The organism is Cellulomonas sp. P5_C5 (assembly GCF_054049655.1).
Genome location: NZ_JBFULY010000025.1, coordinates 1 through 101,337 on the forward strand (window position 1 = coordinate 1; position 101,337 = coordinate 101,337).

The 101,337-nt window shown below is 73.0% G+C and carries 101 protein-coding genes and 1 riboswitch; of the genes, 39 read left to right on the forward strand and 62 right to left on the reverse strand.

Translation table 11 applies throughout. The annotated features are described in order from the left end of the window. Window positions 1–79: 79 nt before the first annotated feature. Window positions 80–1,174 (forward strand): DNA polymerase ligase N-terminal domain-containing protein, encoded by a 1,095-nt coding sequence (locus ACXJKF_RS17010; RefSeq protein ID WP_456788901.1) that lies wholly within the window; start codon window positions 80–82, stop codon window positions 1,172–1,174. Window positions 1,175–1,281: 107 nt separating this feature from the next. On the opposite strand, the gene ACXJKF_RS17015 is transcribed toward ACXJKF_RS17010, so the two are convergent. Further along, window positions 1,282–1,722, reverse strand: a complete 441-nt coding sequence (locus tag ACXJKF_RS17015) for an Hsp20/alpha crystallin family protein (protein WP_456788902.1) — start codon at window positions 1,720–1,722, stop codon at window positions 1,282–1,284. Between the two features lie 271 nt (window positions 1,723–1,993). On the opposite strand from ACXJKF_RS17015, the gene ACXJKF_RS17020 reads away from it, so the two are divergent. The 7 genes from ACXJKF_RS17020 (at window position 1,994) to ACXJKF_RS17050 (ending at window position 8,143) form a co-directional block, all read left to right on the forward strand. Beyond that, window positions 1,994–2,569 carry a type 1 glutamine amidotransferase domain-containing protein gene (locus ACXJKF_RS17020; RefSeq protein WP_456788903.1) on the forward strand — a complete coding sequence of 192 codons (576 nt, stop codon included), beginning with the start codon at window positions 1,994–1,996 and terminating at the stop codon, window positions 2,567–2,569. Between the two features lie 173 nt (window positions 2,570–2,742). Then, the gene (locus tag ACXJKF_RS17025) at window positions 2,743–3,819 is read left to right on the forward strand and encodes a DNA polymerase IV (RefSeq protein WP_456788904.1); all 1,077 of its coding nucleotides are present in this window, start codon (window positions 2,743–2,745) and stop codon (window positions 3,817–3,819) included. 284 nt (window positions 3,820–4,103) lie between these two features. Beyond that, window positions 4,104–4,592 carry a cysteine dioxygenase gene (locus tag ACXJKF_RS17030; protein ID WP_456788905.1) on the forward strand — a complete coding sequence of 163 codons (489 nt, stop codon included), beginning with the start codon at window positions 4,104–4,106 and terminating at the stop codon, window positions 4,590–4,592. Then, a complete protein-coding gene (locus tag ACXJKF_RS17035; protein ID WP_456788906.1) occupies window positions 4,589–5,023 on the forward strand; it encodes a rhodanese-like domain-containing protein in 435 nt (144 codons plus the stop codon). The genes ACXJKF_RS17030 and ACXJKF_RS17035 overlap by 4 nt, the downstream gene beginning before the upstream one ends. Before the next feature lie 69 nt (window positions 5,024–5,092). Continuing rightward, window positions 5,093–6,880 carry a gamma-glutamyltransferase gene (ggt, locus tag ACXJKF_RS17040; protein WP_456788907.1) on the forward strand — a complete coding sequence of 596 codons (1,788 nt, stop codon included), beginning with the start codon at window positions 5,093–5,095 and terminating at the stop codon, window positions 6,878–6,880. A 127-nt stretch (window positions 6,881–7,007) separates the two neighbouring features. Continuing rightward, the gene (locus ACXJKF_RS17045; RefSeq protein WP_456788908.1) at window positions 7,008–7,604 is read left to right on the forward strand and encodes an NADPH-dependent FMN reductase; all 597 of its coding nucleotides are present in this window, start codon (window positions 7,008–7,010) and stop codon (window positions 7,602–7,604) included. Further along, window positions 7,601–8,143 carry a flavin reductase family protein gene (locus tag ACXJKF_RS17050; protein ID WP_456788909.1) on the forward strand — a complete coding sequence of 181 codons (543 nt, stop codon included), beginning with the start codon at window positions 7,601–7,603 and terminating at the stop codon, window positions 8,141–8,143. The genes ACXJKF_RS17045 and ACXJKF_RS17050 overlap by 4 nt, the downstream gene beginning before the upstream one ends. 155 nt (window positions 8,144–8,298) lie before the next feature. Here the strand turns inward: ACXJKF_RS17050 and ACXJKF_RS17055 are convergent, their stop codons facing one another. The 16 genes from ACXJKF_RS17055 to ACXJKF_RS17130 all read right to left on the reverse strand — a co-directional run bounded on the left by ACXJKF_RS17055 (window position 8,299) and on the right by ACXJKF_RS17130 (window position 24,999). Continuing rightward, window positions 8,299–9,399, reverse strand: coding sequence for an LLM class flavin-dependent oxidoreductase (locus ACXJKF_RS17055; RefSeq protein WP_456788910.1), 1,101 nt, complete (start codon window positions 9,397–9,399; stop codon window positions 8,299–8,301). A 9-nt stretch (window positions 9,400–9,408) separates the two neighbouring features. After that, window positions 9,409–10,515 carry an LLM class flavin-dependent oxidoreductase gene (locus ACXJKF_RS17060; protein ID WP_456788911.1) on the reverse strand — a complete coding sequence of 369 codons (1,107 nt, stop codon included), beginning with the start codon at window positions 10,513–10,515 and terminating at the stop codon, window positions 9,409–9,411. Window positions 10,516–10,542: 27 nt separating this feature from the next. Continuing rightward, entirely contained in the window at window positions 10,543–11,736 is a 1,194-nt protein-coding gene (locus ACXJKF_RS17065) for an LLM class flavin-dependent oxidoreductase (protein ID WP_456788912.1), read from the reverse strand. 26 nt (window positions 11,737–11,762) lie between these two features. Next, the gene (locus ACXJKF_RS17070) at window positions 11,763–12,899 is read right to left on the reverse strand and encodes an FAD-dependent oxidoreductase (RefSeq protein WP_456788913.1); all 1,137 of its coding nucleotides are present in this window, start codon (window positions 12,897–12,899) and stop codon (window positions 11,763–11,765) included. 96 nt (window positions 12,900–12,995) lie between these two features. Continuing rightward, the gene (locus tag ACXJKF_RS17075; RefSeq protein WP_456788994.1) at window positions 12,996–13,790 is read right to left on the reverse strand and encodes an ABC transporter substrate-binding protein; all 795 of its coding nucleotides are present in this window, start codon (window positions 13,788–13,790) and stop codon (window positions 12,996–12,998) included. A 9-nt stretch (window positions 13,791–13,799) separates the two neighbouring features. Further along, a complete protein-coding gene (locus ACXJKF_RS17080; protein WP_456788914.1) occupies window positions 13,800–14,000 on the reverse strand; it encodes a hypothetical protein in 201 nt (66 codons plus the stop codon). Between the two features lie 40 nt (window positions 14,001–14,040). Next, window positions 14,041–14,805 carry an amino acid ABC transporter ATP-binding protein gene (locus ACXJKF_RS17085; protein ID WP_456788915.1) on the reverse strand — a complete coding sequence of 255 codons (765 nt, stop codon included), beginning with the start codon at window positions 14,803–14,805 and terminating at the stop codon, window positions 14,041–14,043. Beyond that, entirely contained in the window at window positions 14,802–15,863 is a 1,062-nt protein-coding gene (locus ACXJKF_RS17090; RefSeq protein ID WP_456788995.1) for an amino acid ABC transporter permease, read from the reverse strand. The genes ACXJKF_RS17085 and ACXJKF_RS17090 overlap by 4 nt, the downstream gene beginning before the upstream one ends. 5 nt (window positions 15,864–15,868) lie before the next feature. Then, window positions 15,869–16,438 carry a GNAT family N-acetyltransferase gene (locus ACXJKF_RS17095; protein WP_456788916.1) on the reverse strand — a complete coding sequence of 190 codons (570 nt, stop codon included), beginning with the start codon at window positions 16,436–16,438 and terminating at the stop codon, window positions 15,869–15,871. Beyond that, window positions 16,435–17,265: a DUF1684 domain-containing protein gene (locus ACXJKF_RS17100; protein WP_456788917.1), complete on the reverse strand. Its 831-nt coding sequence runs from the start codon at window positions 17,263–17,265 to the stop codon at window positions 16,435–16,437. Before ACXJKF_RS17100 ends, ACXJKF_RS17095 begins: the two co-directional genes overlap by 4 nt. Next, the gene (locus tag ACXJKF_RS17105) at window positions 17,262–18,917 is read right to left on the reverse strand and encodes a dipeptide ABC transporter ATP-binding protein (RefSeq protein ID WP_456788918.1); all 1,656 of its coding nucleotides are present in this window, start codon (window positions 18,915–18,917) and stop codon (window positions 17,262–17,264) included. Before ACXJKF_RS17105 ends, ACXJKF_RS17100 begins: the two co-directional genes overlap by 4 nt. After that, window positions 18,914–19,798 (reverse strand): ABC transporter permease, encoded by an 885-nt coding sequence (locus ACXJKF_RS17110; RefSeq protein WP_456788919.1) that lies wholly within the window; start codon window positions 19,796–19,798, stop codon window positions 18,914–18,916. The genes ACXJKF_RS17105 and ACXJKF_RS17110 overlap by 4 nt, the downstream gene beginning before the upstream one ends. Before the next feature lie 18 nt (window positions 19,799–19,816). After that, window positions 19,817–20,764, reverse strand: a complete 948-nt coding sequence (locus ACXJKF_RS17115) for an ABC transporter permease (protein WP_456788920.1) — start codon at window positions 20,762–20,764, stop codon at window positions 19,817–19,819. Beyond that, window positions 20,761–22,398 carry an ABC transporter substrate-binding protein gene (locus ACXJKF_RS17120; RefSeq protein WP_456788921.1) on the reverse strand — a complete coding sequence of 546 codons (1,638 nt, stop codon included), beginning with the start codon at window positions 22,396–22,398 and terminating at the stop codon, window positions 20,761–20,763. The genes ACXJKF_RS17115 and ACXJKF_RS17120 overlap by 4 nt, the downstream gene beginning before the upstream one ends. Before the next feature lie 37 nt (window positions 22,399–22,435). Next, entirely contained in the window at window positions 22,436–23,824 is a 1,389-nt protein-coding gene (locus ACXJKF_RS17125; RefSeq protein WP_456788922.1) for an NtaA/DmoA family FMN-dependent monooxygenase, read from the reverse strand. A gap of 8 nt (window positions 23,825–23,832) precedes the next feature. After that, a complete protein-coding gene (locus ACXJKF_RS17130; protein WP_456788923.1) occupies window positions 23,833–24,999 on the reverse strand; it encodes an LLM class flavin-dependent oxidoreductase in 1,167 nt (388 codons plus the stop codon). Between the two features lie 277 nt (window positions 25,000–25,276). Next, window positions 25,277–25,396: riboswitch (SAM riboswitch) on the reverse strand. 112 nt (window positions 25,397–25,508) lie between these two features. On the opposite strand from ACXJKF_RS17130, the gene ACXJKF_RS17135 reads away from it, so the two are divergent. Continuing rightward, the gene (locus ACXJKF_RS17135; RefSeq protein ID WP_456788996.1) at window positions 25,509–26,018 is read left to right on the forward strand and encodes a GNAT family N-acetyltransferase; all 510 of its coding nucleotides are present in this window, start codon (window positions 25,509–25,511) and stop codon (window positions 26,016–26,018) included. On the opposite strand, the gene ACXJKF_RS17140 is transcribed toward ACXJKF_RS17135, so the two are convergent. Further along, complete coding sequence (locus ACXJKF_RS17140; protein WP_456788924.1) at window positions 25,963–26,679, reverse strand: glycosyltransferase family 2 protein; 717 nt, start codon at window positions 26,677–26,679, stop codon at window positions 25,963–25,965. The genes ACXJKF_RS17135 and ACXJKF_RS17140 overlap by 56 nt on opposite strands. Window positions 26,680–26,699: 20 nt before the next feature. Next, entirely contained in the window at window positions 26,700–27,266 is a 567-nt protein-coding gene (locus ACXJKF_RS17145) for a hypothetical protein (protein WP_456788925.1), read from the reverse strand. 251 nt (window positions 27,267–27,517) lie between these two features. On the opposite strand from ACXJKF_RS17145, the gene ACXJKF_RS17150 reads away from it, so the two are divergent. After that, window positions 27,518–28,072: a hypothetical protein gene (locus tag ACXJKF_RS17150; RefSeq protein WP_456788926.1), complete on the forward strand. Its 555-nt coding sequence runs from the start codon at window positions 27,518–27,520 to the stop codon at window positions 28,070–28,072. A gap of 4 nt (window positions 28,073–28,076) precedes the next feature. On the opposite strand, the gene ACXJKF_RS17155 is transcribed toward ACXJKF_RS17150, so the two are convergent. From ACXJKF_RS17155 to ACXJKF_RS17175, 5 genes are all read right to left on the reverse strand, one after another. Continuing rightward, entirely contained in the window at window positions 28,077–28,283 is a 207-nt protein-coding gene (locus ACXJKF_RS17155; protein WP_456788927.1) for a CDGSH iron-sulfur domain-containing protein, read from the reverse strand. Next, a complete protein-coding gene (locus ACXJKF_RS17160; protein ID WP_456788928.1) occupies window positions 28,280–29,296 on the reverse strand; it encodes an iron-containing redox enzyme family protein in 1,017 nt (338 codons plus the stop codon). The genes ACXJKF_RS17155 and ACXJKF_RS17160 overlap by 4 nt, the downstream gene beginning before the upstream one ends. A gap of 99 nt (window positions 29,297–29,395) precedes the next feature. Then, a complete protein-coding gene (locus ACXJKF_RS17165; protein WP_456788929.1) occupies window positions 29,396–30,592 on the reverse strand; it encodes a zinc-dependent alcohol dehydrogenase in 1,197 nt (398 codons plus the stop codon). 45 nt (window positions 30,593–30,637) lie between these two features. Then, window positions 30,638–31,174, reverse strand: coding sequence for a metallophosphoesterase family protein (locus ACXJKF_RS17170; RefSeq protein ID WP_456788930.1), 537 nt, complete (start codon window positions 31,172–31,174; stop codon window positions 30,638–30,640). Between the two features lie 6 nt (window positions 31,175–31,180). After that, on the reverse strand, window positions 31,181–31,696 hold the full coding sequence (locus ACXJKF_RS17175; RefSeq protein WP_456788931.1) for a hypothetical protein: 516 nt from the start codon (window positions 31,694–31,696) through the stop codon (window positions 31,181–31,183). Window positions 31,697–31,855: 159 nt separating this feature from the next. Here ACXJKF_RS17175 and ACXJKF_RS17180 point away from each other — a divergent pair, with 159 nt between their 5' ends. From ACXJKF_RS17180 to ACXJKF_RS17225, 10 genes are all read left to right on the forward strand, one after another. Continuing rightward, window positions 31,856–32,536: a GAF and ANTAR domain-containing protein gene (locus ACXJKF_RS17180; protein ID WP_456788932.1), complete on the forward strand. Its 681-nt coding sequence runs from the start codon at window positions 31,856–31,858 to the stop codon at window positions 32,534–32,536. A gap of 23 nt (window positions 32,537–32,559) precedes the next feature. Beyond that, window positions 32,560–33,294 (forward strand): ANTAR domain-containing protein, encoded by a 735-nt coding sequence (locus tag ACXJKF_RS17185; RefSeq protein WP_456788933.1) that lies wholly within the window; start codon window positions 32,560–32,562, stop codon window positions 33,292–33,294. A gap of 305 nt (window positions 33,295–33,599) precedes the next feature. Then, a complete protein-coding gene (locus tag ACXJKF_RS17190) occupies window positions 33,600–34,271 on the forward strand; it encodes a hypothetical protein (RefSeq protein WP_456788934.1) in 672 nt (223 codons plus the stop codon). Further along, window positions 34,268–34,675 (forward strand): phage holin family protein, encoded by a 408-nt coding sequence (locus ACXJKF_RS17195; protein ID WP_456788935.1) that lies wholly within the window; start codon window positions 34,268–34,270, stop codon window positions 34,673–34,675. The genes ACXJKF_RS17190 and ACXJKF_RS17195 overlap by 4 nt, the downstream gene beginning before the upstream one ends. Continuing rightward, window positions 34,675–35,262 carry a DUF3618 domain-containing protein gene (locus ACXJKF_RS17200; protein ID WP_456788936.1) on the forward strand — a complete coding sequence of 196 codons (588 nt, stop codon included), beginning with the start codon at window positions 34,675–34,677 and terminating at the stop codon, window positions 35,260–35,262. The genes ACXJKF_RS17195 and ACXJKF_RS17200 overlap by 1 nt, the downstream gene beginning before the upstream one ends. A 73-nt stretch (window positions 35,263–35,335) precedes the next feature. Beyond that, the gene (locus tag ACXJKF_RS17205) at window positions 35,336–36,418 is read left to right on the forward strand and encodes a YihY/virulence factor BrkB family protein (protein WP_456788937.1); all 1,083 of its coding nucleotides are present in this window, start codon (window positions 35,336–35,338) and stop codon (window positions 36,416–36,418) included. Between the two features lie 11 nt (window positions 36,419–36,429). Beyond that, window positions 36,430–37,422 (forward strand): manganese catalase family protein, encoded by a 993-nt coding sequence (locus ACXJKF_RS17210; protein WP_456788938.1) that lies wholly within the window; start codon window positions 36,430–36,432, stop codon window positions 37,420–37,422. Window positions 37,423–37,863: 441 nt separating this feature from the next. Next, the gene (locus tag ACXJKF_RS17215; RefSeq protein ID WP_456788939.1) at window positions 37,864–38,973 is read left to right on the forward strand and encodes an ABC transporter substrate-binding protein; all 1,110 of its coding nucleotides are present in this window, start codon (window positions 37,864–37,866) and stop codon (window positions 38,971–38,973) included. A gap of 62 nt (window positions 38,974–39,035) precedes the next feature. Next, window positions 39,036–39,761 (forward strand): ABC transporter ATP-binding protein, encoded by a 726-nt coding sequence (locus tag ACXJKF_RS17220; protein ID WP_456788997.1) that lies wholly within the window; start codon window positions 39,036–39,038, stop codon window positions 39,759–39,761. Beyond that, window positions 39,751–40,650 (forward strand): ABC transporter permease, encoded by a 900-nt coding sequence (locus tag ACXJKF_RS17225; protein ID WP_456788940.1) that lies wholly within the window; start codon window positions 39,751–39,753, stop codon window positions 40,648–40,650. The genes ACXJKF_RS17220 and ACXJKF_RS17225 overlap by 11 nt, the downstream gene beginning before the upstream one ends. On the opposite strand, the gene ACXJKF_RS17230 is transcribed toward ACXJKF_RS17225, so the two are convergent. After that, on the reverse strand, window positions 40,647–41,780 hold the full coding sequence (locus ACXJKF_RS17230) for a hypothetical protein (RefSeq protein WP_456788941.1): 1,134 nt from the start codon (window positions 41,778–41,780) through the stop codon (window positions 40,647–40,649). The genes ACXJKF_RS17225 and ACXJKF_RS17230 overlap by 4 nt on opposite strands. Before the next feature lie 34 nt (window positions 41,781–41,814). On the opposite strand from ACXJKF_RS17230, the gene ACXJKF_RS17235 reads away from it, so the two are divergent. Further along, window positions 41,815–42,486, forward strand: a complete 672-nt coding sequence (locus tag ACXJKF_RS17235; RefSeq protein WP_456788942.1) for an AIM24 family protein — start codon at window positions 41,815–41,817, stop codon at window positions 42,484–42,486. 23 nt (window positions 42,487–42,509) lie between these two features. On the opposite strand, the gene ACXJKF_RS17240 is transcribed toward ACXJKF_RS17235, so the two are convergent. Together ACXJKF_RS17240 and ACXJKF_RS17245 are read right to left on the reverse strand one after the other, a co-directional pair. After that, window positions 42,510–43,358, reverse strand: coding sequence for an SDR family oxidoreductase (locus ACXJKF_RS17240; protein ID WP_456788943.1), 849 nt, complete (start codon window positions 43,356–43,358; stop codon window positions 42,510–42,512). 139 nt (window positions 43,359–43,497) lie between these two features. Next, window positions 43,498–43,761, reverse strand: coding sequence for a GlsB/YeaQ/YmgE family stress response membrane protein (locus tag ACXJKF_RS17245; RefSeq protein WP_055915150.1), 264 nt, complete (start codon window positions 43,759–43,761; stop codon window positions 43,498–43,500). Window positions 43,762–43,864: 103 nt separating this feature from the next. Here ACXJKF_RS17245 and ACXJKF_RS17250 point away from each other — a divergent pair, with 103 nt between their 5' ends. From ACXJKF_RS17250 to ACXJKF_RS17260, 3 genes are all read left to right on the forward strand, one after another. After that, on the forward strand, window positions 43,865–44,593 hold the full coding sequence (locus ACXJKF_RS17250) for a DUF72 domain-containing protein (RefSeq protein ID WP_456788944.1): 729 nt from the start codon (window positions 43,865–43,867) through the stop codon (window positions 44,591–44,593). 88 nt (window positions 44,594–44,681) lie between these two features. Then, window positions 44,682–44,828: a hypothetical protein gene (locus tag ACXJKF_RS17255; RefSeq protein WP_456788945.1), complete on the forward strand. Its 147-nt coding sequence runs from the start codon at window positions 44,682–44,684 to the stop codon at window positions 44,826–44,828. A 189-nt stretch (window positions 44,829–45,017) separates the two neighbouring features. Beyond that, window positions 45,018–46,262, forward strand: coding sequence for a YibE/F family protein (locus ACXJKF_RS17260; protein ID WP_456788946.1), 1,245 nt, complete (start codon window positions 45,018–45,020; stop codon window positions 46,260–46,262). Here ACXJKF_RS17260 and ACXJKF_RS17265 read toward each other — a convergent pair. Beyond that, window positions 46,239–47,423 carry a YibE/F family protein gene (locus ACXJKF_RS17265; RefSeq protein WP_456788947.1) on the reverse strand — a complete coding sequence of 395 codons (1,185 nt, stop codon included), beginning with the start codon at window positions 47,421–47,423 and terminating at the stop codon, window positions 46,239–46,241. The genes ACXJKF_RS17260 and ACXJKF_RS17265 overlap by 24 nt on opposite strands. Before the next feature lie 91 nt (window positions 47,424–47,514). Between ACXJKF_RS17265 and ACXJKF_RS17270 the strand changes: the two genes are divergently transcribed. Further along, window positions 47,515–48,330 carry a class I SAM-dependent methyltransferase gene (locus ACXJKF_RS17270; RefSeq protein WP_456788948.1) on the forward strand — a complete coding sequence of 272 codons (816 nt, stop codon included), beginning with the start codon at window positions 47,515–47,517 and terminating at the stop codon, window positions 48,328–48,330. A 9-nt stretch (window positions 48,331–48,339) separates the two neighbouring features. On the opposite strand, the gene ACXJKF_RS17275 is transcribed toward ACXJKF_RS17270, so the two are convergent. Further along, on the reverse strand, window positions 48,340–50,394 hold the full coding sequence (locus ACXJKF_RS17275) for a GMC oxidoreductase (protein WP_456788949.1): 2,055 nt from the start codon (window positions 50,392–50,394) through the stop codon (window positions 48,340–48,342). A gap of 84 nt (window positions 50,395–50,478) precedes the next feature. On the opposite strand from ACXJKF_RS17275, the gene ACXJKF_RS17280 reads away from it, so the two are divergent. The 5 genes from ACXJKF_RS17280 to ACXJKF_RS17300 all read left to right on the forward strand — a co-directional run bounded on the left by ACXJKF_RS17280 (window position 50,479) and on the right by ACXJKF_RS17300 (window position 54,636). After that, on the forward strand, window positions 50,479–51,219 hold the full coding sequence (locus ACXJKF_RS17280; RefSeq protein ID WP_456788950.1) for an SDR family oxidoreductase: 741 nt from the start codon (window positions 50,479–50,481) through the stop codon (window positions 51,217–51,219). 16 nt (window positions 51,220–51,235) lie between these two features. Beyond that, window positions 51,236–52,156, forward strand: a complete 921-nt coding sequence (locus tag ACXJKF_RS17285) for an RNA polymerase sigma-70 factor (protein WP_456788951.1) — start codon at window positions 51,236–51,238, stop codon at window positions 52,154–52,156. Between the two features lie 48 nt (window positions 52,157–52,204). Then, the gene (locus ACXJKF_RS17290) at window positions 52,205–53,521 is read left to right on the forward strand and encodes an NAD(P)/FAD-dependent oxidoreductase (RefSeq protein WP_456788952.1); all 1,317 of its coding nucleotides are present in this window, start codon (window positions 52,205–52,207) and stop codon (window positions 53,519–53,521) included. Between the two features lie 24 nt (window positions 53,522–53,545). After that, window positions 53,546–54,208, forward strand: a complete 663-nt coding sequence (locus ACXJKF_RS17295; RefSeq protein ID WP_456788953.1) for a hypothetical protein — start codon at window positions 53,546–53,548, stop codon at window positions 54,206–54,208. 101 nt (window positions 54,209–54,309) lie between these two features. Then, window positions 54,310–54,636: a hypothetical protein gene (locus ACXJKF_RS17300; RefSeq protein ID WP_456788954.1), complete on the forward strand. Its 327-nt coding sequence runs from the start codon at window positions 54,310–54,312 to the stop codon at window positions 54,634–54,636. Here the strand turns inward: ACXJKF_RS17300 and ACXJKF_RS17305 are convergent. Next, window positions 54,623–55,204 (reverse strand): DinB family protein, encoded by a 582-nt coding sequence (locus tag ACXJKF_RS17305; RefSeq protein WP_456788955.1) that lies wholly within the window; start codon window positions 55,202–55,204, stop codon window positions 54,623–54,625. The genes ACXJKF_RS17300 and ACXJKF_RS17305 overlap by 14 nt on opposite strands. 38 nt (window positions 55,205–55,242) lie before the next feature. On the opposite strand from ACXJKF_RS17305, the gene ACXJKF_RS17310 reads away from it, so the two are divergent. Both ACXJKF_RS17310 and ACXJKF_RS17315 read left to right on the forward strand, forming a co-directional pair. Further along, the gene (locus tag ACXJKF_RS17310; RefSeq protein ID WP_456788956.1) at window positions 55,243–55,989 is read left to right on the forward strand and encodes an alpha/beta hydrolase family protein; all 747 of its coding nucleotides are present in this window, start codon (window positions 55,243–55,245) and stop codon (window positions 55,987–55,989) included. Window positions 55,990–56,045: 56 nt separating this feature from the next. Beyond that, window positions 56,046–57,149 carry a class I SAM-dependent methyltransferase gene (locus ACXJKF_RS17315; RefSeq protein ID WP_456788957.1) on the forward strand — a complete coding sequence of 368 codons (1,104 nt, stop codon included), beginning with the start codon at window positions 56,046–56,048 and terminating at the stop codon, window positions 57,147–57,149. Here the strand turns inward: ACXJKF_RS17315 and ACXJKF_RS17320 are convergent. After that, window positions 57,075–58,775, reverse strand: a complete 1,701-nt coding sequence (locus ACXJKF_RS17320; protein ID WP_456788958.1) for an MFS transporter — start codon at window positions 58,773–58,775, stop codon at window positions 57,075–57,077. The two genes, ACXJKF_RS17315 and ACXJKF_RS17320, sit on opposite strands and share 75 nt — an antisense overlap. Before the next feature lie 119 nt (window positions 58,776–58,894). Between ACXJKF_RS17320 and ACXJKF_RS17325 the strand changes: the two genes are divergently transcribed. Continuing rightward, complete coding sequence (locus ACXJKF_RS17325) at window positions 58,895–59,584, forward strand: hypothetical protein (protein ID WP_456788959.1); 690 nt, start codon at window positions 58,895–58,897, stop codon at window positions 59,582–59,584. Between the two features lie 76 nt (window positions 59,585–59,660). Here the strand turns inward: ACXJKF_RS17325 and pyk are convergent, their stop codons facing one another. The 15 genes from pyk to ACXJKF_RS17400 form a co-directional block, all read right to left on the reverse strand. Next, window positions 59,661–61,097 carry a pyruvate kinase gene (pyk, locus tag ACXJKF_RS17330; protein ID WP_456788960.1) on the reverse strand — a complete coding sequence of 479 codons (1,437 nt, stop codon included), beginning with the start codon at window positions 61,095–61,097 and terminating at the stop codon, window positions 59,661–59,663. Between the two features lie 96 nt (window positions 61,098–61,193). Beyond that, window positions 61,194–62,660 carry a glutamate synthase subunit beta gene (locus ACXJKF_RS17335; RefSeq protein ID WP_456788961.1) on the reverse strand — a complete coding sequence of 489 codons (1,467 nt, stop codon included), beginning with the start codon at window positions 62,658–62,660 and terminating at the stop codon, window positions 61,194–61,196. Continuing rightward, window positions 62,653–67,218, reverse strand: coding sequence for a glutamate synthase large subunit (gene gltB / locus ACXJKF_RS17340; RefSeq protein ID WP_456788962.1), 4,566 nt, complete (start codon window positions 67,216–67,218; stop codon window positions 62,653–62,655). The genes ACXJKF_RS17335 and gltB overlap by 8 nt, the downstream gene beginning before the upstream one ends. 153 nt (window positions 67,219–67,371) lie before the next feature. Then, entirely contained in the window at window positions 67,372–68,253 is an 882-nt protein-coding gene (gene lgt, locus ACXJKF_RS17345; RefSeq protein WP_456788963.1) for a prolipoprotein diacylglyceryl transferase, read from the reverse strand. After that, on the reverse strand, window positions 68,250–69,062 hold the full coding sequence (gene trpA, locus ACXJKF_RS17350) for a tryptophan synthase subunit alpha (protein ID WP_456788964.1): 813 nt from the start codon (window positions 69,060–69,062) through the stop codon (window positions 68,250–68,252). The genes lgt and trpA overlap by 4 nt, the downstream gene beginning before the upstream one ends. Beyond that, the gene (gene trpB, locus ACXJKF_RS17355; protein WP_456788965.1) at window positions 69,059–70,375 is read right to left on the reverse strand and encodes a tryptophan synthase subunit beta; all 1,317 of its coding nucleotides are present in this window, start codon (window positions 70,373–70,375) and stop codon (window positions 69,059–69,061) included. Before trpB ends, trpA begins: the two co-directional genes overlap by 4 nt. After that, window positions 70,372–71,184, reverse strand: coding sequence for an indole-3-glycerol phosphate synthase TrpC (trpC, locus tag ACXJKF_RS17360; RefSeq protein WP_456788966.1), 813 nt, complete (start codon window positions 71,182–71,184; stop codon window positions 70,372–70,374). Before trpC ends, trpB begins: the two co-directional genes overlap by 4 nt. A 132-nt stretch (window positions 71,185–71,316) precedes the next feature. Next, window positions 71,317–71,790, reverse strand: a complete 474-nt coding sequence (locus tag ACXJKF_RS17365) for a DUF2752 domain-containing protein (RefSeq protein ID WP_456788967.1) — start codon at window positions 71,788–71,790, stop codon at window positions 71,317–71,319. A 1-nt stretch (window position 71,791) separates the two neighbouring features. Beyond that, window positions 71,792–72,343 (reverse strand): DUF4190 domain-containing protein, encoded by a 552-nt coding sequence (locus ACXJKF_RS17370; protein WP_456788968.1) that lies wholly within the window; start codon window positions 72,341–72,343, stop codon window positions 71,792–71,794. A 57-nt stretch (window positions 72,344–72,400) separates the two neighbouring features. Further along, window positions 72,401–72,706, reverse strand: a complete 306-nt coding sequence (locus tag ACXJKF_RS17375; RefSeq protein ID WP_456788969.1) for an HGxxPAAW family protein — start codon at window positions 72,704–72,706, stop codon at window positions 72,401–72,403. Between the two features lie 80 nt (window positions 72,707–72,786). Then, on the reverse strand, window positions 72,787–73,383 hold the full coding sequence (locus ACXJKF_RS17380; RefSeq protein ID WP_456788970.1) for a Trp biosynthesis-associated membrane protein: 597 nt from the start codon (window positions 73,381–73,383) through the stop codon (window positions 72,787–72,789). Further along, window positions 73,380–74,957, reverse strand: coding sequence for an anthranilate synthase component I (locus ACXJKF_RS17385; RefSeq protein ID WP_456788971.1), 1,578 nt, complete (start codon window positions 74,955–74,957; stop codon window positions 73,380–73,382). Before ACXJKF_RS17385 ends, ACXJKF_RS17380 begins: the two co-directional genes overlap by 4 nt. Then, on the reverse strand, window positions 74,954–75,352 hold the full coding sequence (gene hisI, locus ACXJKF_RS17390) for a phosphoribosyl-AMP cyclohydrolase (RefSeq protein WP_456788972.1): 399 nt from the start codon (window positions 75,350–75,352) through the stop codon (window positions 74,954–74,956). Before hisI ends, ACXJKF_RS17385 begins: the two co-directional genes overlap by 4 nt. 52 nt (window positions 75,353–75,404) lie before the next feature. Continuing rightward, a complete protein-coding gene (locus tag ACXJKF_RS17395) occupies window positions 75,405–77,222 on the reverse strand; it encodes an ABC transporter ATP-binding protein (RefSeq protein WP_456788973.1) in 1,818 nt (605 codons plus the stop codon). Then, window positions 77,219–79,069, reverse strand: coding sequence for an ABC transporter ATP-binding protein (locus ACXJKF_RS17400; protein ID WP_456788998.1), 1,851 nt, complete (start codon window positions 79,067–79,069; stop codon window positions 77,219–77,221). Before ACXJKF_RS17400 ends, ACXJKF_RS17395 begins: the two co-directional genes overlap by 4 nt. A 134-nt stretch (window positions 79,070–79,203) precedes the next feature. Here ACXJKF_RS17400 and ACXJKF_RS17405 point away from each other — a divergent pair, with 134 nt between their 5' ends. Further along, the gene (locus tag ACXJKF_RS17405; protein ID WP_456788974.1) at window positions 79,204–79,851 is read left to right on the forward strand and encodes a TIGR03085 family metal-binding protein; all 648 of its coding nucleotides are present in this window, start codon (window positions 79,204–79,206) and stop codon (window positions 79,849–79,851) included. On the opposite strand, the gene ACXJKF_RS17410 is transcribed toward ACXJKF_RS17405, so the two are convergent. The 9 genes from ACXJKF_RS17410 to ACXJKF_RS17450 all read right to left on the reverse strand — a co-directional run bounded on the left by ACXJKF_RS17410 (window position 79,848) and on the right by ACXJKF_RS17450 (window position 89,697). Beyond that, complete coding sequence (locus tag ACXJKF_RS17410) at window positions 79,848–80,732, reverse strand: FKBP-type peptidyl-prolyl cis-trans isomerase (RefSeq protein ID WP_456788975.1); 885 nt, start codon at window positions 80,730–80,732, stop codon at window positions 79,848–79,850. The genes ACXJKF_RS17405 and ACXJKF_RS17410 overlap by 4 nt on opposite strands. A 79-nt stretch (window positions 80,733–80,811) precedes the next feature. Next, window positions 80,812–82,173: a Pup--protein ligase gene (gene pafA / locus ACXJKF_RS17415; RefSeq protein WP_056028106.1), complete on the reverse strand. Its 1,362-nt coding sequence runs from the start codon at window positions 82,171–82,173 to the stop codon at window positions 80,812–80,814. Window positions 82,174–82,212: 39 nt separating this feature from the next. After that, the gene (prcA, locus tag ACXJKF_RS17420) at window positions 82,213–82,911 is read right to left on the reverse strand and encodes a proteasome subunit alpha (RefSeq protein WP_456788976.1); all 699 of its coding nucleotides are present in this window, start codon (window positions 82,909–82,911) and stop codon (window positions 82,213–82,215) included. After that, on the reverse strand, window positions 82,908–83,753 hold the full coding sequence (gene prcB, locus ACXJKF_RS17425; RefSeq protein WP_456788977.1) for a proteasome subunit beta: 846 nt from the start codon (window positions 83,751–83,753) through the stop codon (window positions 82,908–82,910). Before prcB ends, prcA begins: the two co-directional genes overlap by 4 nt. A 6-nt stretch (window positions 83,754–83,759) precedes the next feature. After that, the gene (locus tag ACXJKF_RS17430; protein ID WP_456788978.1) at window positions 83,760–83,957 is read right to left on the reverse strand and encodes a ubiquitin-like protein Pup; all 198 of its coding nucleotides are present in this window, start codon (window positions 83,955–83,957) and stop codon (window positions 83,760–83,762) included. A 106-nt stretch (window positions 83,958–84,063) separates the two neighbouring features. Then, a complete protein-coding gene (dop, locus tag ACXJKF_RS17435; RefSeq protein WP_456788979.1) occupies window positions 84,064–85,686 on the reverse strand; it encodes a depupylase/deamidase Dop in 1,623 nt (540 codons plus the stop codon). A 48-nt stretch (window positions 85,687–85,734) separates the two neighbouring features. Further along, the gene (gene arc, locus ACXJKF_RS17440) at window positions 85,735–87,369 is read right to left on the reverse strand and encodes a proteasome ATPase (protein ID WP_456788980.1); all 1,635 of its coding nucleotides are present in this window, start codon (window positions 87,367–87,369) and stop codon (window positions 85,735–85,737) included. Between the two features lie 151 nt (window positions 87,370–87,520). Continuing rightward, complete coding sequence (locus ACXJKF_RS17445) at window positions 87,521–88,552, reverse strand: tRNA (adenine-N1)-methyltransferase (protein WP_456788981.1); 1,032 nt, start codon at window positions 88,550–88,552, stop codon at window positions 87,521–87,523. An 11-nt stretch (window positions 88,553–88,563) separates the two neighbouring features. Continuing rightward, window positions 88,564–89,697 carry a site-2 protease family protein gene (locus tag ACXJKF_RS17450; RefSeq protein ID WP_456788982.1) on the reverse strand — a complete coding sequence of 378 codons (1,134 nt, stop codon included), beginning with the start codon at window positions 89,695–89,697 and terminating at the stop codon, window positions 88,564–88,566. A gap of 71 nt (window positions 89,698–89,768) precedes the next feature. On the opposite strand from ACXJKF_RS17450, the gene ACXJKF_RS17455 reads away from it, so the two are divergent. After that, window positions 89,769–90,713 carry a RecB family exonuclease gene (locus tag ACXJKF_RS17455; protein ID WP_456788983.1) on the forward strand — a complete coding sequence of 315 codons (945 nt, stop codon included), beginning with the start codon at window positions 89,769–89,771 and terminating at the stop codon, window positions 90,711–90,713. Between the two features lie 4 nt (window positions 90,714–90,717). On the opposite strand, the gene ACXJKF_RS17460 is transcribed toward ACXJKF_RS17455, so the two are convergent. Further along, window positions 90,718–91,410, reverse strand: coding sequence for an HAD family hydrolase (locus ACXJKF_RS17460; RefSeq protein ID WP_456788984.1), 693 nt, complete (start codon window positions 91,408–91,410; stop codon window positions 90,718–90,720). A gap of 101 nt (window positions 91,411–91,511) precedes the next feature. Here ACXJKF_RS17460 and ACXJKF_RS17465 point away from each other — a divergent pair, with 101 nt between their 5' ends. Further along, on the forward strand, window positions 91,512–92,369 hold the full coding sequence (locus ACXJKF_RS17465; protein ID WP_456788985.1) for a PAC2 family protein: 858 nt from the start codon (window positions 91,512–91,514) through the stop codon (window positions 92,367–92,369). Window positions 92,370–92,495: 126 nt separating this feature from the next. Here the strand turns inward: ACXJKF_RS17465 and ACXJKF_RS17470 are convergent, their stop codons facing one another. Then, window positions 92,496–93,488 (reverse strand): IS481 family transposase, encoded by a 993-nt coding sequence (locus tag ACXJKF_RS17470; protein WP_456788986.1) that lies wholly within the window; start codon window positions 93,486–93,488, stop codon window positions 92,496–92,498. Window positions 93,489–93,614: 126 nt separating this feature from the next. After that, window positions 93,615–94,874 (reverse strand): cysteine--1-D-myo-inosityl 2-amino-2-deoxy-alpha-D-glucopyranoside ligase, encoded by a 1,260-nt coding sequence (gene mshC / locus ACXJKF_RS17475; protein ID WP_456788987.1) that lies wholly within the window; start codon window positions 94,872–94,874, stop codon window positions 93,615–93,617. Window positions 94,875–94,959: 85 nt separating this feature from the next. On the opposite strand from mshC, the gene ACXJKF_RS17480 reads away from it, so the two are divergent. After that, the gene (locus ACXJKF_RS17480) at window positions 94,960–95,925 is read left to right on the forward strand and encodes a CorA family divalent cation transporter (RefSeq protein WP_456788988.1); all 966 of its coding nucleotides are present in this window, start codon (window positions 94,960–94,962) and stop codon (window positions 95,923–95,925) included. Window positions 95,926–95,928: 3 nt separating this feature from the next. Here ACXJKF_RS17480 and ACXJKF_RS17485 read toward each other — a convergent pair whose 3' ends face one another. Next, window positions 95,929–96,813: an undecaprenyl-diphosphate phosphatase gene (locus ACXJKF_RS17485; RefSeq protein WP_456788999.1), complete on the reverse strand. Its 885-nt coding sequence runs from the start codon at window positions 96,811–96,813 to the stop codon at window positions 95,929–95,931. Window positions 96,814–96,891: 78 nt separating this feature from the next. On the opposite strand from ACXJKF_RS17485, the gene ACXJKF_RS17490 reads away from it, so the two are divergent. Next, entirely contained in the window at window positions 96,892–97,851 is a 960-nt protein-coding gene (locus ACXJKF_RS17490; RefSeq protein ID WP_456788989.1) for an aldo/keto reductase, read from the forward strand. On the opposite strand, the gene ACXJKF_RS17495 is transcribed toward ACXJKF_RS17490, so the two are convergent. Next, window positions 97,852–98,148, reverse strand: a complete 297-nt coding sequence (locus ACXJKF_RS17495; RefSeq protein ID WP_456788990.1) for a primosomal protein — start codon at window positions 98,146–98,148, stop codon at window positions 97,852–97,854. Window positions 98,149–98,259: 111 nt separating this feature from the next. Here ACXJKF_RS17495 and ACXJKF_RS17500 point away from each other — a divergent pair, with 111 nt between their 5' ends. Continuing rightward, a complete protein-coding gene (locus tag ACXJKF_RS17500) occupies window positions 98,260–98,508 on the forward strand; it encodes a DUF5703 family protein (RefSeq protein WP_456788991.1) in 249 nt (82 codons plus the stop codon). Window positions 98,509–98,553: 45 nt separating this feature from the next. Here the strand turns inward: ACXJKF_RS17500 and ACXJKF_RS17505 are convergent, their stop codons facing one another. Together ACXJKF_RS17505 and ACXJKF_RS17510 are read right to left on the reverse strand one after the other, a co-directional pair. Next, window positions 98,554–99,903: a M20/M25/M40 family metallo-hydrolase gene (locus tag ACXJKF_RS17505; RefSeq protein WP_456788992.1), complete on the reverse strand. Its 1,350-nt coding sequence runs from the start codon at window positions 99,901–99,903 to the stop codon at window positions 98,554–98,556. 38 nt (window positions 99,904–99,941) lie between these two features. Further along, the coding region (locus ACXJKF_RS17510; RefSeq protein ID WP_456788993.1) for a M3 family metallopeptidase at window positions 99,942–101,337 on the reverse strand (1,396 nt) is incomplete at its 5' end.

Sequence of the window (101,337 nt, forward strand, 5' to 3'; positions counted from 1 at the left end):
CGCCAGCTCCGCCCGGTGACCCGCGGTCGCGCCGCCCGCCGGACGCGCGGCGCGGGCGCGTCGGCGGGACACTCGGGACGTGCCAGACCGCGAGCCCCTCGCCGAGTACCGCGCCAAGCGGGACCCCGCGCGGACTCCCGAGCCCGTGCCCGCCACCGACCCCGACACGTCGTCGGCGGGTGACCGGACCTTTGTCGTCCAGGAGCACCACGCGCGTGCGCTGCACTGGGACGTCCGGCTCGAGCGCGACGGCGTCCTGGTGTCCTGGGCGGTGCCGAAGGGTCTGCCACCGGACCCGAAGGTCAACCACCTGGCGGTCCACACGGAGGACCACCCGCTGGAGTACGCCACGTTCGAGGGCCGGATCGGTGCGGGCGAGTACGGCGGTGGCCAGGTCACCGTGTGGGACCACGGCACCTACGAGGAGCTGAAGTGGACGGACCGCGAGGTCCAGGTGGTGCTCCACGGCAACCGGGTCCAGGGTCGCTACGTGCTGTTCGCCACGCGCTCGAAGGGCGCTGCCGACGACGGCCGCAGCTGGATGGTCCACCGGATGGATCCACCGACGGATCCCGGCTGGACCCCGTTGCCCACCGACGTCCGACCGATGCTCGCGCGGTCGGGCGCCCTGCCTCCCGACGACGGGGCGTGGGCGTACGAGATGGCATGGGGCGGCGTCCGCGCGCTCGCGTTCGTCGACGGCGGGCGGGTGCGGCTGCGGGCAGACGACGATCTCACCGGTACCTACCCGGAGATCGCCGGGCTGGGCGAGCAGCTCGGTTCCACGATCGCCGCGCTCGACGGGGAGATGGTCGCCCTCGACGTCGCGGGCACCCCCGACCTCGAACGGCTCCGGGAGCGCACGGCGGCCACCGGCAGCGCCGCACGGCGACTGGCCCGGACGCACCCGGTCACCTACCTCGTCTACGACGTCCTGCACCTCGAGGGACGCCCGACCGTGGACCGGCCCTACGACGACCGTCGGTCGCTGCTGGACGAGCTGCAGCTCGCAGGCCCCGCGTGGCGTGTGCCGCCGACGTTCGACGGCCCCGGCGCTGCGGTGCTGGCTGCCGCCGCGGCGAACGGGTTCGACGGGATCGTCGCGAAGCGGCGCTCCTCGCCCTACCGGCCCGGTGTCCGCTCCCCCGACTGGCGCCGTGTGTCCCCGGGGTGACGACGCGCGCCGCGCGGCGGCGGGGGCGCGGGGCCGGCTCGCCCGCACAGGGCGTCCCGGGTGTCCGGACGGCGCTCTCGCACCGGTCGCGCCCCCACCGTCGTCCGTCAGGCCTCGGCGTTCGCCTGGGCGGTGATCTGGTTGCTGTCGCCGGCGTGCTGCACCTCGATGCGCCGCGGCTTGGCCTCCTCCGCGACCGGGATGCTCAGGGTGAGGACGCCGTCGGCGTAGGTGGCCGTGATCGAGTCGAGCGCGAGGCCGCGGCCCACGGCGAGCTGTCGCGCGTACGTGCCGACGGGCCGCTCCTTCGCCAGCCACTGGACGTCCTGCTCGGTGTGCGGGGTGCGCTGCGCGCGGATCGTCAGCGTGCGGTCCTCGACGTTCACGTCGATGGTGCCCGGGTCGGCGCCCGGCAGGTCCACGTGCAGCACGTAGTGGTCCCCGGAGCGGTACAGGTCCATCGGCATCGTCGCGGCGGCACGCTCGGCGGACGCGACCTGGGCGAACAGGCGGTCGAACTCCTGGAACGGGTCGAATCGCGTAGCCATGACCGTCACCTCCTTCTCGGCGAGGCGCCGGACCGTCCGGGCCTCGGGTGCTGTCCGACCCCCGTGGCCGGACTGGCTACAGCACAAAGAATTAGCACTCTCCTGGGCAGAGTGCCAGCGATGCGCGGGGGTCGTTCGCGCGCGGCGAACAGACGGCCACGACGCGCGTCCCGGTCGTCGTCGGCGTAGCGTCGGGACGTCCCGGCGTGAGGCAGCCGCGCCACGACCGACAGTGCGGTCGGAGCGTGCATGACCGCCGAGAGGACTCCCCATGAGCGAGACGACGCTGAGCGGCTACCGCGTCCTGGCGATCGTGACCAACTACGGCGTCGAGCAGGACGAGCTCGTCGTCCCGGTCGAGCACCTGCGCGAGCGCGGCGCCACGGTCGTGGTCGCTGCCGCGTCGACCGACACGGTCCAGACGCTGGTCGGTGACAAGGTCCCCGGCCGGTCCGTGCAGCCGGACACCACGTTCGGCGACGCAGGATCGGACTTCGACCTGCTGCTGATCCCTGGTGGGACCCTGAACGCCGACGCGCTACGGCTGGAGCCCGGCGCCGTCGACACGGTGCGTTCCTTCGCGTCGTCCGGCCTCCCGGTGGCTGCGATCTGCCACGGCCCGTGGGCGCTCGCCGAGGCGGGTGTGGTCGAGGGTCGGACGGTGACGTCGTACCCGTCGCTGCGGACCGATCTGCGCAACGCCGGGGCGACGTGGGTGGACCAGTCCGTCTCGGTCGACGACGGCGGCCCGTTCACCCTGGTCACCTCGCGCACGCCGGACGACCTGGGCGACTTCCTGCCCGCCGTCGAGAAGGCGCTCGCCGGCAGCCACGACGCCGAGAGGTGACGCGAGCGATCGTGGGACGCGCTGCTCGCGCGGGTCGGGACGAGGATCCCCGACGCGGATGGCCTTCTGGGACGACATGACCGGTCCGCAGCTCTGGTCGGTGCCCGGCGCCGCCAGGACACGGCGACGCTCGTCGCACGGCTCCGGTCGGGCCGGTCGGGCAGACTCGGACCATGGGCTCGCACACCGCGTGGGTGCTGCACGTCGACCTCGACCAGTTCGTCGCGGCCGTCGAGGTCCTGCGCCGCCCCGAGCTCGCCGGGAAGCCCGTCGTCGTCGGAGGGCGCGGCGACCCGACCGAGCGGGGCGTGGTCTCCACCGCGTCCTACGAGGCACGGGCCTTCGGGGTCCGCTCCGGCATGCCGCTGCGGATCGCTGCCCGCAAGCTCCCCGACGGGGTGTTCCTCCCCGTGGACGCCCCCGAGTACGAGGCGGCGTCGGAGCGGGTGATGGCGACACTGCGCTCGCTGGGCGTCGTCGTCGAGGTGATCGGCTGGGACGAGGCGTTCCTGGGCGCGCAGACCGACGACCCCGAGGCGCTGGCCCGCGACGCGCAGGAGGCGGTCCTGCGCGAGACGCGGCTGCACTGCTCGGTGGGCATCGGGGACAACAAGGTCCGCGCGAAGATCGCCACCGAGTTCGGCAAGCCCGCGGGCGTGTTCCGGCTCACCGCCGAGAACTGGTTCGACGTCATGGGCCCCCGCCCGACCATCGACCTGTGGGGCGTCGGGACGAAGGTGTCACGCCGCCTCACGGCCCTCGGCGTCACCACCGTCCAGCAGCTGGCCGACGCGCCGGCCGACGCCCTGGTCGCCGAGTTCGGCCCGCGGATGGGCGTCTGGTACCACGAGCTCGGGAAAGGTCTCGGGCCGACCACCGTGGACGACGCGCCCTGGGTGCCGCGGGGACACAGCCGCGAGACGACGTTCCAGCAGAACCTCACCACCCCCGAGCAGGTGCGGGACGCGCTCCGGACGATGGCGCACGAGGTGGTGGAGGACACCGCCGCCGACGGCAGGCCCGTCGTCCGCGTGGCGATCAAGGTGCGGTACGCGCCGTTCGTCACCACGAGCATGAGCCGCAAGCTCCCGTCGGCCACCCAGGATCCCGCGACGATCGTGGACGCGGTGCTGACCCTGGCGGACAAGATCGAGGACCGGGAGATCCGGCTGCTCGGCGTCCGAGCGGAGATGGCGATGCCCGACGACGCCGACCCGGCCGACCGCACCCCGGTGCGCGGTCGGATCTGACCGAGTCCACCATGCGAGAGTCCGGGCCGAACTCTTGACCCGCTCCCCCGGCGCGTGCTCGTCTGTGCCCGCCATGCCGAGCCGACCTGGGAGGAGCCCTCGATGACCGCTGTCCGCGTCACCGCGCTCCCGTCCCGTCGTGCCGTCCTCGCGCTGCGTTCCTGTCCGGCCTGCTGTCAGCAGCACTGACGCTCCCACCCGGCCCACGCCGGGAGCAGGCCCGTCCGACCCACGCCACCGTCGCGTCCGGGTCGGTCCGCAGACGCACCCCGAGAGGCACCACCATGAGCACGGACACCCTCGCCCGCACCCTCGACGTCGACCAGCTCAGCGCGCTCACGCGTTCGCTCGCCGCGCAGACCGACCTCTGGCAGCCCCTCGTCCAGTTCCAGGAGAGCGGCCGCTGGTGGACCCGGCTCGACAGCCCGCCCGGGGTCGACGTCTGGCTGCTGAGCTGGCTGCCCTCGCAGGGCACCGAGCTGCACGACCACGGAGCCTCCGCGGCCGCGTTCACCATCGTCGCCGGCACCCTCACGGAGGTCCGGCCGACCCTCGCCGGTGAGCTGGTGCCGCAGCGGTTCCCCGCGGACCGGACGCAGACCGTGGACCCCGGTGACCGGCACGACGTGCTGAACACCGGGACCGAGCCGGCGGTGAGCATCCACGCCTACTCCCCGCCACTGACCCGGATGACGTACTGGGCGACCGCTCCGGACGGCAGCCTGGTCCCGTCGCGCACCGTCGACACCGACGAGCCGGAGTCCGACAAGTGACCCGCCGCCGGACCATCGACGACGTCCTCGCCGAGGCCCGCGCGGGCCTGCACCGGCTCGACCCGACCGACGCGTGGGACGCGCTGGCGACGGGCGCGCTGCTGGTCGACATCCGCCCCGCGGCGCAACGCGCCGCCGAGGGCGAGGTGCCGCAGGCGGTCGTGATCGAGCGCAACGTCCTGGAGTGGCGGCTGGACCCGGCCAGCGACCACCGGATCCCGGCCGCCACCGGGTACGACGTCCAGGTGATCGTGCTCTGCTCCGAGGGCTACACGTCCAGCCTGGCCGCCGCCGCGCTCGCGGACCTCGGGCTGCACCGCGCGACCGACGTCGTCGGCGGGTTCCACGCGTGGGCAGCCGCAGGGCTGCCCACCACCGGCAGGGTGCCCCGCGGCGAGCTGGTGGGCGCGGGGGTGCACGCCCGCACCTGACACCGGGAGCGCCGGGCTCCGGCGAGTGGTAGACCGGGAAGAACCCGCTCCCTCGCCCGAGGAGATCTCATGCGATCGTCCAGGCCGACCGGTTCGCTGGTGGCGCTCGTCGCCGCCGCCGCCCTTGCGCTGGGGGTGGGCGTCGCGCCCGCCTCAGCGCACCCGCCGCGCCCGGGCCACGGGGGCGAGAAGGTGCCCGTGGCCACGGGGTACGGCGGCGCCGTCACCACGGTCGACGCCGACGCCACCAGGGTCGGGATCGAGGTGCTGCGCCGGGGCGGGAACGCGGTCGACGCCGCCGTCGCGGCCGCGGCGACGCTCGGGGTCACCGAGCCGTTCTCGTCGGGCATCGGGGGCGGCGGCTTCTTCGTGTACTACGACGCGGCGACCGGTGAGGTCCACACGATCGACGGTCGCGAGACCGCCCCGATGGCGATGCAGAGCGACGCGTTCGTGGAGGACGGCGTGCCGATCCCGTTCGCCGACGCCGTGACGTCGGGACTGTCGGTCGGCGTCCCCGGTACGCCGCGGACGTGGGCGACCGCCCTCGACCAGTGGGGGTCGATCGATCTCCGGACCGCACTCCGCGGCGCCACCGACGTGGCGCGTCGCGGGTTCGTGGTCGACCAGACGTTCGTGGACCAGACGACCGCGAACGTCCCGCGGTTCTCCGCCTTCCGGTCCTCGTCGGACCTCTTCCTGCGCCGGGGCGCCCCACCGGCGGTCGGGTCGGTCTTCCGCAACCGCGACCTGGCGGACACGTACGACCAGCTGGGACGCCGAGGCGTCGACGCGCTCTACACCGGCCGACTGGCCGAGGAGATCGTCCGGACGGTCCAGGACCCGCCCGTCCGCCGGCACAGCCCGCTCGTCGCGCGTCCGGGGCTCCTGGAGCTCGGTGACCTCGCGTCGTACCAGTCGCCGCTGCGGGCCCCGACGCTCGTGTCCTACCGCGGGCTCGACGTCTACGGGATGGCGCCGCCGTCGTCCGGCGGCTCGACGGTCGGTGAGGCGCTGAACATCCTGGAGGCCTCCGACCTCGGGGACACGACGCAGACGCTCCACCACTACCTGGAGGCCAGCGCCCTGGCGTTCGCCGACCGGAACCGGTACGTCGGCGACCCGGCCTTCGTCGACGTGCCGCTCGACGAGCTCCTGTCCGACGGGTTCGCCGCGGAGCGCGCCTGCCTCATCGACCCGGCGACCGCCCTGACCAAGCCGGTCGCGCCGGGCGTCCCGGACGGCGACTACGCGACGTGCGAGACCGGGGCCACCGGCACCGAGGGCTCGGACGGCCAGTCCACGACGCATCTGACGACCGCGGACCGCTGGGGGAACGTCGTGGCGTACACGCTCACCATCGAGTCGCTGGGCGGCAACGGCATCGTCGTGCCGGGCCGCGGGTTCCTGCTGAACAACGAGCTGACCGACTTCAACTTCACCGACACCCAGGGCGGCGTCGACCCGAACCTGCCCGGTCCCGGCAAGCGGCCGCGCAGCTCGATGGCCCCGACGATCATCCTGGCCGACGGCGCTCCCTTCCTGGCCCTGGGCTCCCCCGGCGGGTCGACCATCATCACCACCGTCCTGCAGATCCTGGTGAACCGCCTGGACCTCGGGATGGACCTGCCGGACGCCGTCGCGGCGCCGCGTGCGACGCAGCGCAACACGGCCGCGGTCCAGGCCGAGCCCGGCTTCGACCGGACAGCGCTGCAGGCGCTCGGCCACACGTTCGTGGACAACCCCGAGATCGGTGCGGCGACGGGGATCGAGTTCCTCGACGGCGGCGCCCTGCAGGCGGTCGCCGAGCCGACGCGGCGCGGTGGCGGGAGCGCGGCGGTGGTCCAGGGCAGCTGAGATCGTCCGCCATGCAAGAAAGTTGACTAAACCCTCTGGTCAAGTCGGGATTGTTGTTATACCCGGTGCATCGAACCCGCGCGGACCGTGCGGCGGGTTCATGAGAGCCGAGATCGAGGACCCCGCCATGACCCATCAGACGTCGTCGCAGCACCCCGGAGCGCGAGTGGTGGTGCTCTCGGGCAACCCCCGGGCGGGTTCGCGCACCACCACGGCCGCGGTGCACGTCGCGCAGGAGACCGCACGCCTCCTCGGCTCCGAGCAGCCCGTCGAGACGGTCGAGCTCGCGCAGTTCGCCGCCGAGATCCTGGCGGACACGCACCCCAGCGCCGACGCGGCGCTGCGGACCGTCGCCGACGCCACGGTGCTCGTCGTGGCGACGCCGGTCTACAAGGCCTCGTACACGGGCCTGCTCAAGGCGTTCCTCGACCTGTACGGCCCCGGCGGTCTCAGCGGCGTCGTCGCGGTCCCCGTCGTCGTCTCGGGCAACCCCGCGCACGCGCTCGTCGGCGAGGTGCACCTGCGTCCCCTGCTCGTCGAGCTCGGCGCCGTGGTGCCCACGCGGGCGCTGACCCTGGTGGAGTCGCAGCTCACCGACCCGGACCCCGTGATCGAACGGTGGTGGTCGGAGGGTGGCCGCGCCCTGGGCGCCCAGGTCGCCGCAGCCGCCACCGCTGCTCTGGGCAGCGCTGTCGCGCCCCGGCTGGCGGAGGCCCGCGCATGACCGCCGAGACGTTGCACGCCTTGGACCGCCTGCTCCGGGACCAGGACGAGCCGCAGCTGTCGCCGCAGCAGTACAAGGAGGTCTTCCGCCAGCACCCCGCCGGCGTCGCGGTCGTCGCGCTGCGGGACGGCGAGCGCCGGATCGGGTTCACGGCGACCTCGGTCATCTCCGTGTCCGCCGCTCCCCCGCTGCTGGCGTTCTCGCTGGCGTCGACGTCCTCGTCGTGGGACGCCCTGTCCCGCGCACGCACCATCACCGTGAGCTTCCTGTCGGCGGACCAGGACGACGTGTCGGCACGCTTCGCGACCAGCGGCATCGACCGGTTCGCCGCCGGCGGCTGGTACGACCTGGGCAGTGGCGAGCCCGTGATCGAGGGCGCGGTGTCCTGGGTCCGCGGGCGAGTGCTGCAGCGCACGCCGGTGGGCGACAGCTACCTCGTCTCGCTCCGGGCGCTCGAGCACGGCACGTCCGCCGACACGACGCCGCTGGTGTACCACGACCGCAGCTACCACCGGATCGGCTCGCACACCGCGATCTGACGCGCGTCGCTCGACCTGGTGCAGCGAGGGCCGCGAACGTCCAGATCGCATGCCTCCCTCTGACGCTCCGACCCCGGCCGTCGCGCATGCGGCCGGGGTCGGGGACCACGCACGAAGAAGCCCCCCGCCACGTGGCGGGGGGCTTCTGCGTGCGTTCAGTCGATCGCGGTGAACCCGGCCGGGCGGCGGGCGTCGGCGGGGCCCCACAGGTCGGTCTTCACCTCGGCCTTGACCAGCGGGACGACCTCCTCGGCGAACCGGCGCAGCACGTCGTGCTGCTGCTCCGGGTCGAGGACGTGGTTGACGGAGACGGACTGCAGGTCGTGCCGGTAGCTGGCGTGGTAGTCGAGGATCTTCTCCGCGACGCGCTCGGGCGACCCGACGAGCGCCGGGCCGCGTTCCACGGCCTCCTCGATGGTCCGGAAGCTGGTCACCTTGCCGACCGCCGCGGGGTCGTGCTTGCGCAGGTCCTGGCGTGCGACGGCCCCCTCGTAGAACGGCCGGTACTGCGCGATGGCCTGCTCGGTGGTGTCGGCGAGGAAGAGCCCGCCGGACCCGGAGCCGACGAACGCGTACGCCGGGTCGTGGCCGTGCGCGGCGTACTGCTCGCGGTACCGGTCGATGAGCACCTGGTAGTTCTCGCGCGGCTGCAGCGCATTCGCGCTGACGACGGGGTCGCCGTGCTTGGCGGCGAGGTCGACGGCGAACTGCGACGTGGCCGACCCGTGCCAGATGCGGAACGGTCCGGAGAACGGCCGGGGCAGCGTCGTCGCACCGTGGAGGTCCGGGCGGTGCCGACCCACCCACTCGACGTCCTCGCGGCTGAGCAGCAGGCTGAGCAGCTCGTAGTTCTCCTCGAGGTACTCGTACTGCTTGTCGAGGTCGAGCCCCAGCAGCGGGTACTGGAGCGCCTCGTTGCCCTTGCCGATGACGATCTCGAGCCGTCCGCGGCTGAGCTGGTCGATCGTCGCGTAGTCCTCCGCGACGCGGATCGGGTCGAGCAGCGAGAGGACCGTCACGCCGGTGCTGAGCAGGATGCGGGACGTGCTCGCGGCGAGCGCCCCGAGCAGCACCGTGGGCGACGACGAGAGCACCTCGCCGGCGTGCCGCTCCCCCACGGCGAACGCGTCGATCCCGAGCTGCTCGGCGAGGACGGCCGTCTCGACCACGCGGGCGAGCCGGTCGGCCGGTGCGACCGCCTCACCCGTGACCGGGTGCGGCGGGTTGAAGACGATGTCGAGGACCTGGAAGCGCATGACGTCCCCTCAGGCCGCGGCACGCGCGGCGTCGCGGGCGGCGACGCCCTCACGGACCAGCGGGATCACGTAGCGGCCGAAGTCGATCGCGTCGTCGAGCAGGTCGTACCCGCGCGCGGAGATCACGCTGACGCCGAGGTCGTAGTACGCGAGCAGCGCCTCCGCGACCTGCTCGGGCGTGCCGACGAGCGCGTTGGAGTTGCCCGCGCCCCCGGTCGCCTTGGCGGTCGCCGTCCACAGGGCGGAGTCGAACCGGTCGCCCTGCGCGGCGATCTCGAGGAGTCGCTGGGACCCGGCGTTCTCGGGCTTGTCGATGGAGTGACGCCGGCTCAGCACCCCGCCGGCGGCCGCCTTGCGGGCCTCGATCGCGCCCAGGATCCGGTGTGCCTTCTCCCACGCCAGCTCCTCGGTCGGCGCGATGATCGGCCGGAACGCGGCGTGGATCCGCGGCGGCGTGGTCCGGCCCGCGGCCGCGGCCTCGCGACGGATCCGCGCGATCTGCTCGGCGGTCCGGTCGAGCGGCTCGCCCCACACGGCGTAGATGTCGGCCTCGGCGGCACCGACCCGGTAGGCCGCGTCGGACGACCCGCCGAAGGAGATCGTCGGCGAGCGGCCGTCGACCGCCTTGGCGTCGAGGACGAAGTCGCGGAACTGGTAGAACTCCCCGTCGTGGTCGAACGGCTCGGCGCTGGACCACGCACGCTTCACGATCTGGATGTACTCCTGGGTGCGCGCGTACCGCTGGTCCTTGGTGAGCGTGTCGCCCTCGCGCTGCTGCTCGTGGTCGTTGCCGCCGGTGATGAAGTGCACCGAGAGGCGCCCGCCGGAGAGCTGGTCGAGCGTCGCGAACGACTTCGCGGCGAAGGTGGGGTACGAGACGTTCGGGCGGTGCGCGAGCAGCAGCTCGATCGAGTGGAGCCGGGCGGCGGCGTGGGCGGCGAGGACCGACGGCTCGGGGCCGCTGGAGCCGTACGCGAACAGGACGCGGGTCCAGCCGTTGTCCTCGTGGGCGCGGACGATGCGCTCGAGGTAGCGCAGGTCGAACGGCGCCGTGGTGGGGACCTGCGTCTCCGAGCCGTTGCTGGTGGTGGCGATGCCGAGGAACTCGACGGGCACGGTGGGACTCCTTCTGGGGGGTGGGGGTCAGGCGCCCGAGGGCACCAGGTCGTGGGCGTCGGCAGACGCGTCGGCAGTTGCGGCCGCGTCGGACACGTCGGCCTGCAGGCCCCACACGTCGGCGAGCAGCTCGAACGAGCGCACGCGGTCGCGCGGGTCGTGGGTCTCGGTGGTGACCAGGAGCTCGTCGGCCCCCGTCACGCGCTGGAGCGTCGCCAGTCCCGCGGCGACCTCGTCCGGCGTGCCGACGATGCGGGTGTCGATGCGGTCGCGCAGCACGTCCTGGTCGGCGGCGCTGCGCTGCTCCCACGGTGTCGTCGTGCCCGGCTCCGGGTAGGCGATCGCGCCCTGCGCGCCGCGACGGATGGAGAGCACCCACTCGGCGAACGGGTCGGCGAGGTGCTGCGCCCGCTCGGGCGTCTCGGCGGCGAGCACGTCGGCGGAGACCACCACGTACGGCTCGGCCAGCACGCCGGGCCGGAACGCCGACCGGTAGGCCTCCACGGTGCCCAGCACGTTCGACGGGCTGACGTGGTAGTTCGCGGCGAGCGGGAGACCCAGGGCACCCGCGACGCGCGCGCTCTCGCCCCCGCTGGACGCCAGCACCCACAGGTCGAACGCCGCACCGGCCACGGGCGGGCTCACGTAGGCGTGCCCGGCGCTGTCGACGTAGGTGTCGGCGAGCAGGCCGAGCACCAGCTCGAGCTCGGCGCGGAAGTCCTGACCGGTGCGGCTGGCGCCGATGACCTCCTTCTGCGCGAGGATCCGGGCCCGCAGCGAGGAGTCGGTGAAGTCGATCGGCGGCGTGCCCGGGACGTGCAGGCCCTCGACGTCGCGCGCCTGCGTGCGCGGCGGCGGGGCGTTCCCCTCGGGCGGCGGGGTGAACGCACGGCCGAGGCCCAGGTCGACGCGTCCGGGGTGCAGCGCCGCGATGGTGCCGAACTGCTCGGCGGCGATCAGCGGACTCGTGGTCCCGAGCAACACGGCGCCCGAGCCCACCCGGAGGCGCCGGGTGCGCTCGGCCGTCAGGGCCGCGAGCACCGCGGGAGACGCGGACGCCACCCCGGGAGCGAGGTGGTGCTCCGCGAACCACAGCCGCCGGTACCCGAGCCGGTCGGCGGAGACGGCGAGGTCGAGGGTCGCGCGCAGGGCGTCGGCGCCCGTCTGGCCGACACCGACGGTCGCCAGCTCGAGGATGGACAGAGGCACGTTCGTGGTCATGGGGGTTCCTCCGTGGGAGTCAGGGGTCAGACCGGCAGGGCCGCGAACCGGGCGGCGGCGAAGGCCGGGTGCGGCACGGTCGCCGGCTCGGACGCGAGGTCCGCGAGCACGCGTCCGATCGCCGGCGCGAACTTGAAGCCGTGCCCCGAGAACCCGGCCGCGACGACCACGCGACCGCGGCGGTCGAGGACGAAGTCGTGGTCCGGCGTGGTGGTGTACGTGCACGAGATCGGGACGAGGTGGTCGGGGTCGGCGCCGGGCACCCACCGCGCCACGTAGTCGCGGAGCTGGCGCAGCTGCCCCGGCTCGGGCGTGAACGTCCGTCGGTCCGGGTCGGTCCGGGGGCCGACCCCGTGGAAGCCGACCTTGATGCCCTCACCCGGGGTGGCGAGGCCGTAGACGCCGCTGGGCCACGCGTGCGGCGCTCGCGGGTCGTGGGTGAACGACGGCCACAGGTCGGCGGCGGGCGCGTCCGGGCGCAGCGCGAAGTGCGCGGGCTGCTCCTGGGTCACCACCAGCCGGTCGGCCAGCTCGGGGATCCCGGCGAGCAGCCCGGAGGTCCAGGCACCGACCGCCACGACGACGCTCGTCGCGTGCCACGTGCCGGTGTCGGTGACCACGCGAACCCCGTCGCCGGTCTGCTCGACCGCACGCACCGGGCTCTCGTGCAGCACCCGCGCACCCGCCGCGGTCGCGGCCTGGAGGAACGCCTCGACCACGCGGTCGGCGTGGAGACGTCCCGCCGTGCTCGTCTCGTGCAGGACGTCACCCTCGAACGCGAGGCCCGGCCAGCGCGCGTGCGCGTCGGCGGCGGACAGCCACTCGTGCGGGATGCCCCGCGCGACGAACGCGTCGGCCACCTCGCGGGACGCGAGCGAGCCCTGGCTCACCCCGCCCGTGATGGTGAGCAGCTCCCCCACCGCGGGCGCCTCGTCCTCGAGCACCCGCCACAGGTCGAACGCCTCCTGCACCAGGTCGAGGTACTCCGCGCGGGCGTAGGTGTTCCGGTAGATCCGGGACGCGCCGTGCGACGCCCCCCACGTGTGCCCGCGGTCGAACCGTTCGAGCAGGACGACCTGCGCCCCGCGCCGGGCCAGCTGCCACGCGGTCGCGGCGCCCATGACCCCGCCACCGACGACGACGTGGTCCACGTGCTCGCTCATCTGCTCCTCCTGCTCGTGTGGGTCGGCCGGCTGGGCGACCCCCGTCCACCCAGCCGGCCGTGTGAGGCGACTCCCCAAGCCGCCTCGTCCGTGGGGTCAGTCCGTCTTCGGCAGACCGGGCGGGTTCAGCTCGGACGTCTCGATGGCCTCGTCCTGCAGGCCCCAGCGCTCCAGGACCTCGGTGTACGTGCCGTCCTCGAACGCGTGGTTGAGCGCCGCGGTGACGGCCGGCGCCAGGCCGTTGCCCTTGAGGGTCCCGACGGCGATCTGCGCGGTGGCGGGCCAGCCGCCGTTGAGCGTGCCGATCACCTTGAAGTCCTCCGGCGAGACAGCGGCCTTGTAGGCGGCGGTGGCGTTCGGGCCGAACGAGACGTCGATACGGCCCGACTGCAGCGCGAGGATCGTGTCGCCGTCGTTCTCGAAGTACTCGACCTTGGCGGCCTCGAGCCCGGCCGCCTGGTTCTCCTCGTCCCAGGCGAGCAGGATCTTCTCCTGGTTGGTTCCCGAGCCCACCGCGACGGTCAGACCGGCGATGTCCTTCGGCTCGGTGATCTCCGTGAGGTCGTCGTTGTCTGCGCGCACGAGCCAGCCCAGCTGGTCGTTGCGGTAGGAGGAGAAGTCGTAGAGCTCCTTGCGCTCCTCGGTGACCGTGACGTTCGAGATGACCGCGTCGACGGCGCCGGACTGCACGGCGAGCGGCCAGTCGGCCCACGCCTTGACCTCGTGCTTCAGCTCCAGACCGAGCGCGTCGGCCACCAGCTGGGCGATGTCGGTCTCGTTGCCGATGGGCGTCTTCTCGTCGTCGGCAAGGAACGCCAGCGGAGCCACGTAGGCGCTGACGGCGACCGTCAGCGTGCCCTTCTCCTTGATCGCCGCAGGCAGGAGCGCGATCGCCTCGGCCTACTCGGTGGTGTGGATGCGGTCCTGGTCCGCGGTGGTGTTGACGGTGAGCCCGGCCGCCTGCGCGGCCTCCTGGAGGTCACCGCCACCGGGCTCGGCCTCGACGCTCGAGGAGCAGGCCGCGAGACCCGCGAGCAGGGGGGTCAGGACGAGCGCGGCGAGCAGCCGGGTGCGGGACGGGCGGGCGGACGTGGTGGACATCATCTTCTCTCTTCGGGTGGGTGGTGCGGTGGGGTGGGGGCTACAGGACCTTGTCGAGGAACGCGCGGGTGCGAGCGTGCTGCGGGTGGTCGAGGACCTGCGCGGGAGGGCCTTGCTCGACGATCCGGCCGCCGTCCATGAACACGACGGTGTCGGCCAGCTCCCGGGCGAACCCCATCTCGTGCGTGACGACGACGAGCGTCGTGCCGCTGTGCGCGAGGTCCTTGATGACGTCGAGCACCTCGCCCACCAGCTCCGGGTCGAGGGCGGACGTCGGCTCGTCGAACAGGAGCACCTCGGGCCTGGTGGCCAGCGCGCGGGCGATGGCGACGCGCTGCTGCTGACCGCCCGACAGCTGGCGGGGACGGGCGTCGGCCTTGTCGGACAGCCCGACGCGCTCCAGCAGGACGCGCGCCTCGGCCTCCACCTCGCCCCGCGGGCGACCCTGGGCGTGGATCGGCGCCTCGACCAGGTTCTCCAGCACGGTCAGGTGCGGGAACAGGTTGAAGCTCTGGAACACGAAGCCGATGCGGGTGCGCTGCCGGAGGACGTCCTTCTCGCGCAGCTCGCGCAGGGTGTCGCCGCGCCGCTCGTAGCCGACGACCTCCCCGCCCACCGCCACGAACCCGCGGTCGACACGCTCGAGGTGGTTGATCACGCGCAGCAGGGTCGACTTGCCGGAGCCCGACGGGCCGATCACCACGGTCACCTCGCCCGGCTGCACCACCAGGTCGATGCCGGCGAGCACCTCGAGCGTGCCGTAGGACTTGTGCACGCCGTGCACCTCGACCAGGCCGGCGCTCACAGCCCGCTCCCGACGTCGCTGCGGGGCGTGCCCGTCCGGTACAGGTGGCTTCCCCCGAGAGTCGACCGCACGGCGTAGGTCGGCGGGACACTGGCAGGCAGCGGCCGACCCGTCACCCGGCTGACCAGCGCGTGAGTGGTCCAGCGCAGCCGCTGCACCGGCGTGGGCGGCAGCGTGCGCAGGGCGCCCTTCGCGTAGTGGCGCTCCAGGTAGTACTGCCCGACGGTCAGCACCGTCGTGATGATGAGGTACCAGATCGCCGCGACCATGAGCAGCGGGACGACCTTGAGGTTGCGGCCGTAGATGACACCGACCGTGTAGAACAGCTCGCCGTAGGCCAGCACGTAGACGACCGACGTGCCCTTGACCAGGCCGATGATCTCGTTGATCGACGTCGGCACGATGGTCCGCATGGCCTGCGGGAGGACGATGCGCAGCTGCTGGCGGGAGCGCGGGATGCCGAGCGCGGCGGCCGCCTCGTGCTGGCCCTGGTCGACGCCGAGGATCCCGGCGCGCACGATCTCGGCCGAGTACGCGGCCTGCGAGAGGCCGAGCCCGAGCACCGCAGCGCCGAACTTGCCGACGATCGAGAGGGTGTCCACCTCGGTGAACGCCGGGCCGAACGGGATACCGAACGAGATCTCCGGGTACAGGTAGGCGAGGTTGTACCAGAGGAGCAGCTGCAGGATCAGCGGCACCGACCGGAACACCCAGGTGTAGCCCCACGCGACGCTGCGCAGCAGGGGCGAGCGGGACAGCCGCATCAGCGCGAGGACGGTCCCCAGCCCGAACCCGATGACGGCGGCCGCGAACGTGAGACGCAGCGTCCCCCACAGGCCGGTCAGCACCGACGGCCAGGTCAGGTACTGCGCCACCACCGACCACTGCCAGCGGTCGTTCGTCACCAGCGAGCTGACCACCATCGCGAGCAGGACCGCGACGACGGCCGTGGCGAGCCAGCGCCCCGGGTGCCGTGTGGGCACGACGCGGAGCCCGGCGAGCGCTGCCGCATCGGGTTGCACCTGCGGCGGTGCCAGGACACGGGACTGGTCCTGCACGATGCTCACGAGGTCACCCCCAGCCACTTCTCGAACGGGAGCGGTCCGGTCGCCTCGGCCGCCGGGTCGAACAGCGGCGTGTAGCCGGCGCGCAGGTACAGGCCGACGGCCTCCGGCTGCCGCGGCCCGGTGGTCAGGTACAGCCGCGGGTAGCCGAGGTCGGACGCACGCTGCTCCAGCTCCGCGACGACGCGCGCGGCCAGGCCACGGCGGCGGTGCGCGTGATGGGTCCAGATCCGCTTGAGCTCCGCGGTGGGGACGGTCGGGAGCCCGGCCTCGTCACGCCCCTCGGTGCGCGGGCGACGACCGGCGTCGCCGAGCTCGGGCTCGACGCGACGTCGGAACGCCCCACCCGCCACCGGCTCGCCGTCCTCCAGCAGCAGGACCAGCGCGCCGTCGGGCTCCGCGAACTCGGCCGCCGGGTAGTGCTCCATCTCGTCACGGATCTGCTCGACGGCCAGGATGCCCTGGTACCGGGTGGCGTACTCGTACGCCAGCTCGTCGAGCAGCGGACGCACCAGCGGGTCGGCCAGGTCCGTCCAGCGGACCGTCAGGGTGGAGGCCGGCGCGCTCACGACGCGTCCCCGTGCGGGTCGCGCTCGCCGACGGTCACCGCGAACGGCAGGTGGTTGCCCTCGACCGGCGCCGGGCACGTGCCGAAGTCGCTGAACGCGTAGGGCAGGTTGAGCGTGCGGTTGAGGTCGACCCGCAGCGTGCCCGCGGCGCGGTCGGCCACGTCGACGCTGACGACGCGCCACGGCGCCAGGTCCTCGGCCTCGTCGCTGAACAGTACGGCCGCCGACCCCGGGGCGTGGCCACCGGACAGCCGCAGCGTGCGCCGCACGCCGTCGCGCTCGACGTCGATCTCCCCCACCAGCCGGACGTGGTGCACCAGCCCGTGCTGCGCCGCGCCGACCGTCACCTCGACGGGCTCGTCGTACCAGCGCACCGGCACGTCGAGGACCCAGGACGGGTCGTACGGGTGCGTCGGGACGCCGTCGAAGCCGGTGCGCGCGGCGGCGCGCGGGTCCCGGACCCGCACGTACAGCCGCCCGGTCCGCCGGACCAGCTCCAGGACGACGCGGTCCTCGTCGTCGCGTCCCGCCGGCACGAACGCGGCCACGAGGGTCGACAGCCCCTCGCCGACCGTCCGCCGCCAGGCACCCACGAGCGCCTCGCGCGACTGCGGGTCGGTCACCCCGTCGGCGGCGTCGGTCTCGACCAGCGCGTGGGCGCCGTCGGTCGACCACAGACCCGGGAGCCCCGGGAGGTAGCGCGGCGTCGCGGTCAGCGCGTGCAGGCCGACCAGGCTGAGCCAGCCGTGCGGCTGGCGCAGGGCCTCCTCGCGGTCGCTGCGCCAGCGCAGCAGGTCGGCGGTGGGGTCGATGGCGAGCGTGGTCATCGGGTGCTCCTCTCGAGCGTTGCAGCGTGGGGATCGGCAAGGTCTGCGCCACGGCCGGGGATCGCCCCGACCAGCTCGGCGGTGTACGGGTCCTGCGGGTCGTCGAACACGTCGTGCGTCGGTCCGACCTCGACGAGCCGGCCGTCGTGCAGCACACCCACCCGGTCGACCACCTGCCGCACCACCGCGAGGTCGTGCGAGATGAACAGGTAGGTCAGGCCGCGGTCGCGCCGCAGCCGGTCGAGCAGCGCGAGGATCTGCGCCTGGACCGAGACGTCGAGGGCGCTGGTCGGCTCGTCGAGCACCAGCAGGTCGGGCTCGAGCGCGAGCGCGCGGGCGATCGCGACCCGCTGCCGCTGGCCGCCGGACAGCTCGCCGGGACGCCGCGACGCGTACGCCGCGCCGAGGGCCACCTGCTCGAGCAGCTCGACGACGCGGTCCCGCCGCTGCGAGCGGGAGCCCACGCGGTGGGACCGCAGGGGCTCGTCGATGATCCTGGCGACCGTGAACCGGGGGTCCAGCGACGCGAACGGGTTCTGGTGCACCAGCTGCGACCGGCGACGCAGCAGCGCGCGGCCGGCCGGGTCGGAGACGGGGACGCCGTCGAGCAGCACCGTCCCGGAGTCCGGCGACGTCAGCTGGAGAACCAGCCGGGCGACGGTGGACTTGCCGGACCCGGACTCACCGACCAGCCCGAACGCCCCGCCCTTCGGGACCGAGAAGCTGACGTCGTCGACCGCCTGGACCGTGCGGCCCGCGTGACCGGGGAGCCGGAACTTCTTGCTGACGGACAGGACGTCGAGCAGCGACGTCTCCCCCACCGGCGGCGCCACGGGAGCGACCCGTTCGCGCACCGTGAGCTGCGGCGCGGCGGCCAGCAGGGCTCGCGTGTACGGGTGGCTGGGTGCGCCGAGCACCTCGGCCGTCAGTCCCTGCTCGACGATCTCCCCGTCCTTCATCACCACGACCCGGTCGGCGCGGTCGGCGGCCACCGCCAGGTCGTGCGTGATGAACAGGACGGCCGAGCCGGTGCGCGAGGTCAGGTCGTCGAGCAGGTCGAGCACCCGGCGCTGCACCGTGACGTCGAGCGCGCTCGTGGGCTCGTCGGCGATCACGAGTGCGGGCTCGAGCGCCAGCGCGATGCCGATCAGGACGCGCTGCCGCATCCCGCCGGACAGCTCGTGCGGGTACTGCCGCGCACGGGCCTCGGGGTCGCTCAGGCCGACGGACCGCAGGATCTCGACCGCCTGCTCCGCGGCGGCCGCCCGACGCACGCGGCCGTGGATGCGCAGCACCTCGGCCACCTGGTCGCCGATCCGGGTCACGGGGTTGAGCGCGATGCCCGGGTCCTGCGGCACCAGGCCGATCCGTGCGCCGCGCACCTGCTGCCACGCCTTGCCCGTCAGCCCGACCAGCTCGCCGCCGTGCAGCCGGACGCTGCCGCCGACGACCTGCCCGCCGCCGGGCAGCAGCCCGACCACGGCGTGCGCGGTGGTCGACTTGCCGGAGCCCGACTCCCCGACGAGCGCGACCACCTCGCCGGCGTGCACGTCGAAGCTGATGCCACGGACTGCCTGCACCCGCTCGTCACGGCTCTCGTACTCGACCACCAGGTCGCGGACCTGCAGGACGGGGACTGTCGGGGCGCTCATCGGTGCGCCCTCCCTTCGAGGAGGCGACCGAGCCGGTTGGCGGCCAGGACCAGCGCGGCGATGACGAGACCGGGCAGGGTGGTGAACCACCAGGCCACGGACAGGTAGTTGCGACCCTCGGCGACCAGCGAGCCCCACTCGGGGGTGGGCGGCACGGCCCCGAAGCCGAGGAAGCTGAGCGACGACACGGCCAGCACGATCACCCCGAGCTGCACGGTGGCGAGCACCAGGATCGGAGCGGCCGCGTTCGGCAGCACGTGCCGTGCGAGCACCGCCGACCGGCGCGCACCGGCGAGGACCGCCGCCTCGACGTAGGTCGTCGTGCGCACGCGCAGCACCTCGGAGCGCATGACCCGGGCGAACGTCGCCACCTCCGCGACACCGACGGCGATCGCGACCTTGAGCGTGCCGAAGCCGAGCGCCGTGACGACCGCGAGGGAGAGCAGCAGACCGGGGATCGCCAGGAGCACGTCGGTGGTGCGCATGAGCACCGCGTCGACCGCTCCCCCGACGTAGCCGGCGACGAGCCCGACCAGAGCACCGACGGCGAGGCCCAGGCCGAGCGCCAGCAGCGCGGCCTGCAGCGACAGCCCGGTGCCGTGCACGGTGCGGGCGTACAGGTCGCGCCCGAGGTTGTCGGTACCGAACCAGTGCTCCGCGCTCGGCGCGCTCAGCTTCTCGGCCGGCACGCCCACGAGCGGGTCCGCCGCCGTGAACAGCCCCGGCACGAGCGCCCAGCCCAGGAAGACGAGCACGACGGCGAACGACGCGAGCACGCCGGGCGTCGCCAGGGGGTGGCGCAGACGGCGGCGGGGCACCGGACGGGCCAGGACCACACTGGGTGCGGTGACGGCGGCCGGAGCCTGCGAGACGAGTGTCATGACGGTTCCTTCCCTGCGTCAGGCCGTGGCCGGGGTACGGGCGATCCGCGGGTCGAGCGCCGGGTAGGCGAGGTCGACCACGAGGTTGACGACGACGAACACGAGCGCGCCCACGACCACGACCCCCTGCACGACGGGGATGTCCTGCGCGCGCACCGCCTTCTCCACCAGCCCGCCGAAGCCGGCGCGGGAGAACACCGTCTCCACCACCACGGCACCGGCCAGGAGGTTGCCGACGGCGATGCCCAGCAGCGTCAGCGCCGGCAGCGCCGCGTTGCGCGTGACGTGCCGCCACTGCACCCGTCCGCGGCTGGCGCCCTTGGCCAGCGCCGTCTCCACGTACGGCGCGTCCCACGCGGTCCGCATGGACCGGGCCAGGACCTGCGCGACGACGGCGGAGAGCGGGATGGCGAGCGTCACGGCGGGCAGCACCAGGCTGGGGAAGCCCTGGTTGCCGACCGCCGGGAACAGCGGGAGCCGGAACGAGAACAGCTGCAGGAGCAGCAGACCGATCCAGAACGTCGGCATCGACACGCCCAGCGGAGGCAGCGCGAGCAGCGCACCCCGGAGGCGGGTGGACCGCGACCAGGACGACACCGCGGCGATCGCCCCACCCAGCAGCAGCGCGATCCCCAGGGCGAAGCTGGTCAGCGCCAGGGTCTGCGGGAACGCGTCCGCGAGCAGCTGCGACACCGGGGCACCGGAGCTCACAGAGACCCCGAGGTCACCGGTCACCGCCCGCCCGAGCAGCACCAGGTACTGCTCGAGCGGCGGGCGGTCGAACCCGTAGCGGGCGCTCAGCTCCGCCACCTGCGCCGGGTCGACGGTGCCGCCCGGGTTCGCCGCGTCGAGCATGATGCTCACCGGGTCGCTGGGCAGCAGGTACAGCACCGCGAACGAGACGGTGAACGCCGCCCAGAGCACGAGGACCGCGGCGCCGAGCCTGCGCAGGACGTAGCCCGTCACTGGTCGGCGCCGATCCAGGTGTCGTGGAACAGCAGCCGGGACGACGCGTCGAACGCCAGGCCGTGCACGTCGGCGCCGACCCCGATCGACTGCGCGAGCTCGAACAGCGGGATCGCCAGGCCCTCGTCGAGGATCGTCTGCTGCGCGGCGGCCAGGTCGTCGGCCCGCTTCGCCGGGTCGCCCTGCGCGAGCTGGGCGTCGAGCAGCGGGTCGAGGACCGTGTCGGCCGGTCGCTTGTTGATGTTGCGGAACTTCGAGGAGAACTGCGTGCGCAGGATGTCGCCGTCGGCGCGCGTGACGTTGTAGTAGTACGTGTCGTAGTCGCCGGCCGCGAGGGCCGCCTGCTGCTCGGCGGGCGTCTGCTGGCGCACCTGCAGGTCGACGCCGACGGCCTTGAGCTGCTGCTGCGTCAGCTCCAGGACCGCCTGGCTGCCCGTGAACAGCGGCGCGTAGACCACGTCGAACGACAACTTCTCGCCGCCCTTCTCGCGGATCCCGTCCGCGCCGAGCGCCCAGCCGGCGTCGTCGAGCGCCTCCGCGGCACCGTCCTGGTCGAACGCGAGCTCGTCGGACAGGTCCACGTAGCCGGGCGTGGTGCTGGCGAGCACGCTGGTGGCGGGCTTGAACGCCTCGCTGAGCACCGTGTCCACCAGCTCCTGGCGGTTGATCGCCACCTGCACGGCCGCCCGCACGTCCGGGTCGGCCAGCGGGCCGGCGCTCACGTTCGGCTGGAGCACGAAGGCGACGCCGGGGTTGGTGCGGGTCAGCACCGCACCGCCCGAGCCCTCCACCTGCGGCACGTCCTGCGGCAGCACGTCGCCGACCGCGTCGAACTGGTCGGAGGCCAGCCCGCCGGACCGCACTCCCGACTCGGGGACGATGGAGAAGTCGATCTGGTCGAGGTACGCCTCCCCCGGGTTCTCGGAGACGTCCGACGGCCACGCGTACCCGTCGCGACGCACGATCGTCGCCCCCTGGTCCTGCGTGTACTTCTCCAGCTCGAACGGTCCGGAGCCGACGACCTCACCCTGCAGCCGCGCGGCCGGGTCCGTCGTCGCGGTCGCGTCGGACAGGATCGCGAGCGACACGGTCGAGGTCGCCTGCAGGAACTGCGCGTTGGGCGTCGTGAAGGCCACGGTCACCGTGTGCTCGTCGTCGACGGTCGTGCCCTCGTAGCCCGAGAGGTAGGACACGGCCAGGGGTGCCGTCGCGGCGAGAGGGCCGACGAGCGCGTCGAAGTTCGCCTTGACCGAGGTCGCGGTCAGCGGCGTGCCGTCGGAGAACGTCACGTCGTCGCGCAGGTGGAAGGTGAAGTGCGTCAGGTCGTCGCTGACCTCCCAGCTCTGCGCGAGCCACGGCACGACCTCGCCGGTCTCGGGGTCCTGGTCGGTCAGGGAGTCCGCCAGCTGGCGGGCGATGTAGATGCTCACGTTGGAGCCCACCTGCTGCGGGTCGACGCCGCTGGGCGAGGCGCCGAGCGCGAACCGCAGCGTGCCGCCGGGAGTCGCGGTCGCGCTCTGCTCAGCCGTCGGGGACGCGGCCGGGGCACCGCCCGAGCTGCACGCCGTCAGCAGGAGGGTGGGGACGACGAGGGTGGTCAGGAGAGCGGATCGGGCACGGGTCGAGCGGAGCATGACGGGGGTCCTTCGTTCAGGGTGGGAGGGGGTCGAATCAGCCGACGAGGGCACTGTCGGCGTGCGATCGGGTGGCGCGGGGGGCCGGCCTGGTCAGTCCGAGGTGGTCACGCAGCGTGCCGCCGGCGTACTCGGTGCGGAACGAGCCGCGCTCCTGGAGCAGCGGCACCACCTGGTCGAACACGTCGTCCAGACCGGTGGGAGTCAGGTGCGGCACGAGGATGAAGCCGTCGGACGCGTCCTCCTGGACGTGCCGGTCGATGGCGTCCGCGACCTGCGTGGCCGTGCCGACGAACCCGCCGCGCGACGTCACCTCGATGACGAGCCGGCGGATCGACCAGCCGTTCGCGTCGGCCTGGTCGCGCCACGCGGTCGCGACGGCGCGCGGGTCCTTGACGTGGCGGACCCGGCCGCGGGTGATGTCGAGGTTCTCGACGTCCGGGTCGATCCGCGGCAGCGGCCCGTCCGGGTCATGGTCGGTGAGGTCACGGCCCCAGACCTGCTCGAGGAACGCGATCGCGGTGGGACCCGGCACCTGCTGCAGCCGGATCTCGTGGGACCGCGCGGCGGCCTCCTGCGCGGTCGCGCCGAGCACGACGGTGGTCGCGGGCAGGATCAGGAGCTGCTCGGGCGTGCGGCGGTGGGCGGCGAGGCGGCCCTTGACGTCGGTGTAGAACGCCTGGCCCGCCTCGAACGTCGAGTGCGCCGAGAAGACGACGTCCGCCGTGGCCGCCGCGAAGTCGCGACCGTCGGCCGAGTCGCCCGCCTGGAAGAGCACGGGGTGCCCCTGCGGTCCGCGCGGCGTCGTGAACTCTCCCCGCACCTGGAAGTGCGGACCGTCGTGACGCACCTCGCGCACGGACCCCGGCCGGACGTACTGCCCGCTGTGCGCGTGCGCGATGACCGCGTCGTCGTCCCACGAGTCCCACAGCGCCCGGGCGACCTCGACCAGCTCCGCGGCACGCTCGTAGCGCTGCTCGTACGGCAGGAAGCCGCCGCGGCGGAAGTTCTCCCCCGTGAAGGCGTCGGAGCTGGTCACCAGGTTCCACGCCGCCCGCCCGCCGGACAGGATGTCGAGCGTGGCGAACTGACGGGCCAGCTCCCACGGCTCGTTGAACGTCGTGTTGATCGTGCCCGCCAGCCCGATCCGGTCCGTGACCGCAGCGAGCGCCGCCAGCACGGGCAGCGTGTCGGGCCGGCCCACGACGTCGAGATCGTGGATCTGCCCCTTGTGCTCGCGCAGGCGCAGCCCCTCGGCGAGGAAGAAGAAGTCGAACCGGGCCGCCTCGGCGCGGCGCGCGAGGTACTCGAACGACGCGAAGTCGATCTGGCTGCCGGAGCGGGGGTCGCTCCAGACGGTGGTGTTGTTGACGCCGGGGAAGTGCGCGCCGAGGTGAACCTGCTTGCGTGAGGTGGGGGTACTCATCGCGCGGCTCAGGCGATCGCGGCGTAGCGGTTGGCCGGGTGGCCCAGGCCGAGCTGGTCGCGCAGGGTCGGACCGTTGTAGTGCTCACGGAACGCCCGGGCGGTGCGCAGCATGGGCACGACCCCGTCGACCAGGGCGTCGAGGTCGGTGTGCAGCGAGGACGGGCGGACGACGAACCCGTCCACGGCGCCGATCTCCCACCAGCGCAGGAACGCGTCGGTCAGCTCCCGCGCGGTGCCGACGTGCGTGAGCGAGTCGGTGTCCCACCGGACGCCCTCGAGCTCGGTGAGCAGGTCCAGGCGGGCACGCGCGCTCGCCTGGTCCGGCCCGGTCACCACGAACGCGTCGACGAGGACCCGCAGGTCCCCGGGCTCGCGGCCGGCTGCGACAGCGGCTGCTCGCAGCCGCAGCCGCAGGTCGAGCGCCTCCTCACGGCTGGTGGCGCTGATCCGGACGACGTCGGCGTGCCGGGCGGCGAGGCCGAACGACTCGTCGGAGCTCACGCGCACCACGATGGGCGGCTGACCCTGCGGGGGGCGAGGGGTGATCGACGGGCCCTTGACCGCGAAGTGGACGCCGTCGTGCTCGACGTAGTGCAGCTTCGCGCGGTCGACGTACCGGTGCGTGGCCTGGTCGCGGATCTCCGCGTCGTCCTCCCAGCTGTCCCAGAGCGCCGTGACGACCTGCACGGCCTCCTCGGTCTCGGCCACCGCCGTCGCCTCGGACTGTGCGGGCCTGCGCCCGAAGTGCGCAGCGTCCTGCTCGTCCTGCTCGTCCGCGGACCACCCGAGCTGCCAGCCGGCCCGTCCGCCGCTGACGTGGTCGATCGTCGCGATCGCCTTGGACACGTGGAACGGCTCGGTGTGCGTCGTCGCGACGGTCGGCACCAGGCCGATGCCGCGGGACCGCGGTGCCAGCCGTGCCGCGACGAGCGCGGCGTCGAGGCGCCCGCGCAGCGTCGTGGACCGGGTGGGCTGCAGCGAGAACGAGTCGTCGAACACGACGAGGTCGAGCGTGCCGCGCTGGGCGGTGTCGACGAGGTGCTGGAGCCGCTCGGCGTCGAACAGGCGCTGCGCCTGGGAGCCGTGCGTGCGCCAGGCAGCGGGGTGAGCGCCGGCGTCGCTCAGGTCGACGCCGAGGTGCAGCGGCCGGGGAGAAGACGTGGGGCGTGCCATGGGGGTGTCCGTTCATGAGTCGCGGAGGCGCGCCGCGCCGGTCGCACGGGGGTGCGACGGTCGGTGCGAGGGTGCGTGGGTGCAGGGAGCGCGACGACGCGGCGGTGCCGTCGGTCGTCAGCGGCTGGTCAGGCCTGGCGCAGGGTCAGCGACAACAGCTGAGCGCGCCGCAACGGGCGCCGGGACAGCGGGAGGACACGCGAGAGAGGCCGCCGAGAACCGCAGCGGGCTGTCCGTCCGTGCTCATCGTGCGTCCCTTCGTACCCGCCGGGCGGGCGCTGCGTCGTTGTCGGGCACGAGCGGGTGCTCGTGCAGGACCAGGTCGTCACCCGGGGCACCCCACACGCAGGAGGGTTGCCATCCAGCGAGCCGGGGCTTGTCGCTGGAATTCATGACCTAACAGGTCGGGAAAGTAGACATAGATTCGGGGCGAGTCAATACTCCGAGGCAAATGTCCAGATGGTGGGACGCCCGGTCCCGTCTGGTGGTGGAAGGATGAGCGCGTGCCTCTGACGATCACCATCGCCGACCCCACGTCGCCCGACGTGCTCGCCCTGCTCGGCGAGCACCTCACGGACATGTACGCCACCTCCCCCGCGGAGTCGGTGCACGCCCTCGACCCGACCGCGCTCGCCGCCCCCGGCATCACGTTCTGGACCGCCCGGGACAGCGCCGGCACCCTGCTCGGGTGCGCCGCGCTCAAGGACCTCGGTCCGACGGACGCCGAGCTCAAGTCGATGCGCACCACCGCCGCGGCACGCGGGCAGGGCGTGGCCGCCGCGGTGCTCGCCCAGGTGCTCGCGACCGCCGCGCACCGTGGCATCCGCACGGTGCACCTGGAGACCGGCACGGAGGACTACTTCGCACCCGCGCGGCGCCTGTACGAGCGCGCCGGCTTCGTCGAGTGCCCGCCCTTCGCCGACTACGTCCTCGACCCGCACTCCGTCTTCTACCGCCTGGCGCTCAGCGCGCCAGCCGTGCCCGCCACCGGTCCCAGGGCGGCGCAACCCGCCAGTTGAGGCGCAGCGTGCGCCACGCACGGTCGAACCGGCGCACCCGTTGCGCGTGCCCGCGCAGGGACCGCGCCGACACCCCGACCCGCAGCGCGGGGTCGAACCGGATCCGGCGCCCCGGCCCGAGCGCGAACGCGAGGTCGAGGTCGTCGTGCACCTCCGGATCCTCCCGGCTCACCCGGGAGCGGACCGCGAGCCAGGCCTCCCGGCGCATCGCCATCGACGACCCCCACAGGGCGGTGTGGCCGAGGGCGAGGTGCGCCAGGAGGTAGTACGTGCCCAGGTAGGCGCCCGAGACGCCTGCCCGCAGTGCCACCGGGAGGTCGAAGAACTGCCCGGAGCCCGTCACGGCGTCAAGGCGGGGGTCTGCGCGCATGCACACCGAGATGCGCTCCACCCAGCGCTCGTCCGGCCGCGAGTCGGCGTCGAGCCGCGCGATCACGTCACCGCGGGCGCTGTCGTACCCCGTGGCCGCCGCGGCGGGGATACCGACCCGCGGCTCCGGCACCACCCGCGCGCCCCCGGCCGCTGCGACCGCCGCGGTGTCGTCGGTCGAGCCGTTGTCGACGACCAGCACCTCGTACGGCGCGACCGTCTGCCGGCGCAGCCGCGCGAGGCACTCCGCCAGCGCGACCGCGTCGTCGCGGGCCGGGATGACCACGGACACGCGAACCTCCGGCACGTCGCTCACGAGCGCCGGGCCAGGACCAGCGCGGCGACAACGCTGCCCGTGAGTCCCGCGGCGAGGTCGCCCATCGTGTCCTCGTACCCCACCTGGATCCTCCGGTCGAGCCACGCGTTGCCGGCCCACTCCCCCAGCTCCCAGAGCACGGCCAGCACGGCGCCGAGACCCACGACGACGACCGCGGTCTCGCTGCGCGAGCGAGCCGGCCCGACCACCGACCACGCGCGCAGCGCGAGAAGGCTCATCACCGCGATGAGGCCGGTCGCGGCCGCGTGCACCACCACGTCGAGCCAGCCCACCGTCACGTACCAGTCGAGCTGCGCGGCCCAGGCGGCGGCGAGCAGGGTGCCGCTGTAGGCGACGTCGAGCACGGGCGGGGCACCGATCGCGCGGGGCACCATGCACCCACCGAGGACCAGCAGGAAGAGGGCCGTCGCGACCAGGCCCGAGTGCCACGTGCCGACGAGCACGCTGGCGAGCGCCAGTGCGCGGACGGCGTCACCGGGCACGACCTGCGCGCGACGGGGTGGCGTCGCCGGGTGCCCGACGGGCTCGAGCGGCTCTGCCATGGGTCTGGGCTCCGGGTCGTGTGCCGGCGGTGCGGCACTCCACAGGCACCGGCCGCTGCTCGACCACGCACATGGGCGCCCTCATGATGCGTCACGGAAACCGCGTCCGCACCGCGAGTCCCTTCCTGAGGAACTCTCAGCACCGGGGGCCGCCGCCAGGTGCGCGGTGCGCGGCCCGCCCGCATGGTGGACCAGCCGCGGCGTCCGCCGCGCACCCTGCCCGCGTCTCGGGCCGACCGAAGGACACCCCCATGGGCTCCCGCAACACTCTCGTCCGCTCCCTGCACGACGTCGGCGCCGCGGCGTGGTTCGGGGGGTCGCTCATGGGCGCGGTCGGCCTGAACGGCGCGTCGGCGTCGGTCGCGGACCCGACGGACCGGCTGGGTGTCGCGTCGGTGGGCTGGGCCAGGTGGGCCCCGGTGAACGCCGCCGCCATCGGGGCGCACGTCGTCGGGGGCCTGGGACTCATCGTCGCCAACCGCACCCGCCTGACGGCGCAGCGCGGCGCTGCCACGAACACCGCCGTCAAGGCGCTGCTCACGGCCGCTGCCGTCGGCACCACGGTCTACAGCGGGGTCCTGGGCGCGAAGATCGCCGCAGGGGCCGGCGCACCGGCCGAGAGCGGCGTCACGCCGGCGTCCTCGACGCCGGCGGCCGTCGCGTCCGCCCAGCGTCAGCAGCGGATCCTGCAGTGGGTCACCCCGGCCCTGGTCGGCACCCTCGTGGTGCTCGGTGCGCAGCAGGGCGAGCAGCAGCGCCCCACCAACCTGGTCGAGGGCATCCGCTCGCGCGTCACCGGGAAGTAGCCGGTCAGGGGGCGACGAAGCCGATCGCCTTGTGGCTGCCGTCGCAGAACGGCGCGATGGCCGACGCGCCGCACCGGCACAGCGCGACGGTCCGCCGGCGCCTCTCGATCTGGGCGCCGGCGCCGTCGCGCAGCTCCACGTCGCCGCGGACGAGGAGTGGTCCGTTCGGGCACGCCTCGATGACCGCCTGCTGCGGCGCGCGCTCGCTCATGCCGCACGCAGCGACGACGTGCCGGACGTCCACGCGCCCAGCAGGTGCTGGCCCACGAGCTCGTCCAGGTAGAGGCAGGCCGCGGCGCCGAAGAGGATGTCCCCGACGAGCTCGGGCTCCGCCTCGGCGAGCCCTCCGGCCAGGTCACGGCCGGCGATCTGCTCGTGGACGGCGTCCGCCTCGATGTGCTCGTCGAAGTACTCGGTCGTGCCCGTGTCGTGGCCGAGGCGCCGGAACCCGTCCCCGTAGAGGCGGTTGGGCAGGGACGACGTCATCTCGAACGCCGCGAGGTGGCCGGCGATCGCCCCGCGCCACCGGCGGTGCAGCCCGAACAGCGACATGAGGTTGAGCGACGCGATCGTGACGGCCGGCAGCCGGTCCACGTAGTACCCGTACTCGTCGACGAGGCCGGCGCCCCGCATCGTGCGCGCGAACAGGGCGCAGTGCATGCGGTCGGGACGCCCACCGCCGTACTCGTCGGACTGCACCTCGACGAGCGCCGCCTTGGGCACGCCGGACAGGCGCGGGATCGCCCAGGTGTGCGGGTCGGCCTCCATGAGGGTGTAGAGGGACCTGTGGATCAGGAACTCCTCGGCCTGCGTCCCGTCCGCGGTCCGGCTGACGTAGCGGGCGACGCTCGGTCCCGGACCGGGAGCGGTCATCGCGAAGAGCGCGGCCGCGACGGTCTCGCGCTCCGGAGCGGTCGGCGGGGGTGTCGGGACCCGCTCGCGCAGCGCCGCCTCGAACGCGTCCTCCAGCACGCGCCGGAGGCGCAGCACGTCCGGGTCCCACTCCCACGACTCGTCCACCCCCTCGAAGCCGCGGTAGTGCAGGGCGTACAGCGTCCACAGCGTGAGCTGGAGGTCGTCGTCCGACATCGGGTCCGACTCCGCCGCCGCCGCACGCCATCGCGCGAGCACCCTGTCGTCGAGGGCGTCGGTGCCCTGCGGCGGATGGATCAGCAGATCCGTCAGGGACGCTCCCAGGGGCCCCCGGGCGGTGGGCAGCTTCATGGTCGAGCTCTTTCCTCGCGCGTACCTCCGCCCGGTTCTGGAGCAGACCTGGACCCACCGTCGCACGCGGCGGGCGCTCCGCAACCGGAGCGCCCGACGTCACACCAGCGACGGGTCGAGGACGACCTTGATGCAGCCGTCCTCCTTCTTCTGGAACATCTCGTAGGCCGCGGGGGCGGTCTCCAGCGAGACGCGGTGGGTGCGCAGGTCGAGCACGCCCAGCGGGTCCGCTGAGTCCGAGACCAGGGGCAGCAGGTCGTCGACCCACCGCTTCACGTTCGCCTGTCCCATGCGCAGCGTGAGGCCCTTGTCGAACAGCTGCATCATCGGCAGCGGGTCGGCCGCTCCCCCGTAGACGCCGACGATCGACACCGTCCCGGCGCGCCGAACCACGTCGAACGCCGTCTGGAGGGCCGCGAGGCGGTCGACGCCGGCCTTCTCGATGACGGCTGCGGCCACCTTGTCCGGCAGGAAGCCCGCGATCCGCTGCGCGCCCGAGGCCACCGGTGACCCGTGCGCCTCCATGCCGACCGCGTCGATCGAGGAGTCGACGCCGCGACCGCCCGTGAGCTCACGGACCGCCTCGCCGACGTCGTCGACCGCACCGACGTCGATGACGTCGATCCCGTGCCGGCGCGCCATCGCGAGGCGCTCGGGCACCAGGTCCAGCCCGATCACCCGGGACGCACCTCGGTGAGCGGCGATGCGGGCGGCCATCTGCCCGATGGGGCCGAGGCCCACCACCGCGACGGTCCCGCCGGCGGGCACCGCGGCGTACTCGACGGCTTGCCACGCGGTCGGCAGCACGTCGGACAGGAACAGGTAGCGCTCGTCCGGTCCGCCGTCGTCGGGCACCACCACCGGACCGAACTGGGCCTGCGGCACCCGCAGGTACTCGGCCTGACCGCCGGGCACCTGCCCGTACAGCTTGCTGAACCCGAACAGCGACGCACCCGTGCCCTGCTCGCGCACCTGGGTGGTCTCGCACTGCGCGAACAGCCCCCGCGAGCACATCCAGCACGTCCCGCACGAGATGTTGAACGGGATGACGACGCGGTCACCCACGGCGAGCGAGCCAGTCGCGGAGCCGACCTCCTCGACGACACCCATCGCCTCGTGGCCCAGCACGTCCCCCGCGTCCAGGTACATCCCCAGCACCGCGTACAGGTGCAGGTCGGAGCCGCAGATCGCGGTCGACGTGACCCGGACGATCGCGTCCGTCGGCAGCTCGATCCGGGGGTCCGGCACCGTCTCCACGCTCACGTTCTCCCGGCCCTGCCATGTCAGTGCGCGCATCTCGATCCCTCTTCCGTCCACGGTGAGGGCGCTGCTGTCCCCGGCTCAGGGTGCGCCGGACCGGCCCGGTCCGCGACCGGAGGTCGCACGCTCGAGGGGGTGCAGGGTGACGTCGGCCAGCCGCCCCGCCGCGATCGTCGCGGTCATGAACGTCGCGAACGGTTGCCGCCGCCGGTCCGTGGGCGACCCGGGGTTGAGCAGCCGCAGGCCGTGCGGGGTGACCGTGTCCCACGGGATGTGGCTGTGCCCGAACACCAGCACGTCCAGGCCGGGATGCTCGGCGTCGCACCGCTGCTCGCGTCCGGCGGCGGACCCGGTCTCGTGGACCACGCCGACCCGCACCCCGGCCAGCTCGACCCGCGCGACGAGCGGCAGCCGCTCCCGCAGGCCGGGGCCGTCGTTGTTGCCGTAGCACGCGACCAGCCGGCGGGACCGCGCCTCGAGCTCGTCGTGGAACGCGTCGGACACCCAGTCGCCGGCGTGCACGACCACGTCCGCGGCGTCGACCGCGGCCCACACCGAAGCCGGCAGCTCACGGGCGCGGCGAGGGACGTGCGTGTCCGCGAGCAGGACGAGCCGCACGAGCGCTCAGCGTCCGCGCACGTCGGCCGCGCCCACTGCCACACGTTCCCGGGCCACGTCGGCGAGCCGGGTGAGCACGGCGATCTGCTCGACGGCCTGCCGGTCCAGGTCCTCAAACCGACCCGCGTCCAGCCCCAGCGCGTCGCTCCAGGAGCCGAGGCTCGCCCAGATGCCGCGCTTGGCGCTCACCCCGCCGCTCAGCACCTCGAGCTCCAGGAGGGCGGACAGCGGCGACGCGGCCGCGAATCGACCGTTCGGCTTGAGGCGTCCGACCCGCTCGGCCGTGGCGGAGGCCAGCGACTTCCACCGGCTCAGCGACAGGTCCAGCCCGTCGGCCACGTCCAGGAGAAGGGTGCGCTCGTCGGCGAGCTCGTCCGCGAACCGGCCCAGCGGCGGCCCGAGGGGCGTCTCCCGGTAGGCGCGGGCCATGCGCTGCGCGCGGGAGAGGGCGCCGGCGGCACCGGCGACGTGGTCGGACAGGTAGATCCGCAGCAGCTGCCGGTCGACGGTCGGCGGGGTCATGGGTCCTCCTCGACGGTGGCTCCCGACCGTACCCGCGCGCCCTCGCCCCGCAACTGCGCCGCCGCGCGGTCGCGCCCCCACGGGCGTACCGTCGGCCGCCCGGCGTGATCCCGGCGTGATGCAGCCGCGCCGATCTACGTCCCGTGCGATCGAGGTCCGATGGAGCTCCTGCCGCAGACCGCGGACGTCCTGCGTCGGCTGAGCGAGACCTCCGACCTGGACCTGGTCGCGATCGTCACCGAGGCCGGTGACCGGGTCGCCGCCGAGGTCCCGTCCTGCCTCGGGTTCAGCTACTGCCTCGTCGACGAGGACCTCACGCTCACGGTCGTCGCCACCTCGGCGGACTCGACGGCGATGGACGCGGCGCAGTACCTGGACGACGGCCCGTGCCTGCAGGCGGGTCGCGGCGCGGAGGTCGTCGGGGTCGAGGACGTGCTCGACGAGAGCCGGTGGCAGCTGTACGCGGCCACCGCCGCGGACCGCGGGGTGCGCAGCTCGCTCTCGCTGCCGGTGCTGGACGGCGAGCGGCTCGTCGGCACCGTGAACTTCTACGCCGCGCAGGCCCGGGCGTTCGTCGGGCACGAGGAACGGCTCGCCTCGATCGTCGGCGCCAGCGCCCGGGTGGCCGTCACCAACGCCGACCTGTCGTTCCGGTCCCTGGGCGACGCGGTCGACGCTCCGACACACCTCGACGACCTCGTCGTCGTCGACCGGGCGAGCGGGGTGCTCGCGCGGACCCGGGGCATCTCCGTCGACGACGCCCGCGCGCTCCTGCACGGCGCCGCCCTGCGCGCCGGCATGCAGCTCTCCGACCTCGCACGATCGCTGATCCGGTGCTGAGCCGACCCGAACGGGAGGATCCCATGGACGAGAACACCAGAGGCACCGCCATCGCCGAGCTGCAGACCCTGCTGCTCGACACCCCGGGTGTCGACGAGTTCGTCGAGGGCGTGGCCCGCGCAGCCGCCCGCCACGTCGGTGCGGCCACCTCCGCCACCATCACATTGCGCCGCGAAGGCCGGCCCACGCTCGTCGCAGCGAGCGACGCGGCGGCCGCGCTCTGCGACGAGGTGGAGTACGCGGCCGACGACGGCCCGTGCCTGACGTCCATCGACGTCGGTCGGATCGTCCACGTCCCCGACATCGCCGAGGAGACCCGCTGGCCGTCGTGGCGGGCCGCGGCGCAGGCCAACGGCTTCGCCTCGGCGGCAGCCCTGCCCCGCGTGGTGCGCCCCGGCGTGCACATCGCCCTGAACCTGTACGCCGCCGACGCGCACGCCTGGGACGACGCGGCGATCGCGGTCGCCGACATGTACGCCGACGAGATCGCCAGGACGGTCGCGCTGTGCCTGCGCAGCACGGACCAGGTCGAGCTCAACGCCGACCTGCGTGCGGCGCTCGTCTCCCGCGCCGTCATCGACCAGGCCATCGGCGTCGTCATGGCGGAGAACCGGTGCACCGCCGAGGACGCGCTCGCGATCCTGCGCAGCGCCTCCCGGCACCGCAAGGTCAAGCTGCGCGAGGTGGCGTCCGTCATCGTCGAGTCCGTCACGGGGAGCCCCCCGCGCGAGCGGGACACGTTCCGCGAACGGGTCTGAGCCCCACGGCCGGTTCGGGTGGCGGGTGCCCCGGGGCGGGCTTACGGTCCAGGGGCTGGGCCGACATCGTCGCCCGGCAGACCGTCGCCCGGGACAGGACACGTCGCCGGACATGGGACAGGTGGACCGGGCTGCTGCCCGAGCACCGTGACAGCACCACCAGGGAGCGCTCACGCGCCCCGATCACCCATGCGGACGGTCGCGCGGCAGAAGGCTGCGACGACGTCGATCCCACCCGGCCGGCGCCTCGTGCTGCCACTCGGGCGGGACGTCTCCGCTCCCCTCCACCCGAGACGAGCCCCACCATGACCGACTACACCAGCAGCTATCCCCGCTCCGACGGCGATCAGCCCGGCACGGCCGACGCCGCGAAGGAGCAGGCGACCCACCTCAAGGACAAGGCCGCCGACGCCGGCGGGCACCTGCTCGGCGAGGCCAAGGGCGAGGCCGCCGCCGTGACGCAGGAGGCCCGGCGGCAGCTGGGCGACCTCTGGACCCAGGCGCGCACCGAGGTCTCCGGACAGGTGGGCACGCAGCAGAGCCGGCTGGCCGGCGGGCTCACGACCGTCGGCGACCAGCTCGCGCAGATGGCCGCAGCACCCGGCGAGCAGAACGTGGCCACGGACATCGCCCGCGAGCTCGGCACCCGGGTCACGTCGCTCGGCCAGTGGCTCGAGAGCCACGGCCCCGACGAGGCCCTCGACGAGGTCCGCAGCTTCGCGCGTCGGCGCCCCGGGACGTTCCTCGTCCTCGCCGCCGGTGCGGGCGTGGTCCTGGGTCGGCTCACGCGCGGCCTCAAGGACGCCCCGAGCACCCCGTCGTCCGCCCCGCAGCCCGCGCCGGTGCCCGTGCCGGAGCGCACGGTGACGATGCCCCCGCCCGCCTTCGCCGACCCGGTCGACGAGCCCGTCTACGCCGACTCGCTCGCCACAGCCGAGTCCCCCGTGATCCGCACGCCCGCGTGGGACCCGCGATGACCGAGCCGCTGGACGCTCCCCCGCGACAGTCCGTCGGTGACCTGCTCGGGGACGTCACCCGTGACCTCTCCACGCTCCTGCGCCAGGAGGTCGAGCTCGCCAAGGCCGAGGTCCGCCAGTCGGCCACGCAGGCGGCGAAGAGCGGGTCCATGTTCGCGGGCGCCGCGGTCGCCGGGCACTTCGTGCTCCTGTTCCTGTCCGTCGCGCTCTGGTGGGCGCTGGGCGACGCCCTGGACTCGTGGGCCTGGTCGGCCGTGATCGTCGCCGTGATCTGGGCGGTCGTCGCCGCAGTCCTCGCGGTCCGCGGTCGCGCCGAGGCCAAGCGCGTGGCCGGGCTTCCTCAGACCACCGACACCGTCAAGAAGATCCCGAACGCCCTGCACGGCCACGAGGAGAAGAACTGATGAGCACCGACCCGGACCAGATCCGCGAAGACATCGAGCGCACCCGGGCCGAGCTGAGCTCGGACGTGGACGCGCTGACCGACAAGGTGAGCCCCGGTCAAGTGGCGCACAGGCAGGCCGACAAGGTCCGCTCCGCCGTCTCGGACGTCAAGGACACGGTGATGGGTGGGGTGTCCGACGGCGCCGACGTCGCCGGCTCCGCGGCCTCGTCGCTGGGCGGTTCGGCGGCTGGGCTGCCGCACGCCGCGAAGGACAAGGCTCGCGGGAACCCGCTGGCCGCCGGGCTGATCGCCTTCGGCGCCGGCTGGCTGCTGTCCTCGCTGCTGCCCAGCACCCGTCCGGAGCAGCGGTTGGCCCAGACCGCCAAGGAGCAGGCCGCTCCCCTGGTCCAGGAGGCCAAGGACGCCGCCCAGGACGTCGCCACGACCCTGCGCCAGCCCGCTCAGGAGGCGGCCGCCGCGGTGAAGGACCGGGCGACCGAGGCCGGCTCGACACTCCGTGACGAGGGCCGCTCGGCCGCCGACGACCTGCGCGCGGGGGCCACGGACGCCGCCGACACGGTCAAGGGAGCGCACACCGCCGGGTAGCACGACGTGCGGCGGGGCACCGCGTGCGCCGCGATGCCCGACCGACCGACCGATCGACCCAGGAGCCGAGGCGATGAGCCCGCACGACACGAGCAGCACCCGCAGCACGGCGAAGGCCGCAGCGCCGTCGCCGGAGGACCCGCGCAAGCCCGACTCCCCCGACGACATGACCAAGCGGTCCTGGCTGTACGTGCTGCGCAAGACGCTCCGGGAGTTCGGCAAGGACCAGTGCACCGACCTCGCCGCGGCGCTCACGTACTACGCCGTCCTCGCGATCGCGCCTGCCCTGCTGGCCGTCATCTCGATCCTGGGCCTCGTCGGCGACCCGGAGAAGATGGTCGCGGACGTCCTGACGATCGCCTCCGACGTCGGTGTGTCGTCCGTCGACGAGACGCTGGAGCCGATCCTCACCCAGCTCACCGAGGCGCCCGCCGCCGGGTTCGCCCTGGTCGTCGGCCTCGTCCTGGCCCTGTGGTCCGCCTCCGGGTACGTCGCCGCGTTCAGCCGGGGCATGAACCGGGTGTACGAGATCGACGAGGGCCGGCCGGTCTGGAAGCTGCGACCGGTGCTGCTCGTCGTCACGGTGGTCCTCGTGCTGATCGCCGTCGTGATCGTCACGGCCGTCGTGCTCTCCGGCGGGGTCGCCCGCGCGGTCGGCGACGCCGTCGGCCTCAGCGACGTCACGGTGAGCGTCTGGAACATCGTGAAGTGGCCCGTGATCGTCGCCCTGGTGGTCGTGGCGATCGCCGTCCTCTACTACGCGACGCCGAACGTGCAGCAACCGAAGTTCCGGTGGATCAGCCTCGGCGCCGTCGTCGCGCTCGTCGTCTGGGTGCTCGCGTCGCTCGGCTTCGGCTTCTACGTCACCACCTTCGGCAGCTATGACGACACCTACGGCTCGTTGGCCGGCGTGATCGTGTTCCTGCTCTGGCTGTGGATCACCAACCTCGCGCTGCTGTTCGGCGCGGAGCTCGACGCCGAGGTCGAGCGCGGCCGGCAGCTGCAGGGCGGTATCGAGGCCGAGAAGACCATCCAGCTCCCGCCGCGGGACACGCGTGCGAGCGAGAAGAAGCAGGCCAAGCAGGAGGAGGACGTACGGCTCGGCCGTGCCCTGCGGCAGACCCGCGGGGCCGAGACCAAGGACGACGACGCCTGAGGGGATCACCGATGTACCTGCACGTACAACGACTCATCAACGACATCGAGGCCGACGAGCCGGACCCGGCAGCCGCGAACGCCCTGCAAGAAGGGCTCGGGGGCCAGTTCGGCGAGATGCGCACGATGATGCAGTACCTGTTCCAGAGCATCAACTTCCGCGGTCCGAAGGGGAAGCCGTACCGGGACCTGCTCCAGGGCATCGGCACGGAGGAGATCAGTCACGTCGAGCTGATCGGCACCACCATCGCCCGCCTCCTCGACGGCTCGCCGCGGTACAACGGCACCGCGAAGGACCCGCTGGACAAGCCTGGCGCCGGGGGTGCCACCCCGCTGGAGTCTGCGCTCGACGCGGGCAACATCCACCACTACCTGGTCGCCGCCCAGGGTGCCCTGCCGGTCGACGCCGCGGGCAACCCCTGGTCCGGGTCCTACGTCTACAACTCGGGCAACCTCGTGCTCGACCTGCTCTACAACCTGATGCTCGAGTCCACGGGCCGGCTGCAGAAGTGCCGGATCTACGAGATGACCGCGAACAAGACGGCCCGCTCGACGATCGCCTACCTGATCGTGCGCGACCAGGCCCACGAGAACGCCTACGCGAGGGCGCTGGAGACGCTCGGGGTGAACTGGGCGTCGGTGCTGCCCATCCCGAAGACCAACGCGGAGAAGTTCCCCGAGGTCAAGAAGCTGCTGGACCTCGGGCTGCAGAGCAAGCAGTACACGTTCGACCTGACCGCGTCCTCCGAGGCGGGCCGGATCTTCCAGGGCATGTCGCCGTCGAAGGACGGGACCGAGCTCGACGCCACCGAGCAGGCGCCCGCGGGCGTGCCGTCGACGATCGCCGACGAGCGGTTCGAGGAGTTCTCCCCCGGCCTCGACACCGACCTGCTCGCGCTCATCCAGGCCACGGCCGACCTGGAGATGGCCGAGCCGGCGCCGCAGCTGTACGGCGCGGTCCCGCCGGAGGGCACCTCGAAGCCTTCGAGCACCGCGAAGAAGTAGCACCGTCGCACTCGCGCCCGGGCCTCTGCGGTCCGGGCGCGGGCGCGGTGAGGTTAAGTCTCGTATTCCGACCAGCCGTGTCCACATTGAGAGACGGTGCTGTCGCCGACGGCTGCAGGCGGCCATCCTCGTCTCATGCAGACCCGCCGCGCCGCCTCGACGTGCTGTCACGCCGTCCTGGCTTCCGCGCGCCCCTGCTGTCCGCGGAACGTCTGAACGCGGCACCGTCCCCCGGCCGCGCGTCCGACGCCCGGCCCTCGTCGATCCCCACGACGACTCGGTTGCGACGCGCGTGCCTCCACCCCCGTCCCCCGCGGAGGACCCACCCCCATGGCGCCCAGCCGGCCCCACCCTGCTCAGCACGCGCGCACCGAGCCCGCGCGGCGATGTCGTCGGTGACGACCGCCCGCCCACTCCGCTCGCGACCCCCAAGGACCTGACATGACCGCCCGTCCCGCACGCCGCCTCGCCGCACTCCTGACCGCCGCCGGTCTCCTCGCCTCGCTCGCCGCGTGCTCCACCTCCGCCGCCGACGAGCCGGCCGCCACCGAGGACTCGTCCGCCGCACCGACGGCGGGCGCCGAGGCCCCCGAGCTCCGACTCGGCTACTTCGCCAACCTCACGCACGCCGTCGCCCTCGTCGGTGTCGACGACGGCACCTACCAGGAGGCGCTGGGCGACACGACGCTCACCACCTCGATCTTCAACGCGGGCCCGGCCGCGGTCGAGGCGCTGTTCGGTGGCGCGATCGACGCGACGTTCATCGGCCCGAACCCGGCGATCAACGCGTTCGCGCAGTCGGACGGCGAGGCGGTCCGCATTGTCTCGGGTGCCACCTCCGGCGGGGCGCAGCTGGTCGTCCGCGAGGGCATCGACTCCCCCGAGGACCTCGTCGGCACCACGCTGGCGACCCCGCAGCTGGGCAACACCCAGGACGTCGCGCTGCGCGCCTGGCTCGCCGACGAGGGGCTCGAGACGTCGCTGACCGGCGGCGCGAGCGACGTGACCATCACGCCGCAGGAGAACTCGCAGACGCTCGACCTGTTCAAGGCCGGCCAGCTGGACGGCGCCTGGCTGCCGGAGCCGTGGGCGTCGCGGCTCGTCGTCGACGCCGGCGCGCACGTGCTGCTCGACGAGAAGGAGCTGTGGCCCGACGGTGACTTCGTCACCACGCACCTGATCGTCGCGACGGAGTACCTGTCCAAGTACCCCGGCACGGTCAAGAAGCTGCTCGAGGCCGAGTACGCGACGTCCGAGTGGATCGCGGCGAACCCTGACGAGGCCAAGACCCTGTCGAACACGGTGATCGAGAAGCTCAGCGGCAAGCCGCTCTCCGCCGAGGTGCTGGACCGCGCGTGGGGCAACCTGCGGATCACGCTCGACCCGATCGCGTCGAGCCTGCAGACGTCGGCCGACCACGCCGTGGCCGCCGGCACCTCCAAGGAGACCGACCTGCACGGCATCTACGACCTCACCCTGCTCAACGAGGTGCTCGCCGAGAACGACCAGGAGCCGGTCTCCGACGGCGGCCTCGGGGCGTCGGGCAAGTGACCACCACCGTGACGGCGGTCGGCGGCCAGGGCTCCACGGCCCCGGCCGCCGTCGCGGCGTGTCTGACCGGGGTGACGCACCACTTCGGCGAGGCGTCGCGGCCCCCGGTGCTCGACCGCATCGACCTGACCGTGGCACCGGGCGAGTTCGTCTGCCTGCTCGGTGCCTCGGGCTGCGGCAAGTCGACCCTGCTGTCGCTGGTCGCGGGGCTGGACAAGCCCGTCTCGGGCACCGTCGAGGTGCCCGGCGGGCGTCCGGCACTGATGTTCCAGGAGCCCGCGCTCTACCCGTGGCTCACCGCCGCAGGCAACGTGGAGCTCGCGCTCCGGCTGCGGGGCGTCGCCCGGGCGGAACGGCGCGAGGAGGCCCAGCGCCTGCTCACGCTCGTCCGGCTGGAGGGTGCGGGCCCCAAGCGGGTGCACGAGCTCTCGGGCGGCATGCGCCAACGCGTCGCCCTGGCCCGGGCGCTGGCCCAGGAGGGGGACCTCCTGCTCATGGACGAGCCGTTCGCGGCGCTCGACGCCATCACGCGGGACGTGCTCCACGAGGAGCTCACCCGCATCTGGACCGAGACCGGACGTGCCGTCATCTTCGTCACGCACAACGTGCGCGAGGCCGTGCGGCTCGGGCAGCGGGTCGTCCTGCTCTCGTCACGGCCCGGCCGCGTCGCCCGCGAGTGGTCGGTGGACATCCCCCAGCCGCGCCGCATCGAAGACCCCGACGTGTCCCGGCTCAGCGCCGAGATCACCGAGGACCTGCGACAGGAGATCGCCCGCCATGGCCACTGACACCTCGGCGCAACCCACGCGACGCACCACGGACGACGATCTCGCGGCCGGGCTCGACGCGCTCGAGACCCCGGTCGCTGCTCCCCGCAGCTCCGCCTGGCGAGGCGCGTGGCGGGCGATCTGGCCCGTGCTCGCCGCGCTCGGCGCGCTGCTCGTCGTCTGGCAGGTCGCCTACCTGCTGGAGCTCAAGCCGCCGTACGCGCTGCCCAGCCCGGCGGACACCTGGCAGACCCTGCTGGGCACTATCCAGGACGGCTCCGCGTGGCGCGCGGTCTCGCTGAGCGTCCAGCGCGCGGCCGTCGGCTTCGCGATGTCCGTCGTGGTCGGCGTGGCGATCGGCGTCGCGCTCGCCGCGTCCCCGCTCCTGCGCCGTGCGTTCGGCCCGATCATCACCGGGCTCCAGTCGCTCCCGTCCGTGGCCTGGGTGCCCGCCGCGATCATCTGGTTCCAGCTCACCGACGCGACGATGTACGCGGTGATCCTGCTCGGCGCGGTGCCGTCGATCGTCAACGGGCTGCTCGCCGGGACCGACCAGGTGCCGCCGCTGTACCTGCGCGTCGGCCAGGTGCTCGGCGCCACGGGCTGGACGCGGATCCGCTTCGTGCTGCTACCCGCCGCGCTGCCCGGGTTCCTCGGCGGGCTCAAGCAGGGCTGGGCGTTCGCGTGGCGCTCCCTCATGGCTGCCGAGCTCATCGTGCAGACCGGCCTCGGCACCGGTCTCGGGCAGATCCTCGACCTCGGCCGGGTCACCAGCGACATGTCGCTCGTCATCGCGTCGATCGGGCTCATCTTCCTGGTGGGCATCGTCATCGAGCTCGTGGTCTTCGCACCGCTGGAACGCCACGTCCTGCACTCGCGCGGACTCACCGGGCAGGCCTCGACCCGCTAGCCGTCCGCCCGGCTGGGGAAGCACACGTCGCACCAGTGGTACCCGGCCGGGCGCGCACCGACGGGCCAGCGGTTCCGTGCCGCGATCTTCTCGACCCACACGCACGGGTGGTCCAGGGAGTGGGTCTCCCGCGTCCGGCGGTTGGCGAGCAGCCGCTCGCTGTCGGACGAGACGGTCACCCCGCACTGCGGCCTGCCGCCCAGACGGTGGAAGCCACCGAGGAACCCGCCCGCGAAGAACTCCTGCTCCGGGGTCAGCTCCAGGTCGGGCGGGACCAGGGACGACGGGACGTCGACCGCGAGGTTGGTCGCCAGCTCGGGCGGCAGGTAGCGGGCGAAGAACATCGTCACCAGGTCCGCGGTCGCGCCGGCGATCTCCGTGCACGATCCCGACCCGGGCCGGCACGGGACATCGATCTGTGCGCTCAGGTAGTCCCAGTGCTCGCCCTCGTCGAACACCACCCGGTGGCGCGGCCGGTGCATCCCCTGCCACTGCGCCTCGGTCAGCTGGCTGAACAGGTCGAAGCCGAGTCCCCACAGCAACAACGTCGGCATGTCGAGCAGCGGCAGCGGGAACGGTGACCCGCCGAACCAGTCCTGCCAGCCGCCGCTCAGCCCGGCGAAGGCCGTGATCGGGCGACCGACCGCGAAGCGTGCCCCGAGCATCGCGCCGAAGCTGTGCCCGACGACGCCCGTCGCCGGCGGCGGGAGGAGCACGTCCGCGTGCTCCCACCCCGTCCGCGCCCAGGTGAGCACCGCGTCCAGGGTCTCCTCGTCCGGGTGCTCGGGGACGGACGGGTTGCTCCCCCCGTCGTTCCCCGCGAGCCGTGGCACGACCACGACGTAGCCGCTGCGGGCCAGGAACGCGGGGATCAGGAACCAGCGCAGGTAGTGGTCGGTGTCCTGCGCGCAGTGACCGTGCGCGAACAGGACCAGCGGGTACCGCCCGCACCCCTCGAGGATCGGCGCGGACTCCACCGCGCCGTCCAGGCTCGGGAAGAAGATCCGCAGGTCCACCGGTGCCCCGTCGGCGGGTCCGAGCGAGCGGACGCCCCAGAAGACGGGCGCGAGCGCCTGCGGCTGCCACCCGATCGGGCAGCTCGCGGGGGGTGGGACCGGACTGTCGACCACCCGACCAGTGTGGCCCGCCCGCTAGCATTCGGCGATGCGCAGCTCACTGATGCAGAACGCGGAACTGTCCACCGAGCCCGGCAGCTTCGTGCTGCAGAACGGGCGGATGCTCAAGGTCGACCTCGCCGGCACCGGCGGCTTCTTCTATGCCAAGCAGGGGTCGATGGTGGCCTACCAGGGCGACGTCGACTTCAGCTACCAGGGCAGCGGCGGCGTCGCCAAGATGTTCAAGAAGGCCTTCACCGGCGAGGGCATGTCCCTGATGAAGGTCTCCGGCAGCGGCGACGTCTTCCTCGCCCAGGACGCCGACGAGATCTTCATCCTCCACCTGGAGAACGAGAGCGTCACCGTCAGCGGCTCCAACATCCTCGCCTTCGAGAGCGCGCTGACCTGGGACATCAACCGCGTCGAGGGCGCGTCCATGCTCAGCGGCGGCCTGTTCAACACCACGTTCACCGGCACCGGCGCCCTGGCCGTGACCGCGTACGGGACGCCGGTGGTGCTGCAGGTCGACGTGCCGACCTACGTCGACATGCAGGCGGCCGTGCTCTGGTCGACGTCGCTGACGTCGACGGTGCGGAAGACCGCGAAGCTCGGCGCGGTCGTCGGGCGCGGCTCCGGGGAGGCCTACCAGCTGGGGCTCACCGGTCAGGGCTTCGTCGTCGTCCAGGCCTCCGAGGGGCACCCCGTCGTGAACCAGGGGTAGCCGTCGCGACGCCCGACGCCGGCTCAGAAGACCGGCTTGCCGCCGGTCACCCCGAGGACCGTCCCGGACACGTAGGACGCCGTCGAGTCGGCCGCGAGGAACACGAACGCGGGCGCGACCTCGGCGGGCTGGCCCGCGCGTCCCAGGGGCGTGTCCTTGCCGAACGTCTCGACCTTCTCCGTGAACTGGGTGGCCGGCTGCAACGGCGTCCAGATGGGGCCCGGTGCCACCGCGTTCACGCGGATCCCACGCGATCCCAGCTCCGCGGCCAGGTTGACCGTCACGTTGTTGATCGCCGCCTTGGTCGACGCGTAGTCGAGGAGCGTCTCGGACGGCTGGTAGGCCTGGATCGAGGAGTTGTTGAGGATCACGCCGCCCTCCCCCATGTGCTCCAGGGCGGTCTGCGTGACCCAGAACAGCGCGTACAGGTTCGTCTTGAAGGTCCGGTCAAGGTCCTGCGAGGTGATGTCCGCGATCGACTCGCGGCGTGCCATCTGGAACCCCGCGTTGTTCACCAGCACGTCGAGACCACCCAGCTCGGCCACGGCCTGCCTGACAGCCGCGCGCGCGGACTGCTCGTCGGTCAGGTCGGTGGGGATCTGCACGCACCGCTGCCCGGCCTGCTCGACCCATCGCGCGGTCTCGTCGGCGTCGGCCTGCTCCTCGGGCAGGTACACGATCGCGACGTCGGCGCCCTCCCGCGCGTACGCGATGGCGACCGCGCGTCCGATGCCCGAGTCACCGCCGGTGATCAGGGCGCGTCGGCCGGTCAGGGACCCGTGCCCCTCGTAGCTGGACTCCCCGTGGTCCGGCGTCGGGCTCATCGGCTCGGTGAGCCCGGGCGGCTGCTGCTGCTGGGCGGGAAACGACATGTCTGCTCCTGCGGTGCGTCCGTCGCGACGCCGGCTTCTTCGGCTGCCTCATGGTCGGTCCGGGGCGCCGTGCTCGCATCCTGACGTGCCGGGAGCGGCCCACCAGGAGGTGGGCCGCTCCTGTCACCAGGGGCGTCGGTCAGCGACGACGACCCGAGCCCGCGACGATCGCCACACCGATCGCGGCGAGGACCACCTGGAAGAGCAGCTCGATCCAGTCGATGCCGTCCGTCGTCTGGACGCCGACCAGGCCGGCGAGCCAGGTGCCCAGGAGGGCGGCGACGATGCCGACGATGATCGTGACGAGGATCGAGATGTTCTGCTTGCCGCGGACGACCAGGCGTCCGAGGACGCCGATGATGGCGCCGATGATGATCGCGGAGATGATGCCTGCGGGGGTCATGGTGGGGCTCCTGAGGGGTGAAGAGATGCGCCGGGTACGGCGACGAGTGAATCTAGGGGTGAATCGTCCGGTCCGCGCGCTGAGCGAGAGGTTTCATCCGACGGTGAGCATCCGCATCGGCACCTCGGGGTGGTCGTACGACCACTGGGAGCACGTCCTCTACCCGCCCGGGCTCCCGCCGTGGGAGCGGCTCGGGAGGTATGTCCAGGAGTTCGACACGGTCGAGCTCAACGCGAGCTTCTACCGCTGGCCGCGGGACACGACGTTCGCCGGCTGGCGCCGACGGCTCCCCGACGGCTTCGGCATGTCCGTGAAGGCGTCGCGCGGCCTGACCCACGCCAAGCGCCTGTACGCGCCCGAGGCGTGGTCGGACCGGATGGCGCGCTCGTGGCACGAGCTCGGCGACCGGCGCGAGGTGCTGCTCGTCCAGCTGCGGCCGGACCAGGAGCGCGACGACGCCCGGCTGGACTGGTTCCTCGGGTCCGTGCCCGAGTGGGTCCGCGTCGCCGTCGAGCTGCGGCACCCGTCGTGGCAGCACGACGACGTGTTCACGCTCCTGGAGCGGCACGGCGCCGCGAACGTCGTGATGAGCGGCGCCCGCCTGCCGTGCGTGCTGCGGGCGACCGCGCGGACCGTCTACGTGCGGCTGCACGGACCGGACCACGACCACCTCTACGGCGGCTCCTACTCCGACGACGACCTGCGCTGGTGGGCCGACCGGATGCGTGAGTGGTCCGGGGGTGGCCACGACGTCCTCGCCTACTTCAACAACGACGGCGGCGGGAACGCGGTGCACAACGCGCGCACGCTGCGCGGCCTCCTGGCGGTGTGACCTGCGGGTCCTCGGCTCGACGCGCGCGGACGCCGCGCCGGACCTACGCTCGCCTCCCGCACGAAGGCTGAACGACGAGGAGGTCGAGATGCACACCGACGACAGGATCGTCCACGACACGGGAGACGACGCCCCGGTGGTCCGCGACGTCGAGGCTGCGGCCGAGGCCGAGCTGACCGACGCCGAGAAGATCAAGGCCGACGGGCTCGACGAGCACGACGTCGACCCCCGCTAGGACCCGCACGGCAAGGCGCCGCAGCCCTCGGGCTCGGCGCCTCGCACCTGCCCACCGCGCGCGCGGTGGGCGAACCGGACGCACGTTGGACCCCGCACGAGGACGGCTGGACCGGTGCTGCTCCGCCCGGCGTCCTGACACCTGTCCCGCGGCACGGTGGTGCGGTCCCGATGACGCAGAATCGTCCGCGTGACTGCACCCCCACCCCGCCGGCCTCGTCCTCCGTCGCGTGCCGCGCTCGTGCTCGGCCTGGTTCTCGCTCCCCTGCTCCTGGCCGCGGTCGTCGGGATGATCGTGACGTGGCCGCACGACGACGGCGGGACCGGTCAGCGGGCCGGGCTCGTCGACGTCGGGGTCGAGCACGTCACCGCGAAGGTCACCGGGACACGGACCGAGCAGTGCGAGTCGACCGTCGAGGACCGCCTGCCGGACGGCTCCCAGCCGGACCAGGTGCCGTGCCTCAAGGTCCTCGCGACGGTCACGTCCGGGTCGCAGTCCGGGACCGACATCGAGGTGTGGGCGACGGCGACACTCACCGCCTCCGACGTCCCGGAGGGCACCCGGATCGTCGTCGAGCACTACCCGGCGGCTGACGGGTCACCGGAGACGTGGGCGTGGTCGGACTTCGCCCGCGGCGTCCCTCTCGCGACGCTCGCGCTGGCGTTCGTGCTGGTCACCGCCCTGGTCGCCGGGTGGCGTGGCGTGCGCGCGATCGTCGGCCTGGCCCTCGCGTTCGTGGTGCTCTGGCAGTACGTGCTGCCGGGGCTCATCGCTGGGGAGAACGCCGTCGTCCTCGCCCTGTGCGGGTCCGCCGTGATCATGGCCGTCGTGCTGTACCTGGCCCACGGGTTCTCCTTGCGCACGAGCACCGCGCTGCTCGGCACCCTCACCGGCCTCCTGCTCGTGGCCGCGCTGGGGACGCTCGGCGCGGACGCGGCCCACCTCACCGGCGCGACGACCGAGGAGGACTACCGGCTGGCGGCCCTCCTCGGTGACGACGGGGCGGCTGCCCTGCGCGGCGTGTTCCTGTGCGGCGTCGTGCTCGCCGGGCTGGGCGTGCTCAACGACGTGACGATCACGCAGGCGTCGGCGGTGTGGGAGCTGCGCGCGGTCGACCCCCGCGCGACGTGGCGCGGCCTGTTCACGGGCGGCATGCGGATCGGCCGGGACCACATCGCCTCGACGATCTACACCATCGCGTTCGCCTATGCCGGCGCCTCGCTCCCGGTGCTGCTGCTCCTGCAGATCTACGAGCTGCCGCTGGGCCAGACCCTGACCAGCGGACAGTTCGCCCAGGAGATCGTCCGCACCCTGGCGGGTGCCATCGGGCTCATCCTCGCGATCCCGTTCACCACGGCGATCGCGGCCGTCGTCGCGCACGCGCAGGCACCTGCGGAGCTGCGCCGGTCCTCAGCGCACAGCCACGTCCACTAGCTCGGGGTCCTGCTCCGCCGCCGGTGCCGGACGGCCGGACCGCACCACCCACGCGGCGATCGCCGTCGTGATCGGGATGGCGAGCACCAGGCCGATGGACCCGACCAGCGTCCGGGCCACCTCCTCGGCCAGCTCCCCGCTGGTGAGGGCGTCGAGCATGCCGCGGTCGGAGATGCTGACGAGCAGGACCAGCGGCAGGGTGGCGCCGACGTAGGCGAACACGATGGTGTAGACGGTCGACGCGATGTGGTCGCGGCCGATCCGCATGCCCCGGCCGAACAGCTCCCGCCAGCCGGCCTGCGGCGAGCTGCCGTGCAGCTCCCACACCGCGGACGCCTGCGTGATGGTCACGTCGTTGAGCACGCCGAGCCCGGCGATCACCATGCCGCACAGGAGGATCGCGCTCATCCGTGCCTGCGGCGCGTAGGACAGCAGGTCGAGGGCGTACTCCCCCGACAGTCCCGTCAAGTGCGCCGCGCCGCTCGCCCACGTCGCCAGGACACCCGTCGCGAGCAGCCCGAGCAGGGTGCCGACGAGCGCGGTCGACGTCCGGAGCGTGAAGCCGTGCGCGAGGTAGAGGACGACGAACATGATGGCCGACGACGTCACCAGGGCCACGGGCAGGGCCGGCTTGCCCTCGAGCAGCGCCGGCAGCATGAACACCCCGATGACGCCCATCGAGATGCCGAGCCCGACCAGCGCCGCGAACCCCCGCCACCGGGCCACCGCGACCACGAGCACCGCGAAGACCGCGGCGAGCAGCCCGAGCGGCGGTCCGCGCACGAAGTCGGTGAAGACCAGGCCCGTCTCCGGCGTGCCCATGGCGCCCAGGTCCGCGGCGATGACCCGGTCGCCCGGGTGGATCTCCGGCAGGTACTCAGGCGGCACCTGGACCCAGGCGCTGGACCCGTCCGCGGTGGTCGCGCGGACCTGGCGCAGCGGGTCGGTGGCCTGCGGGAACACCTCGGCCACGGTGACCGTCGGGAACGTCATGCCCGGCGGGGACGTCTCCAGCACGGGCCGCTCGCCCGTCGGCCACAGCACCCATGCGCCCAGCAGGGTCGCCAGCAGCGCGGGGACCAGGATCGCCGTGAACACCCGACGCGCGTGCCGACGAACCTGCGGTGACGCCGGGGCGTCCTCGTGGGGGTGCGCGCTCATCGCCCCAGGATCCGTCGACCCGCGCCGGGACGCGGCCCGGACACGCCGTCGCCCGCTGTCGTGTCCGGCTCGGCACTGGCAGGGTGACGGCATGGGATCCCCGGACGGCATCGCAGGCGTGTTCGACCGGGCTGCGGACACCTACGACCGCGTCGGGGTGCCGTGGTTCGAGCCGATCGCCGCCGGCCTCGTCGCCGAGCTGGCGGTCCGTCCCGGCGAGCGGGTGCTCGACGTCGGCTGCGGACGAGGCGCTGCGCTGCGGCCGCTCGCGCAGGCGGCCGGACCCGACGGGTACGCCCTCGGGATCGACCTCGCCCCCCGCATGGTCGAGCTGACGAGGCAGGACCTGTCGGACCTGGCGCAGGTCGAGGTGCGGGTCGGTGACGCCCGCGCACCCGGGCTGCCGTCGGCGTCCTTCGACGTCGTCGCGTCCTGCCTGGTGCTGTTCTTCCTGCCGGAACCGGCTGCGGCGCTGCGCGGGTGGACCGACCTCCTCGTCGGCGGCGGACGGCTGGGGGTGACGACCTTCGGCGGCCAGGACGACCGGTGGCGCCGCGTCGACGCCCTCTTCGACCCGTACCTCCCCGCGGCGATGCTCGACGCCCGCACCAGCGGGCGGCGCGGACCCTTCGCCTCCGACGCAGGCATGGAAGAGCTGTTCCACGAGGCGGGACTGGCCGACGTCCGGACGGTCGCGGACCAGGTCGAGGCGGGGTTCGACGACCCCGAGCACTTCCTGCGGTTCTCGTGGTCGCACGGCCAGCGGGCGATGTGGGAGGCCGTGCCCGAGGCGGACCGCACCGCGCTGCGCGCCGAGATCGTCGACACCCTGGACGGGATGCGCGACGACGCCGGTCGCCTCACGTTCGTGCAGCACGTCAGGCACACCCTGGGCGTGCGCCCCTGACACGCGTCCTCACCGCGCCGCCAGGTGCTCCGCGCTCCGGTAGGCCAGCGCCAGGATCGTGAGCACGGGGTTGAACCCGCCGTTGGTGACGTGCACCGACCCGTCCATCACCCAGAGGTTGTCGTGGCCGTGGACCCGCCCGGACGGGTCGGTCACGGAGGTCGCGGGGTCCTCCCCCATCCGGCACGTCCCGGCCTGGTGCTGGCCGCCGGTCACGGCGTCGGACACCGGACCGGTCGACCAGACCCGACGCGCGCCGGAGGCGTCGAGCCACTCCTGCGCCCGCTCGGACTGCAGCCGCGCCGCGACGAGGGTGAGCGCGTGCTGCTTGCCGGACAGGCGGGCCACGGCGATCCCGTGGCGGTCCACGTGCCGTGGGTCGAGCGTGACGCGCAGGTCCGGCACCGGGATCTCCTGCACCGGCCCGAACACGTGGCTGGTCCGCCGGTACAGGTCGCGCATCGCGTGCTTGCCGGCGAGCCCCCACCGCGGCGCGTCGGGTGGCAGGGCGCCGGACCAGTGCGCGACCGGCAGCTTGAGCACCTCGTTCGCCAGGACGCCCCCACCGATCGCGCCGGGGAGCCGGTTGACGTAGTCACAGGTCGCGATCCGGACGTTCGGGCCCGGTCCGTCGATGACCGGCTCGTCGAACAGCCCGAACCCGCCGACGTAGACGTGTCCCTGCAGATGACGGCCCACCTGGTCGGTGTGGTTGCCGAGGCCGTCGGGGTGCGCGTCGGAGCGGCTGGCCAGGAGCAGGCGCGCGGTCTCGACCGCGGCGCAGGCGAGCACCACGTGCCCCGCGGAGATGGTCCGGCGCTCCCCCGTCGCCTCGTCGACCGCCAGCACCCCCGTGACCGTGCCCGACGCGTCGGTCCGCACCTCGAGCGCGCGCGCACCGGTCACCAGGTGGCACCCCGCGGCGACCGCATCGGGCAGGACCGTGTTGTACGGACCGTTCTTGGCGTCGCTCGGGCACGCGAACCCGACGCACTCGCCGCACTGCACACACCGCCCTCGGCCACCGCGGGGGACGGAGTTGATGAGCATCGGCACCGGCCCGGTGCTCAGCCCCAGCCGTCCGGCGCCGCGCCGCAGCAGCTCGGCCTCGGTGTTGTCGGGCAGCGGCGGCATCGGGTAGCCGGCCGAGCGGGCGCCCTGGTTGCGGTGCGCGGCGCCGTCGCCCGAGACGCCGATCTCCTGCTCGACCCGCGTGTAGAACGGCTCCAGGTCGTCGTACGTCAGCGGCCAGTCGCTCAGCGAGCTGCCGTCCGGGACGCCGTGGGTGGTCGCCAGGTGGAAGTCCTCCGGCGTGAGCCGCCACGCCATCCCCTGGTAGAGGCGCGTGCCCCCACCGACGGTGTGCGGCAGGGCGCCGTAGCCCGGTCCCCACGGCGGCTCGACGCGCTCGGACCCGTCCGGGTCCACGACCACGCGCACACCCCCGTCGTCGAGGTACGGCGGGGCGTTGTGCCCGTAGCGGCTGACCCGGAAGTTGCGCAGGTGGTCGTTGCCGATCTGCTCGTACGCCAGCGCCTCCCCGCGCTCCAGCACCAGCACGCGCAGCCCGGCCCGCGTCAGCACCGAGGCCGCGACTCCCCCGCCGGCGCCCGATCCCACGACGACCGCGTCGTACCGGTCGGCGGCGTCCACCAGGCGGCGGGTGCGCAGCGCGGCGGGTCCGGGGCCGAGGAGGTCGGAGCCGCGTCGTGGACCCGGCCGGTACCCGACCATCTCCCAGCCAGGAGCGTCGCGGGCGCCGTAGTACTGCTCCGCGACCAGCCGGACCATCGTCTCGACGAACGCCGCGCTGTCGACGGTCCACGGCACGGTCGTCCGGCCGGCGAGCAGGTCCTCGACGAGGCCGTCCGCTCCCCGGGACGCGACCTCGTCGGCCAGACAGGAGGCACCGGGTCCGAGGAACGACACCCACAGGTCCGCGTTCACACCCAGCGCGTCCGCGCGCAGGCGGTCGACCACTCCCGCCTGCGACGCGGACGGGTACTCGTCCTGCGGCACCAGGGCGTCGGCGAGGGCCGACACCACGCTCCAGTCCACCGTCACGCGCCCAGTGTCACGTCTGAGCGAGCCACGCGGTCGAAGGTGGTGACCAGCGCGTCGCTGGTCACCGACACCGGAGGTTCACCCATGAAGATCGTCGTCGTCGGAGGCACCGGCCTCATCGGCTCGAAGCTGGTCACGCTGCTCGCCGCACAGGGCCACGAGGCCGTCGCCGCGTCGCCCGGCACGGGTGTCGACACCCTGACCGGCGACGGGCTGGCCGCGGTGCTCACCGGTGCGGACGTCGTCGTGGACGTCTCGAACTCGCCGTCCTTCGAGGCGGCAGCGGTCCTGGAGTTCTTCACGACCTCGACCCGCAACCTGCTGGCCGCCGAGTCCGTCGCGGGCGTCCGCCACCACGTCGCGCTGTCCGTCGTCGGCACGCAGCGGCTGCCCGAGAGCGGCTACTTCCGCGCGAAGATCGCCCAGGAGCAGCTCATCGAGACCTCCCCCGTCCCCTTCTCGCTGGTCCACGCGACGCAGTTCTTCGAGTTCGTGAAGGGCATCGTCGACTCGGCGACGGACGGCTCCACGGTGCGCCTGGCGCACGTCCTGATCCAGCCGATGGCCGCCGACGACGTCGCCGCGGCGCTCCGGGACGTCGCCGTGGGTGCGCCGACCAACGGCAGGGTGGACATCGCCGGTCCGGAGCAGCTCCGGCTCGACGACCTCGGCCGCCGCTTCCTCGCCGCGCACGACGACCCCCGTGAGGTCGTGACGGACCCCGCCGCGACGTACTTCGGTGCCGTCCTGGACGAGGACACCCTCGTCCCGCTCGGCGAGGCGACCCTCGGGACCACCCGGTTCGAGGACTGGGCCGGACGCTGACCCCTATCTTGTGACGGTGACCAGCGACACCGCCGACAACACCGGCGCGCCCGCGGCCGGCTGGAACGCGAACGTCCCGGACTCGGACCTGGCCGCGTTCGAGGATGTGCGGCCGCGGCTCTTCGGCATCGCGTACCGGATGCTGGGCAGCGTCGCGGAGGCCGAGGACGTGGTGCAGGACGCCTGGCTGCGCTGGCAGGGCACGGACCGCCGCGTGGTGCACAACCCCGCGGCGTTCCTCACCACCACCGCGACCCGGCTCGCCATCAACGCGACGACCTCGGCGCACGCGCGGCGCGAGACCTACATCGGGCCATGGCTGCCCGAGCCGGTGGACACCAGCGCGGACCCGGCGCTCGGGGCCGAGCGGGGCGAGGCGCTGGAGATGGCCGTGCTGCTCCTGCTGGAGAAGCTGGGCCCGACCGAGCGCGCCGCCTACGTGCTGCGCGAGGCGTTCGGGTACTCCTACCGGGAGATCGCCGACGTCCTGGGCATCTCGGAGGTCAACGCCCGTCAGGTGGCCCGGCGGGCGCGCGAGCACCTGGACTCCGAGCGCTCGGCGCCCGCGTCCCCCGCGCAGCAGCGCCGGCTGCTGGAGTCGTTCGTCGCAGCGGCCCGCGCCGGGGACCTCGCCGGCCTGGAGCGCCTGCTCGTCGACGACGTCGTGGTGCGACCCGACGGCGGCGGCGAGGTGCACGCGTCGCGCGTCGAGCTCGTGGGCGCGGCCCGCACGGTCACGTTCCTGGACAACATCCTGCGCAAGTACTGGCAGGACTCGACGCTACGGATCGTGGAGGCCAACGGGGGCGCCGCGCTCCTGGTCACCTCGGCTGCCGGTGAACCGCAGGCGATCGTCGCGCTGGACGGCTCCGAGCGCGGGATCGAGCACGTCTACATCGTGGTCAGCCCGAGCAAGATGCGGCAGTTCGCCCCCTGAGGGCTGTCACGTTCCGACGTCCTGCGTGGTCGAGAAGATGTGACACACATGAAGAAGATCGTGATCGTCGGTGGCGGCTACGCAGGCTTCTACGCCGCGTGGAACCTGGAGAAGACGCTGCGCCCGGACGAGGCGGAGATCACCGTCATCGACCCGCGGCCGTACATGACGTACCAGCCGTTCCTGCCCGAGGTGATCGCCGGGTCCGTCGAGGCCCGGCACGCCGCCGTGTCGCTGCGCAAGCACCTGCGGCGCGCCACCGTGGTCGCCGGCGAGGTGACCCGCGTCGAGCACGCGCGCCGGGCGCTGCGGGTCCGCCCCGCCGACGGCGACGACATCGAGCTCGACTACGACGTCATCGTCATCACCGCCGGCGCGGTCACCCGCACGTTCCCCATCCCGGGCATCGCCGACCAGGCCATCGGGATGAAGCACGTCGAGGAGGCCGTCGCCATCCGCGACTCGCTCCTGACCTCGTTCGACCGCGCCTCCGTCCTCCCGCCCGGACCCGAGCGGCAGCGCCTCCTGACCGTGACGTTCGTCGGCGGCGGCTTCTCCGGAGTCGAGGGATTCGGCGAGCTGTTGTCGCTGGCCACGGCGCTGCTGCGCTCCTACCCCGAGCTCGCGCTGGCGGACCTGAACTTCCACCTCGTCGAGGCGGCGGGCCGGATCCTGCCGGAGGTCACGGACGAGCCCGGACGCTGGGTGGTGCGGGCGCTCGAGGAACGGGGCGCGCACGTCCACCTGAACACCCAGCTGGTCTCGGCCGTCGGCGGTCACGTCGTCCTCTCGACCGGCCAGGAGCTCGACTCCGAGCTGATCGTGTGGGCCGCCGGCAACGCCGCGAACCCCGTGGTCGCCCAGCACACGGACCTCCCCGTCGACGACCGCGGGTTCCTCCGGGTCCGCGCCGACCTCCGGATCGGTACCGCGGAGGCGGCCGTGCCGGACGCGTGGGCCGCCGGGGACGACGCCGCGGTCCCGGACGTCACCGTCGGTACCCCCGGCGCGCGCACCGTCCCGAACGCCCAGCACGCCGTGCGCCAGGGCAGGCACCTCGCGGCGAACGTCGCCGCCGTGCTGCGCGGCCGGACCCCGAAGGACTACGTCCACCAGAGCCTCGGCGTCGTCGCGACCCTCGGCCTGGGTCAGGGCGTCTTCCAGTACCGCCGCCTCGTCATCCGCGGCTTCCCCGCCTGGGTGATGCACCGCGGCTACCACGTGCTCGCCGTGCCGACGTGGGAGCGCAAGATCCGGGTGCTGGCCGTGTGGCTGGCCGCGGCCGTCTTCGGGCGGGACATCGTCTCGCTCGCCGGCGTGCAGCACCCGCGGGACGCGTTCGTGCGCGGCGGGGCACCCCGGTAGCGGCGCCCCTGCCAGGATGGCCCCGTGACCACACCAGCGCCCGGACTCGTCGCTCGACGCTGGCGCAGCAGGCGGTCCGCCGCGGTCGCGGGGATCCTCTTCGCTGTCCTGCTCATCGCCGCGCTCGTGATGATGCGGCATGCCGTCGCCGGTGAGACCGTCGGCCAGATCGAGCTCGACCCCGGCCGACGCGCGCTCGTGCGCCTCGCCCTGAACCTCGTGCCGTTCGCCGGGATCGCCTTCCTCTGGTTCATCGGCGTGGTGCGCGACCAGCTGGGCGAGGTCGAGGACCGCCTCTTCTCGACCGTCTTCCTGGGCAGCGGCCTGCTCTTCCTCGCGATGCTGTTCCAGGGCGCGGTGACTGCGACGAGCCTGGTCGCGATGGTGTCGGGGACAGACCTCGACGCCGGCGTCTGGACGTTCGGCCGCGGCACCACGGAGACCCTGATCTCGGTGTACGCGATGCGGATGGCCGCCGTGTTCACGCTGTCGGTGAGCACCGTGGCACTGCGCACGGCCGCGGTCCCGCGCTGGGTGCCGTTCAGCGGCTACGCGGTCGCGCTGGTGCTGCTCCTGGTCGCCGGCGAGAACAAGTGGGCGCAGCTGGTGTTCCCCGCCTGGGTGCTCGTGCTCAGCGTCGCCATCCTGCTGACGCCCGGCCGCGCGCGCCCCGTCGTCGCTGGGTGAACCTGCGGCCCGAACCTTCCTCCCCTCGCCCGCCCGCCCCTAACGTGGACAAACCGGACACCGCGACCAGCGCGGTGTCCGCCGTACAGCAGGGGGAACTCATGGCACGACTCCGCATGTCGCTCACGGCCGCCGCGCTCGCCGGCGCCGCACTGCTCGCCTCGGCGGGGCCGGCCGCAGCGTGCCGGACCGACCCGCAGGCCGACCCGACGACCTGGGAGTACGGCGGCGTCTACGACTGCACGAAGATCACCGTCGGCCACGGTGTGCGCACGTACACCAAGCCGTCACCGGTGGCCTTCGTGGTGATCAAGACCGGGAAGACCTACGTCGTGAGCGACCTGGGCGACGCGAACGAGGGCGACCGCACGTACACGTTCGACAAGTCCATCCGCTTCGTCATCAGCTGCGACTTCACGGACGTGTAGACCCGGCCTCCGCCTGCCGCGCGGCAGTCTCGAGCTGCTCGCGGTAGGCCGGCCAGTCGATCGAGGGGATGTTCGGGTCGTCCTGGCGACTGCCGACGGCGCCGTCGACGAGCTCACGCACGATGTCGGCGTGTCCCGCGTGCCGGGCCGTCTCGACGCACATGTGCACGAGCATCTGGTGCAACGTCACGTCCCGGCGGTCCCCCCACCACGGCACCACCCCCGGCGCGTCCAAGGGCAACGCCTCGATCGTCGCGTCGGAGTGGGCGGCCGAGAACTCGTGCAGCTCGACGATCTGCTCGCGCGTCTCGTCGGCGGTCGCCCACATGTCCGCGTTGACCTCCGCGTCGTCGGCGTCCCACGGGAGGTCTCGTCCGCTCGGGCGCCCGAACACGACCCCGAAGTAACCCAGCTCGACGCTCGCGACGTGCTTGACCAGCCCGAGCAGGTTGGTCCCCGTGGAGGTCATCGGCCGGCGGATCTCGTACTCGCCGAGGCCGTCGAGCTTGCCGACGAGGCTGGTGCGCTGGGCACGCAGGTACCGGTGCAGGGTGTCCTTGTCGTCCATCCGGCCACTATGCCGTGCGCCCTGCGTACTGTCCGGGTGTGGAGACCCTCCGCTACGGCACCCACCCCGACCAGGTCGTCGACCTCACGTTCCCCGGGACCGCCGCCCGTCCACCGCTCGTCGTGCTCCTGCACGGCGGCTTCTGGCGCGTCGCGTACGACCGCACGCACCTCGCCGAGACGGCCGACGCGCTCACTGCCGAGGGCTTCGCCGTGGCCAACGTCGAGTACCGCCGGGTCGGCGGTGGCGGGGGCTGGCCGTCCACGTTCACCGACGTCGGTGAGGCCGTCGATGCCGTCCAGGTCGCGCTCGCCGGCCGCGTCGACCTGGGGTCCGTCGCCTACGTCGGGCACTCGGCCGGTGGGCACCTGGCGCTCTGGGCCGCCCTGCGGGACGGGCTCCCGGCGGGCGCACCCGGTCGTGCCGAGCGCGCGCCCCTCGTCCGCGGGGTGGTCGCCCTGGCTCCGGCTGCCGACCTGGCCGCGGTGGACCGGCTCGGCCTGAGCGGCGGGGCGGTCCGCGAGCTGCTCGGCGGCAGCCCGGCGACCGTCCCGGACCGCTTCGCCGCCACCGATCCCGCCGTGCTCGGTCGCCCACCCGCCGCCACCGTCCTCGTGCACGGCGTGCTCGACGACATCGTGCCGATCGAGGTGTCCCGGGGCTACCGCGACCGGACCGGGGTGTCGCTCGTCGAAGTTCCCGGAACCGGGCACTTCGAGCTGGTGGATCCCGCGTCCGCGGCGTGGCCGGCCGTCCTCGCCGCGCTGCGGGACGTCCTGGGCTGACGCCGCACCCCGCCCAGGTCCAGACTCGGGAGATCTGCGCACCGCCGGGAGGCACCATGAGCACCGACCTCTTCGAGACCCCCGCCGCCGACGCCGAGCCCGCGGCGTTCGCCGACCGGCTCATGGCCGCGACGCTCGGCGGGATGGACCTGGTCGCGATCCATCTCGGTCGCAGCCTCGGCTGGTACCAGGCGCTCGTCGACGACGGGCCGCTCACGTCCGTCGACCTGGCCGCCCGGACCGGCACCCAGGAGCGGTATGCGCGCGAGTGGCTGGAGCAGCAGGCCGTGGGGGGCTGGCTCCTCACGGACGACACCGTCGACGCGACCGAGCGGCGGTACCGGGTCGCGCCCGGGGCGGTCCCGGTCCTCTCCGATCCCGACAGTCCTCTGCACGTGGCACCGGTGGCCGGCTTCGTCATCGCGGCGTGCCGTCGGATCGACGACCTCGCCGCCGCCTCCCGGTCCGGCGGCGGCGTCAGCTGGTCCCAGCTCGGGGACGACGCCCGCACCGCCCAGGCCGCACTCAACCGCCCCCTCTTCCTGGACGAGCTCCCCCGTCAGATCATCCCCACGATCCCCGAGCTGCACGCCCGCCTGGCCGGGACGGCGCGCGTCGCGGACATCGGCACCGGCGAGGGCTGGTCGTCCCTCGGCCTGGCAGCCGCGTTCCCCACGTCCACGTTCGAGGGGTTCGACGTCGACGAGCCGTCGGTGGCGGCGGCGCGTCGGCACGCCGCCGACCGTGGGCTCGGCGACCGCGTCACGTTCTCGGCCGTGGACGCCGCCCGGCTGCGCGAGACCCGCGCCGGCACGTTCGACGTCGTGATGGCCTACGAGTGCGTCCACGACCTGCCGGACCCCGTCGGAGTCCTCGCCGCGATGCGGGCGATCACGCGCGACGGCGGCTACGTGCTGGTCATGGACGAGCGGACCGCGGAGGCCTTCGCAGCACCCGCCGACCCGGTGGAGCGGCTGCTGTACGGGTACTCGATCGTGTGCTGCCTGCCCGACGGTCTCTCGACCCCGGGCGGCGTCGGGACCGGGACCGTGATGCGCCCGTCGGTGCTCGCCGGCTACGCCGCGTCAGCCGGGTTCTCGCGCGTCGAGGTCCTCCCGGTCGACCACGAGCTGTTCCGGTTCTACCGGCTCCACCTCTGACGACTCGTCGGGCGGTCCCGCCGCGGCGACCGGTTCCGACCCGACCGGTGCCGTGGGCAGCAGGCGGGAGAAGTAGAGCGCGAGGGCCGCGATCACGGCGAGCACGGCGAGGCTCGCACGCAGGGCGTCGATCCGGGCGGCCTCGTTCTCGTCCGTGATCGCAGCGGCCTCGTCGGCGGGGACCCCGGCGTCCTCGAGCGCCGTCACCAGCTGCGCGTCGGAGACGAACGGCACGCCGGAGGCGAGCTGCACGTTCGCGGTCTCCGCGACCTCGGCGCTCACCTCCGGGTTCGAGCCGAGACCGACGAGCAAGGTGGACGTCAGCGTCGCGATGAGGATCGACCCGGCGACGGCGGTCCCCAGCGACGCCCCCAGGTTGGTCATCGTGTTCTGCACCCCACCGACGTCACCCGCGTCCTTGTCCGCCACGGCGGAGACGGTGACCGCCCCGAGCTGCGACGACAGGGCGCCCACGCCGAACCCGGCGAGCAGCAGCGGCACGGCGACGATCTCCGCCCCCGCCCCCACCTCGAGCGCACCCATGAGCGCGACGATGCCGAGCAGCATGCTCACCAGTCCCCAGCGGACCACCTCGCGCGGGGAGGCGGTCGGGAAGAACCGCGGGATGCCCACGGCGGCGACCAGCAGGGACACGGACAGCGGGAGGAGCCGGACGCCCGTCTGCAGGGCGGTCAGACCCAGCGCGATCGACAGGAACAGCGGGACGACGAAGAACAGGCCGGCCTGGATCATGAACTGGAAGAAGAACATCGTCAGGCCGCCGGCCAGCCGGGCGTTGCGCAGCATCGCGGGGCGCACGAGCGGTTCGCGACCGGCCGCGACCATCCGGTTCTCCCACGAGAAGAACAGCCGCAGCACCACCATGCCGGCCAGGACCAGCCAGATCGTCGGCGAGAGCCCGAGCCAGGACGGACCGCCCGGACGGCTGAGCACCCACCCCCACTCCCCGGAGCGCAGCACGCCGAAGACCGCCAGCCCCAGACCCAGGGCGGACAGGACCGAGCCGACGTAGTCGAGGCGGAACCGCGCCTCCGGCTCGGCGTCCGCCAGCCTGCGGGTGAGCACGAGGATGCCGATGACCAGCACGACCTCGCCGGCGAACACGTAGCGCCACGTCCAGTACGTGGTCACGAAGCCGCCGATCAGCGGCCCGGCCGCCACCGCGATCGCACCGGCGGAGGCCACGAGCCCGTACGCCCGTGGCCGGTCCTTGGACGCGAAGTTCGACGCCACCAGCGCGACGATCGCGGGCATGATGAGCGCCGCCCCCAGCCCCTCCAGCACCGACCAGCCGATGATCAGCACGGTGAGGCTCTGCGCGATCGACGTGACGAACGAGCCGCACGCGTAGATCACGCAGCCGATGGCGAACGCCCGCCGCCGGCCGATCAGGCTCCCGATCTTCCCGCCCGTGATCATCATGCTGGCCATGACGAGCGTGTAGAGCGTGATCGCGGTCTGGATGCCGGTCACGGTCGTCCCGACGTCCGCAGCCACCTGGGCGATGGACACGTTCATCACCGAGCTGTCGAGCGTCATGAGGAACTGCGCCGTGGCGAGCGTGAACAGGACGAGCCCGGCCGCTCCGCCGCTCTTCTGGGTCATCGGGCACCGCTCCCCATCTGCACATGCCCTCCGTGCCCGGACGACTGGACCCCAGAGGTACCACTACCAGCCCGTTCGCCGCTACGGCGCTACGCTGCCCGAGACCGAGGGGGTGGGCAGTGAACGAGACGGCTGAGCCTGCAGGGGTCTCCGAGTCCGGCTGGTATCGCCACCTCGACCTGATCGCGACGGTCCTGCTGGCCGTCGCGACCGTGCTGACCGCCTGGTCCGCGTTCCAGAGCAGCCAGTGGGGTGGCGTCCAGGCCATCGCCTACAGCGCCGCCTCCCGTGAGCGCGCCGAGTCCAACCAGGCCGCGACCCTCGCGGGCCAGCAGACGACCATCGACGTGCTGCTCTTCACGGACTGGCTCGCGGCCCTGCACGACGAGGGCGACGCGCTGCTGCCCGAGCCGTACGTCCCCGACCCGGAGCAGTACTCCGGCTTCCTGTTCCAGCGGTTCCGGCCCGAGTTCCAGCCCGCCGTGCACGCCTGGCTGGCCGAGGACCCGCTGACCGACCCCGACGCACCGCCCAGCCCGTTCGCGATGGACGAGTACGTGCTGGCCTCGACCACCGAGTCGGTCAGGCTCGACAAGGCGTCCGAGCGGTCCGCAGCCCTGGCCCGGCTCGCCATCGAGCGCAAGGACAGCTACGTGCTGGCCACCGTCCTGTGCGCGTCGGTGCTCTTCTTCTCCGGCATCGGCTCCAAGCTGGGCTCCCCCCGCAAGCGCACCGCGATGATCGCGATCGGCGGCGTCGTCCTGCTCACCACCGTGGCGGTCCTGGTGACCTTCCCGATCCAGGTCTGAGAGCTGCCCTGAGACGCCGTTCGGCCCCGCGCACAGGGTGCGGGGCCGAACGGGTCGTGCGACGAACGAGGAGGCGTCAGGCGACGCGCCCGTTCGCGTTCTCCTCGTCACCGATCTTGTGCACGACGATCGAGTTGGTCGAGCCGACCACGCCCACCGGCGCACCGGCGACGACGACGACGTAGTCGCCGACCTCCGCCAGCCCGTTGGCCCGCAGCGTCGAGTCCACCTGGTTCACCATCGCGTCGGTGTTCTCGACCGACGGGACGCGATACGTCTGGACGCCCCAGCTGAGCGACAGGACGTTGCGCACGTCGTCGACGGGCGTGAACGCCAGCAGCGGGATCGCCGAGCGCAGTCGCGACATGCGCCGCGCCGAGTCGCCCGACTGCGTGAACGTCACCAGGTACTTGACGCCGAGCGTCTCGCCGATCTCCGCGGCTGCCCGGGTGATGGCACCGCCGCGGGTGTGCGGCGTCGAGCCGAGGGGCGCGATCCGCTCGCGGCCCAGCTCCTCGGTCACCTCGATGATCCGCGCCATGGTGCGCACGGTCTCGATCGGGTAGTCGCCCACGCTCGTCTCGCCCGAGAGCATGACCGCGTCGGCACCGTCGAGCACGGCGTTCGCGCAGTCCGACGTCTCGGCGCGCGTCGGCCGCGGGTTGGTCGTCATGGACTCGAGCACCTGCGTCGCCACGATCACCGGCTTGGCGTTGCGGCGGGCCAGCTCGACGGCGCGCTTCTGCACCACCGGGACCTGCTCGAGCGGGAGCTCGACGCCCAGGTCCCCGCGGGCGACCATGATGCCGTCGAACGCCGCGATGATCTCGGCGAGGTTCTCGACGGCCTGCGGCTTCTCGATCTTGGCGATGACCGGGACGATCCGGTTCTCCTCCTCCATGATCCGGCGCACGTCGTCGTAGTCGGCGGCGGAGCGCACGAACGACAGGGCGATGATGTCGGCGCCGACGGTGAGGGCCCAGCGCAGGTCCTCCTCGTCCTTGTCGCTCATCGCAGGCACCGAGACGGCCACGCCTGGCAGGTTGAGACCCTTGTTGTTGGAGACCGGACCCGGCACCTCGACACGGGTCACCACGCGGGGGCCCTCGACGGCGGTCACGCGGACCAGGACCTTGCCGTCGTCGATGAGGATGGGGTCGCCCACGCGCGCGTCGTTCGGCAGACCCTTGTGGGTCGTCGAGACGAGCTCCTTGGTGCCCTCGACGTCCTCCGTGGTGATCGTGAAGACGTCACCGACGGCGAGGTCGTGCTTGCCGGCGGCGAACCGGCCGAGCCGGATCTTCGGGCCCTGGAGGTCGACGAGGACGGCGACGGACCGCCCGGACGCCTTCGCGGCAGCGCGGACGTTGTCGTACACGCGCTTGTGGACCTCGGTGTCGCCGTGGCTGCGGTTGAGCCGTGCCACGTCCATCCCGGCGTCGACGAGGGCCTGGATCTGCTCCGCGGACTCCGTCGCGGGGCCGATGGTGCAGACGATCTTTGCTCTACGCATGAAACGAGCCTATGCCTTCCGTTGAATTCAAGGACGGACCGAAGGTCCCGTCCGACCACCGTGGCCCGACGGTAGGAGACCTCGGTCAGGAGGGGTTCAGGGGCGCAGCGCCACGGTGCTGGCGGTGACGGGGGCCGGCAGCTCCGTGCTGCCCGAGAGGTACGTGTCGACCGCCGCGGCCGCGGCGCGACCCTCGGCGATGGCCCACACGATGAGCGACTGCCCGCGGCCGGCGTCGCCCGCGACGAACACGCCGGGGACGGTCGTCGCGTAGTCGTCGGTGCGTGCGACGAGCCCACGGGAGGTCAGCTCGATGCCGATCTGCTCCGTGAGCGGGTCCACCTCGGGGCCGGTGAAGCCCATCGCCACCAGGACCAGGTCCGCCGGGATCTCGCGCTCCGTGCCCGGCGTGGGCACGCGGCGGCCGTCGGACAGGTACTCGGTCGTGGCCAGCGTCAGCGCGCGCACCGTGCCGGACTCGTCACCGACGAACTCGACCGTCGAGGCGAGGTAGTCGCGGTCGCCACCCTCGGCGTGCGACGACGACACCTCGAACAGGATCGGGTCGGTCGGCCACGGCTGGTGCTCGGGGCGGTCCAGGGGCGGGCGCTTGCCGATGGCGAGCGTCGTCACGGACGCCGCCCCCTGCCGGAGCGCGGTGCCGAGGCAGTCCGAGCCGGTGTCTCCGCCGCCGATGATGATGACGTGCTTGCCGGTGGCCGTGATCTGGTCAGCGACGGGCTTGCCCGCGGCGACCGCGTTGGCCTGGTGCAGGAACTCCATGGCGACGTGCACGCCGCCCAGCTCCTTGCCGGGCACCCGCAGCTCGCGGGGCACGGTCGCACCGGTGGCGATCACGATCGCGTCGTAGCGCGCCTGCAGCTGCGGCCACGTGACGTCCCGACCGACCTCGACGCCGGGCCGGAACCGCGTGCCCTCGCCCTCCATCTGCGCCAGGCGGCGGTCGATGTGGACCTTCTCCAGCTTGAAGTCCGGCACGCCGTACCGCAGCAGGCCGCCGATGGCGTCGTCGCGCTCGTACACCGCGACCGTGTGCCCCGCCCGCGTGAGCTGCTGGGCGGCGGCCAGGCCGGCCGGGCCGGAGCCGACGACGGCGACCGTGTGGCCGGTGAGCCGCTGCGGGACCTGCGGGGTCACGTAGCCACGCTCGAACGCCTCGTCGATGATCGAGACCTCGACGTTCTTGATCGTCACGGCGGGCTGGTTGATGCCCAGCACGCAGCTCGACTCGCACGGCGCCGGGCAGATGCGACCCGTGAACTCCGGGAAGTTGTTGGTCGCGTGCAGCCGGTCGATCGCGTCGGACCACTGGCCGCGCCACACCAGGTCGTTCCACTCGGGGATGAGGTTCCCGAGCGGGCAGCCGTTGTGGCAGAACGGGATGCCGCAGTCCATGCAGCGGCCCGCCTGCTCCTTGAGGTACGGCTGGCCGTCCTGCCGGTGCTCGTGGACGTCCTTCCAGTCCCGCAGGCGGACCTCGACGGGGCGGTTGGGCGGGAGCTCACGGTCCCGCACCTTCAGGAAGCCGCGGGGGTCAGCCACGGGCCACCTCCAGGATCTGGTCCCACACGCCGGGCGCGGCGGGGTCGAGGCCGTCGGCCTCGGCCTGCGCGAGCGCACGACGGACGCGGGCGTACTCGGTGGGCAGCAGGCGCGTGAACCGCGCCCGGGTCGAGGGGAAGTCCTCGAGCAGCTGGGCGGCGACCGGCGAGCCGGTCTCGTCGTGGTGCGCGCGCAGGAGCGTCTGCACGACGGCGGCGTCCTCGTCGTCGAGCGGGTCGAGCGCGAGCTCGTTCGTCCGCACGGCGTCGATGTTCACCAGGGCGGGCACCAGGTCCAGCACGTACGCCGTGCCGCCCGACATGCCGGCACCGAAGTTGCGGCCGGTCCGGCCGAGCACCAGGACGGTCCCACCGGTCATGTACTCGCACCCGTGGTCGCCCACGCCCTCGACGACCAGCGTGGCGCCGGAGTTCCGGACGCCGAACCTCTCACCGACGAGGCCGCGCAGGAAGATCTGCCCGGTGGTCGCGCCGTAGCCGATGACGTTGCCGGCCACCACGTTGTGCTCGCTGGACAGCGCGGCGTTGCGGTCGGGGCGCACGACGATGCGCCCGCCGGACAGCCCCTTGCCGACGTAGTCGTTGGCGTCCCCGAACAGCCGCAGCGTGACGCCCCGCGGCAGGAACGCGCCGAAGGACTGTCCCGCCGAGCCCGTGAGCGTGACGTCGATGGTGTCGTCCGGCAGCCCGACGCCGCCGAACCGCTTGGTCACCTCGTGGCCGAGCATCGTGCCGACGGTCCGGTTGACGTTGCGCACCGGCAGGTCGATCCGGACCGGCTCGCTGCGCTCGAGGGCGTCCCCGGCCAGCGCGATGAGCCGGTTGTCGAGCGCGCGGTCGAGGCCGTGGTCCTGGTTCTTGGTGTGGTGCAGCTCCGTGCCGGCGACCGGCGACGGGACGGCGAGCACCGGCCCGAGGTCGAGCCCCTCGGCCTTCCAGTGGTCGATCGCGGCGCGCGTGTCGAGCAGCTCGACGTGACCGACGGCCTCGAGCAGCGTGCGGAAGCCCAGCTGCGCGAGCAGCGCCCGGACCTCCTCCGCGATGAACTCCATGAACGTCACGACGAACTCGGGCTTGCCCGTGAAGCGGGCGCGCAGCTCCGGGTTCTGGGTGGCGACGCCCACCGGGCAGGTGTCGAGGTGGCAGACGCGCATCATCACGCAGCCCGACACGACGAGCGGCGCGGTGGCGAAGCCGAACTCCTCGGCGCCCAGCAGCGCACCGATCACCACGTCACGGCCGGTCTTGAGCTGGCCGTCCACCTGCACCACCACGCGGTCGCGCAGGTTGTTCAGCACCAGGGTCTGCTGCGTCTCCGCCAGGCCGATCTCCCACGGGGTGCCGGCGTGCTTGAGCGACGTCAGCGGGCTCGCCCCGGTGCCGCCGTCGTGACCCGAGATGAGCACGACGTCGGAGTGCGCCTTGGCCACACCCGCCGCGATGGTCCCCACGCCGAACTCGCTGACGAGCTTCGTGTGGATCCGCGCCTGCGGGTTCGCGTTCTTGGCGTCGTGGATCAGCTGCGCCAGGTCCTCGATGGAGTAGATGTCGTGGTGCGGCGGCGGCGAGATGAGCCCCACACCGGGCGTCGAGTGCCGGGTGCGACCGATCCACGGGTAGACCTTGTTGCCGGGCAGCTGGCCACCCTCGCCGGGCTTGGCGCCCTGGGCGAGCTTGATCTGGATGTCGTCGGCGTTGGTCAGGTACTCGCTGGTCACGCCGAACCGCCCGGACGCGATCTGCTTGATCGCCGACCGGCGCTCCGGGTCGTGCAGCCGCTCCGGGTCCTCGCCGCCCTCACCGGTGTTCGACTTCCCGCCGATGCTGTTCATGGCGATCGCGAGCGTCTCGTGCGCCTCCATGGAGATCGAGCCGTACGACATCGCGCCGGTGTTGAACCGCTTGACGATCTCGCTGACCGGCTCGACCTCGTCGAGCGGGACGGGCGGGCGCTCGCCCTCCTTGAAGGCCAGCAGGCCGCGCAGCGTCATCAGGCGCGACGACTGCTCATCGACCCGCGACGTGTACTGCTGGAAGACGTCGAACTGCCGCGTGCGCGTGGAGTGCTGCAGCCGGAACACCGTCTCGGGGTCGAACAGGTGGTCCTCGCCGTCGCGACGCCACTGGTACTCGCCGCCGACCGCCAGCCGCAGGTGCGCCTGCCGGTTGCCGCTCGCCGGATAGGCGTCCGCGTGACGTGCTGCGACCTCGGCCGCGATGACGTCCAGGCCGATGCCGCCCAGACGGCTCGTGGTGCCCGTGAAGTACTTGTCGACGAGCGGCTGCGAGAGCCCGATGGCCTCGAACACCTGCGCGCCGCGGTAGGACGCGATCGTGGAGATGCCCATCTTCGACATGACCTTGAGCACGCCCTTGCCGAGCGCCTTGATGAGGTTGGCGACGGCCTTCTCGGGGCCCACGCCCGTGAGGTAGCCCGCCCGGGCGAGGTCCTCGACGGTCTCCATCGCGAGGTACGGGTTGACCGCCGCGGCGCCGTAGCCGATCAGCAGCGCGACATGGTGCACCTCACGGACGTCACCGGCCTCGACGACGAGCGAGATCTGCGTGCGCGTGTGCCGGCGCAGCGTGTGGTGGTGCACCGCGCTCAGCAGCAGCAGCGACGGGATCGGCGCCAGGTCCGCGTCCGAGTGCCGGTCCGACAGGACCAGGAAGCTGGTCCCGTCCGCCACGGCAGCGTCGACCTCCGCGAAGATCTCCTCGAGACGCGCCTCGAGAGCCTCTCCCCCGCCGCTGACCTTGTAGAGCCCGCGGATGATGGTCGACCGGTAGCCGAGCGACGGCGACTTGGCGACGTGCACGATCTTGGCCAGCTGGTCGTTGTCGATCACCGGGAACGGCAGGATCAGCTTGCGGGCGTGCCCCGGGCCGTCCTCGAGCAGGTTGGGCTCCGGGCCGATGGCCCCGCCGATCGCGGTCACCAGCTCCTCGCGGATGGCGTCCAGCGGCGGGTTGGTCACCTGCGCGAACATCTGCGTGAAGTAGTCGAAGAGCATCCGCGGCCGGGTCGAGAGGACCGCGACCGGCGTGTCCGAGCCCATCGCACCCAGCGGCTCCGCACCCGCGGCGGCCATGGGGCTGAGCAGGATCTTCAGCTCCTCCTCGGTGTACCCGAACGCGCGCTGCCGGCGACGCACCGAGGCGGCGGAGTGCGCGACGTGCTCGCGCTCGGGCAGCTGCTGCAGGAACACGGAGTTGTCGCGCACCCACTCGGCGTACGGACGCTGCGCCGCCAGGGAGGACTTGATCTCCTGGTCGTCGATGATCCGGCCCTTGCCGGTGTCCACCAGGAACATGCGGCCGGGCTCGAGACGCCCCTTCGCGACGATCGTCGCGGGGTCGATGTCGAGCACGCCGGCCTCGGACGCGCAGACGACCAGCCCGTCCTCGGTCACCCAGTACCGGCCGGGACGCAGCCCGTTGCGGTCCTGCACGGACCCGATCAGGGTGCCGTCGGTGAACGTGATCGCCGCCGGGCCGTCCCACGGCTCCATGAGCGTGGAGTGGTACTCGTAGAACGCGCGGCGCGACGCATCCATCTGGGCGTGGTTCTCCCACGCCTCCGGGATCATCATCATGACCGCGTGCGGCAGCGTCCGGCCCGACAGGTGCAGCAGCTCGAGCACCTCGTCGAAGCTGCCGGAGTCCGAGCCGCCCGGCGTACAGACCGGCAGCAGCGGCGCCAGGTCGCCCAGCTCGTCGCTGGCCAGCGTGCCCTCGCGGGCGGCCATCCAGTTGCGGTTGCCCCGCACGGTGTTGATCTCGCCGTTGTGCGCGATCATCCGGAACGGCTGCGCGAGGGGCCACGACGGGAACGTGTTGGTGGAGAAGCGCGAGTGCACCAGCGCGATCTCGGAGGCGTACCGCGGGTCCGACAGGTCGGCGAAGAACGGCTCGAGCTGCCCGGTGGTGAGCATGCCCTTGTAGGCGATGGTCCGCGCCGACAACGATGCGAAGTACAGGCCGTGCTCCCGCTCCGCGCGCTTGCGCAGCCGGTAGGCACGCCGGTCCAGGTCGATGCCCGACAGCTCGCGCGACGGGTCCGCCACGACGAGCTGGCGGAAGACGGGCATGGACGCGCGTGCCGTCGGACCGACGAGGTCCGCGGTCACCACGACCTCACGCCACGCGAGCACGTCGAGCTTCTCCTCGGCGGCGATGGACTCCAGCGCCGCCACGGCGACGCGCTGCTCCGCCTCGTCGACCGGCAGGAACGCCATGCCGATCGCGTAGAAACCGGCCGGCGGGAGCTCGGCGTCGACGACGTCACGCAGGAACGCGTCGGGGATCTGCGTCAGGATGCCCGCACCGTCGCCGCTGTCCTCCTCGGCGCCGACGGCGCCGCGGTGGTCCAGGTTGAGCAGCGCGGTCAGGCCCGCGTCGACGATGTCCCGGCCGGGGGTGCCGCGCAGCGTCGCGACGAAGGCGAATCCGCACGCGTCGTGCTCGGCAGCGGGGTCGTAGAGACCCTGCGGCAGCGGCGCGCGTACTGCGCCAGGGCTCGCGGGCGACGTCGACATCTGCACCGTCCTCACGGTCCCCGACAGGGTCGGGGAATTGCACGAACAAGGGGGGAACGCGGGACGTCGTCGGCCCAGGTGTGGTGACGATACAGCGCGGTGGATGGACCGCCCGCATCGTCGTGCGGAGCAGGGTGACCGCTCGCCCGCGGGTCAGCGGGCGGGATCGGTCGCGATCTCCTCGTCGTCCTGCACGGTCGGGGGTGCCAGCAGGAGGGTCGTGTCACGTCCTGGGTGCCGGCGCCCGACCACCACGAACGCTACCAGCGCTCCGACGCCCACGATGATCGACGTCCAGACGTTGATCCGCAGGCCCAGGAACTCGTGCGCCGGGTCGATGCGGAGCATCTCGATCCAGAGCCGGCCGCTCGTGTAGATCACGACGTAGAGCAGGAACACGCGCCCGTAGCCGAGCTGGAGCTTGCGGTCGAGCCAGATCAGCAGCGCGGCACCCGCGAGGTTCCAGACCATCTCGTAGAGGAACGTCGGGTGGTAGAGCGTGCCCGCGGCGTCCCCGACCGGCATGTGGGCCGCGTCGATGCGCAGCCCCCAGGGCAGCGTGGTGGGGCTGCCGAACAGCTCCTGGTTGAACCAGTTCCCGAGCCGGCCGATCGCCTGGGCGACGAGGAGCCCGGGGGCCAGCGCGTCCGCCCAGGGAGCGAGCCGGACGCCCTGCCGGCGGCAGCCGATCCAGGCGCCGACCCCGCCGAACGCGACCGCCCCCCAGATGCCGAGGCCGCCCTCCCAGATGTAGAGGGCCCGGATGGGGTCTCCCCCGACGCCGAAGTACGCGTCCGGCGACGTGATCACGTGGTAGATCCGGCCGCCGACGATGCCGAACGGCACGGCCCAGAAGGCGATCTCGAGCGTCGTGTCGGGCTCGCCGCCGCGCTCGACCCACCGGCGCCGCGTCAGCCAGAGGGCGGCGACGATGCCGAGCAGGATCGCGAACGCGTACGCGCGCAGCGGGAAGGGGCCGAGGTGCCAGACGCCGGTCGGCGGGCTCGGGATCGCCAGCGGCAGCAGACCGCTCACCGCGCGCTCCGGACGCCCTCGGCGAGGTCGGCCGTCAGGCGGGCCAGCGCCCCCCGCCCCGCCGCGTCGTCGGCCGCGTCCAGCAGCGTGCGCACGAGAGCCGAGCCGACGATCACGCCGTCGGCGTAGCCCGCGATCTCCGCGGCCTGCTCAGGGCGGGACACGCCCAGACCGACGCACACCCGCTCGGCACCGGCCGCGCGGGTGTGCGCGACGAGCTCCTCCGCCTTGGAGCCGACCGTCGCGCGCTCACCCGTCACGCCCATCGTGGACGCCGCGTAGACGAACCCCCGGGAGGCAGCCGCGGTAGAGGCGAGCCGTTCGGGCGTCGAGCTGGGCGCGACGAGGAACACGCGGTCCAGTCCGTGCGCGTCCGAGGCGGCGATCCAGTCCGCCGCCTCGTCCGGGATGAGGTCGGGCGTGATGAGGCCGGCGCCGCCGGCCGCGGCGAGGTCCCGCGCGAACGCGTCGACGCCGTAGCGCAGCACCAGGTTCCAGTAGGTCATGACGAGGATGGGCGCACCGCGACCGGCGACCTGCTCGACCGCGCGGATCGTGTCGCCCACCCGCGTCCCGCCGGCCAGCGCCGCGTCGACCGCGCGCTGCACGGTGGGGCCGTCCATGACGGGGTCGCTGTACGGCACCCCCAGCTCGACGATGTCCGCACCGGCGTCGATCATCGTCCGGACGGCCTCGACGGACCCGTCGACGGTCGGGTAGCCCACGGGCAGGTAGCCGATGAGCGCCGAGCGCCCGAGGGCGTCGAGGTGCTCCGCCACCTGGGACCGGATAGCCACTCCAGCACTCACAGCTGTTCTCCTTGGTCGGCCAGCACCACGGGCTCGTCCTCGATCAGGTCGAACCACGCCGCAGCCGTGGCCACGTCCTTGTCCCCGCGTCCCGACAGGTTGATCAGCAGCACCGGCTCGTGGCCGTCGTCGCCGGTCCAGCCCGACAGCTCAGCGCCCAGCTGGATCGCCCCTGCCAGGGCGTGCGCGGACTCGATGGCCGGGATGATCCCCTCGGTCCGGCACAGGAGGCGGAAGGCCTCCATCGCCTCGTCGTCCGTCACCGGCCGGTAGTCCGCGCGGCCGATGTCGTGCAGCCAGGCGTGCTCCGGACCGACGCTCGGGTAGTCCAGACCTGCCGACACGGAGTGGCTGGGCAGCGTCTGCCCGTCCTCGTCCTGCAGCAGGTACGACTTGGCGCCGTGCAGCACCCCGGGCTCGCCGCCCGAGAACCGTGCGGCGTGCCGGCCCGAGGAGATCCCCGCGCCGCCCGCCTCGAAGCCGAAGAGCCGGACGCCCGGGTCGTCGAGGAACGCGTTGAAGATGCCCATCGCGTTGGACCCGCCGCCCACGCACGCGGCGACGGCGTCGGGCAGCCGCCCGATCTCCTCGAGGAGCTGCGCCTTCGCCTCCTCGCCGATGATCTTGTGGAAGTCGCGCACCATCTCGGGGAACGGGTGCGGTCCCGTGACGGTGCCGAGCAGGTAGTGCGTCGAGTCGACGTTGGCCACCCAGTCGCGCAGCGCCTCGTTGATCGCGTCCTTGAGCGTCCGCGTGCCGATGGTCACGGGGATGACCTCGGCACCGAGCAGCCGCATCCGGGCGACGTTGAGCGCCTGCCGGCGCGTGTCCTCCTCGCCCATGTACACGACGCACTCGAGGTCGAGCAGCGCAGCAGCGGTCGCGGTCGCCACGCCGTGCTGACCGGCGCCCGTCTCCGCGATCACCCGCGTCTTGCCCATGCGCTTGACCAGCAGAGCCTGTCCCAGCACGTTGTTGATCTTGTGCGAGCCCGTGTGGTTGAGGTCCTCGCGCTTGAGGAACACCCGCACACCCGGCGCGACGTGCTGGGCGAACCGCGGCACCTCGGTCAGAGGGCTCGGACGGCCGGTGTAGGTGCGGTGCAGGCGCGCCAGCTCCCGCCCGAACGCCGGGTCCGTCAACGCCTTGTGGTACTCCGTGTCCAGCTCGTCGAGCGCCGCGATCAGCGCCTCGGGCACGAACCGGCCGCCGAACTCACCGAAGTACGGCCCGGCGTGGGTGGACAGCGGTCCACCCGCCGTGGCCTCGAGCAGCTTCTCCGAGAGGGCCTCGACGGTCGGGCGACCGGTCACTGCCGCACCGCCCGCAGAGACGGGTGCGCACCAGCTGCCACGAGGTCGGCGACCGACTCGCGCGGGGCGTCGTCCGTGACCAGCGCCTCGCCGACGAGCACCGCGTCGGCACCGGCACGGGCATAGTCCATGACGTCGTGCGGTCCGCGGACGCCGGACTCGGCGATCTTGACGATGTGCGACGGGATGGACGGCGCCACCCGCGCGAACGTGGTGCGGTCCACCTCGAGCGAGCGCAGGTCGCGGGCGTTGACGCCGATCACGCGGGCGCCGGCGTCAGCGGCCCGGGAGACCTCCTCGGCGTCGTGCACCTCGACGAGGGCGGTCATGCCCAGGGAGTGCACGCGCTCGACCAGGGACTCGAGCACGGTCTGCTCGAGGGCGGCGACGATGAGGAGCACGAGGTCGGCGCCGTGCGCACGGGCCTCCCACACCTGGTACGGCGTGACGACGAAGTCCTTGCGCAGCACCGGGATGTCCACCCGGGCGCGGACGGCGTCGAGATCGGCCAGCGAGCCGTGGAACCGGCGCTCCTCGGTGAGCACCGAGATGACGGCGGCGCCGCCCTTCTCGTACTCGGCCGCGAGGGCGGCGGGGTCCTTGATGGTGGCGAGCGCACCCTTGCTCGGGCTCGAGCGCTTCACCTCGGCGATCACGCGGACCGCGTCCTCGGCGCGCAGGCGACCCACGCACTCGATCGCGGACTCTCGGCGGCGGGCCCGCTCCTTCACCGTCGCGAGCGGCGTGGCCTGCTCCCGGACGGCGAGGTCCTGCCTGACTCCCGCGACGATGTCGTCCAGCACGGTCATCGAGAACTCACCTTCTCCCCCGGTCGGTTCCGGACCTGCTGCGCGCCGTCGATCGTGGCGGCGGTCCGGTGAGCCATCGTAGAACGGTCCCGGAGTGACCCCGACCACAGGTCGATGGATGGGACGGCTGCCTCATGGCGCCAGCCACGGGGCCAGCGCCGGGACGTTGCGCAGCACCCCGAACCCGACGACCACCACGAGCAGCAGCCAGGCCGCCCAGGTGGGTGCAGGACCGGCGCGGACCCCTCGCGCCGAACGGGTGACCCAGCGACCCCACAGCACGACCACGAGCGGCACCGCGAGAACCCACAGCGGGTTCATCGACCATGCCCCGGCCAGGTCGCCGGTCGCCAGGTCGTGCGTCGCCCGCAGCCCACCGCAGGCCGGGCACCACACGCCCAGGAGCAGGAACGACGGGCACACGCCGTAGCTCCCCGCGACGTGCGGATCCCGCACCGCGAGCAGCGCCGTCGCGAGCACGACCACCCCACCGGTGACGAGCGGGGCGGTCAACGACGCACGACGGCCCGCTCCGTGCGACGCGGGTGCGTCGGACGGGAGCGGGCCGGTCGGCAGTACCTGCGGACCGTCGTCGACGGTCGACACGTCAGTAGCTCGAGGTGTAGCCCTCGTTGAACGCGTCCCGGAAGTCGGCGTTCGACCAGAGGACGGCGATCAGGATGACGCTGAGCACCGAGAGCACGATCGCGATCCAGCCGAGGATGATCCCGGCCGTCGCCATGCCGCCGTTGTTCGCCTCGCCGCGCGCGACCGCCTTCTTCGAGTTGTTCCCGACGATGATCGCCGGGATGCCGGTGAAGAGGCCGCAGCCGAGCACGAACGACACGATGCCGAGGACCAGCGACCAGACGGCCAGTCCGTTCTTCGGGTACGCGGCTCCGTAGCCGGCGCCGGGCTGCCCGTAGCCACCGGGAGCCGAGCCGTACGGCGCGGCCGAGGGGTACTGCGGAGCCGCGGCGCCGGGGTACTGCGGCGAGCCGCCCGCACCCGGGTACGGCGGCGGAGCGGCCGGTCCCTGCGGGTACGGCGGAGGGGCTGCGGGGTACTGGGGGGCTGCGCCCGGGTCCTGCGGGGCTCTGCTCGGATCCTGCGGATCTCCGCTCCCGTACGGGTTCTGCGGCTCGTTGGGGGTCGACATCGGTCCTCCTCGGTCGCGTGCGCCCACCCTGTCCGGGCGGCGGTGGAGCTGTGCGGGTCAGTGCCCGCCGGTGCGTGCCTGGCGGGCCCGGGTCTTGTCGCCGCCCTGGCCGTGGCCCGAGACCTGCAGCGCCTTGCCGGCGACCAGCCCGGCGACGACCAGAGCCATGCCGACCCAGAACAGCCAGACGATCGCGAACAGGACGCCGAGACCGGCGATGGTGAAGGCGATGACCACCGAGTAGGTGGTGACCCATGCGGCGAGCGTCTTCCCGTGGTTGGTCGGGGCGGCCGTCGGCGGCAGGTGCATCTTCTCGGTGGTCGTGGCGTTCTGCGCGCGGTGCGCGAGCGTGTTGTCAGCCATCAGTGGGGTGCCCTTCGTGCTCGGTTCTGCGCTCACCCTATCCGACCCTCCCGGTGCGGCCCGGCACGTGCCGCCGCACGTCAGGACGGGTCGTCGCCTCTGCTGAGAGCGTCCCAGTCGGACCGTTCGTCCGGCTCGGCGGCCGAGGGTGCGGCGGTGCCGACGGGTGCCGACTCGTGCCTCCGCGACGGCCCCGACCACGCGCGGGAGACGCGCACGAACCAGACGCCGGCCACGGCGTCGAGGACGCCGACCCCGACGGCGACCCACGGCCACACGCTCGTCACGACGGGGCCGGCCGGTGTGCCCACGCCGGTCTTCGCGGCGACCACCGGCGTGACGGCGGCGACCGGGTCCGCCGTGACCCCCAGCGACGCGGCGGCGACGAGCAGACCGCACGCCACGACGACCACGGCCACCACCCAGCGCCCCGCCCGGCCGACCAGGCCGACGGCCGCGACCGCCGCGAGAATTGCGACCGCCGCTGCGAGGACCGCGGGCGCCGCCTGGGAGCCGGTGACCTCCACGGTCACGGTGCCCTGCAGCGCGGTGGTGCCCGTCGTCGTGAACCAGGTGGGCACCGTGACGGCCGCGGTCAGCCCCGCCAGGACGAGGAGCACACCCGCCGCGCGCCCTCGTCCCGGGCGGCGACGGTCCGCCGGCGGCGGGACCGTCACGCGCCCGCCCGGCGCAGCCGGGACGCGATCTGTACGGCCCGCACCGCCGCGGCGGCCTTGTTGCGCGACTCCTCGTACTCCAGGGCGGGCACGGAGTCCGCGACGATGCCGCCGCCGGCCTGGACGCTCGCCCGCCCGTCCCGGATCAGGGCGGTGCGGATGGCGATGGCCATGTCCATGTCGCCGGCGAAGTCGAAGTAGCCGACCGTGCCGCCGTAGATGCCGCGTCGCGCGGGCTCGATCTCGTCGATGAGCGCGATCGCCCGCGGCTTCGGCGCCCCGGAGAGGGTGCCTGCGGGGAACGTGGCGACCAGCGTCTGGAGCGCGGTCGCCCCTTCGCGCAGCCGCCCGACGACCGTCGAGCAGATGTGCATGATGTGCGAGTACCTCTTGACCGCCATGAACTCGACGACCTCGACGCTGGCCGGCTCGCAGACCTTGACCAGGTCGTTGCGGGACAGGTCGACGAGCATGATGTGCTCGGCACGCTCCTTGGGGTCCGCGAGCACCTCGTCCTGCAGCCGGCGGTCCTCGTCGGGCGTGGCGCCACGGGGGCGCGACCCCGCGATGGGGAAGGTCACGACGCGACCCGAGGTCACCTTCACCAGGGTCTCCGGGCTCGAGCCCACGACGGCGAAGTCACGCCCGTCGGCGTCCTGCAGCTGCAGGTAGTACATGTACGGGCTCGGGTTGATGGTGCGCAGCACGCGGTAGACGTCGATCGGCTCCGCGGGGCAATCGAGGTCCAGGCGCTGCGAGAGGACCACCTGGAACACGTCGCCGTCGCGGATGGCCTCCTGGCCGGTGCGCACGGCGTCCTCGAACGCCTGGCGCGTGGACCGGAACGCCAGCTCCGGCTCGGCGACGTCCGCCAGGACCGCGACCGAGGACTCGGCGGGCTGCAGCAGCGCCGCCTCCATCGCCTCGATCCGCGCGATGGCGTCGGCGTGCGCGTCGTCCACCCGCTCGTCGGTGTCGTCGAAGTTGATCGCGTTGGCGACCAGCCACACCGACCCGTCGTGGTGGTCGACGACGGCCAGGTCCGTGGCCAGCAGGAGGGTGAGCTCGGGCACGCCGAGCTCGTCGGGCGCGTTCGCGGGCAGCGTCGGCTCCCAGTGCCGCACGATGTCCCAGCCCAGGGCGCCGACGAGCCCGCTGGTCAGCGGCGGCAGGCCGGCGATCGCGGGGGTGCGCAGCGCGTCCAGCGTGCGCTCGAGGACGTCGAGGGCGTCACCGTCGGTGGGGACGCCGACGGGGACGTCACCGACCCAGACGGCGGACCCGTCGCGCACGGTCAGCGTGGCGCGCGAGCGCACGCCGACGAACGAGTACCGGTCCCAGCTCCCGGCGGCCTCGGCGGACTCCAGGATGAACGTGCCCGGACGCCCTGCCGCGAGCGTCCGGTAGAGGCCGACGGGGGTGACGCCGTCGGCGAGGAGCCGGCGCACCACGGGGATGACCCGACGGTCGCGAGCGAGGCCACGGAAGACGTCGATCGACGGCCACGTGCCACCCCAGGGGACCTCAGCCGCGGCGACGTCCGCGGGGAACACCGTGGGCAGAGCGGTGGTCATCCAGCTTCTCCTTCGGTGGGTCGGGTTCCGACGACCGCCGTGAGCGGTCCGCCGGCCTCGAAGCAGGTGTGCGCACCGGTGTGGCACGCGGCGCCGACCTGGTCGACCTCGACCAGCAGGGCGTCGCCGTCGCAGTCGATGCTCACGGCCTTGACGTACTGGGCGTGGCCGGACGTGTCGCCCTTGCGCCAGTACTCCTGGCGCGAGCGGCTCCAGAACACGACACGACCGGTGGTCAGCGTGCGCCGCAGCGCCTCGTCGTCCATCCAGCCGAGCATGAGCACCTCGCGCGAGTCGTGCTGCTGCACGACTGCTGCCACCAGGCCGTGGTCGTCGTGCTTGAGGAGCGCTGCGACGGCGGGATCGAGGACGGGTGCGGCGGGGCTGGAAGACACGCACCGATCCTGCCACGCAGCCGCGCGTGGCACGGACCCGTCCCACCGGCGGTCAGCGGGTCTGCGACACCCAGGCGGCGTGCATCGCCGCGTAGTGGCCGTCGCGTGCGACGAGCTCGTCGTGGTGCCCGACCTCGACGACGCGACCGGCGTCGACGACCACCACGGTGTCGGCCGCCTCCGCGGTGGAGAGGCGGTGCGCGATGGTCAGGGTGCTGCGGCCGCGCGTCAGCGAGTCCAGCGCCCGCGCGATCCGGACCTCGGTGGCAGGGTCCACTGCCGAGGTCGCCTCGTCGAGCAGCAGCAGGTCGGCCTCCGCCAGGTACGCCCGGGCGAGCGCGACCAGCTGCCGCTCCCCCGCCGACAGGGACTCGCCCCGCTGTCCGACGGGGGTGTCGAGCCCGTCGGCCAGCTCGTCGACCCAGCCGTCCAGGCCGAGCGCCTCGATGGCCGCGCGGATCCGCACGTCGTCGTCCTGGGCCGCGGTCGTGCCGTCCTCGTGGCGCAGGCCGTAGGCCACGTTCTGCGCGAGGGTGCCGTCGAACAGGAAGCCCTCCTGCGGGACCAGCACCACCCGTCGTCGCAGGTCGGCGACCGCGATGTCCCGCACGTCCACCCCGTCGAGCAGCACGGAGCCGCCGGTGGGGTCCATGAACCGCGCGACGAGCTTGGCGATCGTCGTCTTGCCCGACCCGGTCGCACCGACCACCGCGACCGACGTCCCCGCGGGGATCGCGACGTCGACCTCGCGCAGCACCGGCGGACCGTCCGGGTAGGAGAAGTCCACCGCCCGCAGCTCGACGTGCGCCGGGCCGCGCGGGCTGGGCACACCGTCCGCGCCCGGGTCGACCACCTCGACCGGCGTCTCCAGGACCCCGAGCACTCGACGCCACCCGGCGACGGCGTTCTGCAGCTCGTTGAGGATCTCGGTCGCCATCTGCACGGGACCGGTGAAGAGCTGCACCAGGAAGAGGAAGGCCAGCAGCCGACCGACGGTCATCTCCCCGGCGATGCCCAGGTAGGTCCCCGCGACCACGACGATCGCCAGGACGAGGTTGGCGACGAGCACGCCGCTGGAGAACACGAGCGCGACCAGGTTCTGCGCCCGCACCATCGCCGCCCGCGTCGCGGCGACCGCGGCGTCGATCCGGCGCTGCGTGCGCTCCGCGACCCCGTACGCCCGGATGGTCTCGGCGCCGACGACGGCCTCGGAGATGGCCCCGAGCATCCCGCCGACCCGCTCCCGCACCGCGGTGTACCGGGCGTTCACGCGCTTCTGCAGCGGCTGGAGCAGCACGAACAGCGGCACGAAGCCCGCCCATACGATCAGGGTCAGCTGCCACGAGTAGACCGCCATCAGCACGGTCGCCACGGCGATCTGCAGCACCGAGACGAGCAGCATGATCCCGCCCCACTGCACGAACAGCGAGATCGTGTCGACGTCGGACGTCACGCGCGAGACCAGCGACCCGCGCCGCTCGGTGTTCTGCGTCAGCACCGACAGGTCGTGCACGTGCCGGAACGCCCGGGTGCGCAGCGCCAGCAGCCCGCTCTCGCTCGACCGGAACAGCCGCACGTTGACGTAGGCCGAGCACACCGCGCCGATCAGCAGGCCGAGCGCGGCCAGGCCGGCGAGCGCCATGACCCGCGAGATGTCCGGACCGCCGTCGGCGAGGATCCCCGTGTCGACGGTCTGCTGGACCGCGATCGGCACGAGCACCCGCCCGATCGACGCGACCACCGCCAGCAGCACCGTGAGCTGCCAGCCCACCAGCAGCTGCGGCGAGACCTGCACGCCGCGGCGCAGCGTCGCGAGCACCCCCAGGGTGCTCGCGGGCGCGAACCGGTGGCTGCGCTGCTGCTCGCTCATGCGTGGTCCTCCACGACCTCGAGGGCGTCCTCGTCCGCTGTCTCGGCGGCACGCCGCGCGGTCTCCTGCTCGTACGCCGTCGCCAGCGCGCGGTAGCCGGGGTCGCGTGCGAGGAGCTCGGCGTGCGTCCCGCGGTCGACCACGCGGCCGCCGTCGATGTGGACCACCTCGTCGGCGAGCAGGACGGACGACATCCGGTAGGCGACCAGCAGCACCGTCGGGCTGGTCGCTCCCCCGTCGCCCCGCAGACCGCGCAGGATGGCCTGCTCGATGCGGGGGTCGACCGCGGAGGTCGCGTCGTCCAGGACGAGGACGGCGGGGCGGCGGACGAGCGCCCGGGCGAGCGCTAGGCGCTGACGCTGACCACCCGACAGGTTGGCACCGCGCTCGCCGAGGGGCGCGTCGAGGCCACCGGGCAGGGCGCGCACGACGTCGTCGACGCGGGCGAGGCGCAGCGCGCCCCAGACCGCCTCGTCGTCGGGGGCTCCCGGTGCGCCCTCGTCGTCGAGCGTGACGTTCGAGCGCACGGTGTCCTCGAACACGAACGTCGACTGGGACACCAGCGCGACGTGGCGCGCGAGGTCAGCCGGTCGCACCTCCCGCAGGTCGAGCCCGTCGACGTGGACCGAGCCGCGCGACGGGTCGTACAGCCGGCTGACCAGGGAGACGAGCGTCGTCTTGCCGGCCCCCGTCGGACCCACGACGGCGATCGTGCGGCCGGCAGCCACGTCGAGGTCCACGTCGTGCAGCAGCTCGAGCTCCCCGCCGCCGGGCAGCGCCACGGAGCGGCTCACGTCGCGCAGCTCGACCCGCGCCCCGCCGGCCGGCGCCCATGGCGTGCTGCCGACGCTCAGCGACCCGTGCGAGTCGATCACCCGGGCGATCCGGTCGTACCCGACGAGCGCCCGTGGCAGCTCCCCCAGCACCCAGCCGAACGCGCGCACCGGCACCGCCAGCAGGGTCAGCAGGTAGGCGGCGGCGACGACGTCCCCGGTGCCCACCCGGCCCTCGCTGATCTGCACGGTGCCGACCACCAGGACGAGCAGGGTGCCGAGGCTCGGCAGCAGGTCGATGACCGGGTCGAACATGGCGCGCACCACCCCGACGCGGACGTTCGCGTGGCGCAGCTGCGTGGCCCGCTCGGCGAACCGGGCCTCCTCGCGCGCCTCGGTGCCCAGGGAGGTGACGAGCACCGCGGCCTCGAAGCTCTCGTGCGCGATGTCCGCCACCTCGGCCCGCAGCTGCTGCGCACGGATGGCCGCCGGCGACATGCGGTTCTGGAACACGACGTTGGCGATCACCGCGAGCGGCAGGACGACGAGCGCGGCGACCGCCAGCCAGATGTCGGTGCGCACGAGCTCGACGGTGGCGACCACCATCATCACGACGACGCCGATCGCGAACGGCAGCGGGTTGAAGATCGACGTCGCCGCCTCGACGTCCGCGCTCGCGTTCGAGAGCAGCTGGCCCGTCGGGTGCTGGCGGTGCCACGACATCGGCAGCCGCAGGTACTGCCGGGTGACGGCCGTGCGGTGGTCCTCCTGGAGCAGCGCGAACCCGCGGCCCGCGAACACCCGTCGCGCAGCGACCGTCAGCGCGAGCGAGACGGCGACCAGCGCGATCGCGCCCCCGGCGAGCCAGATCCGGTCCCGTGCCTCGCTCGAGCCGGCCAGCGCCGGGACGACGACCTGGTCCGTCACCGCACCGAGCACGCGACTGACGCCGACCGTGAGGGCACCGAAGAGCGCGGACGTCCCGATGGCCAGGGTGTACGTGCGGGGATGGGCGCGCAGGCCTCGACCGAGCAGCTGGACGGCACGCCGCGGGACCGAGCCGGTGAGCGCCATCGACCGGGGCGACTCGTCTCGCGTGGGCACGACAGGACCTTCCGTGGAGCTCGTGGGGTTCTCCTCATTCTCTCATGCGTGTGCGAGCGCTTACCCGCGCCGCGGGTCACGGCGCCGCGTGGGATCCTGCGGTCATGACCTGGCACGAGATCGAGCGCGCGCAGCTGGCGCAGGCCCTCCTGGACGTCGCGCCCGACGCGCCCACCCTCTGCGAGGGGTGGCAGGCACGCCACCTGGCGGCGCACGTCGTGCTGCGGGAACGCTCCGCGGTGGTGGGGGCGGGGATCGCCGTCCCGGCCCTGTCGTCCCGCGCCGAGGCCGCGATCGCGAGGCTGGCCGACCAGGCGTCGACCGAGGGCGCCTACCGCGACCTGGTGGCCCGGGTCGCGGACAGCCCCGCGCGCTGGCACCCGGCCTCCTGGGTCGGCGAGTCCGCCAACGTCGTCGAGTTCTTCGTGCACACCGAGGACGTCCGACGGGGCGCGGGACCCGTCCCCGCCCGCGAGCTCGACCCGGGGCTCGTCGAGGCGCTGTGGTCGCACCTGCCCCGCGCCGCCACGGGCCGGCTGCGCTCCTGCCCCGTGGGCGTCGTGCTCGTCCGCGACGACGGCATCCGGCACCGCCTGCGCGCGCCGAAGGCCGACTACGGCACCGTCATCGTGCGCGGAGACACCGGCGAGCTCGTCCTCTACCTGCTCGGGCGCGGTGCCGCGGCCGACGTCCGGGTGGAGGGCGCGGCCGACGACGTCGCGGCGATCGAGGCGGTGCTCCCCTCGCGCTAGCCGGCCGCCTGCTCGGGGTGCCCGGTGGCCAGGATGTCGACCACGAAGACGACGGTCTGTCCGGCCAGCTCCTCGCTCTCGGTGACCCCGAGGGCGTACGTGGGCGGGACGACGAGCATGACCTGGCTGCCGACCGGCTGGTCGACCAGCCCCTCGGCCCACGCCTGCACGTCCTGCAGCGAGAACGACACCGGCAGGCCGTGCGTCCACGTCGAGTCGAACGCCTCACCGGTCGTCCACGCGAAGCCCGTGTAGTGCACGGTGACGATGTCGCTGGCGGCCACCTGCTCGCCGCTGCCACGGATCAACGGCTGCGCGACGAGCGTCGCCGGGGGCTCGGTGCCGGTCGGCGTGATCGTCGGGGCGCCCGACGCGTCGAGCGTGACCACGGGCAGGTCCGGCCGGGGGGCCTTCGCCTCGCCGTCCGCGCGCGTGGGCAGCACGTCGACCACCGTCACCGTCGGGTAGTCCGTCGCGCCGGCACCGCTGCCGGGACTGATCTGGAGCAGCCTGGCGCCGACCTGCTGGCCGCGCAGCGTCTCGTACAGGTCCGTGCCCAGGTCCTCCTCCGTCAGGAGCATCGCCGTCGGGTTCGTGGAGTAGCTCTCCTTGACCAGGGTGGCGTCCGTCGCGTCCTCGAGCCAGAAGTCGATGAGCACCGGTGCGCCCTCGACCAGCTCGGCGCCGGTGCCCGGCCAGATCTGCTCCGTCCGGGTCTTGTCCACCTGCAGCGGCGTGAGGTACGTGATCGTCGGTGCCTCGCCGGGCTCGCCGGACACCGTCACCGTGGCCGGCTCCGAGGCCGGTGCGCTGCAACCGACGAGGGTCAGCAGGGCGGTCGCCAGACCGGCTACCAGGGCTCGGCCCTGCAGTCGTCGCACGTCGTTCCTTCCAGCTCCACGAATCCGGCGGGGTCACCAGGACCGCCACACTGTACGGCGCACTGCTGTGGGACCGGTGCTACATGGACTCGATCAGGCGGTCCACCCGCTCGTCGACGCTGCGGAACGGGTCCTTGCACAGCACGGTGCGCTGCGCCTGGTCGTTGAGCTTGAGGTGGACCCAGTCGACCGTGTAGTCGCGGCGGGCATCCTGCGCAGCACGCACGAAGTCGCCCCGGAGCTTGGCGCGGGTGGTCTGCGGCGGGACGGCGGTCGCCTCGAAGATCTCCAGGTCGGTCGTCACTCGTTCCACCAGCCCCTTGGCGGCCATCAGGTTGTAGAGACCCTCGGTGCGGGAGATGTCGTGGTACGCCAGGTCGAGGCGCTGCACCCGCACGTCGGACATCTCCAGCCCGTGCTTGGCGCGGTAGCGCTCGATCAGCCGGTACTTGATCACCCAGTCCAGCTCGCGGTCCACCAGCGACAGGTCCCCGGTGCGCATGGCCCGCAGCCCGCGCTCCCACAGGTCCAGCACCTGCTTGTTCTCCGGGCTCGGACCCCCCTCGGAGGCCAGGAAGTCCGTCACCCGCGTGAGGTACTCCTCCTGCAGGTCGATCGCCGTGACGGTCCGCCCGTTCGCCATCGTCACGGGGTGCATGCCCGTGAGGTCGTGGCTGATCTCACGGATCGCCCTGATCGGGTTCTCCAGAGCCATCTCGCGCATCGGGACGCCGGCCTCGATCATCCGCAGCAGCAGGTCCGTCGAGCCGACCTTGAGCATCGTCGTCGCCTCGGACATCGACGAGTCGCCGACGATGACGTGCAGCCGGCGGTAGTGCTCGGCGTCGGCGTGCGGCTCGTCGCGCGTGTTGATGATGGGCCGGGAGCGGGTGGTCGCGCTGGAGACCGCCTCCCAGATGTGGTCCGCGCGCTGCGACAGGCAGTAGACCGCACCCCGCGGCGTCGTCAGCACCTTGCCCGCGCCGGTGAGGATCTGGCGCGTGATCAGGAACGGCACCAGCACGTCCGACAGCCGGGAGAAGTCGCCCTGCCGGCGCACGAGGTAGTTCTCGTGGCACCCGTAGGAGTTGCCCGCGGAGTCCGTGTTGTTCTTGAACAGGTGGATGGTCCCCGGCAGACCCTCGTGCTCCAGCCGTTGCTGCGCGTCCGCGACGAGCCCCTCGAGGATGCGCTCGCCCGCGCGGTCGTGCGTGACCAGCTGGCGCACGTCGTCGCACTCGGCGGTCGCGTACTCGGGGTGCGAGCCGACGTCGAGGTACAGGCGCGAGCCGTTGCGCAGGAACACGTTGGACGAGCGCCCCCACGCGACGACCTTGCGGAACAGGTACCGCGCGACCTCGTCCGCGGAGAGCCCCCGCCCGTCCTGGGCGGCGCACGTGACGCCGTACTCCGTCTCCAGACCGAAGATCCGTCTGTCCATCGCCGTGCTCCCCTCCCTCGCCCCCGTGCCGTCTGCCTTTCAGTCTGCGACCAGCAGGTCCTCCAGCAGTGCGCCGGCGAGCCGTCGGAACGTCCTGCGCGGTCGCGTGCGGTCCAGCACCGCGACCTCCAGCTGGGCGGCAGGGATCGTCCGCGGCTCGCCGCCGTCCTCCGCCGCACCCAGCGTGCGCACGGCGAGCGCGAGCACCTCGGGCAGGGTCAGCCCCGCGCGCCACTGCTCCGCGAGCAGGCCGCCCAGCCGGTCGGCCTGCCCACCCATGACGACGTACCCGTGCTCGTCCGTGACGGAGCCGTCGTAGGCGAGCCGGTAGATCTGGTCGCCCGCGGCAGCCCGGCCGACCTCGGCGACGACGATCTCGACCTCGAGCGGCTTGGACTCCGTGGTGAACGACGTACCCAGCGTCTGCGCGTACGCGTTGGCCAGGCCCCGGGCGGTGACGTCCTCCCGGTCGTAGGAGTAGCCGCGCAGGTCGGCGTAGCGCACGCCGGCCACGCGCAGGTTCTCGAACTCGTTGTACTTCCCGACGGCCGCGAAGCCGATGCGGTCGTAGATCTCGGAGATCTTGTGCAGCGCGCGCGACGCGTTCTCGGTGGCGAACGCGATCCCGTCGTCGTACTGCAGGACCACGACGGACCGGCCGCGCGCGATGCCCTTGCGGGCGTAGTCCGCCCGGTCCTTCATCAGCTGCTCGGGCGAGACGTAGAACGGCATGCTCATCGCGCACCACCATTCGCGTCGCGGTGACCCGCGTGGCCTCGACGGCGTTCCTGCTCGATCGTCTCGGCGACGGCGGCGAGATCGGGGTCGCCGACCCGCAGGTACCCGGACTCCGTCACGGTCGCGACGACCGGCCAGATCCCCCGGGTGTGGTCCGGCCCGCCGGTCGCGGAGTCGTCGTCCGACGCGTCGACGAGCGCCTCCACGGCGACCTTCACCGCGGCGTCGGCGTCGAGCCCCGGCCGCCACAGCTTCTTCAGCGAGCCGCGCGCGAACACCGAGCCCGAGCCCACCGCGTGGTGGTCGTGCTCCTCGTACCGGCCGCCCGTGACGTCGTAGGAGAAGATCCGGCCGACGCGGCGGTCCAGGTCGAAGCCGCCGAACAGCGGCACCACGGCCAGCCCCTGCATCGCCATGCCGAGGTTGCCGCGGATCATCGTCGCGAGCCGGTTGGCCTTGCCGTCGAGCGAGAGCAGGCTGCCCTCGATCTTCTCGTAGTGCTCGAGCTCGAGCTGGAACAGGCGGACCAGCTCCACGGCGAGACCGGCGGTGCCGGCGATGCCGACCGCCGAGTACTCGTCGGCGGGAAAGACCTTCTCGATCTCCCGGCTCGCGATCATCGAGCCCATGGTGGCCCGGCGGTCCCCCGCCATGACGATCCCGCCCTCGAACGCGAGCGCGAGGATCGTGGTGCCGTGGGGGGCCTGCACGTCCGAGGCGGGCCGGTTACCCGGCAGCAGCTGCGGGGCGTGGCTGGACAGGAACTCCACGAACGACGACGAGCCGGGGGTCGTGAAGGCGTGCGGCAGCCGCCCGGAGGCGGACGTGTCGGATGAGGTCATCGGCGGTCACTGACCGCCCTTCTGCACGAAGCCGCGCACGAACTGCTCGGCGTTGGACTCCAGGACGTCGTCGATCTCGTCGAGCAGCGCGTCGACCTCCGAGTCCCGCGACTGAGCGGCCGGAGCGACGGGGGTGGGGGTGTCCGGTCCGTCGTCCGGCTCGGCGTCCTCGCGGCGCGGGCGTACGTGTTCCTGACCAGCCATGGTGACCTCCCGGAGAACCGAAGCAGCGTGCTGCCGCCCACCCTAGGCCCATCTTCCGACGGTCCCGGTCCCCGCGCCCACGGTGCGGACGACGAACTCGTGGCGGTCAGGCCCCGAGCGCGTCCAGCAGGGCGGTCGCGTCGGGGCTGCGGTCCAGCAGCTCGCCCACGTGCGCGTGCGTCCCTCGCAACGGGTCACGCATCGGGACCCGCTGGAGCGTCGCGGCGCCGGGCACGTCGAACACCACCGAGTCCCAGCTGGCCGCCGAGATCTCTCCGCCGTACCGCGCCACGGCCTCGCCGCGGAAGTAGGCGCGGGTGTCCCGGGGCGGGTGCAGCACCGCGTCGGCGACGTCCTCCGCACTGACCAGGAGCTCGACCGCGTCCGCCTGGACCAGCCGGTGGTACAGGCCGCGCTCGGGCCGCACGTCGGACCACTGCAGGTCCATCGCCGCCAGGCGCGGGTGGTCCCACGCCAGGTGGTCGCGACGGCGCATGCCCTCGAGCAGGCGCAGCTTGGCCAGCCACTCGACCTCGCGGGCGCACGACGCCGGGTCCGTGCCCAGCCGGTCGAGCACCGAGGCCCAGCGCGCGAGCACGTCGGCGGTCTGCGCGTCGGGCTCGTCGCCGGTGTGCGCGAGCGTCGACAGGACCGCGTCGAGGTACTCGCGCTGCACCTCGAGAGCGGTCAGGCGGCGCCCGTCCGCGAGCTCGAGGCGAGCCGTGAGGGTCACGTCGTGGCTCACCACATGGACGGCGTGCACGGGGTCGCGCAGCGTCAGCCGGTCGATCGCCGCCAGCGCTCCCCCGGACCCGCTCTCGGCGACCGCGCGCTCGATGAGCCAGAGGGCCAGCGACGTGGTGCCGAGCCGCAGGTACGTGGCGACCTCGAGCATCGTCGCGTCACCGATGATCACGTGCAGCCGGCGCCACCGGTCCGGGTCGGCGTGCGGCTCGTCACGTGTGTTGATGATCGGGCGGCGCAGCGTGGTCTCCAGGCCGATCTCCGCCTCCATGTAGTCGGCGCGCTGCGACAGCTGGAAGCCCGGCTCCTCACCGCGCTGGCCCAGACCGACCCGGCCCGCACCGGTGAACACCTGGCGGGTGACGAAGAACGGGATCAGCCGCGCCGCCAGGTCGTGGAAGGGCACCGCCCGGTCAACGAGGTAGTTCTCGTGCATGCCGTAGGTGGCGCCCTTGCCGTCCACGTTGTTCTTGTAGAGCGCGACGTCCGGCAGCGCCGCCGTCGAGGCGAGCGCCCGGACGGACGCGAGCATCACGCGCTCGCCCGCGCGGTCCCAGCGGACGGCGTCGAGCGGGTTGGTGACCTCCGGCGACGAGTACTCCGGGTGCGCGTGGTCGACGTACAGGCGCGCACCGTTGGTGAGGATGACGTTGGCGGCGCCGGGATCCTCGTACTCCTCGGCGGTGGCCCGCGGCAAGGCCTGTGGGCCGTCAGGTGACCGCCCGTCGCCCGAGGGCGCGGGCTTCTCGGGGTCGTCGGTGAGCAGCGACGGGTGCGCCGAGGCCCGCTGCAGGTGGAACCCGCGGGCGTCGTGCAGCGGGTCCTCGTCGTCGTAGTCCCAGCGCGCCTTGGTCCGCGCACCCTCGCGCGCCGCGGCGTGCACGGCGACGACGTGGCTGGACAGCAGCATCGGGTTGGCCAGCGGGCGTCCGGGCTGGAGGATCCCGTACTCGGTCTCGATCCCCATCACGCGGCGCACGGTCACGGGACCCACCCTAGGGTCCCGTGACCGTGGGCCGACGCGCGCGTCCGCCTACAGGTACTGACCGGTGCTCGTGACGTTCTCGATGGTGCGCGAACCCTCGGCGCCCTTCTTGCCCTGCACGATCGTCCGGATGAAGACGATGCGCTCGCCCTTCTTGCCGGAGATGCGCGCCCAGTCGTCGGGGTTGGTCGTGTTGGGCAGGTCCTCGTTCTCACGGAACTCGTCCACGCACGCGGTGAGCAGGTGGTCGACGCGGATGCCCCGCTGGCCGTTGCTCAGGAAGTCCTTGATGGCCGACTTCTTGGCCCGGTCGACGACGTTCTGGATCATCGCGCCGGAGTTGAAGTCCTTGAAGTACAGGACCTCCTTGTCGCCGCTGGCGTAGGTGACCTCGAGGAACCGGTTCTCGTCGCTCTCGGTGTACATGCGCTCGACGACCCGGGTGATCATCGCCTCGACCGCCGCCGTGGCCGACCCGCCGTGCTCGGCGATGTCGTCGGGGTGGATCGGGAGCGTCGGCACCAGGTACTTGCCGAAGATCTCCCGCGCACCCTCCGCGTCGGGACGCTCGATCTTGATCTTCACGTCGAGCCGGCCGGGCCGCAGGATCGCGGGGTCGATCATGTCCTCGCGGTTCGACGCACCGATGACGATGACGTTCTCGAGCCGCTCCACGCCGTCGATCTCACTGAGCAGCTGCGGCACGATCGTCGTCTCGACGTCGCTGGAGACACCGGTCCCACGGGTGCGGAACAGCGACTCCATCTCGTCGAAGAACACCACGACCGGGTGGCCCTGCGACGCCTTCTCGCGCGCCCGGGCAAAGATCAACCGGATGTGCCGCTCGGTCTCGCCGACGTACTTGTTCAGCAGCTCCGGGCCCTTGACGTTGAGGAAGAAGCTCTTCGTGTCGGCCGTGGTCTCGCCGCGCGCCGCCGCGGCCGTGGCCGCCAGCGAGTGCGCGACCGCCTTGGCGATGAGCGTCTTGCCGCATCCCGGCGGGCCGTACAGCAGCACGCCCTTCGGCGGCTTGAGGCCGTGCTCCCGGAACAGCTCGGGGTGCAGGAACGGCAGCTCGACGGCGTCGCGGATCGCCTCGATCTGCGGTCCGAGACCGCCGATGTCCTTGTAGTCGATGTCCGGCACCTCTTCGAGCACCAGCTCCTCGACCTCGGCGCGCGGGATGACCTCGAACACGAAGCCGCTGCGCGAGTCGATGGTCAGCGCGTCGCCGATGCGCACGTGCGCGTCCCGGACCTGGCCGGCGAAGCGCACGACGCGCTCCTCGTCGCCCCGGCCCACGACCAGCGCACGGTCTGTGCCCAGCAGCTCCTTGACCGTGACGAGCTCGCCGACCTCCTCGTAGCCACCGGCCTCGACCACGGTCAGTGCCTCGTTGAGCATGACCTCCTGGCCCGGCTGGAGGCGCGAGACGTCGAGCGACGGGCTGGCGCCGACATGCATCTTCCGGCCCGACGACACGATGTCGACGGTGCCGTCGGCGCGGGAGCCGAGGAACGTCGCATAGGTCCCGGGAGGCTTGGCCAGGTCGTCGACCTGGCGCTTGAGGTCGATGATCTGCTCCCGTGCCGCCACGAGCGCGTCGCTGAGGCGCTCGTTCTTGGCAGCGAGCACTGTCAGCTCTCGGTGCAGGTCCCGTCCAGGGGCTGCCGAATCGGTCATCTCGTCGGCCTCCGTTCCGCGTCGCGCGTGGTCGTCACTCCGTCCCCACCGTGCACGGCTCTGTGCCTGCTGGTCCGACGACCCTAACCACCAGTGTCAACACAGGCGGTCCGACGCGCGCAGCGAGTGCTCGACCAGCGGACGAGGCACCTCACTCGGTGCTGGTGGTCTCCGTCGGGGCAGGCGCCTGGCCTACGTCGCGGCGTGCGCGGCGCAGCTTCTTGTCCGAGACGAGCCGCTCCCCCATGGCCTCGGGCGACCAGAGCTCGGAGTCGTCCACGGCGGGCGCACCGTCGGGCGCCACCGGGTAGGCGCCCTTCGCGGGCCGACGACGGCGCTGGGGCGCCTCGACGCCGTCCGCGAGCCGGCGGGTGGTGAGCAGGAAGCCGGTGTGCCCGATCATCCGGTGCTGCGGGCGGACGGCGAGCCCCTCCAGGTGCCAGCCGCGCACCATCGACTCCCAGGCCTCCGGCTCGGTGTACCGGCCGTCGCTGCGGATGTCCTCGGCGAGCCTGGACAGCTGCGTCGTCGTCGCGACGTACGAGATGAAGACGCCGCCGGGCGCGAGCGCGTCGGCGACCGCGTCGAGGTTCTCCCAGGGCGCGAGCATGTCGAGCACGACGCGGTCCACGCTGCCGGGCTCCGCCACGGTGGGCAGCACGTCGGAGAGGTCACCGACGGACAGCTGCCACGCGGGGTGCGGCCCGCCGAAGAACCCCTCGACGTTGCCACGCGCGATCGCCGCGAAGTCCTCCCGGCGCTCGATGGAGTGCAACGAGCCGCCGTCGCCGACCGCCCGCAGCAGCGACATGGTCAGCGCGCCGGACCCGACGCCCGCCTCGATCACTCTCGCCCCGGGGTAGATGTCCGCCATGGCGACGATCTGGCCGGAGTCCTTGGGATAGACCACCGCGGCACCGCGGGGCATCGACAGGACGTAGTCGGCGAGCAGCGGGCGCACCGCGAGGTACTCGATGCCGGCGGTGTTCCGGACGACGGAGCCCTCGGGCGCGCCCAGGAGCAGGTCGTGGCTCAGGTAGCCGCGGTGCGTGTGGAACGACGCGCCCTCGGCGAGCGTGATCGTGTGCAGCCGGCCGCGCGGGTCGGTGAGCTGCACGCGGTCGCCCGCACGGAAGAGGCCGCGACGCTGCGCGGCCCCGGTGGACGTCTGGTCGGGGTTCACGGTGCCCGAGTCTAGGAGCGGATGGCGGCCACGACGTCCATCGCGCGGATCAGGCCGACCACGCGACCGTCCACGACCGCCACCACGACGGCGGAGTGCTCCGTGGCGCGGCCCACGGCCGACACCAGCTCCTGGCCCGTGAGCAGGCCGTCGACCACCGCTCCGCCGGGCAGGGGGACGGCGACGGCGGTCACCGGGGTGGTCCCCGCGACGTCGGCGGGCACGGACGCTGCGGCGGCACGGTCGACGTAGGCGGCCGGTCGGCCGTCGGGCGACAGGATGACGACCTCCTCGGCGCCGGCTGCCGCGGCGAGCGCCCCGGCGTGCGCGAGGGACTCGGTGTGCCCCACGCCGGTCGCCCGGCGTCCGACGGAGGCGACCGTGAGGAGACCGACGGCCTTCTGCGTGCGGCCGCCACGCACCGCCGCGGACGCACCGGACCAGAGGAAGGCGCCCATCAGCGCGGCCCAGACGACGTCGTAGATCTCCGGCTGGCGGCCCTGCACGAGCGGCAGCAGGAGCGCCCAGGCGAACACGGCGACGGCGACGCCGCGTCCCACCCACCCGGCGGCGACGGTCCCCGTGTGCCGGTTCTTGGTGACGGCCCACACGGCCGCCTCGAGCAGGAACCCGCCGTCGAGCGGCAGACCGGGCACCAGGTTGAACAACCCGACGAACGCGTTGGTCAGGCACCCGGACCAGACCAGCAGCCCGACGAGGCTGTTCGTCTCGACGCCCTGCGCGACCGCGAGGAACCCGGCCGCGAGCAGGAGGTTCGCGATCGGTCCGACGACGGCGATGAGCGCACTGCTGGCGGGCGTCGGCGTGGCACCACCGAACGCCGTGTGCCCGCCCCACAGGGTGAGCACGAACTCGCGCGGCTGCTGTCCGCGGGCGCGGGCCATGAGCCCGTGCGCCAGCTCGTGCACGAGCACGGAGGCGAAGAGCAGGATCACGAAGCCCAGCGCGACGACGTAGACCAGTGCGCCGAGGTGGTCCGCCCGGGCGCGGACGGTGGGCGCGAAGATCAGGGTGAGCACGACCGCGGCGATCAGCCAGCTCGGGGCGAGGATGATCGGGGCCCCGACCGCCCGGCCGATCACCCAGCCGGACGATCGTCGTGCGGGGGGTCGGGAGGCGCTCACGGGTCAAGAGTAGGTGGGGCAGCGGTGGGTCGGTGGTCCGTCGTGTGGGCGCCCCCGCCTACGCTCGAGAGGTGACAGTGCAGCACCTCGACCAGGACACGCCCGACCTCCCGTCGGCCACGCTCGCCGACGACGCGGTGGAGGAGGCGGTCGAGGTCGCGGTCGAGGCGGCGGCCGAGGTGCGACCTCCGTCGCGGCCCGGGCTGTCCCCGTCCCGGGCGAACGACTTCCTGCAGTGCCCGCAGCTGTTCCGCTTCCGCGTGATCGACCGGCTCCCGGAGCCGCCCAGCTCCGCCGCAGCGCGCGGGACGCTCGTGCACGCGGTCCTGGAGCACCTCTTCGACCTGCCGGCGCCCGAGCGGACGCTCGCGGCGGCCCACGCCCTGCTGCCCGAGCAGTGGGCCACGCTCCTGGAGCGCTCCCCCGCGATCGGTGAGCTGTTCGCGGAACCGGCGGAGCTGGCGGAGTGGCTGACCAGCGCGGAGGCCCTCCTGGCGACCTACTTCACGCTCGAGGACCCCACCCGCATCCAGCCGCGCGAGCGCGAGCTCCTCGTGTCGACGGAGCTCGACGAGGACGGCCCCCAGCTGCGCGGCATCATCGACCGGGTCGACGTCGCGCCCAACGGCTGGGTCCGGGTGGTGGACTACAAGACCGGCCGCTCACCGCGGGCCGGGTTCGAGAGTTCCGCGCTCTTCCAGATGCGCTTCTACGCGTACGTCATCTGGCGCACCCGTGGGGTGCTCCCCAAGCGCCTCCAGCTCGAGTACCTCGGCGACGGCGTGATCCTCACGCACGAGCCGACGGAGGCGGAGATGGCGACCGTCGAGGCGCGGGTGCGCTCCATCTGGGGCGGCATCGAGGATGCCGCGCGGTCCGGGGACTGGCGGCCGCGCACGTCGAAGCTGTGCGACTGGTGCTCGTTCAAGGCCCTGTGCCCCGCGTTCGGCGGTACCCCGCCCGAGATCCCCGCAGGTGCGGTCGAGCGGTCGATCGGGGTCGTGCCCGCCGCCTGAGCGGTCAGCTGGCGCGCCGCAGGTCCAGCACGGTGCCGCCGGCGATGCGGGCGAGGTCCGGCACCGTCAGGTCGGCCAGCGACGCCACGCGGCTCAGACCGGGCCGCGGCGCGAGCGCCTGCATCACCTCGACGGCGACCACCCGGGCACCGGACGCGACTGCGGAGGCGACGCCCGCGTGCGAGTCCTCGACGGCCACGCAGTCGGCGATGTCGACGCCGAGGAGCCGGGCCGCCGTGAGGTACGGCTCAGGATCGGGCTTCGGCCGCGTCACGTCGTCCCCGCAGACGACGACGTCGAACAGCCCGACGGCTGCGGCGAACGGCTCGGCGAGCCGGCGGAACGAGGACGTCACGAGCGCCATCGGCACCCCGGCCTGGTGCAGCGCGTCGAGGATCTCCTGCGCACCCTGCTGCCACGGGATGCCGCTGGCGACCCCGGCGGCCACCCGGCCGTTGAGGAAGTCGGCGATCTCGTCGTCGGTCAGGTCGACACCGCGCGACCGCAGGATCGGGGCACACACGGCCATCGAGCTGCCCACCATCGCGAGGCCGTCCTGCCGGGTCCACACGCCGCCGTGCGCCTCCACCAGCTCGGTCTCGGCGCTCATCCAGTAGGGCTCCGTGTCGATCAGGGTGCCGTCCATGTCCCAGAGGACGGCAGACGGCGCGACGAGGTCGGTGAAGGGGCTGGGCATCGGTCCATCGTACGAGGCGCGGCTGCACGGCCGGCGTGACCTCCCGACGCGCGCGGGCGTCCCGTCCCGGTCGTCGCGACGCAGCGCCTTACGCTGGGCCGATGAGCGAGACCTCCTCGGCCGACCTCCCCGTCCGCGAGACCGTGCTGCTCGCGGCGTTCGAGGGGTGGAACGACGCCGGGTCTGCCGCCACCCAGGCCCTCGAGCACCTGCACGAGGTCTGGGACGCCGAGCAGGTGGACGAGCTGGACCCTGAGGAGTACCACGACTTCCAGGTCAACCGGCCCGTCGTCGGTCCCGGACCCGACGGGCGCCGCGAGATCACCTGGCCGACGACCGCGGTGGCCGTCGCGACCGCCCCGGTGAGCGGACGGCGGGTGGTCCTGGTGCACGGCATCGAGCCGTCCATGCGGTGGCGCCGGTACTGCACCGAGCTGCTGGAGATCGCCGCCGGGCTCGGGGTCGACACGGTGGTCACCGTCGGCGCCCTGCTCGCCGACGTGCCCCACACCCGGCCCATCCCCGTGAACACGACGAGCGAGGACGCGGGCGTCCGGGACGACTTCCGGCTCGAGCCCAACACGTACGAGGGTCCGACGGGCATCGTCGGGGTGCTCCAGCACGAGGCCGCGGCGCGCGGGATGCGGGCGATGTCCCTGTGGGCAGCGGTCCCCCACTACGTCGCGCACCCGCCGTCGCCGAAGGCCACGCTCGCGATCCTGCACCGCATCGAGCAGCTGCTCGGCGAGCCGGTCCCGCTGGGCGAGCTGCCCGACGACTCGGCCGCGTGGCAGCACGGGGTCGACGAGCTGGCCGCCGAGGACGCCGAGATCGGCGAGTACGTGCACCAGCTGGAGGAGGCCAAGGACACGGCCGACCTCCCTGAGGCGAGCGGCGAGGCGATCGCGCAGGAGTTCGAGCGCTACCTGCGCCGCCGCGACAAGGGCACCGGCGGCTGAGCCGTCTTCCGCAGCGTCCGCACTCGTGGGGCCCCGAGCCCGCCCGAGTGCGGACGTCGCGAGCGCTGGTGACGGGATGTCCGCGCCTCGGAGGCCTCGTACCTGCCGGAGTGCGGACGTCGTCGGCTAGATGTACTGCCCAGGCAGGTTGGTCAACCGCGTGATGGGTGCGACCTTGCCGATGGCTGAGTGGGGTCGGTGGTGGTTGTACTGGTGGAGCCATCCTGGCAGGGCTTTGCGGCGGGCGGTCTCGGACTTGTAGTGCTCGGCGAATGCCCAGCCGGCAGCCATGGTGCGGTGGAAGCGTTCGATCTTGCCGTTGGTCTGCGGACGGTAGGGGCGGGTCTTCTTCACGGCGATCTGCAGCTCGGCGCAGGCGTCGCGCCAGGCGAAGGACCGGTAGGCCGACCCGTTGTCCGACAGGACCCGTTCGACGGTCACGCCTCGGGCGGCGAACCAGGACACCGCCCGGCGCAGCACCCCGACCGCGGTGGCCGCGGTCTCGTCGTCGTGGATCTCGGCGTAGGCGACCCTCGAGTGGTCGTCGATGACGGTGTGCACGAACGCGGTGCCCATCTTGGCCTGGTACCAGGGGTTCTTCGCCTTGCCCGGCGTGGCCGCCCTGTTCTGGTCGCCCTGCTGGCGGCCGACGAACCGCCACCCGCCGCCGTCGGGGATGTTGCCGAGCTTCTTCACATCGACGTGGATCATCGCGCCCGCGTAGGGGTGTTCGTAGCGGCGGACCGGTTCCCCGGTGCGGATGTCGACGTGGGACAGCCGGTTGAGCCGGCAGCGGGTCAGCACCGCGTGCACCGTCGAGGCCGGCATGCCCAGGCGGGCGCCGATCTGGATCGGTGAGAGACGCTTCTTCCAGCGCAGGTGCACGACCTGACGCACCAGGTGCGCCGGGGTGCGGTTCGCGACACGGTGCGGGCGGCTCGAGCGGTCACCCATCGCGCTGGAGCCCATCGCGGCATAGCGGTCGGCCCACCGCTTCGCGGTCGGCCAGGACACGTGGAACCACTCGGCCGCCCGAGCCACCGGCCAGCCGTCATCGACGATCAGCCGGCCGATCCGCAGGCGCATCACCGGGGTCAAAGCAGCATTAGCGTGGGACACGAAGACCTCCTGGTCGTCGAGCGGAACCTTCAGCAGTCCCACTCCACGCCGGGAGGTCTTCGCCTGTCCACGCTCAATCAGAGCGTGTTGTCACACTCGATCAACCAACGTCCCTGGGCAGTACAACTAGAGGCGGATCCCCAGGAGGGCGTCGAGGGTGCGACCGATGACGCCCGGGGCACCCTCGACAGGGTCAGCCGTACCGGCGAGCGACAGGTCGGCCCAGGCATCGATCGCGGCCAGGGCCGCCGGCGTGTCGAGGTCGTCGGCCAAGGCGGCCCGCACGGCGGCGAGCGTCGAGTCGGCGTCCGGGCCCCCGTTGCCGGAGACCGCCGCGCGCCAGTGCTCCAGGCGCTCCTGCGCGGCGTGCAGCCCCTCGTCGGTCCAGTCCCAGTCGTCGCGGTAGCGGTGCGCCAGGATGGCCAGGCGCACGGCCATCGGGTCCACGCCCTGCTCGCGCAGGCGGGAGACGAGCACGAGGTTGCCGAGGGACTTGCTCATCTTGTGCCCGTCGAGCCCGACCATGCCGGTGTGCAGGTGGACCCGGGCACCGCGGCCCTGGTCGAGCAGCCGTGCGTGCGACGTGCTCATCTCGTGGTGCGGGAACTGCAGGTCGGAGCCGCCGCCCTCGACGTCGAACGGGAGCCCGAGCGCGTCCCGCGCGATGACCGCGCACTCGATGTGCCAGCCCGGACGGCCCCGGCCGAGCGAGCCGCCGTCCCACGCGGGCTCGCCCGCCCGCTCGCGGCGCCACAGCAGCGGGTCGAGCGGCGCGCGCTTGCCGGCGCGCTCGGGGTCTCCCCCGCGCTCCGCGGAGAGCGCACGCATGGTGTCGTCGTCGAGACCCGCGACGGCGCCGAAGTCGATGTCCGCGGTGAGGTCGGCGTAGACGTCGCCCAGGCCGTCTGTCGTCACCGCGTCGGGCGTAGGCACGCGGTACGCGGCACCGGCGGCGAGCAGGACCTCCACGGCCTCGACCACCGCGGGGATGACCTCGACGACGCCGGAGTAGACGTCGGGCGGGATGACGGCCAGCGCCGTCATGTCCTCGGCGTAGAGCTGCGTCTGCTCCGCGGCGAGGTCACGCCAGTCGATCCCGAGCGACGCCGCGCGCTCCAGCAGCGGGTCGTCCACGTCGGTGACGTTCGACGCGTACCGGACCGTGTGACCGGCGTCGCGCCAGGCACGCCCGAGGATGTCGAACGCGACGTAGGTCGCGGCGTGGCCCAGGTGGGTGGCGTCGTACGGCGTGATCCCGCAGACGTAGAGCGTCGCGTCGGTCCCCGTCGCGGCCAGCACCAGCTGGTCGGTCGAGGAGTCCCTCACCTGGACCGGGAGGCCTCGTCCGGGGAGCTGCGGGATGTACGGGGGCGGCCAGGTGAGCACGGCGGAAGCCTAACCGGGCCACGGGGTCCACAATGCCCAGGTGACCCACCTGACATCGACCGACGACCGCAGTGAACGTGTCTGCGTGGAGACGTCCGACGGCTGGGAGCACGCGCAGGACGGGGCCCGTTCCCGTGGCGCGCGCTGGGTGATCGTCGGCTCGATGGAGGACCTGTCGGACGCTGCGCGTCGCTACGGCATCAGCGACCGCGCCATCGCGCTGCTCGAGCACCGCATCCCCGGCGCGCACCCGCCGGCCCCGAACCACGCGCAGCGCGCCCGACTCGACCGGTCACCCGACGGCGAGCTCATCCTGACGACGCCGACCCTGTCCTACGACGACGCCACGCACGACGTGAGCACGGGCACCCTGACGAGCGTCGTCGGCAAGGACGTCGTCCTCATGGCGGAGCTGGGCGACGCGCACGTGCTCGACCACGCGGTGGCCAAGCTGACCGGCGGGTTCCCCGTCCCCGACGAGGGCGTCCACCAGGTTCTCGCCGTCGTCGTGCTCACGCTCGTCGCGGAGGCGTCCGACGTCGAGATCGGCCTCGGGGACGCCGTCGCGGACGCCGAGCGCCTCGTGTTCTCCACGACTCGGCACCGCAACCCGCTGGAGCAGATCTACGACCTGAAGCGAGAGATCGCCGAGGCCCGCCGTGCGCTCAGCCCGGTGACGTCCGTGCTGCCCGAGCTCATGGCGGAGGCCGAGGAAGGACCCGGCCGGCGCCGCTCGCAGCCGTGGCTGCGCCGGGCCGAGGCCTGGGTCGACCGCCTGGACAAGCACCTCGACGGGTACGACGACCTGCTCAGCGACATGCTCTCGGTGCACCTGTCGCAGGTGTCGGTGCGGCAGAACGAGGACGTCCGCAAGATCTCGTCGTGGGCCGCCATCGCGGCGGCGCCCACCCTCGTCGCCAGCATCTACGGCATGAACTTCGAGCACATGCCGGAGCTGACCTGGACGTACGGGTACCCGCTGGCGATCGCCGCGATGGGAGCCGTCTGCTACTCGCTGTACCGGCTGTTCCGGCGGTCCGGCTGGCTCTGAGCGCTACGTCGTGACGGGTGCGCTGTTGGCGTCGAGCACGCCGGTGAGCAGCAGGATCACCACGAGCGCGGCCAGGCCGAGCCGGTAGTACACGAACGGCTTGTAGCTGAACGTGGAGACGATCTTCAGGAACACGATGATGACGAGGTAGCCGACGACGAAGGCGACGAGGGTCGCCACCAGCGTCGCCCCGAAGCCCGGCGTGCCGCCCTTGCCGAAGTCGTCGACGCTCTTGGCCAGCTGGAACAGCCCCGACCCGAACACCGCGGGGATGGCCAGCAGGAACGAGTACCGTGCGGCGGCCTCCCGCGTGTAGCCCATGAGCAGCCCACCGGTGATGGTGCCGCCGGACCGCGAGACGCCCGGCACGAGGGCGAGCGCCTGCCAGAACCCGAACTGGATCGCGTGCCGGCCGGTCAGCTCCGTGAGCTGACGCTGCTTGGCGCCCCGGCTGTCCGCCCATCCGAGCACGAGCGCGAAGCCCGCGAGCGTCAGGGCGACCAGCCACAGGTTGCGGAACGTCTGCTCGATGGAGTCCTGGAACGCCAGGCCGAGGACGACGATCGGGAGCGAGCCGAGCGCGATGAACCACGCCATGAGCGTGTCGTGGTCGGACCGCCCCAGCGGCATCCCGAGGCGTGCGCGCCAGTCGGTGCCGTGGTCGCCCCGGACCGACCGCCACCAGGCGGTGGCGATGCGCGCGATGTCCCGTCGGAAGTAGAGGATCACCGCGGTCTCGGTGCCCAGCTGGGTGATCGCCGTGAAGGCGGCGCCCGGGTCGGAGCCGAGCAGGTCACCGATGATGCGCAGGTGCGCGCTCGAGGACACCGGGAGGAACTCGGTCAAACCCTGGACGAGCCCCAGAAGGATCGCTTCGCCCAGTCCCATGGCCTCTGTCACGAGCGGACACGATAGCCGGGTGCGTTGCCGCATCAGGCCTGCGCGCGCCGATTAGTGTTGCGCCTCATGGAACAGCGCCACCTGGGCCGCACGGGTCTGCGGGTCTCCCGGCTCGGGCTCGGCACGATGACCTGGAGCCGCGACACCGACGAGCACGACGCCAAGGAGCAGCTGCGCGACTTCACGGACGCCGGCGGCACGCTGGTGGACACGTCCGCCTCCTACGCCGACGGGGGCGCCGAGGCGCTGCTCGGTGAGCTGCTCGGTGACGTGGTCCCGCGCGACGAGGTCGTCCTGTGCACCAAGGCCGGCATCCGGCGCACCAGCAGCGGCGGAGTGGTGGACGCCTCCCGCGGAGGGCTCCTGGCGTCGCTGGACGGCTCGCTGCGCCGCCTGCAGACCGACCACGTCGACCTGTGGCTCGTCCAGACGCCCGACCCGCGCACCCCGCTCGACGAGACGGTGTCCGCGCTGCGGCTGGCCGTCACCAGCGGGCGCGCGCGCTACGTCGGGCTGGCCAACCACGCCGGCTGGCAGGTGGCCCGGGCGGCGAGCCTGCTCGAGGGCGAGGTCGGGCTCACGGCCGTCCAGGCCGAGTACTCGCTGCTGCAGCGCGGGATCGAGCGTGAGGTGGTGCCCGCGGCGGTCGCGCTGGGGGTCGGGGTGCTCGCGTGGTCGCCGCTGGGGCGCGGTGTCCTGACGGGCAAGTACCGCCGGACCATCCCGGCCGACTCCCGGGCCGCGTCGCCGCACCTCGCGGGCTTCGTCGAGCCCTACCTCGCCCGGGCGTCCGCGACGATCGTCGAGGCGGTGGCCACCGCGGCCTCCGGTCTGGAGCGGACGCCGCTCGAGGTCGCGCTCGCGTGGGTGCAGGGGCGTGGGGTCGCGTCGGCGATCGTGGGCGCCCGCACCGCCACGCAGCTGCGGGCGTCGATCGCGGCGCAGGACCTGGTGCTGCCCGACGAGCTGCGCAGGGCCCTCGACGAGGTCAGCGCGCCGACGCTCGGCTACCCCGAGCGCTTCTAGCTACCGGCTGGCCTCGTCGGCGAGGTCGTCGACGTCCGCGTCGTCGTAGTCCTCGTCGTCCTCGTCCTCGTCGTCCTCGTCGTCCTCGCCGTCGTCCTCCTCCGCGAGGTAGAACGGCGTGGCCTCGCCGTGGACGGTGCCCAGCGCGTCGTCGTAGACCTCGAAGGCGTCGGCCAGGATGTCGTAGGCGTCGTCGACTGCGGGGTCGTCCTCGCCGTGCGGTGCGGCGACGGCGGTGTAGTGGGCCTCGAGGGCTGCGATCAGGCGGTCCAGCGCGGCACGCGGGTCGACGGTCATGCGACGACCGTAGTCGTCTGCGAGGCACAATGGCAGCGCGTAAGGTTCTCCGGCACGAGGCTCGGACTCTCTATCGTCGCGGCGCAGCGCCGTTGCGGGACGGGGTGGCGAATGGCACACGGTCAGACACGGACGAAGCGGCCCGACTGGGTCGCGCAAGGTGGTCAGTACGAGTACCGCGTGCTGCGGATCCCGGCGGCGACGTCCCGGAACGACGCGCGCCGGATGCTGACCGAGCAGGCCGAGCTGGGCCGCTGGGAGCTGTCGAGGACGCTCCTGTTCGCCGGTGGCGAGCGCAAGGTCTGGCTGCGGCGCAAGATCATCCGTGTGCGCAGCACCCTGACGGAGACCTCGGGCTAGGGGGCGTCGAGCGCTGCGTCGTCCTCGACGCGCGGACCCGCTGAGTCAGCAGGTCCGCAGGAGCCGGTCCAGGACGCGGGTGCCGAAGCGCAGGGCGTCCGACGGCACCCGCTCGTCGACGCCGTGGAACATGCCCGCGAAGTCGAGGTCGGCCGGCAGCCGCAGCGGCGCGAAGCCGTAGCCGCGGATGCCGAGCCGCGACAGCGACTTGTTGTCCGTGCCCCCGGACAAGGTGTACGGGAGCACGGTCGCGTCGGGGTCCTCGGCCAGCAGCGACTCGACCATCCGGTCGACCAGGTCCCCGCTGAACGGCACCTCGAGCGCCGTGTCGTGGTGGATCCGCTCGATGCTCACGTGCTCCCCCGCCAGCTCGGTGACGGTCCGCACGAACTGGTCCTCCAGGCCCGGCAGGTAGCGGCCGTCGACCGTCGCCTCCGCGGAGCCGGGGATGACGTTCGCCTTGTAGCCCGCGGTCAGCTGGGTGGGGTTGGTGGTGTGGCGCAGCGTCGCCCCGACGAACTTCGACGCCGGGCCGAGCGCGGCCACGAGCCGGTCGACGCCCTCGGGGTCCTCCGGGTCGAACGGCAGCCCGGTGAGCTGGGCGACGCCCTCGAGCAGCGCACTGACGGTGGGCGTCAGCTGCAGGGGCCAAGCGTGCCGGCCCAGTCGCGCGACCGCCTCGGCCAGGTGCGTCACGGCGTTGTCGGCGTTGACCTGGCTGCCGTGCCCCGCACGCCCGTCGGCGACGAGCCGCATCCACGACAGCCCCTTCTCGGCGGTCTGCAGCAGGTAGGCGCGCCGGCCGTCGACGTCGACCGAGAACCCGCCGACCTCGCTGATCGCCTCGGTGGCGCCCTCGAACAGCTCCGGACGGTGGTCGACCGCCCAGCGCGCCCCCAGGCTGCCGCCGGCCTCCTCGTCGGCGAACATCGCGACGACGACGTCCCGCGCCGGCCTGCGCCCTTCCCGGGCCATCTGCCGGACGACGGACAGGATCATCGCGTCCATGTCCTTCATGTCGACGGCACCGCGGCCCCAGACCAGGCCGTCCCGCTCCTCGGCGCCGAACGGGTCGACGGACCAGTCCTCGGCCCGCGCCGGCACGACGTCCAGGTGACCGTGCAGCACGAGCGCGGGACGCGACGAGTCCTCGCCCTCGAGCCGCACCACGACGCTGGCCCGCCCGGGCGCGCTCTCGAACAGCTCGGGGTCCAGGCCGACCTCGGTGAGCAGGCCCATCACGTGCTCGGCGGCTGCCCGCTCCCCCGGCCCGGAGTCGTCGCCGTAGTTCGACGTGTCGATGCGGATCAGGTCACGACAGATCTGCACGACCTCGTCCTGCGCGGTCAGAGAGCTGTTGCCGGGCGCGCCGGAGGCCGGGTGGGTGACGGGCATGCCGTCCACCGTACCGGCCTCCGGTTGCGCGCTCGGCGTCAGCTCGGGGTCGCCCCCGTCAGTCCTCGACGTGCCAGCAGCGGGTCGATCAGGGGGTCACGACCGCGCAGGTCACGGAACGCCTGCATCGGGTCGAGCGAACCCCCGCGCGACAGCAGCGCCGCCCGGAACGTGTCGCCGTTGCGCCGGTCGAGCCCGCCGTTCTCCCGGAACCACTCGACCGTGTCGGCGTCGAGGACCTCGGACCAGATGTACGAGTAGTAGCCGGCCGAGTACCCGCTGGCGAAGATGTGGTTGAAGTACGTGGTCCGGTACCGCGGCGGCACCGGGGTGTAGTCGACGCCGGCGCGCTGCAGGGCGGCCGCCTCGAACGCCTCGACCTGGTCGACGTCCGTCGGGACCTCGTCGGGCGACAGCCGGTACCAGGCCTGGTCGAGCAGCGCGGCCGCGAGGTACTCGGTGGTCGCGAACCCCTCGCCGTCCTGGCGTGCCGCCAGCAGCGTGTCCACCCACTGCGACGGCATCGGCTCGCCCGTCTCGTGGTGCAGCGCGAACGACCGCAGGATCGACGGGTCCCAGGCCCACATCTCGTTGACCTGCGACGGGTACTCCACGAAGTCGCGCGGGACGGCGGTGCCGGACTGCGAGGGCCATCGCACCGCGGAGAGCAGGCCGTGGATCGCGTGGCCGAACTCGTGGAACAGGGTGATGACCAGGTCCCACGTGAGCAGCGTGGGCTCCCCCTCGGGCGGCTTCGGGACGTTGAGGTTGTTGACCACCACGGGACGCTCGTCGAGCAGCGTCGACTGGTCCACGAGGTTGTTCATCCACGCCCCGCCGCGCTTGGACTCGCGCGTCCAGAAGTCGCCGAGGAACAGGCCGAGCTCGCTGCCGTCCGCGTCGAACACCTCGAACACGCGCACGTCGGGGTGGTAGCCCACCAGGTCGTGGCGCTCCGCGAACGTCAGGCCGTAGAGCTCGGTCGCCGCACGGAACACCCCGTCGGCCAGCACCCGCTCCAGCTCCAGGTAGGGACGCAGGATGGCGTCGTCCAGCGAACGGCGCTCCTTCTTGACCTGCTCGGCGTAGAACTGCCAGTCCCACGGCTCCAGCCGGGCGCCGGGGTGGTCGTGCCCGAGCGCCTCGGCCAGGTCGGCACCCTCGGCGCGGGCGTTGGCGACGGCCACGGGAGCGAGCCGCTCGAGGATGTCCGAGACGGCCTGCGCGGTCTTCGCCGTCGCGTCGGCGGCGACGTACTCCGCGTGGTGCGCGTAGCCGAGGAGCTGGGCGCGCTCGGCGCGCGTGCGGGCCAGGCTCAGCAGGGTCGCGCGCGTGTCGTGCGGCCCGGACGCCCCACGCCCGGCAGACGCGCGGAAGACCCGCTCCCGCAGCCCACGGTCGCGCAGCGCGGCCAGCGGCGCCTGCTGCGTCGGC

Excerpts from the sequence above, each read along its gene's own strand:
- ACXJKF_RS17015 (WP_456788902.1), bottom strand. The coding sequence starts at position 1,722 with ATGGCTACGCGATTCGACCCGTTCCAGGAGTTCGACCGCCTGTTCGCC.
- ACXJKF_RS17020 (WP_456788903.1), top strand. The coding sequence starts at position 1,994 with ATGAGCGAGACGACGCTGAGCGGCTACCGCGTCCTGGCGATCGTGACC.
- ACXJKF_RS17025 (WP_456788904.1), top strand. The coding sequence starts at position 2,743 with ATGGGCTCGCACACCGCGTGGGTGCTGCACGTCGACCTCGACCAGTTC.
- ACXJKF_RS17030 (WP_456788905.1), top strand. The coding sequence starts at position 4,104 with ATGAGCACGGACACCCTCGCCCGCACCCTCGACGTCGACCAGCTCAGC.
- ggt (WP_456788907.1), top strand. The coding sequence starts at position 5,093 with ATGCGATCGTCCAGGCCGACCGGTTCGCTGGTGGCGCTCGTCGCCGCC.
- ACXJKF_RS17045 (WP_456788908.1), top strand. The coding sequence starts at position 7,008 with ATGACCCATCAGACGTCGTCGCAGCACCCCGGAGCGCGAGTGGTGGTG.
- ACXJKF_RS17050 (WP_456788909.1), top strand. The coding sequence starts at position 7,601 with ATGACCGCCGAGACGTTGCACGCCTTGGACCGCCTGCTCCGGGACCAG.
- ACXJKF_RS17055 (WP_456788910.1), bottom strand. The coding sequence starts at position 9,399 with ATGCGCTTCCAGGTCCTCGACATCGTCTTCAACCCGCCGCACCCGGTC.
- ACXJKF_RS17065 (WP_456788912.1), bottom strand. The coding sequence starts at position 11,736 with ATGACCACGAACGTGCCTCTGTCCATCCTCGAGCTGGCGACCGTCGGT.
- ACXJKF_RS17070 (WP_456788913.1), bottom strand. The coding sequence starts at position 12,899 with ATGAGCGAGCACGTGGACCACGTCGTCGTCGGTGGCGGGGTCATGGGC.
- ACXJKF_RS17080 (WP_456788914.1), bottom strand. The coding sequence starts at position 14,000 with ATGTCCACCACGTCCGCCCGCCCGTCCCGCACCCGGCTGCTCGCCGCG.
- ACXJKF_RS17100 (WP_456788917.1), bottom strand. The coding sequence starts at position 17,265 with ATGACCACGCTCGCCATCGACCCCACCGCCGACCTGCTGCGCTGGCGC.
- ACXJKF_RS17105 (WP_456788918.1), bottom strand. The coding sequence starts at position 18,917 with ATGAGCGCCCCGACAGTCCCCGTCCTGCAGGTCCGCGACCTGGTGGTC.
- ACXJKF_RS17110 (WP_456788919.1), bottom strand. The coding sequence starts at position 19,798 with ATGACACTCGTCTCGCAGGCTCCGGCCGCCGTCACCGCACCCAGTGTG.
- ACXJKF_RS17120 (WP_456788921.1), bottom strand. The coding sequence starts at position 22,398 with ATGCTCCGCTCGACCCGTGCCCGATCCGCTCTCCTGACCACCCTCGTC.
- ACXJKF_RS17125 (WP_456788922.1), bottom strand. The coding sequence starts at position 23,824 with ATGAGTACCCCCACCTCACGCAAGCAGGTTCACCTCGGCGCGCACTTC.
- ACXJKF_RS17130 (WP_456788923.1), bottom strand. The coding sequence starts at position 24,999 with ATGGCACGCCCCACGTCTTCTCCCCGGCCGCTGCACCTCGGCGTCGAC.
- ACXJKF_RS17145 (WP_456788925.1), bottom strand. The coding sequence starts at position 27,266 with ATGGCAGAGCCGCTCGAGCCCGTCGGGCACCCGGCGACGCCACCCCGT.
- ACXJKF_RS17150 (WP_456788926.1), top strand. The coding sequence starts at position 27,518 with ATGGGCTCCCGCAACACTCTCGTCCGCTCCCTGCACGACGTCGGCGCC.
- ACXJKF_RS17155 (WP_456788927.1), bottom strand. The coding sequence starts at position 28,283 with ATGAGCGAGCGCGCGCCGCAGCAGGCGGTCATCGAGGCGTGCCCGAAC.
- ACXJKF_RS17160 (WP_456788928.1), bottom strand. The coding sequence starts at position 29,296 with ATGAAGCTGCCCACCGCCCGGGGGCCCCTGGGAGCGTCCCTGACGGAT.
- ACXJKF_RS17165 (WP_456788929.1), bottom strand. The coding sequence starts at position 30,592 with ATGCGCGCACTGACATGGCAGGGCCGGGAGAACGTGAGCGTGGAGACG.
- ACXJKF_RS17175 (WP_456788931.1), bottom strand. The coding sequence starts at position 31,696 with ATGACCCCGCCGACCGTCGACCGGCAGCTGCTGCGGATCTACCTGTCC.
- ACXJKF_RS17180 (WP_456788932.1), top strand. The coding sequence starts at position 31,856 with ATGGAGCTCCTGCCGCAGACCGCGGACGTCCTGCGTCGGCTGAGCGAG.
- ACXJKF_RS17185 (WP_456788933.1), top strand. The coding sequence starts at position 32,560 with ATGGACGAGAACACCAGAGGCACCGCCATCGCCGAGCTGCAGACCCTG.
- ACXJKF_RS17190 (WP_456788934.1), top strand. The coding sequence starts at position 33,600 with ATGACCGACTACACCAGCAGCTATCCCCGCTCCGACGGCGATCAGCCC.
- ACXJKF_RS17195 (WP_456788935.1), top strand. The coding sequence starts at position 34,268 with ATGACCGAGCCGCTGGACGCTCCCCCGCGACAGTCCGTCGGTGACCTG.
- ACXJKF_RS17200 (WP_456788936.1), top strand. The coding sequence starts at position 34,675 with ATGAGCACCGACCCGGACCAGATCCGCGAAGACATCGAGCGCACCCGG.
- ACXJKF_RS17205 (WP_456788937.1), top strand. The coding sequence starts at position 35,336 with ATGAGCCCGCACGACACGAGCAGCACCCGCAGCACGGCGAAGGCCGCA.
- ACXJKF_RS17210 (WP_456788938.1), top strand. The coding sequence starts at position 36,430 with ATGTACCTGCACGTACAACGACTCATCAACGACATCGAGGCCGACGAG.
- ACXJKF_RS17215 (WP_456788939.1), top strand. The coding sequence starts at position 37,864 with ATGACCGCCCGTCCCGCACGCCGCCTCGCCGCACTCCTGACCGCCGCC.
- ACXJKF_RS17225 (WP_456788940.1), top strand. The coding sequence starts at position 39,751 with ATGGCCACTGACACCTCGGCGCAACCCACGCGACGCACCACGGACGAC.
- ACXJKF_RS17235 (WP_456788942.1), top strand. The coding sequence starts at position 41,815 with ATGCGCAGCTCACTGATGCAGAACGCGGAACTGTCCACCGAGCCCGGC.
- ACXJKF_RS17240 (WP_456788943.1), bottom strand. The coding sequence starts at position 43,358 with ATGTCGTTTCCCGCCCAGCAGCAGCAGCCGCCCGGGCTCACCGAGCCG.
- ACXJKF_RS17245 (WP_055915150.1), bottom strand. The coding sequence starts at position 43,761 with ATGACCCCCGCAGGCATCATCTCCGCGATCATCATCGGCGCCATCATC.
- ACXJKF_RS17255 (WP_456788945.1), top strand. The coding sequence starts at position 44,682 with ATGCACACCGACGACAGGATCGTCCACGACACGGGAGACGACGCCCCG.
- ACXJKF_RS17265 (WP_456788947.1), bottom strand. The coding sequence starts at position 47,423 with ATGAGCGCGCACCCCCACGAGGACGCCCCGGCGTCACCGCAGGTTCGT.
- ACXJKF_RS17270 (WP_456788948.1), top strand. The coding sequence starts at position 47,515 with ATGGGATCCCCGGACGGCATCGCAGGCGTGTTCGACCGGGCTGCGGAC.
- ACXJKF_RS17280 (WP_456788950.1), top strand. The coding sequence starts at position 50,479 with ATGAAGATCGTCGTCGTCGGAGGCACCGGCCTCATCGGCTCGAAGCTG.
- ACXJKF_RS17290 (WP_456788952.1), top strand. The coding sequence starts at position 52,205 with ATGAAGAAGATCGTGATCGTCGGTGGCGGCTACGCAGGCTTCTACGCC.
- ACXJKF_RS17300 (WP_456788954.1), top strand. The coding sequence starts at position 54,310 with ATGGCACGACTCCGCATGTCGCTCACGGCCGCCGCGCTCGCCGGCGCC.
- ACXJKF_RS17305 (WP_456788955.1), bottom strand. The coding sequence starts at position 55,204 with ATGGACGACAAGGACACCCTGCACCGGTACCTGCGTGCCCAGCGCACC.
- ACXJKF_RS17315 (WP_456788957.1), top strand. The coding sequence starts at position 56,046 with ATGAGCACCGACCTCTTCGAGACCCCCGCCGCCGACGCCGAGCCCGCG.
- ACXJKF_RS17320 (WP_456788958.1), bottom strand. The coding sequence starts at position 58,775 with ATGACCCAGAAGAGCGGCGGAGCGGCCGGGCTCGTCCTGTTCACGCTC.
- pyk (WP_456788960.1), bottom strand. The coding sequence starts at position 61,097 with ATGCGTAGAGCAAAGATCGTCTGCACCATCGGCCCCGCGACGGAGTCC.
- gltB (WP_456788962.1), bottom strand. The coding sequence starts at position 67,218 with ATGTCGACGTCGCCCGCGAGCCCTGGCGCAGTACGCGCGCCGCTGCCG.
- trpC (WP_456788966.1), bottom strand. The coding sequence starts at position 71,184 with ATGACCGTGCTGGACGACATCGTCGCGGGAGTCAGGCAGGACCTCGCC.
- ACXJKF_RS17370 (WP_456788968.1), bottom strand. The coding sequence starts at position 72,343 with ATGTCGACCCCCAACGAGCCGCAGAACCCGTACGGGAGCGGAGATCCG.
- ACXJKF_RS17375 (WP_456788969.1), bottom strand. The coding sequence starts at position 72,706 with ATGGCTGACAACACGCTCGCGCACCGCGCGCAGAACGCCACGACCACC.
- ACXJKF_RS17385 (WP_456788971.1), bottom strand. The coding sequence starts at position 74,957 with ATGACCACCGCTCTGCCCACGGTGTTCCCCGCGGACGTCGCCGCGGCT.
- ACXJKF_RS17395 (WP_456788973.1), bottom strand. The coding sequence starts at position 77,222 with ATGAGCGAGCAGCAGCGCAGCCACCGGTTCGCGCCCGCGAGCACCCTG.
- ACXJKF_RS17400 (WP_456788998.1), bottom strand. The coding sequence starts at position 79,069 with ATGGCGCTCACCGGCTCGGTCCCGCGGCGTGCCGTCCAGCTGCTCGGT.
- ACXJKF_RS17405 (WP_456788974.1), top strand. The coding sequence starts at position 79,204 with ATGACCTGGCACGAGATCGAGCGCGCGCAGCTGGCGCAGGCCCTCCTG.
- pafA (WP_056028106.1), bottom strand. The coding sequence starts at position 82,173 with ATGGACAGACGGATCTTCGGTCTGGAGACGGAGTACGGCGTCACGTGC.
- prcA (WP_456788976.1), bottom strand. The coding sequence starts at position 82,911 with ATGAGCATGCCGTTCTACGTCTCGCCCGAGCAGCTGATGAAGGACCGG.
- prcB (WP_456788977.1), bottom strand. The coding sequence starts at position 83,753 with ATGACCTCATCCGACACGTCCGCCTCCGGGCGGCTGCCGCACGCCTTC.
- ACXJKF_RS17430 (WP_456788978.1), bottom strand. The coding sequence starts at position 83,957 with ATGGCTGGTCAGGAACACGTACGCCCGCGCCGCGAGGACGCCGAGCCG.
- arc (WP_456788980.1), bottom strand. The coding sequence starts at position 87,369 with ATGACCGATTCGGCAGCCCCTGGACGGGACCTGCACCGAGAGCTGACA.
- ACXJKF_RS17460 (WP_456788984.1), bottom strand. The coding sequence starts at position 91,410 with ATGCCCAGCCCCTTCACCGACCTCGTCGCGCCGTCTGCCGTCCTCTGG.
- ACXJKF_RS17465 (WP_456788985.1), top strand. The coding sequence starts at position 91,512 with ATGAGCGAGACCTCCTCGGCCGACCTCCCCGTCCGCGAGACCGTGCTG.
- ACXJKF_RS17485 (WP_456788999.1), bottom strand. The coding sequence starts at position 96,813 with ATGGGACTGGGCGAAGCGATCCTTCTGGGGCTCGTCCAGGGTTTGACC.
- ACXJKF_RS17490 (WP_456788989.1), top strand. The coding sequence starts at position 96,892 with ATGGAACAGCGCCACCTGGGCCGCACGGGTCTGCGGGTCTCCCGGCTC.
- ACXJKF_RS17495 (WP_456788990.1), bottom strand. The coding sequence starts at position 98,148 with ATGACCGTCGACCCGCGTGCCGCGCTGGACCGCCTGATCGCAGCCCTC.
- ACXJKF_RS17500 (WP_456788991.1), top strand. The coding sequence starts at position 98,260 with ATGGCACACGGTCAGACACGGACGAAGCGGCCCGACTGGGTCGCGCAA.
- ACXJKF_RS17505 (WP_456788992.1), bottom strand. The coding sequence starts at position 99,903 with ATGCCCGTCACCCACCCGGCCTCCGGCGCGCCCGGCAACAGCTCTCTG.